This is a genomic window from Sulfitobacter sp. DSM 110093 (genome assembly GCF_022788715.1).
GTDB lineage: Bacteria > Pseudomonadota > Alphaproteobacteria > Rhodobacterales > Rhodobacteraceae > Sulfitobacter.
Genome location: NZ_CP085167.1, coordinates 2,464,365 through 2,576,328, shown reverse-complemented (window position 1 = coordinate 2,576,328; position 111,964 = coordinate 2,464,365). Strand labels below are relative to the sequence as shown.

Sequence of the window (111,964 nt, the reverse complement as noted above, 5' to 3'; positions counted from 1 at the left end):
AACCTGTGCCCGAAGCAGGGGGAGCCGGGGCGCGATCTCCGCGTCGAAATGGTCTAGGCTGCGCCCCAACTGGGCACGCAGGTCGCGGTCTTGTACATCCTTCAAAAGGGGGCGCAGATGGCCCGCCTGTTTGATGTCCCATTGTAGGAAATGCCCGCCCGCGGGGTGAAAGAACCCGCGCAGCCCAAGGGTGACCCGCGCGTGAAAATCACCCAAGGCGCGGTAGAGGCCGGGCTGGGGTGTCGCGTGGCTAAGGATCGTCCCACCGAGGAAGGTCATCAGGCGCACGACATGGATCTGACCGTCAGCCGCCGTGGCAACTTCGGCCGCTTTGCCGGTTAGACTGGCGCAGATGCGGGGCACGGGCAGGTCAGGGTCGGCTGCGGCAAGATGCATCAGCGCGGCGGTCTGCATGTCGGTCACCGCGCGCCCTTCAGCTGCATTGGTGATTTTCAGCAGCGCCTCTTCGCCCGTGGGCAGGGTGATCAGAAAATTGGCATCCTTTTCCGCCGCAAGCGTTTTGATCTTTCCCGACACGCCATAGCGTTGCAAGGCGACCTCAGCCGCGCGGTCTGCATCAAATGCAGGTGGGTCTTGGGCCAGAAGGTCGGCCTTGGCATCGCCCCCTTCCGCCAGAGCCCCGCTCAGGAATGGCGGTAGCCCGCCTTGCGGCGTTAGTGCGACATTGCTCATGGGGCGATATCCTCGGTTCCGCACCATTCCGCAATGAAAAGCGCCATGGCTTGGGTGACCTTTTTTACCGAACTGAGGCTGACGGATTCATTGGTCCCGTGGATGTTGCGTGATTTCGGCCCGTAGCAGAGCGCGGGGATCTTGTTGTACAACGCATAGACCCGCGTATCGAGGTAGCCCGCCGTCATGAAGGATTGCAGTGGTGCGCCGATGGCGTGTTCGTGGGCGCGTTCCAGCACGGCTTCGGCGTCGCTGCCCGGCTCCAGCACGTAGCCTTCGGCGTGGAAGCCGTTGAAGACCACTTTCGGTGGGTTGTTGGACAAGAAGCTGTCGGTCTGGGCAAAGGCTTTGACCCGCTCTGTAATCTCCCGCGCGGCGTCCTCGGCGTTGCGGCCCGGATAGATGGAAACGCGGCAATCGATGTTGCACCATGACGGCACCGATGACGCCCAATCGCCGCCTTCGATCTTGCCGATGTTGAGGTTGATGGGATGGGCTTCGTCTTCGAAATGCGGGTGCTCGCCTTTCTCGGCGTTCCAGTCCTCCTCCATCTCGCGCAAGGCGGTCATCACGCGCGTGGCCGCGTCGATCGCATTGGCCCCTTCGCCCATTTCGCGTACATGGACTGGCACGCCGCGCACCTGCACCTGAAACCAGATGACGCCGGTATTGGCGCGCACCAACATCTCTTCTTCGGGTTCGGGAATGAAGACCGCATCGGCGGTGTAGCCCTGTAGGAACGTCTGCAATGCGCCGTTGCCGGTGGATTCTTCCTCCACCACGGACTGAACATAGACGGTGGCCGCCGGTTGCAACCCAATGCGGCGCAGCGCGTCTAGGGCAAAGATATTCGCCGCAGCACCCGCCTTCATATCGCCCGCGCCGCGGCCATACATCCAATCGCCGTCGATCTTGGCCGACAGGGGCGGATCATCCCACATCTCGTGCAGCCCTTCGGGCACCACGTCCAGATGCGATTGCAGGATCAGCGAGCGGCCCGTCTCATCGCGCGGGCGGTGGATGCCCACGACGATGGGCGCGTCAGAGTGATCGTCTGAGTATTTCGAGCCGCCGGGGTGCGCCTCAATCGCGGCGCGGTCCATCTTGAAGCGGTCCATCGCATAGCCACGGCTTTGCAAACTGCGGAACAGCAGATCTTGGATCGCATGTTCATGGCCGCGTTGGGAAGGGGTTTGCACCAGCTGTTGGGTAAAGCTCACCTGTTCGGCAAATCCGTCTTCGACAGCCTGAAGGATGCGGGACTTCAGATCAGGATCGAGGGTCATGTCGTGTCCTTTCGAGGGGTTAAAGCATCGCTTCGATGAGGAAAGGGCCGGGTTCTTTCGCTGCGTCCTCAATGGCGCGCATCAGTTCGGTTACGTCTTCGACCCGTTTGCCCGGCACGCCCATGCCCTTGGCCATGGCAACGAAATCCAATTGCGGACGGTCGAGGTTCAGCATGCTCAGCGCGTCGGGGCCGGGCTGCGCGCCGACGTTGTGCAGCTCACCCTTGAGGATCTCATAGGACTGATTGGCGAGGATGATCGTGGTGACGTTGGAGTTCTCGCGCGCTTGGGTCCAAAGCGCTTGGATGGTGTACATCGCCGATCCATCCGCTTGCAGCGTGATCACCGGACGGTCAGGGCAGGCGATGGCGGCCCCGGCAGAAAGCGGGATACCGATGCCGATGGACCCGCCGGTAAGCGCCAGCCAAGTGTTCGGCGCAGCACTATCGCCTGCGGGGAAGGTGGCCCCGCCCGATGATACCGCCTCATCCACCACAATCGCATCTTCCGGCAGCGCATTGGCCAAAGCCGCGCCGAGGTTTTGCAGGGTGATGCCGCCCGCCTGTGGTGCGGCGGGCCTTTCGTGGTCGCGCGGGGTGGCGGGTTTCGCGCCGATGCGGTCCGCCAGCGCGGCCAAGGCGGTCGGGCCGTCCGCATCGACGGGGGCCAATGTGACGGTGTGGCAATCGACCGGCAGCAGCAGGCTCGGCTTGCCGGGATAGGCAAAGAAGGCGACGGGCGGCGGTGTCTCAATCAGGATCGCGCGGCTGTAAGGGGCGAGGCATTCAAGGGCGGCGTTGATCGGGTAGGGGACTTTGTTGATCGCAAAGCGGCCCTGTCCGCGCTCCATCCGGCGGTTCGAGGTGGGCGCGAGGATGTCGGCCCCGGTCTTTTCTGCGATGCCGTGCAGCAGGGCCATCGCCTCTTGGTTTTCCAGCACCGGGCTGCCGACCAGCAGAACGGTTTTCTCGCCGCTTTCCAAAGCGTTGATCGCGGCATCTAACGCGCGTTCATCCAATGGGGCAGGGGCGGCGGGGGCCACGGCCTCGGCCATCTTGCCGCCCGCGTCCCAGCCGATATCCGCAGGGGCAATCAGCGTGGCGACCTTGCCGGGCTTGCTTTGCGCCACGGCGAGGGCGGTCATCGCGTCCGCCGCAAAACTACCCGCATCACGGCCTGAACGGACCCAATCGCTAAACGGCGCACAGGCGCCTTCGACATCTGCCGACAGCGGCGCATCGTATTTCTGGTGCCGCAGGGCGTGGTCGCCCACAAGGTTCACCATCGGCACCCGTGCCTTGCGGGCGTTGTGTAGATTGGCGGCGGCATTGGCGAAACCGGGGGCGAGGTGCAGCAGGGTCACTGCCGGTTTCCCGGCCATGCGGGCATAGCCATCGGCGGCACCGGTCACCACGCCTTCGAACAGGCCCAAGACGCAGCGCATTAGCTTGGTGCGGTCCAGCGCGTCGACGAACTGCATTTCGGAGGTGCCGGGGTTGGCGAAACAGACCTCCACCCCGCCCGCGTGCAGGCTGCGGACAACGCTTTCAGCGCCGTTCATCTCTTTAGGTGTCTTGCTCATGCTGTGGCCTCGCGGAATGTCGTAAGAAAGGATTTTGCGTTATCGGCAAGGGATGGGCCAAGATAGCCGCCCTCTTGGATCAATGCTGTGGGGAGGTTCAGCGCCGCCAAGCGCCGCGCCATTTCGGCAAAGCCATCGGGGTAGACATTTACGGCCGCCAGCGGATCATCGGCGGCCATGTCAAAGCCCAGTGAGACCACCAGTGCCTCGGCCCCGAATTCGCGGATCGCGGCGATGCCTTTATCCAGCAACGCCAGCACGCTATCTTGGCTCGCGCCCTGTTCCAGCAGCAGGTTCAGCGATTTGCCCGCCCCGTCGCCTTCTCCCGTCTCATCCGCATGGCCAAGGTAGAAGGTGGGGTAGGTGGCCGGATCGGGATGCAGCGAGCAAAAGAAGATATCGCCACGTTCATAGAGGATGTCGAGCGAGCCATTGCCGGTATGCACGTCGATATCGATCAGCGCGACCTTTTTGTAGGTCTGGGTCAGGTGGTGCGCGGCGATGCAGGCGTTGTTGAAAAAGCAAAACCCGTTTGAGCAATCTCGCATCGCGTGGTGGCCGGGCGGACGGCAAAGCGCATAGGCGGCGCGGGCACCGGCTGCCACGGTCTCGGCGGTTTCCACGGCGGTTTGCGCCGACCAATAGGCGGCGTCCCATGACCCTTCGGTCAGCGGGGTCGATGTGTCGGTCATCCACCAGCCCAACTGGCCGTGAATGTCTTTGGGTTCTTTGCCGCGCCGCACGCCGGGGTGCATGGTGGGAATGGCCAGCGCCTCTGGCCCCGCGCTTTCGACGAAACGGGCGTGGGCGTCGGGCAGGAAGTCGACATAGTCAGGGTTGTGCACGGCCTTGATCGGGGCCAGCCCGTGGTCTTGGGGTTTGGTGATCTCAAACCCTTCGCCGATCAACATATCGCGTAAAATTTCAGCACGTTGTGGCTGTTCTTGATGCGTCATCGCTGCGCCGCGCCGAAAATAGTGGGTTGGTGCATGGCGCAACTGGCGTTCGTCGAAAAAGACTTTCATCACATTCCCTGTGGTCTGATGTCGTTGCAGCGGAGCATTGCAGTTTTAATTTGCAGGCTCAATAGAAATGATGCATCATGCATCAAAACTGGTCGAATTTGACTGGCGAGAATGAGGGCGCAATGGCCGAAATTAATCAAGTTTCATTGGGCGACGCGATCTATAAGCGCCTGTGCCAAGACTTGGTTTCTGGCAAGCTGCGTCCAAATGAAAAGGTCACAATTCGGGGGCTGGCAGCGCGGCTCGGCACCAGTTCGACCCCGGTGCGCGATGCGGTGCAGCGGCTGCTGCGCGACGAGGCGTTGGTGCAGCGCAGTATGCGCGATGTGCGGGTTCCGGTGCTGACTGAGGCGCAGTATCTTGAGATCGCTAGCATCCGGCGTGAGTTGGAAGGTTTCGCCGCAGGCCGCGCGGCCGAGCGGGTGGGTCCGAAAGAAATTCGCCGTCTGGAAAAGATTGTGGATCGAAATGGGGTCGCAGCGCAGGCGGGGCGTTGGCCACAGGCGGTTAAATATAATCAAGAGTTCCATTTCGCACTGGTTGAGGCGGCTGAAATGCCGATCCTGCTGGCGATCCTTGGTGGGCTGTGGCTGCGGATGGGGCCGTTGATTGCTGGGTATTATGCGCGCGAACAGGTCGGGCTGGTTCGACATCACCAGGCGATTATTGCAGCCTGCGAGAATCGCGACCCTGCTGCGGCAGCTGCGGGAATGCGTGCTGACATCGACGACGCAAGGGAGGGGATCATCAGATATATCGCATCATTCACCACCACTGAATGAGAGTGCCAAGCCCCGCGCGCCGCGCGGGCCTCGTTCCAGCCAAATGCAGAACCGGCACCAGACCGGATGCTTTGGGAAGGCGAGAACCAATGCAACCAATGGGGATTAAAATGCTTAACACTACCAAATTAACCGCAGCCGTTTTGGCGCTGGCTATTGCCGGACCACTTGCGGCGCAGGACGGCGCGCCCAAATCCGGCGGCACGCTGAACGTTGTGATCCAGCCAGAACCGCCCAGCCTGATGATCGGCCTTGTGCAGAACGGCCCGACACAGATGGTCGGCGGCGATATCTACGAAAGCCTGCTGCGCTATGATTTCGACCTGAAGCCCGAAGGTCAATTGGCTGAATCTTGGGAGATTTCAGAGGACGGTAAGACCTATACATTCAAGCTGCGCGAGGGCGTGGTGTTCCATGACGGAGAGCCCTTCACCTCAGCGGATGTCGAATTTTCGATGGACAAGTTCCTACGCGAAAGCCATTCGCGGATGCGCACCTATATGGAGCATGTCGAAAGCATTGAGACGCCGGATGAATACACGGTTGTCTTCAACCTCAAGCAGCCCTTCGGCCCCTTCATCGGTATCTTTGAGCCCGGCACCGCGCCGATGATCCCCAAGCACATCTATGAAGGCACGGATTTCGCGAACAACGAGGCGAACAACACGCCCATCGGCACCGGCCCCTTCAAATTCGACGAATGGGAAAAGGGCAGCTTCATCCATCTGGTGAAGAACGAAGACTACTACATGGAGGGCAAGCCCTACGTCGATGAAGTCTATTACCACGTGATCCCCGACGCGGCGTCGCGCGCCGTGGCCTATGAGACAGGCAAGGTTGACGTTCTGCCCGGCGGCTCGGTCGAAAACTTCGACGTGGCGCGTATTCAGGCGATGGACAACACCTGCATCACCGACAAGGGCTGGGAATACTTCGGCCCGCTGTCTTGGATGTGGGTGAACAACGACAACGCGCCGCTTGATGACGTGAATGTGCGCAAGGCGATCATGCATGGCGTCGACCGTCAGTTCGCCAAGGACGCGCTTTGGAATGGTCTGGGCAAGGTTTCGACCGGGCCGCTGTCGTCCTCCACCCGCTTTTATGACGGCGAGACACCGGATATCTCCTATGATCCGGAAAAGGCCAAAGAGCTGTTGGAAAGCAGCAGCTATGACGGCGAGACCATCCGCATTCTGGGTCTGCCTTACGGTGAGACGTGGCAGCGTTGGGCCGAGGCGGTCAAACAGAACTTGAGCGAAATCGGCATGACGACCGAGATTGTGCCCTCGGACGTGGCGGGCTGGAACCAGAAAGTCGCGGACCGTGACTATGACCTCGCCTTTACCTACCTCTACCAATATGGCGATCCGGCACTTGGCGTTTCGCGAACCTATATGGGCGACAACGCCGCTCCCGGTTCGCCTTGGAACAACGTGGCAAACTATCAAAATGCCGAAACGGATAAGTTGTTCGCCGAAGCGGCACTGATGGCCAGCCCCGAAGAGCGCAAGGCCGCCTATAAGGAAATCCAAGATCAGATCGTCGAAGATGTGCCGAACATCTGGCTCTTGGAACTAGGCTTCCCCACGATCTACCGCTGTGACGTGAAGAACCCCGTTAACACCGCCTTTGGTGTGAACGACGGTTTCCGCGACGTGTGGCTGGATAAGTAAACGACGCACCTATGCGCAAGGTTCGGGCTGCTTAGGTGGCCCGGACAAATCTTAGAACAAGAACGGGGCGGATAGCGTGATACGTTTCATATTGAGCAGGTTGGTCAAGGCGGTGTTTATCCTGCTGGCGATCCTTGTCTTCAATTTCCTGCTGATCCATGCGGCACCGGGTGACCCTGCGGCGGTCATGGCGGGCGAAGCAGGGGCGGCGGACGAGAAATTCCTTGCGGACCTGAGGGCGCGTTTCGGGCTGGACCAACCGCTCTACATGCAGCTGTGGCTCTATATCAAAGGCGCGGTGCAGCTTGATCTGGGCTATTCCTTCCGCCAGCAGATGCCGGTGGTCGAGATGATTGGCGACCGTCTGCCAGCGACGCTTTTGCTGACCGGCGTGGCCTTCGTGCTGTCGTTGGTGCTGGGCGTAACCGCCGGCGTCGCGGCCTCTGCCCGGCAGGGGCGGTGGGGTGACACGCTGATCTCCACCTTCGCGCTGCTGTTTTACGCGACACCGTTGTTCTGGGTGGCGCTGATGGCGACGCTGGTGTTCTCAGTCTGGCTCGAATGGTTGCCGGGCTTTGGCTATTCCACCATCGGCGCGGGCTATACGGGGTTTGCCCATGTACTGGACGTGGCCAAACACCTCGTCCTCCCGGCCAGTACCTTGGGGCTGTTCTTTACGGCGATTTATATGCGGATGACGCGAGCTTCGATGCTCGAAGTCTCGCGGCTCGATTTCGTCAAAACTGCCCGTGCCAAGGGGCTGACGCGTGGTGTGATCCAACGCCGACACATCCTGCGCAACGCGCTTTTGCCGGTCATTACGCTGGCCGGGCTTCAGGCGGGGCAAATCTTTGGCGGGGCCATCCTGACCGAGACTGTCTTTGCATGGCCCGGCATCGGGCGGCTGATGTTCGAGGCGATCAACCAGCGGGATTACAACGTGATCCTCGGGGTCTTTTACATCTCGGCGGCCATGGTGCTGCTGTTCAACCTGATCACGGATGTCATCTATGTCATTGTTGATCCGCGGATAAGGCTGACGACATGATGAGCTTTTGGAAACGTTTCAGTTATAACCGTGGCGCGGTCATTGGTCTGGTCATCCTGACCTTCGTCATCGCCGCTGCCATCCTTGCGCCCATCCTGTTCCCGCAGAGCCCGTGGAAAATGGTGCAGCGCCCCTTTCTGCCGCCCTTTACCCAAGACGGGTTGATGCTGGGCACCGATGCGCTTGGCCGCAACGTGCTGGCGGGGCTGGCCCACGGCGCTTACGTGAGCCTGCTGGTCGGGCTGGTCTCGACCATCGTGGCGCTGGCGATTGGCGTGCCAGTTGGCGCAGCGGCGGGGTATTTCGCAGGTCGGATCGATGATGCGCTCATGCGCTTTACCGAGTTCTTTCAGACCATCCCCAGCTTTGCGCTCGCCATCGTGCTCTTGGCGATCTTTCAGCCCAGCCTGACCTTCGTGATCATCGCGATCTCAATCGTCTCATGGCCGCCGGTGGCGCGTCTGGTGCGCGGTGAGGTGCTGTCGCTCAGAACCCGCGAGTTTGTCGAGGCGGCGAGCCTGTCCGGCCTTGGCAACCTTCAGATCATCACCCGCCACATCCTGCCCAACGCGCTGCCGCCGATTATCGTGCTGGCCTCGCTGATGGTAGCGCAGGCGATCTTGCTGGAAAGCTCACTGTCCTTTCTGGGGCTGGGCGATCCGAACATCATGTCTTGGGGCTATATGATCGGGGCCGCACGCACCGTGATCCGCACCGCATGGTGGCTGTCGTTCCTACCGGGGATGGCGATCCTTTTGACCGTGCTGGCGCTGAACCTGATCGGCGAGGGCCTGAACGACGCGCTGAACCCGCGATTGACGAGGAAATCCGAATGACCCTGCTTAGCATCCGTGATCTGTCTATCGCTTTGCCCATGGGGGCCGACCGGCTCTATGCTGCCAAGGACATTAACTTTGACCTCGCACCGGGCGAAATCCTCTGCATCGTCGGCGAAAGCGGGTCGGGCAAATCCATGTCGGCCAATGCGGTGATGGGGCTGTTGCCGCAAGGCGTTGTGCCCGACAAAGGCAGCATCACCTTTGACGGCCAGTCGATCCTTGGACTCTCTGAGAAAGAGATGTTGAAGCTGCGCGGTAGCCGTATTTCGATGATCTTTCAGGAACCCCTCAGCGCGCTGAACCCGCTGATGCGCGTTGGCGCGCAGATTGCCGAGGTGTTTGAGGCGCATGGTGCGCTTACAGGCGCAGAACGGCGGGCGCGGGCGCTTAAGCTGTTGGAGGAGGTCGGCATCCCCGATCCCCAAGCGGCGATCCGGGCCTATCCGTTCCAGCTGTCTGGCGGGCAGCGGCAGCGGGTCATGATCGCGATGGCTTTGGCGCTGGAGCCTGACATCCTGATCGCGGATGAGCCGACGACGGCGCTTGATGTAACAACCCAAGCGCAGATCCTCACGCTGATCGAAGACCTGCGCCGCAAGCGCGGCATGGCGGTAATTTTCATCACCCATGACTTTGGCGTAGTGGCGGATATTGCCGACCGGGTGATCGTCATGAAAAAGGGTGAGATCGTTGAGGCTGGTCCGGCGCAAGAGGTGCTGCTGAAACCCCAACACCCCTATACCCGCGCCCTGATCGACGCGATCCCCCGGCTGACCCAAACCGACGCGCCCAAGCAGATTGAGCGCGCGCCGCTGCTCAAGGTCGAAGGGCTGCAAAAGACCTTCTCGACCGGCTCTGGCACGCTCTTTGGTAAGCGCCGTGTGGTGAAGGCCGTGCAGGACGTAAGCTTTGACCTCTACGCGGGCGAGACGATTGGCATTGTTGGAGAATCCGGTTCTGGCAAATCCACCGTCGGGCGTTGTCTGGTGCGTCTGCTTGATCCCGACGGGGGCCGCGTGCTGATGGATGACGTCGACATCGCGCATATGTCAGGCGCGGAACTGCGCGCGCAGCGGCGCAAGTTGCAGATGATCTTTCAAGACCCGTTTTCTTCGCTCAATCCCCGCGCCCGTGTCTCGCGTATTCTTACCGAAGGGCTGATCGCCTATGGCACGCCGGATAAAGAGGCAAAGGCCAAAGCGCGTGAACTGCTTGAACTGGTCGGGCTGGACGAAAGCGCGATGAAGCGTTTCCCGCATGAGTTTTCAGGCGGGCAGCGGCAGCGGATCGGTATTGCCCGTGCGTTGGCGCTAGAGCCGTCGATCATCATCGCGGATGAGGCCGTCTCGGCGCTCGACGTGTCCATTCAGGCGCAGGTGCTTGATCTGCTGGCCGAGTTGAAAACAAGGCTGAACCTGTCGATGCTCTTTATCACCCACGACCTGCGCGTCGCCGCGCGGATTTGTGACCGGATCATCGTCATGCAAAAAGGCCAGATCGTCGAAGCCGGCCCGGTCAGCAAAGTTCTGCACGATCCCGATACCGCCTATACGCGCAGCCTGCTCGACGCTATTCCGGGGCAGGAGTATGAACGCGCTCTGGCCGCTGCGGACTAGGGCGCTATTTCAGGCGTTATGCCGGATATGGATCAAGCGATGGATACTGCGGACCACGACCAAAAGACGCTGCTTTTGACGGGGGCGAGCCGGGGCATCGGCCATGCCACGGCCAAGGCTTTCGCGAATAAGGGCTGGCGGGTGATCGGTTGTTCACGGCAGGCGTTCTCGCCCGAATGCCCTTGGCCCGGTGGGGCGCAGGATCATGTGCAGGTCGATCTGAGCGATCCGAACCAGACGATTGAGGCCGTGGCACAGGTCAAGCGGCTGCTGAACGGCAACCCGCTGCATGCGCTGGTCAACAACGCGGGCATTTCGCCAAAGGGGGAGGACGGGGCCAGGCTCAGCACGCTCGACACCGATCTGCGGACGTGGGGGCAGGTGTTTCATGTGAATTTCTTCGCCTCCGTGGTGCTGGCGCGGGGGCTTCAGGATGAACTGTCTGCCGGGCGCGGGTCGGTGGTGAATGTGACCTCTATCGCCGGGTCGCGGGTGCATCCCTTTGCCGGTGCGGCCTATGCGACCTCCAAGGCGGCGCTTGCCGCGCTGACCCGTGAGATGGCCCATGATTTCGGCCCGCTTGGCGTGCGGGTAAACGCAATCGCACCGGGCGAGGTGGAGACGGCGATCCTCAGCGAAGGCACCGACAAGATTGTGCGCGACATCCCCATGCGCCGCCTCGGCCAGCCGGATGAGGTGGCACGGGCGATCTATTTCCTGTGTAGCGAGGAAAGTTCGTATGTGTCGGGAACCGAGATTGAGATCAATGGCGGGCAGCACGTCTAAGGGGCGGCGCAGTTAATCTGACATTTCCGTGATGAGGTCAGTCTGGCGCTGTCACCGACCGTCATTAGACCTATGTACAGCCTCTCACGTCAGGGCAGCTATACGCGCGCTCCCCTCAGGCAAATCATACCCCAAGGGACAACCACTTCATGATAAAATTCGAATTGAACGGGCGGCAGATCTCTGTCGACGCAGACCCGGACATGCCCCTACTATGGGCGATCCGCGATGAAATCGGTCTTACCGGCACCAAGTTTGGCTGCGGCATCGGGGCCTGCGGCGCTTGTACCGTGCATATCGATGGCACGGCGACACGGTCCTGCATCACCTATCTCGCGGATGTTGAGGGCCTGTCGGTCACCACCATCGAAGGGCTGGACGAGAAGGGCAATCACCCCGTTCAAGAAGCGTGGCGCAACCTGCGCGTGCCGCAGTGCGGTTACTGCCAGTCGGGCCAGATCATGCAGGCAGCATCGCTGTTGCAAGACACGCCCAATCCCAGCGACGAAGACATCGACGCGGTGATGACCGGCAACCTTTGCCGCTGCATGACCTATCCCCGTATCCGCCAAGCCGTGCGCGACGCCGCCACCGCGATGGGAGGCTCCGACAATGGCTAATCTGATGTCCCGCCTGAAAGGCTCCGACAATCAATCGCAAATGACCCGCCGTGGGTTTCTGGTGTCCATGACCGCCGCTGGCGTTGCCTTTGGCTTCCCGCAGGCGTCGAACGCCGCGATGAACCCTGCCGTGCCAGATGGCACACCGATCGCGCCAAACGGCCAGGCGTTCGAGCCGTCGATGTGGTACTGGATCGACGCCGAGGGTCAGGTCAACGTCAACATCATCCGCGCCGAAATGGGCCAACACGTCGGCACCGCCATCGCGCGTATTCTGGCGGATGAGTTGGAAGTCGCTTGGGAAAATGTGCACATCACCCATGTCGATACGGATGAAAAATGGGGCCTGATGGTCACCGGCGGCAGCTGGTCGATCTGGCAAAGCTGGCCGGTCTACCGTCAGGCAGGCGCTGCGGGCCGTACCGCGCTGATCGAAGCGGCGGCGGCCAAGTGGGGCGTCGATGCCTCTGGCCTCTCCGCACGCGACGGTGCCGTGACCGATGGCACGCAAAGCATCAGCTACGGCGATCTGGTGGCCGAAGGGCTCGACCGGAGCTTTACCGAAGACGAATTGGCTGCCCTGTCGTTGAAACCCCACGCCGATCTGCGCCTTGTGGGCCAAGACGTGCATCCGCTTGATCTGGATACAAAGACCACCGGTCAGGCGATCTATGGTCTCGATGCCAAGGTTGATGGCATGGTCTACGGCGTACCGATGCTGCCACCGACGCGCTATGGCTCCAAGGTCAATTCAGTCGATGACAGCGCCGCGAAAGAGGTCAAAGGCTACCTTGAAACCGTGGTGCTGGATGATCCGTCGGGCACCGTGCCGGGCTGGGTTGTGGTGTTGGGCAAATCGCTCCACGCCGCGCGGATGGCCACCTATGAGATCAGCGTCGATTGGACCGCAGGCGAAACGGCTGATGTGTCCGAGGACGATATCCAAGCCCGCTCGCGGGAGTTGATCGGAGGCGACGCCGGGTCGATCCTGCACACCGAGCGGCCCGAGACCAGCGCCGTTTTCGACACCGCCACCGAGACGCTTGAGGCCGAGTACACCACGCAATCCGTGCTGCACTTCCAGATGGAGCCGGTGAACGCGACTGTCTTCCAGAACGCCGATGGCGTCTGGGAAACTCACGCGGGCAACCAGTGGCAATCGCTGATCCTGCCGACGCTGGCCGTCGCGTTGGAGGTGCCCGCCGATAAGATCGTGATGCGCAGCTATATGCTGGGCGGGGGTTTTGGCCGCCGGTTGAACGGTGACTACATCGTGCCCGCAGCACTGGCGTCCAAAGCTGTTGGCAAGCCCGTGAAACTGGTCTTCTCCCGCGAGGAAGATGCGCAGTTTGACAGCATTCGCTCGCCTTCGGTGCAGAAACTGCGCATGGCGTTTGACGATGGCAAAGCCGTCACGGGCATGGAACACCACGCCGCGGCGGGTTGGCCGACACAGGTGATGGCACCGGGCTTCATGCCTAAAGGCGTCAATGAAGAGCCCTACGATCCCTTCGCCATTGACGGGGCCGATCATTGGTACACCGTCGGCGCGCACCGCGTGCGGGCGATCTCCAACGATCTGGCGAACGCGACTTTCCGTCCCGGTTGGCTACGCTCTGTCGGACCTGGCTGGACCAACTTTGCAGTCGAAAGCTTCATGGATGAGGCTGCACATAAGATCGGTGCCGATCCCTTGCAGTTCCGTCTGGATCACCTGAAGGCCGAAGGCATCAACGCAGGCTCTGCCCCCAACGCGGTTGGCGGCGCATCGCGTCAGGCAACCGTTCTGCAGCGCGTGGCCGAGATGTCGGGCTATGGCACAACCGACCTGCCCGAGGGCACGGCAATCGGGATTGCCACCACCTTTGGCCAATCGCGGACCATGCCCACTTGGACCGCTGCCGCCGTTAAGCTGGCGGTGGATTCTGAAACGGGCGAGGTCGCTGTCGAGAAGATGTGGCTGGCGTTCGATTGTGGTACGGTTGTCGACCCCGACGGGGCGCGCGCGCAATGCGAAGGGGCGGCACTTTGGGGTCTATCCATGGCGCTGCATGAGGGCACGCGGATCGAAGATGGCAAGGTTATCGACCTTAACCTCGGGTCTTACACCCCGCTGCGGATGATCGACGTGCCAGACGTTGAAGTCGCGTTCGTGGAAAGCACGGAAGTGCCTGTCGGTCTTGGCGAGCCGGGCACCACGGTCATCGCGCCCGCCATCGCCAATGCGATCTTCAACGCGACGGGCGCGCGGGTTCGGCATTTGCCGATCACCCCAGATGCGATCCTCGCGGCAAAAGACAGTTAAACTTCGGACGGGCGCGACACCTCGCGCCCGTCTGCCCCCTCTTAGCCAGTGACTAGACGGATAAGAGCTTGGCCTGTTTCAGATGCTCTAATCCAGATCTCTGAATCTCGGCTTTCGTTGCATTTATCTTTGAAACGTCAGCTCACCGCCCATGATGGTCGCGCGGGCCTCGGCATTTGTGATCTGCGCGGGGGGCAACTGGGTCAGATCATGGCTTAGCACGGCCACATCGGCGTCCATGCCGGGTTTGAGCCTGCCACGTGTGTCTTCGGCAAACTCAACCCAGGCGTTGTCGCGGGTATAGCTTGCCAGCGTGTCTTCTAAGCTTTGGCTCTGATCCGCCCATTCTTCGCCAAGATCCAGCGGCGCAATCGCGGCTTTGATGGTGCGCATGACATCTACAGGGATCACTGGCCAATCGGTTGAAAAGACGACCTTTGCGCCGCTTTCTCGGATGGATTGCCATGCATAGGCCCCCGCGATCTGATCGGGGTGCAGGTAGTTGGTGACACCCTCTGGCGGGAAGATATGGCCAAGCGGGGCGTGACCCGGTTGCAGTGACGCGACGATGCCCAACTTAGATAGACGGGGCAGGTCGTCCAGATGCATTACTTCGATATGTTCAATCCGGTGGCGGCTGTCGCGTGTGCCATTGGCCTTTTGCGCGGCCTCAAAGGCATCAATGGTACGCCGCACAGCGGCATCGCCGATGGCATGGACCGCGATCTGAAAACCGAGCCTGTCTGCTTCCACGCAGGCGGCAACAAAATGCTCTTGAGTAAAGACCTCATCGCCGGTGTTGCCATCTGCTCCCAGATCGCCGGGATAAGGGCGCAGCATCAGCGCGGTGCCGCTTTCGATCACGCCGTCGATGAACATTTTCACATGGATACAGCGCAGCTTGTCGCCGTGGTAATCGGCGCGCATGGCGGGGGCTTCGTGGCCGATCCGCTCAACGGGGTCGGTGCCTTTAAGGTGAAAGGGCACGGTGCAGCGGCAGAGCAGACGGCCTTCGGTCTCAAGCTCGGACAGCAGTTCAAGCTGGTAGCGGTTGCCATCCATCAGGTGCAGGCCGGTGATGCCTTGCGCGGCGCAATGAGCAAGGCCACGAGCGATGACATCTTTGTCCATCTCGCGTTGCTGTGCGGTCGCGGGCGGCACCGGGTCTTTGCCGCTGGTCAGCCCCAGCATATCGCGCCCACCGTGGCGGGTGAGGGCAAGGACCGGACTATAGGCTCCGGGCTCCAGCAGTTCACCGCTTGCCAGTCCATCCGCGCCCATGACGATTTCCGAGCCCGCATCAACGGTGCCACCTTCCAGCAGCCCGGCGGCTTTCAGCGCGGAGGTATTGGCCCAGACGGTGTGATGGTCAGGCGCGAACATGGCAAGGGGGCGGTCGGGCAGGATGGCATCCAGATCCTGCCGCGTCAGCGTGCTGCCGGTGCCAAGAATGCCGTAGTCTGCCATCACGCAGAATAGCAGCGCGTCGTTCGGGTTCGCGTCGGAATAGGGCAGGATCAGACGGCGCATCTCGTCCAAGCCTTCTACGCCATAAAGGTTGAGGTATTCCAGTTCGACCGAGCCACCAAAGAGATGCACATGGCTGTCGATGAACCCCGGCAACACGGTGCCGCCCTGCGCGTCGATGACGCGGGTTTCGGCTCCAATCTGGGCCATCACCTCGGCGTCAGTGCCGACATGGGTGATCTTACCGCCTGAAATCGCGAGCGCCTCAGCTTTGGGCTGGGCGTCATCGAAGGTCATCAAGGCCCCGTTGTGGATGACGATATCTGCCGGCATGAGGTATTCCTTTGTCTTGAGTGGGGGCCGTTGAGGTGCAGACGGACCAAAGCCCGCCTGCATCTATCTTCGCCGCTTACTTCTGAAGGTCAGTCCAGATCGCGGTGTAGAGCTTTGTTGCCTCGGGTGGGCAGACTTTGGCCACATAGGCCGCCGATTTCAGATCTTCCGGCACCACAACTTCGGGGGCGCTTTTCATGTCTTCGGGCATGAACTCTTCCGAGCCTTTGATGCCGTTCGCATAACGCGCGAATTCAGACAGCATCGCAGCGTTTTCCGGATCCATCACGAAATTGAGAAAGGTTTTCGCCTCTTCCACATTGGTCGCATCGGCAAGGATCGCCGCATTGTCCATCCAGACGGGGTAGCCTTCTTGGGGGTAGCCAAAGGCGATGTCTTCGTTCTGGTTGCGTGCCCGGAAGGACGCGCCGTTCCAGTTCACCCCGGCGGCGAGGTCACCCTTGGCGTATTTCTCGATGTTGCCATAGTCCATCGACAGCCAGTTCGGCTTGGCCGCGCGCAGGATGTCGCGGACCTCTTTCAAGACCTCTTTGTCGGCGGTGCATTGATCGCCGCCCGCATAGTGGATCGCCATGCCCATCACGTCGTTCATCTCTGGCACCACGTTGATCTTGCCTTTTAACTCTTCTGGCGGGTCAAAGATCACGGCGGCGGTGTTGATGTCGCCGCTATAGACTGCGGTATTGACTGTCACACCAACGGTGCCCCACTGCCACGGCACGGTGTAATTGCGGCCTGGATCGAATTCGACATCGACCCACTGCGGGTCCATGTTTTTGAAGTTCTCCATCTCGTTGGGTTTGCTTTCCATCAGCAGCCCTTCACCGATGAAGATCGGCACATAGGTCCCCGACGGCACGACAATGTCAAAGCCATGACCGCCCGCCTTGATCTTGGCCAGTGCGGTATCGTTGCTGTCATAGTCGGTGATCGTGACCTTGATGCCGGTCTCTTTCTCGAACTTCTCGATCATTTCCGGGCTGGTGTAATTGCCCCAGTTATAGAGGTTCAGCTCCCCTTCGGCCAAAGCTGGCCCGGCAAGGATAAGGCCGATCGCTGTCAGTGTCTTTTTCATCTTAAGCTCCCTTTGGTTGATTATTTTTTGGTTCTGCTGAGCAGGGTATAGGCGATCACCATCAAGACAGAGATCATCAACAATACGGTCGAAATCGCGTTGATCTCTGGCGTCACCACCCGCCGTAATTGGCCCAGCATGTAAGTTGGCAGCGTATCCTGCCCGGCGGATTTAACAAACTCGGTTATCACCACATCATCAAGGCTGATGACGAATGCCAACATCGCCCCCGCAAGGATGCCAGGCCAAAGTTGCGGCAGTGTCACCCGGCGAAAGACTTGAAAGGGTGTGGCGTAAAGATCGGCTGCGGCTTGCTCTAGGCTGAGGTCCATCCCCTGTAACCGTGCGCGGATCGGCAGGTAGGCGAAGGGGATGCAAAAGGCCGAATGCGCGATAATCAGATACATCAGACCGGTGTAGCCGGTAGCGACCTTGATCGTGGCAAAGAAGATCAGCAGCGCCACGGCTGTCACAATCTCGGGCACCATGAGAGGTTGGTGGATCAGCGCAAAGATCGCGGTTTGCCCACGGAATTTGCGGTTGCGGGTGGTGGCGAGTGCCGCAAGAACCGCAGCCGTCGTGGCGATGGCGGCAGCAGACAGCGCGATAATCAAGCTGCGCACCGTCGCCTCTTGCACCATCTCATTGTCCCAAGCCGAGACATACCAGCGCCACGAGAACCCCTCCCAAATCGCGATGGAGGTGCCTGCGTTGAAGGAATAGACCACCAAGAGCACGATGGGCATGTAGAGCATGACGAAGCAGGTCATGGCGATGCCGGAAAAGCCCCTGAGCTTGCGAATGTCAAAACCGCGTTTAGCCATGTTTTACCTCCTCATTCCCCGCCGCGCGGACATAGGCCAGAAGGGCCACCATCACGATCGCCAGCAGGGTGATCGACAGCGCAGCGCCCAAGGGCCAGTTGCGGCCCTGTCCGAACTGCAATTCAATCAGATTGCCCAGCATCAACTGGTTGCCGCCGCCCATGACGCGCGGTGTCACATAGGCACCCAGCGATGGCACCAGCACAAGGATCGACCCCGCGATCACCCCCGGTTTGACCAGCGGCAGGATCACCCGGCGCAGCACGTTGAACCGGGTGGCGTAAAGGTCATACCCTGCCTCGACCAACCGGAAGTCCAACCGCTCAAGCGCGGCATAGATCGGCAGCACCATCAGCGGCAGGTAGACATAGACCATGCCGAGGATGATCGAAAACTCGGTAAACAGCATCTGGATCGGCTCATCAATGATGCCAAGTGCGATCAGAATGCTGTTGATCGTGCCCTCGTTGCGGATCAACTCCAGAATGGCAAAGGTGCGGATCAGCAGGTTTGTCCAGAACGGGATGATAATCAGCAACATCCAGAATTCGCGCTGTTTCTTGGGCCGTGTCGCGATAAAATAGGCCGTCGGAAAGCCAAAGAAGAGACAGGCGATTGTGGTCAGGACGGAAAGTTTGACCGACCGCCACAGAATGCTGAGATGCGCATCTGACCAGCCGAGCGTGTCATCAAAGATGTCGCGCTGCATCAAGACGCCAAACCATGCGTCGGTCGAAAACTCCCACTCCACGCCGCCGTAATCACCGGGGGTCAGGAAGGAATAGAACAGCGTAATAAGCAGTGGGCCACTGGCGGCAAAGATCAGGATGATCAGCGCCGGGGTCAGCAGCAGCCAGCGGTTGCGTGCAGCGCGTTGCGAGACGGTGTTGGATAGCTCTGCCATGGCTTAATCCCTCAACACTTGGGCGGCCCCGGCGGGGAAGGTCAGTCCGACCCGATCACCGGTTGCAAAATCATTGCCATCGGCGGGGGAATTTTGGCGCCGCAGGACAAAATCGCTGCCATCGTCGAGGGTGACATGGAAATGGGTATCGGTCCCGAAATAGACCACTTCGCGCAACGTCCCGGCAAGCAACCCCGCGCCATCGTCGGTCAACTCGGCGTGCTCTGGTCGCAGGGCCAGCGTGACCTTGCCTTGGGCCCCATCGCGCGCATGTGCATCAACCTCTTGCCCCGAGGAGAGACGCAGGCGCGTCACCTCGCCGCTGTTAGAGATCACCTCGGCCGGTAGGAAATTCGTATCACCAATGAAATCAGCGACGAAACGATCAGCGGGGCGATCATAAATCTCGCGGGGGCGGCCAATCTGACGAATGGCACCGTTCGACATGACCGCGATCCGGTCTGACATGGTCAGGGCTTCTTCTTGGTCATGGGTCACAAAGATAAAGGTGATGCCGGTTTCAGTTTGCAGGCGCTTCAACTCTAACTGCATCTGTTTGCGCAGCTTAAAATCCAGCGCGCTGAGCGGTTCATCCAGCAATAGGATTTTGGGGCGGGGAGCCAAGGCGCGGGCCAGTGCCACACGCTGTTGCTGCCCACCAGAGATTTGCCCGGTCTGGCGGTCGGCGAGATGAGACATCTGCACCAGTTCCATCATCTCGCCCACTGTCGCTTTGACAGATGCTTTGGGGGTGCCAAGCATTTGCAGCCCAAAAGCGATGTTTTCCGCCACAGTCATATGCGGGAAAAGCGCGTAGTTTTGAAAGACAGTATTGATCGGGCGTTTATAGGGGGGCGCGTCAAGCAAGCTTTCCCCAAACATGTCCAGCTTGCCCGAGGTCGGATGCTCAAACCCCGCGATCAGCCTCAGCAAAGTCGTCTTTCCACAGCCCGATGGCCCTAGCAGCGTGAAAAATTCATTGTCCTGAATCTCAACGTCAATACTTGCCAATGCTTCTACCGGCGGATTGCCGGGATATACCTTGCGCAGTGATTGTGCGGTGATTGCCTTGGTCATTGAACCCCCTGTCAGTTCGGCCTGCGATATTTGATCAAACAAGCGCATACCCGCATGATTGCGGCAATGGGCGTGACAATATATACCCCCACTGGGGTAGTAAATTTGACCATATTGCCCGAAATGTGAGTATTTCTTGAGCGATAATCTGACAATAAGCGAGGTTTCCCTGCTCCGCGACGCCATGCAGGCGGTCGGCACCCCGGCCTTTTTCGACGTCTATCAAGCACTGTTTCGCGCGAGGGTGGCCTTTGGCACCTTTCTGATGATGCGCTTTGATCCCGGTCAGCCGCCCAGCTTGTTGGACCATTGGATCGAGCCCGGCCGCCTGCGCCCCACGGCCCTGGCTGAGTATCTGGAAAGCACCTATGCCTTTGACCCGTTTTTTCAGTATCGGGACCGTGTTGAGGGCGGTGGCGTATTTCGTCTGTCGGAGGTCGCGCCAGACAGGTTCTTCTCCAGCGAGTATTACCTGCAATATTACCGGGGGTCGGGGCTGTGTGATGAAGTTGGCCTGCTGGCCCCGGTGGCGCGGGGTGGGGTGGCGCATCTATCTATGAGCCGCCGCGATGCCCAAGGGCCGTTTCGCCGGGCAGAGTTACGGTATTTGCGCAAGTATGCCCCGCTGTTGCTGGAGCTGTTGACGCAGCATTGCAACAAAATCTCCCCGGCGGCGCATGACAGGCTGGTTGCAGCGCGCCCGCCTTTGGCTGATTTGATCCGAAACTACGCCAAGGACGTGCTGCAATTTGCGCTCACCGCCCGCGAGGCGCAGATTGCAGGGCTGGTTTTGCAGGGGCACTCCAACGGTTCTGCCGCCAAGACGTTGGAAATCGCGACTGAGACCTGCAAGGTGCATCGCCGCAACCTATACCGCAAACTTAACATCTCGTCCCAGCGTGACCTCTTTGGTCTGTTCAAACATCTGCTTTGACCTGCGGCAGCTCAGGGTCTGCCTAAATTGGATCGGCAGATACACCATTATTTTTCTGTGGAAATCTCAGGAAATGCTGTATTGTGCCATAATTTTGACAGCTTTCGGACATTTAAAATAATCTGGCTGTTATTGCTCCTTTTCGGGGAAATAAGAAGGACACTCTGTGGCACCAACCGAGACATATGAACAACGTGTTGCCGCAACACGAAAGCGCTTTATCGAAGGGCTGCCAACGCGAACGCAAGCCATTTCCGACACGCTGCGCGAGGCGGAAGGTGTTGATCCATTGGAAACGAAGGTGCGTAAAGTTCATCGCATGATGCATGATCTAGTCGGAAACGCAGCGATGCTTGAATACACCGAAATTGAAGATTGCCTGCGCAGGGGGCTGCGCGTGGCGGAAGAGGCTGATAATAATGGTTCTACCTTGTCAGCAGATGAGGTCCGTATAATTGAAACCGCCTTAGCCGATGCCAATGACGTCGTTGAAAAGATATAAGAGAGCCCCCTCCCATGAAGTATCCCGCAATCGGTCTTTTGGCGGCCCTGCTGCCGTTTCACGTACACGCGCAGACGACTGCTACCGATGAAGGGGCAAGCGTAACGGCACCTCAGTCCCAAGAGGGACTGATTTCGCGCGAATTCGATCTGACGGAGCTTGGGTTTCAGAACGGTCTTTCGTTCCGCCAATTGTCGGGAAATGCGACCATCTTTATCCCGCTACCCAAAGCGGGGGCCTTGAATTCGGGCACTTTGGAGCTGGAGCTTAATCACGCCTCAACCGCCGAGGTGGATCGCTATTTGCAGGTTTCTGTCGGCGGCCGACCGGTGTCATCCCAAGCTTTGCCAGATGGGGCAGGGCGTCTTAGCGTGCCGGTACCACTGCGCCCCGAAGATGTATCAGGTGGCTTCATCGCGGTTGGCCTTTCCTATTCCGGCGCGTTCAGTGATCGGGTCTGTGTGGATGAACGCGCCTCGGGTGACTTTCTTGAGATCGCGGCATCGTCGTCTGTCACGTTGCAACTGGATCAGGCGGCGGTCGACACTTCGACAGCCTTTGCAGGCCTACGCCCAGCCGATACACGCCTTGCCATCAACGGCAGCGACTCGTTGGCGGCCTTGGCCGCAGCGACTCGCGCCGCCGCGCTTTTTGACGCTGAAGCAGGGCGCTTGCGTTTCGGCCCGGCAGAGGACAATGCCGCAGGCGCATGGTCTGAAGGGGTTATCCAGCTTGATGTGACCTCTTCGGGGGCGGCCAGCGAGATGACTGTCGACAGCCAGTCGGGCATGCCCGTGCTGAACTTGCGTGGCAGTGACCCGCAGGTGGGGCTGTGGCAAATGGTTTCGGAATGGTCGGCCCTGTCGAACAGCGATGCAACCGTGGTAGAGGTGGCCGAGGGACCAGTCATGTTTGACAACCGTCTGCCGCTTGCCGGATTGAACGCCGATCTGAACCCGCGCGCGGTGGTATCGACCGAAGATTTCTTGATCCCGTTCCAATCCTCTGACCTGCCGGTTGGAAAGGCCGTTTCCGGTGTAAGCCTGCAAATCGCTGCCGCACTCGACCCCGAAGGGCGGGGGGCCACGGCGTCGGTCTTCCTCAACGATTCACTTTTGGGCAACCGCCCGCTTGGCAGTGGCCAGCCAGAGCAGTTGAGTTTTTCGGTTCCCAAAGGGCTTTTGGGCCGCGATAACTTGCTGCGCGTGTCGATCCAACGTCAGCCCACGGGCGGGGAATGTCGGTTCAAGCCTCAAGGCTACCCGGCGCAAATCCTTCCCGGCAGCGCGCTGGTGCTCTCCGATGCAGAGCCACAGGACCGCGATTTCTTCTCGCTTCGGCAGGAGTTTGGCGATGGGGTTCAGGTCGTGCTTGACCCTGAGCTGTCGCTTGACTTCGAGCAGGTCTTGCCATGGCTTGCAGGTGTTGCTGGCAGTGTCATCCCAGACCGCGCGTCCATTTTGCCGCGTCCTTCGGTCGACGCGCTGGAAACGAACGACCCGTTCTTCGTGATCTCTGACCAAAACCCCGGCGATGGGGAGCCGCTTATTACCTTTGATCAAGGCCGGATCGAGGTTCGCGATACCCAAGACAACCTGATCTATTCAGGTGAAGACCTGTCGCGCCTTGGCGTGGTGCAGATCGTCACCCGCGGTGAGACGCGCGGCCTGTGGCTGCGCCCCGGCAACGGCCCCGCGCCCGAGCTTACAGCGCAGACGCCCATGGTGCTGGACCGGGGCGATCTTGCTCTGATCGGGCAGCAGGGGGTGATCCTTGCCACTGCCACCGACCGCAGCCCACTGGTTGACGTCGTCTATCCTGACCGCACCAGCTTTGCGCAGATGCTGGCCAAGTATCGCCCTTGGATCGTTGGGGGCATCTGGGTGCTGGTGACGCTGCTTGTGCTGATCGTATTCCAGCGTGTCTACCGCGCCCGTCGCGGCAAAGACGAGACGTAAATCACCATGGCGTTGGATGCCGAAAGCGAAGCCATCGGTTCGCTGCTGCTTGACCGTGGCGCGCTGACGGTTGAACAACTCGACGCGGCAGAGGATCTGGCCGAAGACTGGAATGTCTCTTTGGTTAAGGTTCTTTTGTCGCGGCGGTGGCTGACGGCGCATGACCTCTACCGCGAGATTGCCTTTTACCATGGGCTAAAGCTTGTCGATCTGATCGAAAATCACCCGGATGATGATTTGATCCGGCAGTATGATCCGGTCAGCATGAACAACTACATGACGGTGCCGATTGGCCGGGCAGAGGATGGCACGCTGACGGTCGCCACCTCACGCCCCGGCCCGCGCACGCTGCTGCATATCCGTGAGACCTATGGCACCGGTGTCAACATCGTCGTTGCTTCGCATTTCGATGTGTCATGGTCGTTGCAACGCGCATACCGCGAGAAACACTCCCATGAGGCGGTCTTTGCCTTGGCAGAGCTGGACCCGGATATGTCGGCGCAGAATGTCGTGACGCCGCCACAAATCTTGGTGATTTACCTCTTGGTCTCGGCCCTGTTGCTGGGGATGGCCTTTGCACCAGTGGGCACGCTGATCGTGCTGAACGTCTTTTTGACGATCTTCTACACTGGCAACTTCCTATTCAAAGCGCTGTTGGTTTGGCTGGGCGGCGCGGCGCAGGAAACGTCATCGCGGGCCATCGCGGCTGAGGCGTCGCTGCTGCGCGACGAAGACCTGCCGATCTATACCGTGCTGGTGCCGATGTTCCGCGAGCCCGAGGTGCTGCCGATTCTTGCGCAAGCTCTGCGCAACCTCGACTACCCGCTGGCCAAGCTCGACATCAAGATCGTGCTGGAAGAGGGCGATCACGAGACGATCGACGCGGCCCGCAAGCTGGACCTTGAAGGCGTGTTTGAAATCATCCGCGTCCCGGCCTCGCATCCGCAGACCAAGCCCAAGGCCTGCAACTTTGCGCTGCGTTATGCGCAGGGCGATTTCCTCGTGATCTTTGACGCCGAGGACAAGCCAGAGCCGGATCAGTTGAAAAAGGTCATCGCCGCCTTCAACCAATCCGCGCCCAATACCGCCTGCATCCAGTGCCGGTTGAACTATTACAACGCGCGAGAAAACTGGCTGACGCGGATGTTCACCTTGGACTATTCGCTGTGGTTCGACCTGATGCTGCCGGGGCTGGAGCGGTTGGGCGTGCCTATTCCGCTGGGCGGCACCTCGAACCACTTCCGCATGGACGTGCTGCGCGAGTTGAACGCATGGGATCCCTTCAACGTGACCGAGGACGCCGATCTGGGCATTCGTCTGACGCAGAAGGGCTACCGCGTCGGCGTCATCGATTCCACGACCTTTGAAGAGGCCAATGTCTCGATCCCGAACTGGGTGCGCCAACGCTCGCGCTGGATCAAAGGCTATATGCAGACCTTCCTTGTGCACAGCCGCAGGCCGATCCACCTGTGGCAGTCAGTCGGCACCGCAGGGGTCTTTGGCTTTATCTTTTTCATCGGTGGCACGGTGCTTTCGGGCCTGCTGAACCCGGTGTTCTGGTCGATCTTTGCCATCTGGCTGATTTTCGGAACCGAGGTGATTACCCCTTATTTCCCACTGCCGGTGCTTTACCTTTCTTTGGTAAACCTCTTGGCGGGCAATGGGCTGCTGATCTACCTCACCATGGTTGCCCCCTTTAGGCGCAGGTGGACCGATCTGGCCCCTTGGGGGATCACGGTCGTGGGCTATTGGGTGTTGATGACCGTCGCGTCCTACAAGGCGCTGTCGCAACTGATCTTTAACCCGTTCTACTGGGAGAAGACCCAGCACGGCCTGTCAAAACACACAGCCAATGAGGTCGCCGAAGCCAGCGCCGAAGCGACGGAGGCAACGCAATGATCCGCGCCGCCTCTTGGTCCGTTGGCTTTGTCGCGCTGACATTGGTGCTGCTGCTCAGCCTCGGCTGGACCGAGGCAAATGGTTTTATCTCGATGGACGTGACGGACCTTTGGGCCAAGTCCATCGTACAAATCGAAGGCCCGGCGCAGTTCAAAGCGACCGATGCCTTCTATCCTCCTGTGCCCTATGCGCTTTCCCTTTTGGGGCAGGCTCTTTTGACGGGCACGCAGGTGCCTGTGCCTTTTGTCCTATCCGCTTTGGTGGGCGCGGGGCTTTTGGTTCTGTGGTTTCTAAACCTGCGGGATACGGGGCGGTTCTCGGGTTTTACCTCGGTCATTCTAGTGCTGCTTTTGGCGCTAAACCCGTTCTTTCTGCGTGCATTAGCTGATGGGCCAGAGATGATGTTCTGCATCTTGGGCACATGGCTTTTTGCGCGAGGGATCGTCAATCTGCGCCTGACCGGCAATGCGCCCGATATGATGAAAGTGGCAGTGGGGCTGCTGGTTGTCGCCTTGTCGGATAGTTTCGGGCTGATGCTATGCCTTGGGGCGATGCCCTTTATGATCGTGGCAGCGCGGCCCAGCATGATTGCCGCCTCGTCGACAGGCTATCTTGTCGCGATGTTCTACCCTGTTGCTGCGGCTGTGGGGTCATTGATGTTTGTCAGTCTGATCTTCGACAGCCGCCTTGTTCCGCTTTTGTCAGAGACGGTGGTGCCGCTTACTTCGTCGCAACATATGATCGTTTTGCTGGGGCTTTGTCCTGCGGCACTGGTTGCGATATTGCGCAACATCCAGATGCCACGGCTGTTTATGCCGTTGCTGGCCGCCGTGGGCGCGGTACTTGGGGGATATACCCTCAATACATTCTTCCATGTCGAAGGGGACCCGGCGATGGCGATTGCGCCCATGCTGGGCGTTCTGGTCGCGGCCATCCGTTTCTGGCCGAACCTGTCCCTACGTGAACCGATTGCTATTGCTTTGTTGTCATTCTCGCTGGTGTCATCCGTGCTGGTCACACGCTACGTTGCCCATGACGAGACCCGCAATTGGGCTAGAGCGATGGTCGGATTTGAGAACGCAGCGTCGAGACCGGACCAAGAGGTCATTTCATTCTTGCGCGACAAGTCAGAAATTATGGTAGACGTTGAAAAAAATCCCGAAATCGTCATCGGGTTTGGTAGCGTTGACCAATTGGTGATCGCCGGGCAACCATCTTACGATTGGGCGCTTGAAGGGGGCGTGCCGCGGACAAGGTACATCGTGGTACCGCGGCAGGCAGAGGGGCAGGCCACAGCAGACAGAATTCTGCGTAGATTCCCGCAGCTAAAGCAATCTAAGCTGCCGGGATATGGGGAGGTTTTTGAAAACAGCCAGTGGCGGGTTTTCGAAAGAAGTAACGAGTGGAATTGATAGTATGAGCCAACGAATTATCGCAGTTGACGACTCTGACATTGCGCAAGAATTTATCAGCGCGACCCTCGCAGAGCTTGGGTTTGAAGACGTCGTTAGCTTCGTTGACCCACGTGTCGCGCTCAGCGCTATTGAACGCGAGGAGGCAATTGCCGATCTGATCCTGATGGACATCATGATGCCCGATATCGACGGTATCGAATTATGCGCCCGTATCCGTGCTTTGGAAAAATGGAGCGACGTGCCGATCATCATGTTGACCAGCCGCACAGATATGGGATCGCTTTCTGAGGCCTTTCTTGCGGGGGCCAATGACTATGTCACCAAACCTTTCAACAGGATTGAGCTTCAGGCCCGCATGCGCAGCTGTCTGCGCCTGAAATCCGAGTTGGACCGTCGCCGATCTGATGAAACACGCGGCGCCCGCCGCCGTTCTGCGCAAGCAATCGTTGAGGCCACTTTGCCAAGCATGTTGGGCAGCAAAGCGGGGTTTCAGGCCAATCTTATGGCGCTGTCACCGGCCATGCAAAAAGAACTTGGTTTGATTGTTTTCCGGATCGACGGTGACCGGGACCAATCTGACGCGGCGCGGGTGCAGCGACAAGAGCTTCAGCGTCTTGTGGCAGGGCTGTTCGGCAAGGTCGACATTCCCGCGCAGGACAGTCTAGCCCATTGGGAAGACGATCTTTTTGTCTTTGGCACGCTCCACGCAGATCGTGCGCAGCTTGAGCAACGCGCGCAACAGTTTATCAAACATGTGGCAGGGGCGTCGGCCAGCGTCAAAGAAGGCTGGACATCCCGTCGATTGACCGTCAGTGCCTGCATTGTTCCGCCCTCTGACGCGGCCGTGGCCTCCTCGCTTGCGCGGGGAATTCAAGGCGTAGAGAGTGCGGGAAAAACGGGCGCGCCGGGTATGATCTCTTTCGCCTCCACCGACATAGGACACCTACAAGAGAATGGTCAGCACTGAGCTCGCAAACAAAGACGAGGCGGAAACGTCATCGGGTGCACAAACTCTTTTCTGGGGTCTGATCTCTACGGTCGTTGTGCTGTATTTCATCGGGCTCGCGTTTCTGACGTGGTCTGACTACAACCGTGCGACCACCCGCGCGGAAGTGGAGCTAGAGCATTTTGCGGAGCTCTATGAGCAGGCCGTTGATGCCACCCTGTCGGTTGCGAATGTGAGGATGTGGGGGCTGATCGATGAACTGTCGACGGCGATGCTGGATGATCCCGACCAGTTTGAAGCCCAATATGGCGCGCTGATGAATTCCGCAGTGGAGGAAATTCAACAGGTTGATGCGCTCGTTCTGATTGGCGCTGATGGTGTTGTGCTTTGGGCCACAGTCGAACCATTGCTGGGGCAGTACCTTGGGGATCGCGCGTATTTTCAGGCCGCAGTTGGGCTTGGCGTTGATGGCTATACCGTCGGAGTGCCTATTCAGTCACGCGCAACCGAACGTCGCATCACGCCCATTGCATGGCCCTTGATCGGCATCGACGGACAGGTGCGGGGGGTGTTGGCCTCTTCGCTGGGTGAGGACTATTACGCGGAACTTCTTGCAGCTGATGGGGTTCAGCAAGACATGTTTGTCGAGGTTGTCACCGCCAATGGGGAACGTGCCTTTTCCTCGGGCCGGGCGCAGCGTGATCCCGATACGCCTGTGTTTCGCGCACGCAAGGAAATCCCGGCGCTTGACCTTTATATTGACGTGACCCGTAGCAAAGAGGCGGTTTTGCGCAGCTACTGGCAGCGCACCTTGGTCTTTACTGGCCTTGCGACGATTTTGTTTCTGACAGTGATCAACGCAGCGATCCGCGCCCGTGCTCAATCGACAAAATTAGCGCAAGCGCTGCGCAACTCTGAGCGCGACCGTGAGCGGATCCGTGTGGCGCAGAGCGAATTCGACGCCATTTTTGAGAACGTCGGTGACGGGCTTATCGTTTACAACGACAACAACAAGCTGCACCGCTCCAACCGCAAAGCGCGGGAACTCATGGGGGTTTCTTCGAATATCAAAGCTGTTGAACAGCTGCGCAGCATGATCCCACCGTTCTCGCAGATGGACGAAGAGGTGGCGATACACCGCATTCATGTCCGCAACGCCGAGAATGAAAGCGTGGCGGTGCAATGCCGCGTGATGAAAATGCATCTGCATGGCGATTACATCGCTTATAACGTGCTTCAAGATATCTCAGCCGAGGAACGTCTTGTGGCGGCACGAACGGCTTTTGTGACATCGGTAAACCATGAATTGCGCACACCGCTTACGTCGTTGGCCGGGTCGCTTGAGATTCTGCACGACAGGTTTGGCGAGACGATGCCTGCGAACGCGGGCAAGCTGTTGTCGATGGCGACCCGCAATGCGGATCGGTTGCTGGTGCTGGTCAATGACATCCTAACCCTTCAGGCGATCGATCAACAGCAGCTAAGCATCCAGACAGAACGGGTTTCAGTGTCCGAAGTGTTGTCAGAGGCGATTGCGGCCAACACGGGCTATGGGGTGAACCGCGATGTTCAGCTTGGCATCCATGGTGGCCCTAACGTTTCCGATGCCGCCTATGTCCAAGTTGACACGGTTCGGATGCAGCAGGTGTTTTCGAACCTGATTTCCAATGCGGTTAAATATACGCCGCGCGGCGGAACAGTGAAAATTGGTGCGGAGCTGGACGAAAACACGGTCACCTTCTATGTCTGCGACGCTGGTCCGGGTATCCCCAGATCCGCGCATGATCGTATGTTTAAAAGGTTCGGGGACCCCGTCCATTCCCGCGACAACCAAGCGAGCGGGACAGGGCTTGGGCTGGCCATCACGCGGGAGTTGGTGATGCGACAAGGTGGCGATATCAGCTTTCAAACGCGGTCCGCCGAAGACGGTGATGAAAATCCCGGCACCACATTCTTTGTGCGTTTGCCCCGCGACGATGACGCCGCACCTACACAAGGAACGCCCGTATGAGAGTTCTATTTGTCGATGATGAAGATGACATCCGTGAACTCATTGAGTTTGCGCTGATGACCGAAGATGACATCGAGCCTACATTCGCAGCCACGGGTTTCGACGCGATTGCAACGATGGAAACCCAAGCGTTTGAGGTGATCATGCTGGATGTCATGATGCCGCCCCCCGACGGGATGGAGGTATTGCGCTGTGCACGGGCCAACGCTGATTTGGATGATACCAAGATCGTTATGTGCACGGCCAAGACATCGCATGAATCTGAGAAGACGTTTCGCGCGCTCGGCGCGGACCATATCCTGCATAAACCGTTCAAGCCGCTCAAGCTGGCAGAATATCTACGGTCTATCGCTTAACACTGATCGCCCAGCCCCAAGCGGCCCTGAAAACGCGGGATTTATTATGCCTAGAACAGTAAATATGCCTTCTGCATCCAACGCGCGCGTCAGCGCGGGTGTTGTGTTTTCTGCGGCGTTCGCGGCACTGGCTCTGGCGGGGAATGAGGTGGCATCTGCTGCTTGGCCGCGGGGCGAAGACAAAAGCTTTATGACACTTTCATATGAATCGACCGTCGATGGCCCTGATTTCGGCGATTTCGGTTCGTTTTATTATGAATATGGCCTGACCGAAAAACTGACATTTGGCTTGGACATCGGCAAAAGCCAAGATGCCGGGCAAGTCAACGCCATCGCCTTTCTGCGCTATCCTTTGGAACTGACGAACGGCGATGATGTCTTTGCCGTCGAACTGGGGCTTGGCTGGGCTGAACGCGACAGCAGCGCGGTCGCCACGTTGCGGCCCGGCTTCTCTTGGGGGCGCCCGGTTGAGGGGACTTGGGGCAGCGGTTGGCTTGGGGTCGAAAGCACATATGCGCTGTATGAAGACGGCGGCAGTCTGGGCAAAATCGACAGCACCTTTGGCATCAACCACGCCAATGGAAACCTGTCGATTTTCAAGCTGGAGTTCGCGGCCCCCTCTGATGGCGATGAAACGCTGGCTTTCGTGCCTTCGCATGTGGTCAAAGTTTCTGAAAACAGTTTTCTAGAGTTCGGCCTTTCGCATGAATTCACCGAGTCCGTGACCAAGATGAAGCTTGGGGTTTGGCATAGTTTCTAAACGGGCGCGGCGCTGCCTGCTTGGTCACGCCAATCGGGCCGGTTGCCTAGGTTTGCGATCAGAAAATCGATGAAAAACCGTGTTTTCGGGGTCAGCACATTAGAGCGCGGGTAGACCAGCCAAAGCACCGAATGGTCATTCATCCGCCAGCCCGGAAGAAGCCGCACCAGCTGCCCCGATGCGAGCTCCTCCGACACGCTCCACAGTGAATTGATGGATATTCCGGCGCCCGCGATCGTCGCCTCGCGCTGCGCATCCCCATCATCCAGAATGGCACGACAGATCATGTCGCTGGGGGTCACCGTGGCAGCCTCGCCGCCCGGTCCGATTAAGGGGCGCGGGTCAAGGTCGCTCCATGCGATGAACTGATGATTTTGCAGTTCGGCGGGGGTTTGGGGCATCCCATGGGTTTCCACATAAGACGGCGCCGCACAAAGAACGCGGGTGTCGTCGGCCAGCTTGCGGCCCCGTAGGCTGCTGTCGGTCAAAGGCGCGCTGCGCAGTGCAAGGTCAAAGCTGCCTTCGATGGCGTCAAACCGGGTGTCGGACAGGCGCAGATCTAATGTCAGCTCGGGGTAGGTCTCATGAAATTTCGGCAAAAGCGGCATGATGTGACGCTGGGCAAAGCTGCTGGGGGCTGCGAAACGCAAGATGCCTTTCGGCCCTGCTTTTGTACCGCCAAGAATGGCCCGCGCGGCATCGGACTGCGCCAGAATTTCCCGCGCGTAGGGCAGGAAATCCGAGCCATCAAGCGAGAGCGAGACCTTCCGCGTGGTGCGCCGCAAAAGCTCGACCCCCAATTCTTGCTCTAGTTTGGCAAGCCGTGCGCTGGCCACGGCGGGCGCAATCCCCAAGGCGCGACCGGCAGCAGAGATGTTGAGCAATTCAGCGGCCATCACAAAAAGGCGCAGGTTGTCGGTGTCCATAGGTATCGTATCCTCAAAGCGCTCAGCAACCTTTGCTACATTACTGCGGTCTGCATTATATTCAATGTGAAGAAACTGAACTCACAATTGGCCTAATTATCTGAGGCTGGCGGCTGGTCTATATCGTTCTCAACGCAATGTTAACGGGAGAGACCCCCATGAAGTCCATGACCCTAACCAGCTACGGTGCCGATGCGCCATTTGTCGAAGCCGATCTGCCACGTCCCATGGTAACCCCCGGCCACGTGGTGCTGCGCGTCAAAGCGACCAGCGTGAACACCATCGACACGATGATCAAAGGGGCGGGCAAAGACCTGCCGTTGTCGCCCGATCTACCTGCCGTTCTGGGTATGGATTTTGCTGGTGTGATCGAAGAGGTCGGCGAAGGCGTCACAGGTTTCGCTGTCGGTGACGAAGTCTATGGCTGTGCGGGCGGCTTGGCCGATTTGCAAGGTGCGCTGGCCGAATTCATGCGGGCGGATGCGCGTCTGATCGCTCATAAACCAAAAACTCTGTCGATGCGGGAGGCCGCCGCTCTGCCGCTGGTTGGCATCACTGCTTGGGAAGGGTTGCAGCGCGCTGGTGTCTCGGCAGATCAGAAGGTTCTCGTGCAAGGTGGCGCGGGCGGTGTTGGCCATCTGGCCGTGCAACTGGCGCGGCATCTGGGGGCAGATGTTTCCGCAACCGGCACCGGGGATGACCAGCTTTCGGTGATCGGCGGTTATGGCGCATGGCCAATTGATTTTATGGATGAAAAGATCGAAGATTACGTCGCCAGCCACACGCAAGGCAAAGGGTTTGACGCGGTGTTCGACACGGTGGGCGGGGCGAACCTGACCAACTCTTTCGCCGCCACTGCGTTGAACGGTCATGTCGTCACGACCGTCGCCTTGTCTGAGATTGATCTTTCGCCTGCGCATTTTAACGGGTTGTCGCTGCATATCGTCTTTATGCTGTTGCCGATGCTGCATGACGTGAACCGCGAGGTGCATGGCGACATCCTTGGCAAGCTTGCCAAATTGGTGGACGCGGGCACGGTGAAGCCATTGCTGGATGACGCGACATTCACACTAACCGAGGTCGGCGACGCCTATGCGCGCCTGCAAAGCGGCAAGGCTCTGGGCAAAGTGGTTATCGAAGTCTGAGCCTTTTGGGCTCTTCCTCAGCACCAAATCCAAAGCCCCGCTGCAAGTTTCTTGCGGCGGGGCTAATCTGTTTCGGCTCAGGAAAAGAAAAGCGAAAAATCTGCATTTTTCAGCGACGGAAATTTCCCGGCCCTGCGTATCAGCTTCAAGTCGGCTAACCGGGAAGAGATTGCGATGAAGCGAATTGCGGAGTTATTGCTCGGCCTGATGGCCGTGGCTGCTGTGAACTATTGGCTCTTTGGGGATCGGCTGATGCCGTCTGAAGGTGTAGTTGCGACGGAAGACATTGGCGCAGGTGCGGCTGCGGATGGGCGTCCGGGTGGAGGCCGACCGGGCGGTGGGCCTCCGGGTGGCAACCGCGCAGCCACAGTGACCATGCAGCCCGTCGAACTTAGCCCCTATGCATTGGAATATCAGGCCGTCGGCACGGTCGAATCCACCGCACGCGTAGCAGTGGTGGCGGAGGCCAGCGGCCAAGTCGAAGAACTGCTGGTCGCGCCGGGTGACAGGGTGGCCGCAGATGCGCCGCTGCTACGGCTAGAGCAACGGACCCAGACGCTTGATCTTAACAGTGCGAAGGCGTCGCTCGCTGAGGCGGAGAATGCACTGGAACGGGTGGAACGGCTAAGCGCGACAGGGTCTGTGGCCGTCACCTCGGTACAGGTCCAAGAGGCGCAGACGACGACAGACATCGCGCAGGTGGCAGTCGACCGCGCCGAATTGGCGCTTGACCGCCGCATCATCCGATCACCTATTGATGGGGTGGTCGGCCTGATTGACGCGCGCTTGGGTGACTATCTGAACGCCAACGCACATATCACCACCGTAAGCGTGCCCGAGCAGTTAAAGGTGGGCTTTTCCTTGCCCGAACGGGCCGTTGCCGTGCTGGAGCCGGGCCTGTCGGTGGATGTGCTGCTGCCCTCGCGTATCGGGCAGGTATTCAAAGCGCAGATCACCGCGATTGATACTGAAATTGATCCAGTCACGCGGCTTATTGACGTAGAGGCGCAGCTTCAGGGCGATGTCACCGGGCTGCGCCATGGGATGATCGCCAATGTGGTATTGGTAGAAGAGCAAGAGGCGATGCCCGCGATCCCGGCCCTTTCGATCGCGTGGAGCCGCGAGGGCGCGTCTGTTTTCGTGGCCGAGCAAGGCACTGTACGTCGCGTGCCCGTCATCATCCGGCATCGTTTGGATGATCGCGTCTGGGTCGATGGCACGTTGGCTGAAGGCGATCAGATCGTCGTCGAAGGGGTGCAAAAGTTGCGCGAAGGTGGGCAGGTCCAGACGTTGCAACTGGCCCAAGCGGAAACCAAAGAGCGCACAGCGCCTCGGCCCAACGCGCAGGAGCCTTCTGTAAATGAGTGATCCCGCGCCCAAAGCAGGTTTTTCCAGCCTGTTCGTCAAGCGGCCTGTCTTGGCGGTTGTTCTGAATCTATTGATCATCATCGCAGGCGCCGCTGCGTATCTTGGCGTCGATATTCGTGAGATGCCTAACGTTGATCAACCTGTTTTGTCGGTGCGCACCACTTATGAAAATGCTGCGCCTGAGACGGTCGATACCGAAGTCACAGCGGTGCTTGAGGATGCGTTAAGCGCGCTGGAAGGTGTCGAAGCAATCTCCTCCCAGTCCAGCTTTGGCAGTTCGCGGATTACGCTGGAATTGTCGTCATCCGTGGATATCAACACAGCCTCGAATGAGGCGCGCGAGATCGTGGCAGGGCTTAGCCGGCAATTGCCTGACGATCTGGAGCCGGAGGTTAGCAAGAACGATGCAGACGCCGATCCGATCATTCGTATTGCCCTTTATGGCACGGCCAGCCTTGAAGACCTGTCTCGGCTGGCCGAAGACCGCGTTGCGACCGAATTGGGTGGCATTGATGGGATCGCCACGGTCGAGGTCGCGGGCACGCAGGAGTATGAGTATCTCGTGCGGTTGAACATGACTGCACTGACGGGGCGGGGGCTTACGGTTGAGGATGTCTCCACCGCATTGGCACAGCTTGATAACAGCGCGGCACTCGGCACTTTGGAAAGTGCAGATCAGAAACTGACCCTGAAACTCGCCTCAGAAGATGTGTTGGTCGAAGACATCGCCAGCCTGCGGATCGACAAGAATACCCGTTTGAGCGACGTGGCATTGGTGCAGTTGACTGCCGTGGACCGTACGGTTTTCGCGCGGGTGAATGAACAAGCTGCTGTGGCGATCAACGTCTATCGCCAGTCGGTCGCAAATACGCTGACCATCAGCCAAGACGTTGCTGCCGCCTTGGCTGATTTGCAGCTGGATATGCCCGATGGGGTGCAGATGGTCACGACTGCCGATGACGGCATCTATGTCGAACAGGCGCTGAACGAGGTTGTGAGTTCAATCCTGCTGGCCGTGGTGATCGTGGTGCTGGTGCTCTACGCATTCCTGCGCTCGTGGCGAGCGGTGCTAATCCCGGCGCTGACCATTCCGGTGGCGCTGATCGGGACATTGGCGGCGATCTGGATGGCGGGGTTTTCGGTTAACACAATCACGCTGTTGGCCTTGGTCTTGGCCACCGGCATGGTCGTTGATGACGCCATTGTCGTGGTCGAAAACGTTGTGCGCAAACGGCAAGAAGGGTTGGGTCGGTACGCAGCGGCAGCTGAGGGGGCGAACGAGGTCTTCTTCGCCGTCATCTCGACCACGGCCACATTGGCAGCGGTCTTTATCCCGATCTCGTTCCTGCCGGGGCAGGCGGGAGGCATTTTCCTTGAGTTCGGCTTTGTGCTGGCTTTCTGCGTGACGATCTCGTCTTTCGTCGCGTTGACGCTGGTCCCTATGCTGGCCGCCTTTTTGGACCCGGGCCGCACGGGGGAATCCGTTAAGGACGGCGCTGAGGGCGATGCCAGCCTGCTGGGTCGTGGCTTGCTTTGGCTGGTGGACCGGGCGCTCGCGTTGCCGATCTTGGTCGTTGCGTTGGCGCTGTGCTTTGGGGTCTTTTCAATCTCTCTCTATGGCTCGCTCAACAGTGCGTTGACCCCGACTGAAGACCGGGGAGCCTTCATGGTTCGGGCCCGTGCGCCATCGGGCGTGTCATCCAGCTTTACCGATCAGCAAGTGCAGCAGATCGAAAGCATGGTGGCCCCCTATGTCGAAAGCGGTGAGGTCGCGGCGGTACAATCCATCGTCGGGCTTGGCGGGGGGACATCGGCCTTTGTTATCGTGAAGCTTGCCGATTGGGCAGAGCGGGGCCGTTCGCAAGAAGAGATCATGGCCGAACTAAACCGCGAGTTTCAGGCGATCACCGGCCTCACCGTCTTTGCTCGTTCGCCCAACAGCCTTGGCATTCGGGGCGGGGGCTCGGGCCTCACGGCGGCGGTTACGGGGACGAACCCTGCGCTGCTGACCGCGCAGGCAGAAAAGCTGGTCGCCGCCATGCAGGCGCAGCCCGCGCTGTTTTCAAGCGCGCAGCTTAGCGAAGAGGCCTATGTCCCTGAGATTGAGGTGACAATTGATGCCGATCTAGCGCGGGAATATGGGCTGACCCCTTCTGAGATCGACGCCACGATCAGCGCCATGACCGCCGGGGTAGAGGCCGCAGAGGTGTTTCTGAACGGTGAAGAGATCACGGTACAGGTCGAGCCGGGTGGCCGCCCGATCAATGATCCTGCCGACCTCAACACCGTGTCCCTGCGCGGTGATACGGGCAGTTTTCTGCCCCTGTCGAGCGTGGCGCAGTTTGAGCAGGTGGCGGGCCTGTCGCGGGTCAGCCGTGAGGAAGGCAACCGCGCAGTGGCGGTCCAAGCGGCCCTGCCGAGCGGGGTGGACATGGGCGAGGCGGCAGCGGCGCTAGAGGAACTGGCGCGCGATGAGTTGGATGAAGGCGTGACCCTTGTGTTCACCGGCGAAGCGGCCAGCCTAGAGACGGCAGAGAACGGCATCTATATGGTCTTCGCCATTGCGTTTGTCATCGTGCTCTTGGTGCTGTCGGCGCAGTTCGAAAGCCTGATCTCTGCTGCCGTTATCATGCTCGCCGTGCCGTTCGGGTTGGGTGCTGCGGTGGTGGCAATCGCCGTGACGGGCGGCAGTCTGAACTACTACAGCCAGATCGGTTTGGTGCTTTTAGTCGGCATCATGGCCAAGAACGGCATCTTGATCGTGGAGTTCGCCAACCAATTGCGCGAAGCGGGGGCCACGGTTGATGCCGCGATCCGCAGCGCCATGCGCCTGCGTTTGCGGCCTGTGATGATGACCATGGTCTCGACCGTGTTGGGTGGGGTGCCTTTGATCGCAGCCACAGGTGCCGGGGCCGAAGCGCGCATTGCCGTCGGCTGGGTCATCGTGGGCGGGCTTGGCTTCGCCACTGTCTTCACGCTTTTTCTGACGCCTGTGCTGTACCGAATTCTGGCACCGCTCGCCCCGGTGCCTGGCGCCCCGACCCGACAATTGGAGCAGGAGTTGGCTGCGGCGTAAGGCGATGACCAATCCCGCGATCCTGAGTAATTGGGCCGCGTGTTAAAGCAGAAGGGCGGGTGGCGTGAGGCCGCGCGCCCTTTTTCGTGCATGGGCGTGAAAGTTGGGGCCATGCAAATCGCCCATGATCACGGATCAGCGCTCAGAATCCTAAAAGTTCAGGACATTTTGACCTATTCCTTCAGCAGAATGCTTCTTTGGTCCCGAACTGGGCAGCTGTGGCATTTTCGGTCTTGCCACTGAGGGTTGGAGTACATTTAACTAGCGCGGCAAGCTGAACACAGCAGCCAAGCGGGGCATCAAAGGCTTACGTTTGGTAAGGTTAACTAAGGGAGAGAGACATGAAATTCACCGCAATCCTCGCCGCCAGCACCATTCTGGCAGGCGCCGCCGTCGCACAGGACGTTGATAAAACCGGTTGGCCAAGCAGCTTTACCGTGGGCACCGCCAGCCAAGGCGGCACCTATTTCGCCTATGGCTCCGGTTGGGCGAACCTCGTGGCCAAAGAGTTGGGTCTGACAGGCGGCGGCGAAGTCACTGGTGGCCCGATGCAGAACATGGCGCTGGTCCATACCGGCGAAGCGGCATTCGGCATGACCACAATGGGCCCGGCGGCGGAATCGCTGGCAGGGACCAACCCCATCGCACCCGGTCTGGAAATGACCCAAGCCTGCGCGATGTTCCCGATGTACCAGACACCTTTCTCGGTGACTGCTCTGGCGTCCTCGGGCATCGAAACCGTGGCTGACATTCCGGCAGGTGCCAAGATCGGCTTTGGCCCGGCGGGCTCCACCTCTGACACTTATTTCCCGCGCATGATGGACACGCTGGGCGTGGAGTATGAGCGTCGCAACGGCGGCTGGACCGATCTGGGTGGTCAGTTGCAAGATGGTCTGCTGGACGTAATCGCATTCGCGGCAGGTGTGCCTGTGCCAGCGGTCAGCCAGCTCGAAGTGCAGACCGATGTGAACATCATCGAGTTCACCGAAGAAGAGCAGGCGAAACTGCTCGAAGAATTCCCAGTGTCCCAGTTTGACATCGCATCAAGCACCTATTCCACGCTCGAAGCAGATGCGCGGTCGGTTTCCATGTGGAACTTCTCTATCGCCAACTGCGATCTGCCGGAATCCTTCGTCAAAGCGGCTGTTGATGTTGTCATGTCTGACAACGAGCGGATGAAGGGCATTCACAAAGCAGCAGCATCGACCCTGCCTGAGAACTGGGAAAAGAACACAGTTCTGAAATGGCACCCCGGTGCGGCGGCATGGTTCAAAGAGAACGCGGATGCCGATATTGCCGACGACATGATCTACGGTAACTAAGCAAACGCCTAGACAAACTTGCATGCCGTCCCTAATCGGGGCGGCATCTTGCCATCATCCCGCATGATCGTCGGGAAAGGGAGCTTCCATGACAGACCAGCATAGCGCCGACCCCCAAGGCCCGATTGTCGCTGAAGGGGTTGATGACGAACCCGTAGAGAGCAACCGTCGGATATTCACCGGGCGTACCTATCTGGTCGTCGCGGCCATGTCGGCCATCTATGCGTTCTTTCACATGGCCGCGTTGAACGGCATGTCGATTGGTGAGCTTACCGGCATCCGCATCCCGCTTTTGCCGACCTTCCCGATGGAAACATGGAACTTTCGCATCGTGCACATCGCGGGCGCGTTGATCCTTGGCTTTACCCTCTATTCCGCGCGGGGCTTTGTTGATGAGGGCACGGGGCAGGGCCGCCACCCGCTGGATTTCGTGGCATGGGCAGCGATGATCCCCGCGCTTTATTCGATATGGACCGCCTGGGGCATCGCCAGTCAGATCAACTCCGGGGTGCAGTGGAACGGCATGACCCCCGAGTTCAAGAACCTTGAGATTTACCACTACGGCCTGCCGCTGGTAGCCGCGACGGCCATCGGCATCGTTGTCGGCTGGCTGCGGGGCCGGGAGCGGGGGCAGGTTTCGCCTGCGGATCTGTTGCTGTCGGTCTGTGGCATCGCCGTGGCGATTTATCTGATCACCATGTACAGCACTTTGATGCGCAACTCCACGGGCACACCTTTCGCGCCCATTGGCATCTCTATTGCCGCTGTCGCAGGCACCGCGCTGATCATGGAACTGACGCGTCGCGTGGCCGGGCTGGCGCTGATCGTGATCTCGGGCATCTTCCTCATCTACGTCTTTGTCGGGGATATGCTGCCGGGCTTTTTGAATGCGCCCAACATCCAGTGGACGCGGTTCTTTAGCCAAGTTTACACCGATGCGGGCATCCTTGGGCCGACCACGGCGGTCTCTTCGACCTATATCATCCTGTTCATTATCTTCGCGGCCTTCCTTCAGGCGTCGAAAGTGGGCGACTATTTCGTCAACTTCGCCTTTGCCGCTGCTGGCCGTTCGCGCGGGGGGCCGGCAAAGGTCGCGATCTTTGCCTCGGGCCTCATGGGCATGATCAACGGCACCTCGGCGGGCAATGTGGTGGCGACCGGGTCGCTGACCATTCCGCTGATGAAGAAAGTCGGCTACCCGGCCCGCACCGCAGGCGCGGTCGAAGCCGCCGCCTCAACCGGTGGGCAGATCATGCCGCCGATCATGGGGGCAGGTGCCTTTATCATGGCCGAGATCACGGGCATCCCCTACACCGACATCGCCGTCGCCGCGATCATCCCGGCGGTGCTCTACTTCGTGTCGATCTACTTCATGGTGGATTTTGAGGCTGCCAAGCTGGGCATGCGCGGCATGCGCTCTGAAGAGCTGCCCAAGCTCAAGGACATGCTGCGCCGGGTGTTCCTGTTCATCCCAATCATCATCCTGATCTATGCGCTCTTCATGGGCTATTCGATCATCCGCGCAGGCACGCTGGCGACGGCGGCAGCGGCGGTTGTATCGTGGTTCACGCCTTTCCGCATGGGGCTGCGCAGCATCGTCAAAGCCTTTGACCTTGCCGGGATCATGTCGATCCAGATCATCGCGGTCTGTGCCTGTGCCGGTATCATCGTGGGTGTTATCAGCCTGACTGGTGTCGGTGCGCGCTTCTCCTCGGTCCTGCTGGGTCTGGCGGAGGCGAGCCAATTCCTCGCCCTGTTCTTTGCCATGTGTATCGCCATTCTGCTGGGGATGGGCATGCCCACCACGGCGGCCTATGCGGTCGCGGCCTCGGTCGTGGCACCGGGGCTGGTGCAGCTGGGCATTCCGCTGCTGACGGCGCACTTCTTTGTCTTCTACTTCGCCGTTGTCTCGGCCATCACGCCTCCCGTGGCGCTGGCCAGTTATGCAGCGGCGGGGATATCGGGCGCCAACCCGATGGAAACTTCGGTGGCGTCGTTCAAGATCGGCATCTCGGCCTTCATCGTGCCGTTCATGTTCTTCTACAACGGCGCGATCCTGATGGACGGCACATGGTTCGAGGTGATCCGCGCAGGCGTCACGGCGATCTTTGGGGTCTATCTGCTGTCTTCGGGCATGCAGGGCTGGTTCGCGGGCAGCTTGGCCGCGTGGTTCATCCGGCTGGGTCTGGTCCTTGCGGCGCTGTGCATGATCGCAGGCGGTTTGGTGACCGACCTGATCGGCATCGCGATTGCGGCGTTGATCTTTGTCATCCAGCTAAAGTTCCGCCCCGCTGCAGACGCCCAAATCGCCGTGCGCGGCAGCGATTAACCCATGCCCCGGCCCTTCGGGGCCGGGGTGCCCTCAATTGAGGCAGCGGCCCCTGTTGCATCCGGGCCAAGCGCCGCCTAGGGTCCGCGCGATCCTTCCGGGCGGTTAATATGTTCACTATCTTTCTGGCCATCGCGCCGGTCTTTGCGCTGATCCTCATGGGCTATGGCCTGCGGCGGGGCGGCATCCCCTCAACCAAATTCTGGAACCTGAATGACCGGCTGGTCTATTGGGTGCTGATGCCCGCGCTGTTTTTTGCCAAGATCTCGGCGGCGGACCTCAGCGGGGGCCTAGGCGACTATGCCCTGCTGCTCTATGCCGGGTTCTTTGCGGCGATCCTTTGTGGGTGGCTGTTCGGGCGGGCCTATGCCGCGCCGCAGGGCAGTTCGCTGATGCAGGGCAGCGCGCGGTTCAACACCTTCATTGGCCTTGCGATTGCCGAGGCCGTCTTTGGCACGGCGGGGCTACAGATCGCCGTGCTCGGTTCGGCACTGCTGGTGCCGGTGGTGAATGTGACGGTGGTGACACTGATGACCCGTCAGTTGGGCGGGGGCGGGAAATCTATCCTCAAAGGCTTGGTTAAGAACCCGCTGATCCTTGGCATTCTTGCGGGGGTGCTTTTCAACTTCGCGGGCCTGCACGAAGTGCCCGTCTTGCACGAAAGCGCGCGTATTCTGGGCGATGCGGCTCTGCCGATCATGCTGCTTTGTGTGGGGGCCAATCTGCGGCTTCGCGGGCTGTCGGGGTCTGTCTCGGTCATCGGGCTGTCGATTGTGGGCAAACATCTGGTGAACCCGCTGGCCGTGCTGCTGGCGGCGCTGGTGTTAAACCCCGCGCCGCTCACCTTGCAAATCGCGCTGATCTTTGCGGCTCTGCCAACCGGAGTGGCCAGCTATACGCTGGCGCGTGAAATGCGGGGCGATGCGCCGTTGATGGCGGCGATCATCACCACGCAGACGTTGCTGAGCTTTTTCACGCTGCCGCTCACGCTCTATCTAGGGAGCCTCATTTCTGCACTTTGAACGCGGAATCTGTGCAAAAACGCTTTCGTGATCCACTTGGGCTTTGTGAGTTAACTTTTACATGTTGACATATTTGGTTCAAATGTCCAATTGCGGCTTAGCCAAAGCTTAGGATTCCCCATGACCGAACTTGAAAAGACCGTGCTCGACGCTGCGCTGCATGTCTTTTCGCGCTATGGCGTCAAGCGCACCAGCATGGGGGATCTCTGCGAAGAGGCGGGCGTCTCGCGTCAGACCCTCTACAACCGTTTTCGCAACAAGGACGACATCCTGCGCGGGCTCATCGGGCGCTATACCGAGCTTGCGCTCGAAGAAATCGCCGAAGAGTTGCCTCAGGCCCCCGATCTGGCCGCTCAGATTGATCTGATCTTTGACCGGATGGTGGTGCGGGGTTTTGACACGATGCAGGCGATGCCCAATGCCCAAGATTTTATTGATGGGGCCAATGCGGTCAGCCAAGAGGCGCTGCAATGCTCTGCTGGTCGGTTCCGCGCTGTCATTGTCGAGGTGCTCACGCCCCATGAAGGCGCAATCAACCGCGCAGGTATGACCGTCGAGGCCCTTGCCGATTGCCTTCAACGCGCCGCCAAGGCCGCAGGTATGCATGCGCAGGACCGTGCACATTTTCTCGCGCAGTTGCGCACCCTCAAACAACTATGTCTGACCGCCGCCCTCGGGCCTGTGCCGGATGCTACACATAAGGAAGACTGACCATGGCCAACTGGCTTAATGAGACGACGCGCGGCGCAGGCGCGGGGCGGCTGTTGGGGTTTGCGCTGACCCTAGCCGCGGGAGTGGCTGGCCCAATGGCCGCCGCAGCCGAAATGCCGGTGGTAAAACTGGAAACGGTCATGGTCAGCAACGCCGAGATGGAGCGCGTGTTTTTTGGCAAGGTGGTTGCACGTGAAACTGTGGACCTTGCCTTTCAGGTCGGTGGACAGATCGAACAGTTTCCCGTCGAAGAGGGGACCACGGTCAGCAAAGACTCGGTCGTGGCGCGGATGGACCTAGAGCCGTTTGAACTGGCGTTAGAGCAGGCGCAGGCCAATGACGCGCAGGCCCGCCGCACGATGGAACGCTATCAGAAATTGGCGGGGTCGTCGGTTGCGGAGGTTAACCTTCAAGACGCCGAAACTGCCGTGACGGTGAACGACATCGCCGTGCGCAATGCAGAGCGCGACCTTGAAAACGCCACTTTGCACGCGCCGTTCGATGCGATTGTGGCGTCGCGCTTGGTGCCCAACTACTCCACCGTCAGCTCTGGTACGCCAGTGGTGCGCCTGCATGACATGTCAGAACTGCGGGTCGAGATCGACGTGCCTGAAACCTTGTTCCTGCGCGCGGGGCGTGATCCGAACGTGCGGTTCGTGGCAAAATTTCCGGCCAATTCGGAAAGCTACCCGATGGCGATCCGCGAGTATAACGCCGAAACCGCGGATATCGGGCAGACCTATAGCATCACCCTCGGGGCTGAGTTGCCCGAAGATTTCGTGCCGCTGCCCGGTGCCTCGGTCGAAGTGCGCGCCACGCTGAACATCGGCGGGCAAAGCATCATTGTCCCGGATTCCGCTATCGTCGTGGGCAATGATCGCGGCACCTATGTCATGGTGTTCGATCCCACCGGCGCACGGGAGGGGACGGTCACCCGCACCGAGGTAGATATTACCCCGACTGTTCGGGGCGATGTCACGGTCAATTCGGGCCTTTCTGACGGGCAAGAGATCGTAGTGAGCGGCGCAAGCCAGCTTGCAGACGGCGCCGCAGTGCGCCGCTTCGTCGGCTTCGGAGACTGAGCGCATGGATATCGCACGCCTGTCCATCAACCGCCCGATCTATACGTGGATCATCATGCTGATCTGTCTTTTGGGCGGCATCTGGGGTTTCGCGACCCTTGGCCGTCTCGAAGACCCGGCATTCACCATCAAAACCGCTGTGGTCGTGACGCAATACCCCGGCGCCTCTGCCGAAGAGGTGGCGCTTGAGGTCACCGAGCCGCTGGAATCACAGATCCAAAAGATGTCCGAGATTAAGGACATCGAATCCATGAACCAGCCCGGTCTGTCATGGATCACGGTCAATATGCAGGACACGTTCGACGGGTCCGAACTGCCGGAAATCTGGACCAAGTTGCGCAACCGCGTGAATGAGGCCGCCATGCCAAGTGGGGCGTCTCAGCCCTATGTGAACGACGGTTTCGGTGACGTTTACGGGATCTACTATGCCGTGACAGCCGATGGTTACTCTGACGCAGAGGTGAATGAGCTGTCCAGTTACCTGCGGCGTGAACTGCTGCTGGTGGAGGGCGTGTCAGATGTGGCGCTGTCGGGCGTGCCGAATGAGGTGATCTATGTTGAGCCGCAGCTTGCGCTCAGCACCACGCTCGGCATCCCACCCACGGCGATTGTCGGTGCGGTTTCCAGCGCCAATGAAATCGTCGACGGCGGTGTCATTCAGGGTGACGAGGGACGCACGCTGATCCAGCGGCCCGAAGGGTCTGACAGCGTGTCTGAGATCGCCGCGCTGTCTGTAGGGGTTGGTGGTCAGGTGATCAACCTTGCCGATGTGACCAATATCTACCGCACCCGCGAAGCCGACCCTGAGCTTGTGATCCGACACAACCGGCAAGACGCCTTTACCGTCGGCGTTGCCGGCATCGCGACCGATAATATCGTCGACATCGGCAAACGGGTAGACGACAAGCTTGCGCAACTGCGCGAAACGCTGCCGTTGGGCATCTCGATTGAATCCATCTACCGCCAGCATACGGTGGTCGAAGAAGCGTCGAACGCCTTTCTGGTGAACCTTGCCATGTCCGTTGCCATCGTGGTTGCGGTGCTGGCCGTCTTCATGGGCTGGCGTGCGGCGGTTGTTGTGGGCTCTACCTTGTTGCTGACGGTGGTGGGCACGCTCTTTTTCATGGCGCTTGGCGCGATTGAGATGGAGCGTATCTCGCTCGGGGCATTGATCATCGCCATGGGGATGCTCGTCGACAACGCCATCGTTGTGGCCGAAGGGATGCAGATCTCCATGCAGCAGGGCAAAAGCTCTCGCGAAGCGGCGACCGAGGCGGCAAGCAAAACGCAGATCCCGCTTCTGGGGGCCACGGTCATCGGGATCATGGCTTTTGCCGGGATCGGGCTAAGCCCTGATGCGACGGGTGAATTTCTATTTTCGCTCTTTGCCGTGATCGGGATTTCGCTGTTGCTGTCTTGGGTGCTGGCCATCACCGCGACCCCGCTCTTGGGGCACTACTTCTTTAAACGCGGGGCCGAAGGTGGTGCTGGCGGCTATGACGGGGCGATCTTCAAAGGTTATGCTGCCGTGCTGCGCGCGTCGCTCAAACTGCGTTGGCTGGTGGTTGCTGGACTGATTGCGGGCACGGTCGTTTGCTATGCTCTTTTTGGGCAGATCAAGCAGCAGTTCTTCCCTGACAGCAACACGCCGCTTTACTTTGTGCACTACAAATTGCCGCAAGGCTCTTCGATCCACCAGACGTCTAATGATCTGGCCGTGCTTGAAGATTGGCTGGCGGAGCGTGAGAATGTTGAGAACGTGACATCCTACTCAGGGCAGGGGGCGGCGCGTTTCATGCTGACCTATCAGGCCGAAGACCCCAACCCCAGCTATGGCCATCTCATCGTTCGTGTCTCTGATCTTGAGGTGATCCAAGACGAGATGAACGCGCTCGAAGAATTCGCGGTCGATGCCCTTCCCCAAGGGGAGTTCCGGGCCAAACGTCTGGCCTTTGGGCCAGGGGGCGGCGCACCGATCGAAGTGCGTTTCTCGGGCCGGAATCCTGATGTGCTGCGTGATCTGGCCGATGAGGCCATGTCGCGGATGCAGGCGGCGTCGGACAATATCATCACCCCGCGTCAGGATTGGCGCGAGCGTGAATTGGTGCTGCGACCAATCTATGCCGAAGAGCGCGCGCAGGATGCGGGTATTTCAAGGACTGAGATCACGGAGACGTTGCAGTTTGCCACCGAAGGCACCAGCGGTGGGACCTTCCGCGAGCGGGATCGTCAGATTCCCATCATCATCCGCGCCCCACGGGACGCTGATCTGGCGCTGACGGACCATGTTCTTTATGAGCAAAACACCAATGCGCTGATCCCGATGGAGCAGGTGATCGACGGTTTCAGGTTCGAACCGCAAGACACACTGCTTTACCGCCGCGACCGGGCTGATGTCATCACCGTGGGGGCCGATATTCCACGGGGTGTGACAGCGGCACAGGTCCAAGCCGAGGTGCAAGAAACCATTGAAGCGATGGAGATCCCCGAAGGCTATGCGATGGAGTGGGGCGGTGAATTGGAAAGCGCGGGCGAAGCGCAGGCCGCTTTGGGCAAGCAGTTGCCCTTCAGCATTATCATCATGGTGCTGATCTCGGTCCTGCTGTTCAACGCGCTGAAACAGCCGATCATCATTTGGCTCTTGGTACCGATGGCGGTGAACGGGGTCAGCCTTGCGCTGCTCGGGACGGGGTTGCCGTTTACCTTCACCGCGCTTCTGGGGCTGCTGTCGCTGTCGGGGATGTTGATCAAGAACGGCATCGTGTTGGTAGAAGAGATTGACCTTACCCGTGCTGCTGATCCGACCATGGATTTGAAAGAGGCCATCGTGCTTGCGTCGACTTCGCGTTTGCGCCCGGTGTTCTTGGCTGCGGCCACAACCATTCTGGGGATGCTGCCGCTTTTGTCGGATGCGTTTTTCCAGTCAATGGCGGCAACGATCATGGGTGGATTGGCATTTGCTTCGGTCCTGACGCTGATCGCAGCACCGGTGCTGTACTTTATTTTCTTCAAGCGCAGTGCCGCGTGCGAAGCCGAGGCAGCGAAGGCTGTCTAAATAAAGCGATAATGAGAAAAAGGGCGCCTCTGGTCATGCCGGGGGCGCCCTTTTTCGTAAGCGCCACCTAGCGAAAAAATGAGAGCACCACGGGATTTCCTCCTTGGTTTCGGTGACATGCCCGCTACCTTACCGTTTTCAAATGGCGCTTCGCCGTGTCTGTTCATTGCTGTCAAGGAGTCATCTTCCGATGGGTACCCGCATTCTCTCTACCGCTGCCGCTGCTGGTCTTGCCGCCGCGCTGGCCTCTGCCGCCTCGGCGGAAATCACCGTTTCGTCGAAGATCGACACTGAAGGCGGCCTGTTGGGCAATGTCATCGCACTGGCGCTCGAAGACGCAGGCCTGCCGGTTGAGCGGCGACTGCAACTGGGCGGCACGCAGGTCGTGCGCGAAGCGATCTTGTCGGATCAGATCGATATTTACCCCGAATACACCGGCAATGCGGCCTTTTTCTTTAACGAAGCGGAAAGCGATGTCTGGAAAGACGCGGCCAAAGCCCATGCCCGCGCCAAGGAATTGGACGGCGGTGAGAATAACGTCACATGGCTCGATTCCGCACCGGCCAACAACACTTGGGCCATCGCCGTGACCGGCCCGGTTGCCGAGGAAAACGGCCTCACCACCATGTCCGATTTCGGCGCATGGGTGGCCGAGGGCGGTGAGGTGAAGCTTGCCGCTTCGACCGAATTCGTGTCCTCTCCTGCCGTTTTGCCCGCGATGCAAGAGACCTATGGTTTTGAGCTGACCCAAGACCAGACCGTGATCCTGTCGGGCGGCGACACGGCGGCGACCATTCAGGCGGCGGCGCGTGGCACATCGGGGGTGAACGCGGCGATGGTCTATGGCACTGATGGCGGCGTGGGGGCCACGGGGTTGGTGGTGATGGAAGACGACAAGGGCGTGCAGCCGGTTTATGAGCCCGCGCCCATCGTCCGCGCCGAAGTGCTGGAGGAATATCCCCAGATCGCCGAGGTGCTGAACCCGATCTTCGCCGGGCTCGACATGGCAACGCTGCAAAAGCTTAACGGTCGCATTCAGGTCGGCGGGGAGCCAGCCGAGGCCGTGGCCCGCGCTTATCTGACCGAGACCGGGGTGCTGGACTGATCTCCGCCACCCGGACATTGACCGGCCCCGGCGCAGGGTTTTCTGCGCCGGGGCTTTTGTTCGCTGTGCTGGGCGCGGCGGCGCTGTTGGCCCCGTTCATGACGCTGGCGGCCAACCGCATCGTCGCGGGCGAGGGGGTGATGGCATGGCGCGTGGCCAGCTTGCCGGTGGTGCTGCCCGGACTTGCTGCGATTGCCGCAGGGCTGGTCATGGGTCTGCCTGCGGGCCGCAATAGCCTGCGGATCGGGGGCGCGATTTTGGGCTTGGGCGGGCTGCTTTGGCTGCTGACCCAAGGTGCGTCTGGCCTGTTAGTTGAGGCCGGTGAATACGCGCGTGTGTCGCCCTCCATAGGGTTTTGGTGCCTGCTGGTTGTTTTTATGTTGCTCATGGCCGATGCACTGGCCGCGATGGCACCAGGGCCGCTGATGCGTGGCGGCGTTCTGGCGGCGGTGCTCGCGGTGCTGGGGGCGATCCTGTGGTCGGGGGCACTGTCGGACCTGTCGGTCATGCAAGAATACGCCAGCCGTGCGGATGCCTTCGGGCGCGAGTTTCTGCGCCATCTCGGATTGGCCTTCGGCTCGCTTGCTGCCGCAGCAGTAATTGGCTTTCCGCTTGGCGTGCTGTGCCATCGCCTCGCCAATCTGCGCGGGGCGACATTGCCGGTGCTGAGCTTTCTGCAAACCATTCCTTCGCTTGCCATGTTCGGCTTGATGATCCCGATCCTTGGCTGGGTGGGGGCCAATCTGCCCGGCGCGCGGGCGCTTGGCATTGCGGGCATCGGCTTTGCGCCCGCCTTTCTCGCGCTGGTGCTTTATTCGCTGCTGCCCGTGGTCGGCAATACGGTTGCGGGGCTCGCCTCTGCCCCGCCAGCCGCGCTTGAGGCCGCGCGCGGCATGGGGATGACGCCGCTGCAGCGTCTGTTGCGGGTAGAGTTGCCGCTGGGCCTGCCGATCATCCTGACCGGGCTGCGCATCGTTCTAGTGCAGAACATCGGTCTGGCGGTCATTGCCGGGCTGATCGGCGGCGGCGGTTTCGGGACCTTCGTCTTTCAGGGGCTGAACCAAACCGCGACCGATCTGATCCTGCTGGGCGCCTTGCCGACCGTGGTGCTGGCGCTGACGGCGGCCATCGTGATGGACATATTGGTCGAACTGACCCGCAAGACCCCAAAGGACAGCACATGATCGAGATCGACCGTATTACCAAGACTTATGGCGATACACGCGCTGTGGATTCCGTGTCGATGACGGTGGAGACGGGCACCATCACGGTGATCGTCGGCACCTCTGGGTCAGGGAAAACGACGCTCTTGCGGATGATCAACCGGCTGGAGGAGCCGACCTCGGGGGAGGTACGGATCAACGGGGAATCCACCCTTTCGGTCAAGCCGCATATCCTGCGGCGGCGGATTGGCTATGCCATCCAAGGGCACGGGCTGTTTCCGCATCACACCGTGGGGCGCAATATCGGCGCGGTGCCGCAACTGCTAGGCTGGCCGCGTGACAAGATCGCGGCGCGGGTGGATGAACTGCTGGCGCTATTCTCGATGGACCCTGCGCAATTCCGCGACCGCTATCCGGCGGAACTGTCGGGAGGGCAGCAACAGCGTGTCGGCGTGGCGCGGGCCTTGGCCTCGCGGCCTGATCTGCTGTTGATGGACGAACCCTTTGGCGCGTTGGACCCGATCATCCGCACCCGCGCGCAAGAAGACCTGCGGCACATCCAGCAGCGGCTTGGCTCCACCATCATGCTGGTGACCCACGACATGGAAGAGGCGATCCGGCTGGGTGATCGGGTGGCGGTGATGGACGGGGGGCATCTGGTGCAGCACGGCACCCCCGCCGAGATCATCGCCGATCCTGCGACGGATTTCGTGGCGGATATGGTTGGCGATGTGGAACGGCCCTTGCGCCTGCTCTCTCTGATCCCCGTGGCTGAGCTGGTCGAAGAAGGCGCCGCCGAGGGCATACCGCTCTCTGCCGACGCCAGCCTGCGCGACGCGCTCTCGGCCTGTCTGTGGTCCGGGCGCGGGGCGGTGCCGGTCGCGAGAGATGGCGTGCCACTGGGGCGCGTGACGCTGGATGCGATCCGCGCGCGGGCCGGGCAGCACCCATGAGGATCGGCTGGATCCTGCGGCCGCTTCTGGTGGCGGTATTGCTGGCTTTGGTCTTGCGACCTGAGTGGTTCACGCTGCTGTTGGCGCCTTTAGCGCCGGCAAATGGTCCGGTGATCTACACGCGCGCCTCGCTCTTGTCGCTTTCGCTCAGCCATCTGGCGCTGGTCGCGATGGCCTCGGCTGCGGCGACGGTGGTGGCGGTGACGCTGGCAATCCTTGTGACCCGGCCTGCGGGCGCGGCGTTCCGCCCGCTATCGCGCACGATCACCAATATGGGCCAGACCTTCCCCCCCGTGGCGGTGCTGGCGCTTGCCGTGCCGGCTTTGGGCTTTGGCGCGGGGCCGACGCTGGTGGCGCTGTTTCTCTATGGGCTGCTGCCGATTTTCGAGAACGCGGTGACGGGGCTCACCAACCTGCCGCCCGCCACGATGGAGGCCGCGCGCGGTATCGGGCTGAGCCGTTGGCAGCGGCTGTGGCGGGTGGAACTGCCGCTGGCCCTCCCGGTGACGCTGACGGGCATCCGACTGTCGGTGGTCATCGCACTTGGCACGGCAACCATCGGCTCGACCGTCGCGGCGCGGACCTTGGGAGAGGTGATCATCGCGGGGCTGCTGACGAATAACACCGCTTTCGTGGTGCAAGGCGGGCTGGCGGTGGGGCTGTTCGCGGTGCTGATCTATGACGCGATGGTGCAGCTTGAAACGCGGCTGGCACGGCGCATGGGGGGCTGAGGATCAGCGCTCGTTCGCGGCGATGATCTGCTCGGCCAAGTCCACCAGATCGTCCGAGAGGTAATGCGGCTGCGGTACGTTTTCGGCCTCGATCAGGTTGTTGTTGGGGCGGGTCAGAAAAGCCCCCTGACAGCCCGCCGCCTGCGCGCCGATGGTGTCCCACAAGTGACAAGCCACCATGCAAAGATCATCGGTTTTTATGTCCAACGCATCGGCCACCATCTGGTAGGTCGCCGGATGGGGTTTGAATTTTTCCACCTCATCAACACTAAAACTGCGGTCGAAGAAGTCGGCGATGCCAGCTTTCTCTAGCGGTGTCGGCGCGGGAGAGGGGGGCGAGTTGGTCAGTGTGACCAGCCGGAAACCTGCCTCGCGCAGCTTGCGCAGGGCGGGGGCGACATCCGGATGGGCGGGCATGGAGCCGATGAGTGATTTTAACTCGGCCACGTCCTCATCACTGATCGTCACGCCCTTGTTCGCGCCGACCATCCGCAGAACACCCCCCGCCAGCGCACCAAAGGGGGCATATCGGCCAGAGAGGGTCATGGTCTGCGAATACAGGATCAACTCGGCAAACCATTCGCGCAGGACCGAGGCGTCACCGAACACCCGCGCGAACAGCGGCTCCAGCGTCGTGATGTCGAGCAGGGTCTCGTTCACGTCGAAGACAATTGTAGAGACGGGTTTTTGATCGGGCATGGGGGTCCTTCCTGTCACGGCGGGCGATACGCCCGGTCATTGTTAAGAAACCCCCAGCCCTGTCAAAAGGTTTCAGACCCCCAAACGGTCGCGCAGCCCGTACCACCATGAACCCATCACCGAATAGGGCACGCGCAACATGCGCCCGCCGGGGAAGGGGAACCACGGCACATTGGCGAAGACATCAAAGCGGGTCAGTTCGCCGTCGATCGCTTCCGAAAGGATACGCCCGAAGGTATGCGAACCGGTTACGCCATGGCCGCTGTAACCATGCGCGAAATAGGTGTTGTCGCCGATCCGGCCCATCTGCGGCACACGGCTGAACGATAGGGCGAAATTGCCGCTCCACGCATAGTCGATCTTCACGTCTTTGAGTTGGGGGAAGACCTTGTCCATGTTGCGCTTGAGCTTGGCCTTGATGTCGCGCGGGTCAGCGCCGCCATAGACGGTGCCGCCACCGAAAAGCATGCGTTTGTCGCCCGACAGACGGTAATAATCGAGGATATAGCGAATGTCTTCGACGCAGGCATCGGTGGGCAGCAGCGCGTGGGCTTGTGCCTCGCTCAGCGGTTCGGTTGCCATGACTTGGGTCGAGACGGGCATCACGCGCGGGGTCAGCGTGGGCACCACATGGCCAAGGTAGGCGTTGCCGCAGAGCACCAGCGTCTTGCAGGTCATCGTCCCCTTGGCCGTTCGGATCACGGGGCGGGCTGCCTCGTGATCTACATCCGTGACCGGGGACATCTCGTAGATCGTGCCGCCGTTTTTCTCAAACGCCGCCGCCTCACCGAGGGCGAGGTTGAGCGGGTGCATATGGCCGCCCGAATGGTCGATCAGCCCGCCTTCATAGAGGTCGGAATTGACGTGGGCACGCAACTGATCCTTGTCCAGCATCTCTTGATTGTCGATGCCGTAGCTCTGCCAGAGCTTCTGCCGCTCTTCCAACTCGCGCATATGCGCAGGCGTGAGCCCGGTGAAGATGTTCTTTTCCTTGAGGTCGCATTTGATGTCATAGGTGCGGACCCGCTCGCGGATGATCTCGCCACCCTCTTGAACGATGCCTGCCACGAAAGTCGCCGTGTCCTGACCATAGCGGCGCTTGATTGTTTGGAGGCTGGCGTTCAGCCCGTTAACGATTTGCCCCCCGTTGCGCCCCGAGGCCCCCCAGCCCACGCGCGCGCCTTCGATGATGGCGACCTTGTACCCTTTCTCGGCCAGATGCAGGCCCGTCGACAGGCCGCTATAGCCCGCGCCGACGATGCAAACGTCGATCTCGTGATCGCCCTGCAACTCTGGGCGCTTAGGCGAGGGATTGGCCGAGGCCGCGTAGTAGCTTGACGTATGGCTGCCGTCACCGGCGTAGGGGGGACGAGACATCAGACGATCTCCAGATAGGTATCATATTCGAAATGGGTCACTTGCCGTGCGAATTTGCGCAGCTCTTGGGTCTTGCATTCGACCATCATGGTCTGCAAGCGGGCGGAGAAGATGCCGGGCACATCCGGCCCTTTGCGGAAGGCGTCGATGGCCGTGGCCCAGTCAAGCGGCAGGTTGTCGAGCTTCATCGTATAGGCGTCGCCGGTGATCGGGGCGACGGGCTGCATGTCTTGCTCGATCCCCAAAAGCGCGCCGCCCAAGATGCTGGTCAGCACCAGATAGGGGTTGGCATCGGCCCCGGCGACGCGATGCTCGATGCGTCGGGCCTTGGCATCTCCGCCGGGGATGCGGATCGCGGCGGTGCGGTTCTCGTAGCCCCAGGCGACATTGGTCGGCGCATGGGCACCCGGCAGCAGTCGGCGATAGGAGTTTTCATGCGGCGCGAAGGTCAGCGTGTTTTGCTGCATCGTTGCCAGCAGACCGGCCACGGCGTTGAGCATCAGGGCCGTGCCCTCATCCCCGCCATTGTCGAAAACGTTAACGCCGTTTTCATCCACCAGCGAGAAATGCACGTGAAAGCCACTGCCCGCCAGATCGCCATAGGGTTTGGCCATGAAGGTTGCGGCGAACCCGTGTTTGCGGGCGATGCCGCGCACCAACCGTTTGAACAGCACCGCATCATCGGCGGCACGCAGCGGGTCATCCACATGGCGCATGTTGATCTCGAACTGGCCTGCCCCGTTCTCCGAGATCGCCGCATCTGCCGGGATGCCCTGCAATTCGCAGGCGTCATAAACCTCGTTCAGGAACTCATCGAAATGCTGCAATTCGTCCAGCGACAATGCGCCGTCGGAATCCAGCCGCTTGCCAGTGACCGGGGAGCAGGGCGCCTGCGGGTGATCCTCGGACGGGTCGACAAGGTAGAACTCCAACTCGGTCGCCACTACCGGGGTCAGACCGCGTGCTTTGAACTTGGCCGCCACTTCGGCCAGCGCCCGGCGCGGATCGCCGGGGAAGGGGGCGCCGTTTTCCTGACGCATCCAGAGCATCGCAAGCGCGGTCGGGCGCGAAGTCCATGTGATGGGCATGAGGGGCCGTCCCGTGAAATCGCACAGCCCGTCGGAATCCCCAGTCTCAAACACCAGTTCGCTATTTTCGACATCTTCGCCCCAGATATCCATGCCGACGATGGACAGGGGCATGCGCAGCCCGCCTTCGACAACCTTAGAGACTTGATCCGCTGGCACCCGCTTGCCGCGCATGGTGCCGTTAAGGTCGCAGACACAGGCAAAGATGGATTCGATTTCGGGATGTTGCGCCAGCCACGCTTCGGCTTTGCTCTGAGACATGGGGTTCCTTTCGATATCGAACCTAAAAATGTGATACCATTTAGGGAAACGTCATACCACTATTCGCTTGTCTGTCAATCGCCCCGGAGCGTATGGTCAGCGGCGAAAGACCAAAGGCGGCCCGATGACCGACACCGAAAACGACGCGCTCAACATCCCCGAAATCCCTGAGATTCCGGGCGGGACGACGCAGGAATATGTCTATGAGCGGCTGCGCAATGCGATCATGCTCGGCGCGATCACGCCTGGCACCTCGCTGACCATGCGCGGCATTGCAGAGCGTCTTGGCCTCAGCCCGACCCCGGTGCGCGAGGCAGTGCGGCGGCTGAGTTCGGAACATGCCATCCAGATCAAGGACAACCGCCGCCTGACCGTGCCGCTGATGACCTCTGACCGGTTCGAGGAACTGGTCGCCCTGCGCATCGCGGTCGAGACCCACGCCGCCCTGCGCGCATTGCCTTACATTTCGGACATCGTGATCGGCAAATTGACCGAGATTGACGGCAGCATGGACCGTTTCGTGGCCGAGCGGGACTCAGACCAGTTAACGCTGCTGAACCAAGCGTTTCACCGCATTCTCTATACCGTAAACCCCGCGCAATCGTCGCTGCCGATGATCGAGAGTATCTGGCTGCAGCTTGGCCCTTTTCAACGCCAGGTGATCACCGAAGTTGCGGAATACTATCAGATCGATCGTCACAAAGAGGTGCTGGCGGCGCTGACCGCGCGTGATGGCGATGCGCTGAGTGCTGCCATCGCCAATGACATCCGCGATGGCGTCTTGCAGACGGGCCGCAGCCTGCTGGCAGCGGCGGAGGGCGGGGATATGACGCTGCCGGATGTCTCGGGTGCGACTGGTCCGGTCTGATACCAGCCCCGTCACGGCCTTTTGCCTATGATTTCGCTGGAAGAATAGGCTAGAACGGCGGCGAAAGATGGGGGCAGGGATGCGCAATACTCAAAGTCAAAACCTTGGTGCCCTCGGCATGCGTGCCCTCTGCGCGGTGATGATCATCGCCCTATCGGCCTGCGCACCGCGCCCGGGTGGAGAGACGCTGACCGTCGTGCCTGCCGCGCAGCCCACGGGAAAGAGCGTTGCGATCACCGTCGCCTCTACCCGTGGCCGCGAAGCAGAGACGGGCGATTACACAGACGCCCGCGCACATCAGATGAACTTTGAGCGTTTCACCATTGCCATTCCGCCCAGCCATGAGGCAAGCCGGATCGAATGGCCCGAGGAGGAGCCCGACCCCAGCCGCAGTTTTGCGGTGACAGCCCGCGAGCCTTTGTCTGCGCTTGATATCCAGCGCGGAGCGGGGGGGCGGCAAGACGTGATGGTTTTTGTCCACGGATACAACCAAACTTTCCCGGAATCGCTCTTTCGCCTCGCGCAGGTGGCCGTAGATGGTGATTTGCCCGAACAACCGATCCTCTTTGCCTGGCCCTCGGCTGGGACGGTGGTGGGCTATGTCGCTGACAAAGACGCGGCGGCCTATTCGCGCGATGAGCTGGCCGCGGTGCTCAGCACCCTTGCCGCTGACCCCGATGTGGGAAAGATCACGCTCTTTGGCCATAGTATGGGGGGGTGGCTGGTGGCAGAAACCCTGCGCCAGTTACGGCTTTCAGGCAAAGATGCGGTGATCGCAAGGTTAAGCGACGTAGTTCTTGCCGCGCCGGATATCGACGTTCATGTGTTCCGCAAACAGATTGAGGTTATCGGCCCGCTTGAGCCACCTATGGCGATTTTGGTCGCCCCTGATGACCGGGCGCTGCGCATTTCTGCGGGGCTTGCCGGGGCGCGGCCTAGGGTTGGTCGAACCGATGCCAGCACCCCTGCGGTTCAGGCTTTGGCCAAGAGAAACGGCGTTCAGCTGGTCGATATTTCGGGCATCGGGGCAGTGGATGGCACCCATCACAACCGCTTTGCGTCTCTCGTGCAGTTGATCCCAGAGCAACGCGATGGTCTGACCCAAACCCGTGCGCAGGTGGGGGCGTTTATCCTTGATCCCGTTTCAGCCACGCTGGTGGCGCTTTCGCGCTAAGACGCGCCGCTTGCACTTGTGCTGCGCCCCGCAGTATGGGGGCGAAAGCGATGATCCCGATACCTCTTTTTTCAGCCTTAGCGGAGCCTGTCCCCATGACTATTACCCATCTCGTCACCCACTCTGGGGGCTTTCACGCGGATGAGCTTTTGTCCTCTGTCATTCTTACCCGGCTTTACCCCGAGGCGACGCTGCTGCGCAGCCGCGATGCGGATTGGATCACCCCCGGCGCGGGGCGGATCATCTATGATGTGGGCCGCGACTATGACGCCGACGCCCTGATCTTTGACCACCACCAGCGCCCCGGCCCGTTGCGCGAAGATGACCAGCCTTTCAGCTCTTTCGGGTTGATCTGGCAGCACTATGGCCGCGATTATCTGCGCAGCTTTGATGTGCCTGAAGCGGATGTAGATGATATTCACCGCAGTTTCGATCAGGGGTTTGTCCTGCCCGTTGATCTGATTGATAATGGCGCTTTGGAGCCTTCGGTGGCAGGGCCTCTTGCTGGGATGACGTTGCCGGTGCTGCTGGAAACGCTGAAACCCGTCTTTGACGAACGGGGCGAGAATGCCGACGATCGCGCCTTTATGGCGGCACTTCCTGTCGCGCGCGCCTTTGTAGAGGCGGCGATCAAGGGCAAAGCCGCCAAGCGGCGAGCCGAGGCGATGGTGATGCAGGCGATTGAAGCGGCAGGCACTGGCCGTGTGCTGGAACTGCCCAGCGGGATGCCCTTCCGCTCGGCAGTGGAGAAGGCCGGGGCGGATCATCTATTGTTTGTCGTGCATCCACGTGGCGAAGATTGGGCGCTGACGACGATCCGAAAAAGTGGCGACAGTTTTGAGGCCCGCGCCGACCTTCCCGAAGCTTGGGCCGGGCTGACGGATGCCGATCTTGAGGCGGCAAGCGGTGTGAGCGGCGCCAAGTTCTGTCACAACGCACGCTTCATCGCCGTGGCGGCAAATCGAGAGGCGGTTCTGCGTATGGCCGAATTGGCGGTTCAGGACGTGGTATAAGGCCGAGGCCCGCAAGGGCGCCTCGGCAAGGTTTAGCGGTTTACATGTAAGCGTCGGAGGTCAGGAAGAACATTGTTTCGCTGACCTGCACCTCAGGTGCGAATGTCCATGTCGGGGCATGACGCTGATAGCGGTCGGAGGCCATGAGCCCGCGAAAGGCGGCTGCGGTCCCCGGCCCCCATGCGCCATCAATCGCGCCGTTGTAATAGCCCGCATGCTTCAGACTTTCTTGCACCATGCGCCGCGCGCCAAGGTCGCGGCTTTGGAACAGCGCCTGAACTTCGGCAAGGGTGACGTGAAATGATTGCGCATAGGATGGCGCGGGGCTGACCGATGCAGCACCAATCGCGGCGGCGGCTAGAAAACCTCTACTTTTCATTGCAGTTCCTTTCGGGAAAAACGAGACGATGGAAAACGGGGTCGGTAATGCGGCCCCGGGGAGCGTTTAGGCGGGGATAGACGGCGTGCGTTTCGACATCATCGCGGCGATGACGCCCCAGATGATCGACAGCGGCCAAGTGATCAACGCGCCAAACCCCAAGGTGACAGCGCCGATGAGAATGGCCAGTATAATCATGACGATACCACCAGCGACGGTGGCATACAGCAATCCAAGCGGGCCAAAAAGCAATGTCAGGAAGAACGCCGCGACGACGCTCTTCTGCGGCTTAACGTGAACAATCGTTGTGGTGTGTGTAGGGGCATCAGCCATAGATAGGCTCCTGTATAGATTAAATAAATTCCTTCGATGCCGCCGTAACGACGACAAACTGAATGCGATGTTAATGAAATAGAATTGCGGCGTTTTCTAGGCCGATATTCGCCAATCAAGGGAATTTATCGGAAAACCTCCCGTAAGCCGGGAGATGTCGTTACTACCGTTGATCTTCCAGCCAGATCGATAGGAAACCTTCGGCTTGGGCGGCAGTTTCGGCCTGTTCAAACGCCTGTTTGCGGGCCTCGGTGCGGCGGGTGCGGATCAGGTCTATGCGCTTGGCCTCGGCGAAAAGGTCGTTCAACCTGTCGTGGATGCCCGCACTATCCGTGCGCAACCGCTCGGCTTCGGCCTCTTTGCGATGGATCGTCTCCGAAACGTTGCGGATAAAGGCCGAGACGACCCGCGTGGATTCCACGGCATCGGGATCGCCCCGGTCGTTAAGTTGCTCCATGAGGGTATGGCGTTCGTTCTCGATTTGGCTGAGGGCGCGGTTCACCTCGACCATTTCCAGCGCCACATTCTCCATCTCAAAACGCTTTAGGCGTGAGAGCACAGCAAGCCCATCACCGCGCCGAAGCTTCACTGGCGCACGCCCTGAGATAGAACGATCAACCGTTCGCGCATCCGTTCCAGTATTTCGGGATCAAGCAGCGGTAGCCCCTCCATCGGGGCGACGTGGCCGATTACTCCGTGGCTGCGCATAGAGTTGGGGAGCTTCGCCTCAGCGGCTGCGGCTTGGTCGATCTTCTCCTCGCCCTTGTCCTTGGCGGCACCGGCGGCCAGCGCTGGCCCGGCCAGCAGTGCGATAAAGGCGAAGAGGGGCAGGCGGGCCATCATACCGCAGGCAATTCGCGCTGCGAGGCCTCCACGGCAGAGAAATTCGGCTGCTTCGTGGTGGGAATGTTGCCGCGGCCCAGTTCAATACAGATGCTGGGCGGGTGGCCAGCAACGATAGCGACGATCACATCACGGATCACGGTATACATCGCGCTGTCTTCTTCTTCGATCTGCTCTAGACGGCCTGCAATGGGCTGCACCATGCAATAGGCAAGGAAAACCCCAAGGAACGTGCCGACCAAGGCGCCGCCGATCATCGCGCCAAGGATCTCTGGCGGTTTGTCGATGGAGGACATGGTTTTGATCACCCCCAGAACCGCCGCAACAATGCCGATGGCGGGCAGGCCGTCGGCCATGCTTTGGATCGCGCTGGCAGAAACCAAAGATTCATGGTGGTGCTTTTTGATCTTGCGGTTCATCACGTCTTCCATCTGGAAGCGGTCATCGAACTGCATCGACATCATGCGGAAGCTGTCGGCGATGAGGTCGGTGACGAAGTGGTCTTTCATCAGCTTGGGATAACGCTGGAAGATCGGGCTCGCTTGGGGGTTTTCGATATGCTCGTCCATCGCAACGATGCCCTTGGTCTTATAAAGACGCGCCAGTTCGAACATCAGCGCCAGCAGATCATTGTAATCCGCTGCCTTCCAGCGCGGCCCTTTAATGACCCGCAGAACCCCGCCCAGCGATGACTTTACCACCGAAAATGAATTGGCGATTACAAAAGCACCAAGTGAAGCGCCGCCGATCATCATGCCCTCGTAGGGCAGGGCATGCAGAACGATGTCCATATTGCCCCCCGACAGCATGAAGCCGCCAAAGACCAGACCAAAGACCATTACAAGACCAAGCAAGAGTGTCATTGCTGCACACGCCTCCAAAAAGAAACTATTCTTACTTTATCCTTGAGCGATAACGTCTATACAAGTATTATCTCGGAAAGAACTTGGGTTTCTATGATGAATAGTGGTTTTTCGGTCAAAGAAGAGTTGAAGGAAGATGTCGACGCTCAGCAAGAGCCCGACGCCTTTGCCTATTTCGTCGATCCTTCCGAGCTTTCGGTTCTCGTGCAGGGCTGGCCCGCTGAAATGCGGCTGTTGCTTTGTATGGATGCCGCCGGTCTTTGCGAGTTCGTGGTCTTTCATAATGATGAAGAGCATGCAGTTTTTGACCGGGTTTCAGATATCCTTGACCGGCCCGTGGGCAGCTTTGCCGTCAGCCCCGAGGTTGAGGGCCATCCTTGCCGTAGGTTGCTGTTTTCCGAAGAAAATGCGCTGTTAAAAGCGATTCAAGAAAGCAAGGCGCTTGAAGAAACCGCTGCGGATTACCTGATCAACTACAACTTCGCCCGCGAAGAGGGGTTGGATTTTGATGAGTTGATGCGCCAGCGCCCGGAGTTGGATCAGTTCCAGCGGGTGAGCACGAACAAGATCTTTCCCATCGGGACGCGCAAGCGCCGTAAGCCGCGCTCCGGCCCTCCGGAAGGGTATGTCCCCTCAGCCGAAGCGCAGCCGGGTGCGTGTTTCTACGTCAGTCTTGAGATGTGGCTGGCAGGCGGCCGGATGCGAATCGCGGCCACTCCTGACAAACCCTTGCCAATGGTGCCGACCTTGGTGCGCGACATCGCGTTCCGTGATGATTTTGCATCGGTCTATATCCCGCGCGATACGCTCGCAGCAGAGTGGTGCCCCAAGGATAACATGGTAATCGACATTCCTGCCGAACTCTTCCCCGCTGGCTTTAGCGATAGCTGTGAGCGGCGCGAAGTGAAGGTCGCGGTGATGCCGCGTGGCATTTTTGTTGAGTTTGGTGCCCCGATTGATGTGCCCGAAGTGCCCGAGCCCGAACTGCTGGACCCGGCGACATTTGCGCCGCAACCGCCCGCGCCACGCAAAAGCCTGTGGAAGTCCTTTCATATCCCGCTGATCGCGGTGGCGGGTCTGGGTTTTACCGGGCTGTTCAGTACGATCATCGCCCAGACCACAGGCAACGATGCTGCCCCCGATCCGGCCCCGAAGAGCGCGATTTTCAAAACAGTCGCGCAGATGGAACCGTGATGCATATTTCACGATATGGCGAAAAAATGCTTGTCAATGCTTGGGCGGGTTCCAAATATAATTCGAATCGTGATAAGAATAAACGGCGGAGAGTGATTTATCTTTGCTGCACCACTTGCGAAGCCCTTGTTAGGCGTTTCGCGAACCTTGCAGAAGGCAAGATTAACTTAACAAGGAAGTTGCTCCATGCCTAATGTACCCCCCAAGCAAAACCTAAGCGATACCGCGATTGCGACGATCGTTTCTGGTTTCGCCACGCGCAGCGATGTGACGATCGACGACATTCTAACCTTGGTCGAACGTTTGCGCGCCGCCCCTGCCGACAGTGCTGCGACCGCTTTGGCCAATATCCCCGCCGCCGTTGCCCCCGTCGCGCCCAAAGCGCAGGGCATGACCGCCGCACCCGGCGAGCAGCCGATGACTGACGACACAATCTTTTGTCTGTGCTGCGGCAAAGGGTTCAAAATGCTTAAGCGTCACCTCGGTGCCGAACACGGCCTCACCGAAGCGGAATACCGCGTGATGTTCAATCTGGCGGCGGACACACCGCTGGTCGCGCCGAGCTATTCCAAACGCAAAGCCGAATACGCCAAACGCGCGGGTCTGGGCAAATACAGCCGCGACAAGTCGGACAACAACGCAGAGCTTTCCTGATCTGGCTATCGGCCCGATCTTGTGTAGTCGGGAGGCCCTGTAATGGCTGACAAAAAGAACGAATTGATCATCATCAAGCGCTACGAAGCGGAGGGCGGCCACGCCCACCACGGCGGCGGTTGGAAGGTGGCCTACGCGGATTTTATGACCGCAATGATGGCGTTCTTTTTGCTTTTGTGGATCCTCGCGGCATCGGACGAGGAAAAACTGCGCGGTCTGGCAAATTACTTTACGCCAACGGTCTCTGACGGCGGATCATCCTCGGATGCGGCGGCTGATTTGCGCCCGCTGATGGCCGCAGGCGTGATGACGGGCGCGGTCGACAATACTGGCAACGTGCAAAAACCAACCTTCGGTCGCGACAACCCAATGATGGTCTTTGACAGTCGCCTGCGCGACAAGCCGGCAGAAGTAGTCGTGGAATATGCAGATGCGCCAGAGCCTGCGGCAGCCGCTGATCCTGCCACGCTTGCCGCTCTCGAAGAGGCCGAGCGCCGTAAATCTGAGATTGACCGAATGGCCGAGGATATTGCCGAACGGATCACCTCAGACGGTACGCTCAGCGACTTGGCGCGCAATGTTCGGCTGGAGAAATCGAACGGTGCGTTGACAGTGCAGGTGCTGGATCAAGACGAGCGGTCGCTTTTTACGCGGGGCAGTGCGGATGTCACCCCAAAGACCCGCGAGCTGCTATTGGCGATTGGCGATGTGATCGCCGAGCAGAACCAGCCTGTCGAGATCATCGGCCATACTGACGCCGCTGCATTTGGCGCGAACAATGGCTACACGAACTGGGAGCTGTCCGCAGATCGTGCAAACGCCACGCGCCGCACCTTGATGGCCGCGGGCATCAACGGGGCGCGGTTCATGCGGGTCTCTGGCGTGGCAGACACGCAGCCAATCAACACAATCGACCCGCTGGCGCCAGAAAATCGTCGCATCTCAATTCGTCTGGTGTACCAAGCCGAATAGGCCCTTATTTTAGTTAAAATTAGGCGGTTTTGTGCCGAAGTCGACTGCAGGAAAAAGTGCGACATCCCTGCCGCTGATTCCCGAAAATGTGGCGCTGGCATGTAAAATTGTTGACGGTCAAGGTCTTGCGATCTAGACCTAAGGCAATAAACGAGCATCAGGCACCTAAAAAACTTTTAAAAATAGCCTGGAAAAACCATGGACAGAATGTCCTGAACGAGGCGGAAATGCAGGTAAACTCACTTATCGGTGGCATCTGGAAGGGTGCCTGCCACATGGATTCATCGGCCGATGGCCGCCATTTTAACATGCTGATCCGGGCGTTGATTCCGGTTCAGGCTTCGGTTTTCGAAATGCAGGATTGGGCCGGTCATCCGGTGGCAATGCCAGATTGCATCGAACCGATTCCAGGTATCTGCCTTGGCGATATTCTGGCCGAAGAGCTTGACGCAGATGTGCCTTACGGCTCGCTCGTCGTTATACGCAAAAGCGATAATTTCACCAATATTTCCCAAGCCGCCGGTGCGCTGGTGGGCGAAGTCTTGATCGGTATCATCGGGCGCGGACTGTTCCCCATGATGGACGAAGACAGCGTTCTGCATGCTTTGGGTCAGTCTTACTATCACGCGGCAGAGGCAGATGAGCTGCTCAAGCTGGGGCTTGAGCCTGCGGCCTTCCGCATGGGGCTGAGCACGGTTTTGGGCCAGTACTGGGGCCGTCCGGTCGACAGCCACACATTCTTTGCTGCCGATCAGGCCGATGGGGCAGAGCTTTCGCTGTTGGAGCTGACCGGGACAGAGAGACCCGTGACCCTCAACCAGTGGACGCTTAGGCTGAAATCCCTCGTCGAGACCCGCAGTGCGCGACGCTCGTTTGCTGATCGGCGCGGGAACGTGCGGATCTCCTGATCTTAATTCGAGAGTCTTCGGAATCCCAAGGTGGAGGACGTCAGATGATAGCTCAGCTTCAGGCAGTACCCGCGGCCTCCGGTGCGGTAGTTTCCGGGCAGCCCTCAAAAAAGGAGGCTGTCGAAGGCTTTGCCGCGTTGATGCAGGGCGTGGCCGGGCAAGAGGTGGCATCGCAGCAACAGCCTAAAGATGCGAAAGCCACCGCACCCGAAGTGGATGGCGCAACCGACGCGCTGCCTGAAGAGGCCGACCTTGAGACGGCTGAGGGGTTAATCGCCCTGATGGATCACACTGTTGCTGCACTTCAAGAGGGCAACAGTCACGTCACCCCCAAAGCCGCCCGCGCCGCCTTTGCCGAAGCTTTGGGAGAGGCCCCGACAGAGGAAGTTGGCGCGTTGGAAGCGGTTGCCAAACTCGAAGACCCCACCCTAGAGGCTGCGCTTGAAGAAAAGATCGCTGGCGCATTGCGCCTTCCCACGGCGAATAGCCAGCTTAGCGTCGCGTCTGCGGTGGTTCCGGCAGTTGGCCGCTTTACGATGGGCGCGACCCGTGATCAGCAAGCGCCGACCATTCTTATGGCTGGGGAAACGACGAAACAGGTAACAGCCGACCTGTCAGGGATGAGCGGCCCGCAAATGACGCGGCTTGACGCGACTGTTGCTGCGAATGTCGACGCGGCAGCAGAAATCGCAGATCCGCGGATCGCCGCCGCCGATCAATTCAGTGCCGCTGTCGATACAGCGAAAGCGGCTCAACCTGGCGTGAATACACCCGCCGCCGAGGTCGCCTTGCGTGAAGTTGCCGCTTTGACCGCGCCGCAGGCACCTCAACCAGAGGCGCTTCGCCTTAGTCCGCCGCAACCCATGCCGGCGCCCGTACCAAACCCCGCCGCCGCGCCGGAAGAGCAGTTGCGCCAGCACGTCAGTCAACAGATCCGCAGTCTAGATACAGGCGACAACAAGCTGCGCTTCTCGCTGTCACCCTATGGGATGGGCGAGATCGAGATTGAGGTCGTTCGGACTGAAACCGGTCGTATGCAAATCGCCATGACGACCGAAACTGCATCGGTTCTGAACCTGTTACGCCAAGACCGCGAGCAACTGCTTGATGCGCTGCAAGCGCGCGGCATCAGCGCAGAGAGTGCCGATCTTGATTTCCAGACCTTCGGCGAACGGGGCCGCGATGGCGGTCAGAACGCGGGCCCGGACCTTGCCCTGAATATGCCAGAAGCCGATGACGCGCAGGGCAGCGACGCCCAGCCGTTGGCCCAGACACCGACCCCGTCCATGATAGCTGGGCAGTTGGATATCCTCACCTGAAAGGCGAGACTATGATCGACGCGAGTATTGCAAGCACGATGACCAGCAGCGGCACCTCCGCTGCGGCGACCTCGGCCACCGAGCTTCAAGAAAGCTACAACAGCTTTCTGACCCTGCTGACGGCGCAAATCTCGAACCAAGACCCCCTGAACCCGGTGGATTCAACGCAGTTCGTTTCGCAGTTGGCGCAGTTAACGCAGGTAGAACAAAGCATTGCCACCAATGCGAGCCTTGAGCAGATCAGCACTATGCTATCCACCGTCGGGGCAATGTCTGACCTGCAATTGATCGGGCGCGATGTGCTGGTGCCGTCGTCCCAAGTGCGCATGACCGAGGATGATTTTCCGCTGAGCTATCAGTTGGATGCAGGCGCAGAGGATGTGACCATTCGCATCTATTCCGAAGACGGCACCCTTGTCCGCGAGATGCCCGGCGCCTCAACCGCCGAAGGCGAGGTGATCGACGTTGAATGGGATCGTCTTGATTCCGTCGGCCTGCCGGTGCCGCCTGATACGTTCCGGGTTGAAATTACGGCAAGTGATGCAAGCGGCAATGATGTCGGGGCAACGACACTGACCCGCGCCGAGGTGACGCGCGTGAACTTCACCGGGCAGGGGCCGGAGTTGGAATTGGATAACGGGGAGCAGGTGCTTTCTTATGTGGTGCGTTCGGTTCTCTGAACGGCCACGCGGCGCGGGTTAAAGCCGCGCCACATCCTGTTTGTAAAGCGATACGAACATGACGTCATCAACGCCCTGATGCTCTTTGCTGATCAGATCGCGCAGCAACTGCGACAGCGCTTCGCTGTCTATTGCCACACCGCGCAACACCGCGCTTTCGGCGGCAAGGTTCATCGCCTGAAGCAGTGAATCGCGCATCCGTGTCGCATCTTCGACGCGGCGGTAACGTTCGGCCAATTCCAGCGATCCCATCTTTAACGCGAAATCTGCCACGACATAAGACACGCTGTTGGTCTTCTCGACCGGGATGGTCATCTGGCCAAGGCGCACCACTGTGCGGTCCTTGGCCAGCTCATAGCTGTCCATCGGTTCTTGGTTCTCGCCATGCACGACCTCTGCGGCGTCCTCGCCGTGGCCGTCTTTAGCTTTCGACGCGGTATCTTCGGCCCCATGAGGGGTTTTTTCGTCAACCTCGGCCTCTGCCGCTTCGGCTGGGGCAGGGGCAAGGGCCAGACCGGCGCCATAGCCTGCACCCATGCAAAGCAAGGGAAGTGCTACGAATGCGATTGCTGCCTTTTTCATGTTCGACCTTTCCTGAGCTTTCGTCAGGTTTAACGGTCGATTGCGACGGCAATGGTCTCACTTTGTGACCAAGTCGCGAATTAATAGGGCAGGATCACATCCATCGCATCTTCGCCGTAACTGCGCTCTTGGGCGCGCGAAAGCGTGCCCCGGCCTCCATAGGCGATGCGGGCCTCGGCGATCTTGTCGTAGGAAATGGTGTTGTCATCGCGGATGTCGGCAGGGCGCACGATCCCAGCCATGCGCAGCTCGCGCAGTTCTTGATTCACCATGATTTCTTGGCGTCCCGCGACCACAAGCGTGCCGTTGGGCAACTTGTCGATGACCAAGGCGGCCACTTTGAGCTCGATCTGTTCGTTGCGCGTAATGGCACCAGAGCCGCTTGCTTCGGAGGCCGAGCCGATCTCGACGACATCGCCACTCGGCAGGTCGGCTGCGCTGATTCCGGGCAGAATTGCGGCAATTTTCGCGCCATAGCCAAAGAATGTCGGGAATCCGACTGAGCTTGCACCTTCGCGCTCGCGATCAGTCGAGTTGCGCAATTGCGCGCGGTCGTCGATTGAGATCACAACCGTGACGATATCACCGATATCATCGGCGCGTTGGTCAGCAAACAACGCCTCACTGCGGGCCGAGAAGAGCGAGGCCTTGGCGCTGCCGCGGCGTGGCGGCTCCATCGCGACGGCGGGCATCGGCACCTGTACGCGGGCCACCTCGGGGATGGTTTGGCCATCCACCACGATCGGTGAGGGCTGCGGGTCGCGGTCGAAGTGATCTGCGGTGTCGCAGGCGGTCAGGGCAAGGGCCGCGCCCAATATCAAGACAGAGGGGCGCGCGAAAGCGGTGGTCATCGAATGATCTCCACGGCCCCTTCGCCGGTGGCGATGCCGGTGACCGTTTTGTTGCTGACAAGGTTCACGATACGGATTTCCTGCCCCTCATGCGCGTCATCAAGCGCGCGCCCCGGAGAGGAGAGGGCCAAAAGCCCATCGCTGAAATAGATATCCACCCGCTCGCCCCGGTTGATGATCAGCGGCTGGATGATGGACTGGATCTGGATCGGGCGGCCCGGCGTCAAGACGCGGCGGACCTGCTTGCCGATGACCTCTTCCATATCCGTCATCACATAGGTGCCGATGCGGCCCACGGGCAGGCGCATGACGGTCAGGTCGTCTTCCATGATGATGTCATCGGGCAGCAGGCGCGTGACGGGGACGGGGACCGGCATGGTCACAAGGGCATAGCCGCCGATGCGCTGCACCTCGCCCGTCTCAAGCACCGCATTGGCCAGAAACTTGCCGCTGCGCGGGTCCATCCAGAACTCTGCCAGCGTCAACACGGCGTCAGCGGGGGCATCCTTGACGGTGATCTCGAACTCGCCGTCTTGCGGCAGGCTGTCGGCGTAATCGGTGCGCGCACGTTCCTCGACCAACACGCCGATGGGGGCCGACAGGGCAGGGCCTGTCAGCACCATCAGGCCGAGGAAGAGGGCGGCAAGCCGTTTCATTAGCGGATTTGGTTCGCAGCCGAGAGCATCTGGTCTGCGGTCTCGATTGATTTAGAGTTCATCTCGTAGGCGCGCTGCGCCGAGATCAGATCGGTGATCTGCTGTATGACATTCACGTTGGACGCCTCAAGATAGCCCTGACGGATCATCCCCGCGCCCGGATCGCCGGGGTTCACCACCTGCGCTTCGCCCGAGGCTTCGGTCGCCAGCAGGAAGTTGTTGCCCACCGGGCGCATCCCCGGCTCATTGACGAAGGTGGTCAGGCTGAACTGGCCCAGTTCCACCGGCACGGGATCGTTTTCGACATAGGCCATGACGACGCCCTGTTCGTTGATCTCAACCGCTGTGGTGTTTTCGGGGACGACCATGCCCGGCTCGACGCGGTAGCCCTGCATCGTGACGATCTCACCCTCCGGGGACAGTTGGAACGACCCGTCGCGGGTATAGGCGGTGCCGCCATCGGGCAGCGTGACCGAGAAATACCCGCGCCCGTCGATGGCGACATTCAACTGGTTCTCAGTGGCGACCATGCCGCCTTGAGTATTCAACCGCACGGTGCCTGCGGTCTGCACGCCCATGCCGATGTCGATGCCCACGGGGCGGGTCGATCCGGCCTCGGAAGTGACAGCGCCTTCGCGTTGCATGGATTGATAGATAAGATCCTGAAAGGCGGCGCGGCTGGCTTTGAACCCGGTGGTGTTCGCGTTGGCGATGTTGTTCGAGATCACATCGACATTGGTCTGCTGCGCCATCATGCCGGTTGCGGCGATGCTAAGTGCCTTCATTGTCTCGTTCCTTCCGTTTCACGGATGTCGGGGTCAGACCGCCTGCGCGATCCGTTTGAGCGAGTCGCGGCGCAGGTCGTCCGCATTGCCCATCATTGTATTGGTGCGCTCATAGGCGCGCTGCACGTCGATCAGCCGGGTCATCTCGCGCACCGGATTGACGTTGCTGAGCTCCAGCGTGCCTTGGCGCACCTGCACGGCTTCGGCCACGGCGGGATTGGCGGCACCCTCGGGGGCGACCAGCATGCCGCCGCCAAGGCGCTTGTAGCTTTGGATTTCTGGGATATTAAAAACGCCGATACGGCCCAGCGGGCCGGTCTCACTGCCCGAAATCGTGCCGTCTTCGGAAATGTTGATGTCGCCCAGGCCCGCGGGTGGCAGTTGGATCGGCGCACCGCCCGCGTCGAGCACTTTTGCCCCCGACAACAGGGTCAGATTGCCCTCTGGGTCGAGGACAAAGCTGCCGTCGCGGCCAAATGCTTGTTGCCCGTCGGCGGTTTGATAGCTGAACCACCCCTCGCCATGCAGCGCTACGTCCAGCGGGTTGCCGGTCTGCGACAGCGCGCCGGGGCGGGTGTCGATGTAAGAGCCCGTGTCGCTGACGAAAGCCGCCTGATCGTCGCCAAGCGCGGTGTTGTCCTGCAACAGCGCCTCAAAGACCACATGCTCGCCCTTATAGCCTGCGGTGCTGGCGTTGGCGATGTTGTTGGCGGTGATGTCGAGTTGGCGCTGAAGGGAAGTCGCCAGCGACATGCTGATATGGCTGGTTTCCGTCATGGCGGGCCTCAGTTTGGGCAAGGATGGCGTGACTTTATTGAAGGTCAGTGTGAAATAAAGAATGGATCTTTACAAGAATAAAGTGCATCTATTCATAGAATGAAGCATCTGCACAACATTGTCCTTGGTCTCTCTTTGATCTTGGCCGCGCCTGTGGCGGGGGAGGAGGGTGCTATCTTTGCACCTCTGTCCTTGGTGGAACATGGACAAGAGGATTTCCTTGCCGCCCGTGAAGCGCTGATGATGCAACTTCTGGCAGCAACCGATCCGGAGGATCCCAAGCGGGCAGCGGCGCTGCTGGACCTTTCGGAACTGCACCTTGCATGGATGATGCGCCCTGAGGCGGCAGGCTTTCTGGCGGCGCTCGACGGCGAGACCCTCAATGATGACGCTGCGCGGCGACACCGAACATTGACCCTCACGCTGGCCTTGCTGGAGGATGACGCAGGCGATGGCGGCGATCTGGGGCAGGCGGTGTCGTGGTCCGTGGGTTGGGCCGAAGGGCAGGCGCTTCGGGCAGCGGCTTTCGCCCGCTTGGGGGCTATAGATGAGGCGGCCCGTTTGATGCCGCGCACAGTCGAGAGCCTTGGCGCGCTATCGCCCGCCATCCAAGCTGCCGTTTTGCCGGACCTGCTAGAGGCAGCCTTAGCGGCGGAGGAGTGGGACGTGGCGCAGGCCTTGGCCGCGCAGTTTCCCAAACACGCTGAGTTGCGCGATGGTCCCGCCTATCGGTTCTTGCTCGCCCGTGCGTCAGAGGTTTCTGGTGATTTCCTGATGGCCTTTGAAGGTTATGTCCAAGCTGCACAGGGCCGTGACGCCTATGCGCAGCGGGCGCGGTTGGCCTTGATCCGAATGGGGCGCGAAACCGATGCCCTGCCGCTAGAGGATGCGCTGTCACTGCTGAAGACTGCGCGGTGGATGTGGAGCGGTGATGCGCTAGCCCGTGATGCTACGACGCTGTTGGCGGACATCGCCGCAGAGCAAGGTGAAACGGATACCGCCTTGTGGGCCTTGCATAATTTGCAGCGCGACGCCTCTGAAGCGGAGGCAGAGGCGCTGCTGATACGCGCCCGCGATATCTATGGCGCGTTCTATGCAGCGGGGGCGGCGGGTGAGATCGACCTTGGCACTTTCCTAGAAGGCCATGCCCGCATCAGCGCGCGCTGGCGCTTTGATCCGGGCTTTGTCGGGTATGCCGTCGCCGTGCCGCAGCGTTTGCTGGACATGGGCATGACGGCCCTTGCCGCGCGTGAATTCCGAAGCCTGCGTGAGATGGCCGAAGCGTTGGAAAGTGTGGGGACGAAAGCGCCTGATGCGGCACTGATGGTTCAATTACACCGGGGCGAAGCGCGCGCGCTTTTGGCCGGTGGGCAGGCTGATGCCGCCGTGGACCTGCTCAGTGGCTATGCTGACGATCAGGGTGCCGAAGCCGAAGCGCTTTTGGTGGAGGCTTTGGCGCAGGCGGGCCGCTCGGATGAGCTGGCAGCTCTGCGTCTGCGTGCCCAAGATATGGACCTGCGCCGCAGCCGTGCCGTTGCCCTTTATGAGACCGGGAAGTGGGGCTCTGCCCGACAGGCGTTCCTTGAGATGTGGGAGGCGCATCCCCAGCAATTCGCCTTTGCCGACGCCACCCGGCTTACGCTTGCAGCCTATCAGGCCGGCGACAGTGAGACCGTCGCACGGGCAGCCACGGCATTCCCATCGCTCGCCGAATTGCCCGGTTGGGCCGAGATCGCCACCGGGCTTGGCGCGCGCCCTACGGAGGAGGGGCCGCTGGGATCAGACGTGATGCGGCTGAGCATGGAAAGCGCGGACCGTATCCTTGATGCCGTGACAAAAGTTACGGATGTCAAGGAAAGTCAGTGACATAAATATCAAATGCAAATTTTATTCTTGCGTTGACCATGAAGAATCGGCTTTCTCATGTATAAGCCAAGAATAACAAGAACGAGCAGGATCAAGTCATGAGCATTACAAGCGCCCTTCAAATCGGGGTCAGCGGGTTGCAGGCCAACTCCTCCCGCGTCCAGAACATCTCTAGCAACATCGCCAACGCCAATACGGTCGGCTACCGGCGGACCTTCTCGGAGTTTGTGACCCAGAATACCGGGTCGACCCAAGCGGGTGTGTTGACGGATGTACGGGCCAACATCTCCACCAATGGCAATATCATGGGCACCAGCAGCACCACTGATTTGGCGGTACAGGGTGAAGGCTTCTTTGTCGTGTCGCGTAATGCCAATGATCCTGTTGAATCCAATTATTATCTGACCCGCGCTGGTTCTTTCACCCCGGATCAGAACGGCAACCTACGCAACTCTGCCGGCTATTTCCTTTCGGGTTTTCCTACCGATGCGGCAGGGGCCACTGGTAGTGTTAGCAGCACCAGCTACAACGATCTAAGCACCGTGAATATCGCGAGCTATCAGGTGCAGGGCACGCCCAGTTCGCGCGTGGGCGTGTCGGCGAATGTGCCCGCCCAAGAAACCGGCCCCGGCACCACTGGCACGGCCTTTGAATCCACGCTGCGCTACGTCAACCAATTGGGCGGCAGCGATGCGTTGACCCTGTCGTGGACACCGGGTGCGGTTGATAACGAATGGACAGTCAGCATCACCGACGAAGCGGGCACAAACTATGGCGATGCGACGGTAAACTTCACCGACAGCGGCGCGGGTGCGGGCAGCCCCGCAAGCTATACCCCCGGCAGCCTGCCAATCGACCCTGCGACGGGCGTTGTTACACTGTCGATCACCAATGGCGGCACGCCGCAGGACTTGGAAATCGACTTTGGCGCGCCCGGAACATTCGGCGGGATGACCCAGTTTTCGGGCGATTACACGCCCCCGGCCTTTACCGATGACGGGACCGAAACCGGCAGCCTAGAGCGGGCTGAAATGAGCGATTCCGGCATTCTTTTCGGGGTCTTCGACAATGGTCAGCGTCGTGCGCTTTTCCAGGTGCCGCTCGCCAATGTGGCCAACCCTGATCAGATGCAATCGATCGACGGGAACGCCTATGTCGCCACCCGCGATTCCGGTGCGGTGAGCCTCGGCAATCCGATGCTGAACGGCTTGGGCAGCATCAACAGCAATGCACTGGAAGGCTCCAACGTGGATATCGCGCAGGAACTGACCGATCTAATCCAGACCCAACGGGCCTATTCCTCAAGCGCCAAGATCATCACCACCAGCGACGAAATGCTGAGTGAAACGCTGAATATTAAGCGCTAATCCGGTACATGAATGAGCATCTCATCTGCCTTTAACATTGCCCGCAGCGGTCTAAGCACGACAGAAGGTCGAGCTAACCTTGTTGCGGGCAATATCGCAAACGCTCAGACCGAAGGGTATGCACGGCGCGAAGCCGTGCAGGTGACCGGGAATAATTCGGTTGATCTGCGCGTGGCACGGCAGGTGGATGAGAATTTGGCGGGGATGTCGCGCGGCGCTTCGGCGCAGATGGGTGCGGCCTCCGTAACCTCAGAGGTGCTTGGCAGTTACCTGCTCACCTTGGGCGAGCCGGGCGATGAGGTCTCTCCCGCCGCGCGGCTGGCTGAGTTTCAGGCGGGGCTAGACCTGTTGGCGAACAACCCATCGGATCCTGCCGCGCAAAATGACCTTCTGTCGCGCAGTGAAACATTGGTGAACAGCATCAATCAGGCCGCCGTTGCGCTTGAAGCCAGCCGCGTACAGGCCGGGGACAGTTTCGTGCTGGGTGTCTCCGAAGTGAATGGGGCGCTGGCCGATATCGCTCAGTTGAACGAACGCCTGCGTCTGGCTGGGGCTGACGGAACCGGCACAGCCGGGTTGATGGACGAGATGAACCGCCGCCTTGATGCCTTGGGCAGCCAGATGGATTTTCAAAGCCGTTGGGAAGCTGATGGATCGCTGACGTTACACACCACGGGTGGCACAGAATTGGTGCATGGCGACACTGCCGTTAAGCTATCTGTCAACCGCGAAACCGGCGCGCTGATGGCCGGGACAATCGACATCACTCCGCGAAGCGCCACGGCGCGGGGGTCCGATAGCGGGCGTCTTGCGGGTCTAAGCGGTTTGATCGCGGATGATCTGCCCAAGATGAAGCTGCAACTGGATGAATTCGCCCGCGGGCTGGTGCAGAGCTTTGAGGCCGCCGATGCCTCTCTCGGGGCAGGGCAGCCGGGGCTTTTCACGGATGCGGGCGGCGCATTTGATCCGGCACAGCTGGACGGGCTTGCAGGGCGACTTTCGATCAACAGCAGCGTGCAGCCCGATAAAGGCGGCGCGCTTTGGCGTCTGCGCGACGGCGCCGGGGCCGCCACCCAAGGAGAGCCGGGCGACACGACCCAACTGAACGCTTTTGTCGATGTTCTTGAGACCGGTTTGACCTTTGACGCCGCGACAGGGCTCAGCACCACCGCGCGTCTGGGCGATTTCGCCGCTGATATGGTGAGCCAGCAGAACGTGCTGCGCGTCGGGGCTGACGCGCAAGCCGAAACCGCGCGTGTGCGGCTTGTTACCTTTGAGGACAATCGCAGCAGTATTGAGGGCGTCAACGTCGATACCGAACTGCAAAAGCTTTTGGAAATCGAACAGGCATACGGCGCGAATTCGCAAGTGCTGAGCAGCCTGAGTGACATGCTCGATACCCTTTTGGCCAGCGTGTGAGGATAAGATGACCGAGATTTCCCGCACCGTTTCCACCGCTCTGCAAAGCCTGCGCCAGCGCGAACAGACCAGCCGTCTCGCTGCCGAGATCTCGGATGTGTCCAAAGAGGTCACTACCGGGCTCAAGGCCAACCCCTATGACGATCTGGGCCATCGCTCTGCCGATGCCATCGCCATCCGGATGCAGATTACCCGAAACGACGGTTTCCTGACCTCCAATGCGCTTTTGGATCGCCGTTTTCTCGCTGTCGAAACATCGCTCGGGGCGATGCGCGACGTGGGGCAGGATGTGCTTGAGCAGGCCTTCACCACCGACAGCGCTGGCGGGCTTTCTACGACCTATCTGTCGCAGGCGGCGCGTACGGCGCTTGACCGCGTGTTGGAACGTGCGGCGGTCAGCGACAGTTCCGGTTTCCTGATGTCCGGCACCCGCAGTGACGCAAACCCGCTGCAAGCGTGGGACGTTCAGAACCCCAATAGCGGTGTTTCCCCGGCTGACGCAGTGACAAATGTGATCGGCGGCGTGCCCACAACGCTGGCGGATGTGCAAACAGCGATCGACGGGCTGAAAGCGGCCTTTAGCGATACCGCTGCCGATCCGGCGAACAATTTTGAAAACACCTTTTACAACGGCGCACCAACGGGCAATCCCCCGCTGACTTCGCGCACCTCTGAAACGCAAACCCTGACCCAAACCGCCCAAGCCAATGATCCCGCGATCCGTGATCTGATGCGCGGTCTGGCCATGCTGAGCACGGTTAACCCCAGCGATATCCCCGACGACGCCGCCCGCGAGGCGTGGCTGACCGAAGCCCGCAGCGCCATCGGTGCGGGGCTGGAAGGGCTGACCGATCTGGAAACCCAGACTGGCCTCAAGCGTGCGCAACTGGCCGATACGATCTCGGCCCAAGAAAGCCGGGCGCTGTTTTTGGATGGGGAGGTGATGAACCTTGAGGGTGTCGATCAATATGACGCAGCCACCCGTCTGACCCAATTGCAGAACCAACTCGACTCCAGCTTTGCCGTCACCGCGCGGCTCTCGCGCCTGTCTTTCTTGAACTACCTATAACCGGAACCGCCGCCCATGAACGCCCTGTTTAAATTCCTGCTGATCGGCCTCACCTTCGCGCTTGCCGCGCCGGCGGCTGCACAGGTGCGGATCAAGGATATCGTCACGGTCGAGGGCGTGCGGTCGAACCAATTGGTCGGCTATGGGCTGGTTGTGGGGCTTAACGGCACGGGCGACAGCCTGCGCAACGCGCCTTTCACCGAACGCGCGATTGAGGGCATGTTGGAGCGGCTCGGCATCGGCAACCTGACCGAAGACCAGATGCGCACGGCGAATACTGCCGCGGTCATGGTCACCGCGTCCCTGCCGCCTTTCGCGCGGATGGGCAGCACCATTGATGTTGTCGTGTCCTCCTTGGGCGATGCGTCTTCGCTGCGCGGCGGCACGCTGATCGTCACGCCGCTGACCGCCGCCGATGGTGAGATTTACGCCGTCGCTCAAGGCCCGATTGCTGTCGCCGGTTTCGCCGCCCAAGGGCTTAACGCCTCCATCGTCGAAGGCGTGCCAACGGGCGCGCGGATCGACAACGGCGCCATCGTCGAGCGTGAGGTCGACTTTGATTTCAGCGAGATGACCAGCATCAAACTCGCGCTGCGCAACGCAGATTTCGTCACCGCGCAACGGGTCGAGGCGGCCATCAACCAAGCCATGGGCCCGGTCGCCACCGCCATCGATTCGCGTACCATCACCGTATCCGCCTATGGCAAAGGATCGTTGATGGAGACGATGGCCCTGATCGAGCCGCTGCAAGTGCAGCCCGATCAAGTCGCCAAAGTGGTGATCGACGCGCGCTCTGGCACCATCGTCATCGGCGCGAATGTCCGCATCGACCGCGTCGCGGTCAGCCAAGGTGGCCTGACCGTCACCGTCCGCGATGATTTCAATGTCAGCCAACCTGAATCGCTGTCGATTGGCGGGACCACCGTGGTGGTGCCAAATTCTTCGGTCGGCGTCGAAGAGAAAGACGCGAAATTCGCCGTCATCGACGGGTCGGTCAGCCTGCAACGGCTCGTCGACGGGCTGAACGCCATCGGCGTCGGCGCGACCGAGACGATTTCAATCCTTCAAGCCATCAAGGCGGCGGGCGCTCTGCATGCCGACCTTGAGATCATCTAGGGGCAGGTCATGGAATTCGCATCTTTCCCAATCCCCGTCCCGACCCCGGCAGCGAAGCCTGCAGTGACACAGGCCGATGCCGTCACCGCCGAAAAAGCGCAGGAGTTCGAGGCCATGTTCCTCGGCCAGATGGTCGATGAAATGCTCTCGACCGTGGACATCGGAAGCTTCGGCGGTGGCCATGCCGAAGAGACTTGGCGCAGCTTTCTGTCCAACGCGATTGGCGAAAGCATCGCCGAGCAGAACAGCACCGGAATCGCCCGCAGTATCGAGACGGCGATGCAGCGCTATCAAACGGGGGCAGACCGATGAGCGATCCGCGCAAAGCACTCGCCGCCGTTGACGCATTGGGCAATCTGCTGCGCCGCGAAATCGCCGCAGTCGAGGGCGGGGCGTTCAATCAATTGGTCGAATTCGCCAGCGAAAAGGCCCGACTCACCGCCGTGCTGGAAGAGCAACTCAGCCACGATCCCGAGGCGGTCAGCAAAGATAAACTGCGCGATCTAAAAGTTCTGATTGCGCGCGATCATCACCACCTGCAATTGGCCCGCCAAGCCACGTCAGACATGATCAAAGAGGTTTCCCAAATCCGGGAAAAGCACAGCATTGCAGGCATTTACGGCCGAAGCGGTGCTAAACGTGACAACCGCGCAACACTGATGGCAACCGTGGACAAAAGTTTCTGAATTGCCTCAATGTTGCCAGTTTTTCGCGTAAAAACGTAATCAAGCGGGTTCGCCCCGCAGTTGTCAGAAAGACGACATAACGAACTAGAATAGTCTGGAATAAGAATATGTCTTCGATCAACACAAACACATCCGCAATGAACGCTCTCGCAACTCTGCGGAATGTGAACTCGAACCTGAACCAAACGCAGGACCGTATCTCGACCGGTCTTAAAGTATCTTCCGGAAAGGATAACGCAGCTTACTTCGCGATTTCCGAGACCATGAAGGGCGACAGCAGCATGAATAAGTCAATTAACGAAGGATTGACTCTTACTAAGAACTCGGTTGCTACAGCCCGTGTCGGTGCCGAAAGCTTCCAGGAACTTGCACAGACTTTCCAAGAACGAGTCGCTTTTGCGCAGGGCGCGAAAGGCGGTTACGAGGAGGTCGAAAAGGAACTAGGAGAGCTGGTTAAGCAGATGACTGCGACGGTGTCTCAAGCGACTTTTAACGGTGACGACATGGTCGGTGCAGGCACAGCCACTACAGGCGTGACCGCCTCAGCGATTGATGGTGCTACCGGCGTTGTGACCGCAACACCAGCAACTACAGAGACGCGCAACGTTGTAACTGGTGTTTCACGCGCGGGTGCTGCATTCGCAGCGACAACTATGACGATCGACACCGTTGACCTCTCTGCCGCATTGGCTGACTTTACCGCTATCGCGACCAGTTTTAATACCAACGCGTCTGCGGGCACCGGAGAAGCCTACCTTAAAGGTGCATTGGCTTCTGCTGAAGCAGGCGTGGTTCGGGCTACGACCGCAGCGACAGATCTGGGTCTTGCAGAAAAATCACTCGAAACCCAGCAGGAGTTCCTAACCAAGCTCTCCGATAACCTCGACTCCGGCGTTGGCGCCATGGTTGACGCCAATATGGAAGAAGAAGCCGCCCGTCTTCAGGCGCTTCAGGTTCAGCAGCAGCTGGCATCGCAGTCCCTGTCGATCGCCAACCAGGCACCGCAGAACATCCTGAGCCTGTTCCAGTAAGGAATAGGGTTTTCGGGGCCAAAGCTTAGTGCCTTGGCCCCGGTCCAACCGCCTCAGAATTTGCGGTTGGCAGGCAGCAAACTATAAAAACAAGGAAGAATTCCTATGGGGCTGGCAGCATACAAACGAACAATTCGCCAAAGCGAAACCCCGCGGCAGATCGAGCGCCGCATTCTAAGCCGCGTCACACATGACCTTGCCGATAAGGGCCAAGGCTTTGATGCGACCGAGAGCAAGAGTGAGCGGTTGAACATCCTCGCCTCCGGTCTGCGCGACGCAATTTACGAAAACCAACGGTTTTGGTCGGCCCTGCGCTTTGACCTAGCGGAGCCGGAAAACAAGATGCCCGACGGGCTGAAAGCGTCGCTCATTTCCATCGCGCTTTGGGTGGACCGTCACAGCACCGCGCTGATGGCAGGCGAGGGGCGTCTGGCGGGTCTTGTTGAGATCAATGGCAACATTGCCGCAGGTTTGGCCGGGCAGGCCGCGCCGCAGATGCAGGAGGTGTAAGATGCTGAAACTCACTCTTCGCCCCCGTGAACGTGTGGTCGTGAACGGCTGCGTCATCCGCAACGGCGACCGCCGTCAGGCGCTGACGGTCGAGAACCGCGCTGACATCGTGCGTGAATCTGATCTGCTGAAGCCGGATGCGGAATCCACGCCCGTCTCCAAGGTCTATTTCTTGGTGCAAACGGCGCTGATCCGTCCCGACACCCGCGATCAGATTATGCCGATGATCCAACAGGGCTTGGCCGATCTGGCCTGTTGCTTTGGCGCAGAAATGCGCAGCCGGATCATGGAAGCGGCGAACTTCGTCTCGATGGCCGATTTCTACAAAGCCATGAGCGAACTGCGCGCGGTCCTGAAATATGAGACCGAGCTGATGCAGCTGCGCCCCGTGGCCCCGACATCAAGCCATGAGGCCGCGCACGCATGATCTCGCTGGGCGGCATGAGCACGCAGGTGGCGGTCAAACTGTTTGACGCAACGCGCGACAAACAGCTCGACCTTGCCGCCAGCAATGCCCTGAACGCCCGGCAGATCGAAGCCTTTGAAGAGCGTATCGGCAGCATCTCTTCCCCTCAGGAACTGATTGCCGATACCGAAGTCTATACTTTCGTGATGCGAGCCTTTGACCTTGAAGACCAGATTTTCGGCAAAGCGCTGATCCGCAAAGCGCTGGAAAGCGACATCAGCGACAGTGATGCACTGGTGAACCGCCTGAGCGACCCCAAAATTCGCGAGATGTATGAAACTTTGGGTTTTGCCCCAGAGGGCGGCCCAAGCGCGAACCTTGATAAGGTTGACTGGCAGTCTGAAATGGTTGACCGGTTCAAAGAGCGGTTCGTGCTGAACACTGCGGGCGAAGACAATGAAGGCGCACGGATCGCGCTGGAATTCAAATCCAAAGCTTCCGAGATCGATACATGGCTCGACGTGCTAAAGGACGAAGACCTTGGCACATTCATGCGCCGCGCACTTGGTCTGCCGGATGAGCTGATCCAAGTTGATCTCGACCGCCAGATCGCGCTCTTCGAGCAGAAATTCGACATTGAAAAGCTGCAAGACCCGGCAGAGGTCGACAAGCTCGTCTCGCGGTTCTCGGCGATTTATGATGCTGTTGAGGGTGTTTCGTCCTTGTCGAGCACGGTGTTGACTCTGATGGAGGGCGCCGTGTCCATTGGGCAGGGCAGCACCTTTACCGCCATCACCATCGACATCCCCACGATAACCGGCGGCGGCAGCTATAGCGCCTATAACGCCTACCGCTGATCCGCCCTATTCGATGAATTCGTCGTCATCGGCTGCCGAGGGCAGTTCGATCACGCCTTCATCAGCAAGGCTCTTGGCATATTCCACCATAGCGGCCTGTGCGGCGCGCACATCGCGGCCCCGGACAGGGCCGGTGGCGGCCATTTCGTCCTTCAGCATCTGACGCGAGCGTTGCGGTAGGCATTCCATCAGGTGATCGCGCTGCTCTTTCTTGGCCCCGCGCATCGCCATCGGCAGGGTCGCCCCGTCCAGCCCGCGCATCACCTGCGCCAGATCTTGCATCGGCAGTTTGAACAGGTCGTCAAAGACGAACATGCGCTGTTTGATGGCTTGGAAGGCGTCGGGGATACGCGAATCCAGCGCACCAGAGAGTTCTTCGAAGGCCTGCACATCCAATTGGTTGAACAGGTCCGCCATACGTTGATGGGTCTCGACTGAGTTGGTGTGCATCGCGTTCGACAGGATGTCTTGCTTCAAGGTCTCCTCGATCTGCTGCATCATATGCAATGGCACGGCCTCCATCGCGATCATACGCTCGGCGATGTCTTGCATCCGCTCAGGGCCGAGCAGCGGCAGCACTTTGGCGGCCACGCTGGTGTCGACGTTGTTCAGGATCGCCGCTGCGGTCTGATCATGCTCGCCCTTGAGATAATTGGCGATCACCGTCTCATCCAATGCGCCAAAGCCGCGCCACATGGCGCTTTCGCGCTCGCTGTTCTTGAGCCCGGCCATGATGCTGGTCACCTGCTCTTCGGGCATGAATTTGCGCAGCATGGATTCTGCCGTCGACAGTGACCCCACGACCGACCCGGTGCCGCTGACGACCTTTTGGGTGAACTCTCTAAGCACATGTTCCACCACCTCTGCCGGGATCGGACCAAGGCGGCTCATGGCGCTGGTGATGCGCTCAATCTCGGCGGTGCCGAGCTTTTGCATGAGTTCCGAACCGGTCTGCTCTCCGAGGCACAGAAAGGTGATGGCGGCCTTGGTGGGACCGTTCAGATCCTCCACCGTGATGGGCTTTCTGCGGGTTTTGGAAAGGGCATTGGTCGACATGGATAAATCCTTTCAGTGCAGGTCAGCCACCGGCAAGCGGCACATAGCTTTCGATCAGCGATCCGGCCAGCATGTACCACCCGTCGATCAGCACAAAGAAAATCACTTTGAACGGCAACGAGATCAGGACGGGCGGCAGCATCATCATACCTGCGCTCATCAAGACCGAGGCGATGATAAGGTCAATGGCGACAAAGGGCAGGTAGATCAGAAAGCCGATGGTAAAGGCGCGGCGCAGTTCCGAGATCATGAAGGCAGGGACAAGATGGCGGAACGTGGCTTCCTCAGCCGTCTCGGGCATGGGGGTCTCTTCGGCCTCTTCGTTTGCTGGGGCGATGCGCAAAAACAGCGCGTAGTCCTCGGGGCGGGTGTTGACGTACATGAAACTCTTGAACGGGGCCGCGATCCGCTCCAGCGCCTGCTCTTCGGCAATGGCGTTTTCTAAAAGCGGTTGCACTCCGGCCTCATAGGCGTCCTCGAACACGGGCTGCATGACGAAGAAGGTCATGAACAGCGCCAGTGAGGTCAGCACGATGTTGGGCGGGGTCTGGTTCAGGCCGAGGGCCGAGCGCAGCATCGACAGAACGATTACAAAGCGCGTGAAGCTGGTCATGACGACCAAAAGCCCCGGCGCGATGCTGAGCACGGTCATCAGCGCGATAAACTGAACGATCCGGCCCGAAAGATTGGCGTTCTCATCACTTCCCGGCGCGGAATCCCCGATCACATCTGACAGCGTACCCAAAAAGCCCCCGTCTTGGGCCATAGCCATGCCGCTGCTGGCGAGAAGCACCAGCAGGGCAAGGCCCAAACGGCCCGACGCATAGGCGCGCGGGGAGGGGAGGTCAGTCAGGGACATAATCCTTGACGATCTGGGTAAGCGAAACGCCCAGCCGGTCTTCGCCGACTTTCACAAGGTCACCGCGTGCGACCAGACGGTCAGAGACCATCAGATCGACGGGCGCACCGATTTTGCGGTTCAGTTCCACGATAGAGCCGCGGGTCAGTTCCAGCAGACGCGAAATCGGCATCCGCGCTTGGCCCAATACAATCTGCACATCAAGGCCGACGTTCAGCATCGCGTTGATGCCCGCACCACCGGCCTCGGGGCGGGGAGCAAGAGCGTTGCGCGAATCCTCTGTGTCGAGTTGCGGGAAGACCCCCGCGTCATCGCTGCCCGCACTGGCGGTGTTGCCAAATGCATCGGCAAGCGGCTGATCCGTCTGGCTGGCCTCGGGTGTCGCGTTGCCCCCTTTGTCGGCTGCGTTGTTCTTGGGCGATTGCAGGTCAGGCTTATCCATTTTCGTCCTTCTCCTTTTGTGCTTTCAGTGACCGCTCATGGGTGTCGCGCAGCTCGGCGAGCAGGCGGTCGCAAATCTTTTTGAAGCCGTAGTCGAGACTCCCGTGGTCCCATTCCATCCGGGCATCACCGTCGGGCAGGTCGGCATCGGCGCGCACGTCCAGCACGCCGTCGCATTTGTAATAGACCGCGCGTTGGCGCAGTTCGGGGCCGATCTGTTCCAGCGTGGCGGGCGACAGGCGCACTTTGATGTGGCTCGATCCGATGGCCATCTTGAGCGATTGGATCACGGTCTTTTTCACCCGCGCGGTGGATAGGCGTTCGATTACTTCGGGGAGGACGATCTCGCAGGTTTGCAGGGTAAATCCTACGATCTGCGCCACCAGCGCTTCCTGATGGGCCTGCATAGCCTGCGAGAGCCGCGCCAGTTCCTGCGCCAGCTTTTCGGCCATGACGGCATGTTCGGCCTGCATTGTCTGGTGCATCTCAGCCCGGCCCGCGTCGGCCCCGGCCAGATAGCCTTCGATATGGCCTTGCTTGTGGGCCTTCTTGATCTTCGCGTCGATCTCTTCGGGCGTGGGCAGCGCGGGGTCTTGCGGCTTGCTTTTGCCGTCTTCGTCGAAATTCTGAAGCTTGAGGGTCGTGATCACAGATCATCCCCTTCCGACAGCCATTGTCCAAGAACCCGCAGGGCGTCATCGGTGTTGTCTTCGGCCAATTCAGCCACGGCGCGAAGTTGGCTATGGTGGATTGCCCCCTCGACCGAGGCCAGATGCACCATATCGCGGGGCATTTCATCCATCGGGCCAAGCACCGCGCCAGTCTGCGCCCCCGCCGGGGTGGGCAGGCGGTTCTGCGGGGTCTCTTTCTGTGTGCCGCCGGTCAGCGCTTTGGGGGTGGTATCCTCTTCAGGGCCATCCAGCAGGGCCGCATCTGCGCCAGCGCCAGCCAGCGCGGGCTGGGGCAGGGTGGCATCCAGCACCATGCGCAGCGGGCGCGCGCCCAACACCATGATGATCGCCACCAGGGCCAGAGCAAAAAGCGAGCGCAGGATGGTCATAGCGTTATCCGCCAGCACGGCGCCCAAGCCACGGCCTGCGGGGCTGCTGAACTCGGAATCAAAATCAAGGAATTGCAGGCTCTCGACCTGCACCTGATCGCCACGGTTCTGGTCAAAGCCGATGGCGGTGCTGACCAATTGGCTCAGACGTTGCATCTCTTCTTCGCTGCGCTCGATATAGCCTTCGGAGCCGTCGGGCAGGGTGCCATAGCTGCCGTTCACCAGCACCGCGACCGAGATACGCTCGATATCGCCCGGCTCGCGCACCATCTCGCTTTGAACCGAACCGATCTCGTAGTTAATGATCTCGTCGTTCTCGGAACGGGTGGATTGGCCCGCGCCGCCGCCCGCATCGTCGCGCAGCTCGTCGGGGATGTTATTGGCCACATCCACGGTGGCCGCCGCCGGATCGGTCTCATTGGAGTTGCGCACGCGGGTTTCGATGGATCGGGCGACCTGCTGGGCAGGGTCAAAGGTACGCGAAACGCGCACTTCACGCTCGGTCGTCAGATCAACGCTGACGCGCACGCGGGCATTGCCCGGCCCGACGCGGGCGTTGAGAATGGATTCAACTTTCTGGGCCAGTTGCTCTTCGATCATGCTGCGCTGACCTTGGAGTGAGAAGTCAGAGCTGCCGCCTTCGTCCTTGGCCAAGATCGTCTCACCCGAGGCCGACAGGACGGTCACGTTCTGCGCTTCTAAATCCGCCACGGCTGAGGCCACCAGTGCTTGGATCGCCTGCGCTTGGCTGCGGGTCATGCTGGCGTTGGCTTGCGAGCGTACGATGACCGAGCCACTGGCCTCGGCGCGGCTGCGCGAAAACGCGGCGCGTTCTGGGAGCACCAAATGCACGCGGGCGGCCTTGATGCCGCTGATGGTTTGGATCGACCGGGCCAGCTCGCCTTCCAGCGCGCGCAGCCGGTTCACCTTTTGCATGAAAGAGTTCATCCCCATGCCGGACATATTGTCGAAAATCTCCCAACCCGGCACGCCTTCGCCCGGCAGCCCAGCGTCTGCCAGCGCCATACGGGCGCGGGCGATGTCATTCTCTGCAACCGAAATCGTATCGCCGTTGCGCGACAGATCGACCGTCAGCCCCGCCTGTTCCAGCGTCTGCATCATCTGCGACGCGGTGCCGGGGCTAAGCTGGCTGTAAACTGGGACATAGGTAGGGGCGAGGATGGTCCGCGCGCCGATAAAGATAGCTGCGGTGATCGCCAAGCCGATGCCGCCCAGAAGTGCCAGCCGCTTTGGACCTAAATCCTTAAGGTTTTCAACGATCTGATTCACGGGCCCTCACTCGGTTGGATAGGTCGAGCATTCCCCGCTCGGTTGTCACTATGCAAGCATATATCGATTTATACTTGCCCTATCCGAAAAATAAACAGGTTTCTGTTGCAATAAAGCTTGATTAAGGATGTATTTGTTCTTGCATATGGCGCGTCGCGCGGGATCCGATTAAGAGTGGAAGAATGAAAAAGCCTCTTGCTATCCTTGCCGTTGTTTTGCTCTGCCTTCTTGCTGGTGTGGGTGGGGTGACGCTGGCCATTGGCCCTTCTGGTCTTTTGAGAATGGCCGGACTGGGAGGGGATGAGACCGTAGAAGAGCTCGCTGACAATGGCCATGCCGAAGAGGCGGCTGACGATGGTCACGGCGGCAAGCCAAAGACCGAAGTGAAGATGCCGGTCATGCCGTTCCCCGAGATCATCGTGAACGTCACCGACACCGGGCCGCAAGGCGGGCAGACCAGCCGATTTCTCAAGCTGAACATGCTGATGGTCTATGATGAAAGTGTCGAAGGGGCGGACCGTTTAATCGCGCGCGAAATCTACCTGCGCGACAGTTTCCAAGATTTCCTGCGCCAGTTGCATGTCAGCGACCTGACTGGCAGCTATGGGCTGGCGATGCTGAAAACCGAACTGCTGCGCCGGGCGCGGGCAGTGGGCCACACCGACGCGCCGCATGAAATACTGATTGCCGATATGGTGGTGCAATGACGACAGCGGGTTCCTCCGATGCGCTGAGCCTCGAAGAGACGATGATCCGTCAGGCGCGCGAAAGCTTTCAGCGCCTGCCCACGCTTGAGATCATCATCGACCGTCTGCTGTTGGCGCTGGTGCCCGACCTCAAATCCTACTGCACCGTCGCACCCGAGATCGAGCTCACCTCGCTGGAATATATGCCCTATGAGGACGCGATGGAGAGCATCCAGTCGCCCTCTCTCATCGCCATCGCCAATGCGGAAAGCTGGGGCAGTCAGGTCGCCTGCGTGGTCGAGCCGGATCTGCTATTTTCGGTGCTAGAGATTATGCTGGGCGGGCGTCGGGCCACGAGCCAAGAATGGAAGCCGCGTGGATTGACCGCGATTGAGCAGAAACTGGGCCGCAGGCTGGCGGAGCTGTCGCTCAAAGGGCTGGCGCAGTGTTTGCATGATGTCAGCCCGGTGCAATTCGACATCCAATCGTTGGAGTCCAATCCCCGGTCGGTCATGCTGGCCGCCCCGCGCACCGCGACGGTCTTGGTCCGGATGCATCTGCAATTCGAAGACCGCAGCGGCCATATGTCACTGGTGTTGCCATACGGCACGTTGGATGAGGTCAGCGCACAGTTGGCGCAGCCCTTCCTTGGCGGGCGCTCTCCCACCGACAGCAACGCGCGCAAGGATATGAACAGCCAAATCTCTAGCACAACGGTGACCATCACCGGTGTCTTGCAAGAGGTGACGATCCCGCTGCATGAGGTGCTGGAATGGAAGCCCGGTCAGGTGATTGATCTGGGCATGACGGTCGATACGCCCGTGGTTGGCATGGTGAATGCCCAACCGATGTTTCAAGCCGCCTTTGGCCAGCGCAGCAACGGCGCCTTGGCCCTGCGGGTGATCCAATCCTTGCTGCCCACAGAGACTGAGGAGGAGAACGACGATGATGCCGGCCTTGATTGATATCATCATTATCGTGCTGCTTATCGGTACGCTGGTTTACGCCTTTATCCTTGATCGCCGAGTACGCGCCTTGATAGCGACCCTCAAGGAAATGGAGCCGATGGTCGGGGCCTTTTCCAGCGCGGTCGATCAATCCACCAAATCGGTCGAAGACCTGCGCGATCTCAGCACCAAGGTTCAGCGCCCCGAGCCGCCAGTTCACCGCGAAGCACCGCAGTCACGCCCCGCAGTTGCAGATCCCGCGCCCAACGGTCAAAGCCCGGCACAGATGCGCGCCGCACGCCTTAAAGGGCGTTCCCAAGTGCGCGGGCAGGCGGCGGTGCAGGGCAAATCCGAACTGGTCCGCACCTTTTTCGACATCACCAAGGAGCGTAAGGAATGAGCCGTATCTCCCTACCAAAGATCGCGCTGTTTGGCCTCGGCGTCGCTGGTGTGCTCAAGCTTACGGTTGAGTTCATGCCGATGATGGCCATCGCCGAAACGCCCAGCGACACGCCTCCGGTCCCGATTGAACTGGCGGCCGCACCCGCGCCGCCCAGCTATGACGCCAGCGCGCCGGGCGAAAGCGGCATGTGCGAGCCGAGCCATCTGATCGCCGAAGCCATCGCCGAGGAACGCGCGCTGTTGAAAGGGCAGCGCGAAACAATCGCCGACCGCGAAGCAAAACTGGCGCTGGCCGAGCAGAGCCTTAAGGCCGAGCAAACACGTCTGGCCAGCCTGCGCGATGAAATTGGCGCGCAGCTTAAGGTGATAGAAGATGCCAACAAGCAAGACATGACCAAACTGGTCGAACTTTACCGCAACATGAAGCCACAAGTCGCGGCTGGCATCATGGATGAAATCGACGTGGAAACTGCCGTGCAGGTGATCGGTGCCATGCCCGAACGGGATGCCGCCCAGATCATGGGGTCTTTCAGCCTTGTGCGTGCCCGTTTGATCACCAAGATTTTGCTAGAGCAATCCAAACTCCCCGCCGACCGCAACCTCGAAGGGCTGCGCATGCGCTAAGCGGAGCCGAAGTTACTCGTCGCGGATTGACGATCCCGCAGGCGGTTTACGACGGACGTTGCGGCGCAGGTCCATGACAAAGCCAATGATCTCGGCTACCGCCTGCCAATGTTCCATTGGGATGCGGTCGTCGACCTCCACCGCCGCGTGAAGCGCGCGGGCCAGCGGGCGGTTTTCGATCATCGGAATGTCGTGCTCTTTGGCCAGTTCGCGGATGCGATGCGCCATGACATCGGCACCTTTGGCCACGCAGATCGGCACGTCATCCACGCCCTGTTCATATTTTAGCGCCACGGCGTAATGGGTCGGGTTTGTCAGGACCACGCTGGCGCCCGGGATCGCCTGCGCGATGCGCTGGCGCGCGCGAGCGCGGCGCAATTCGGCCCGGCGGCCTTTGATCTGCGGATCACCCTCGTTGTCTTTATGCTCGTCGCGGATTTCCTTGAGGCTCATCATCTGTTTCTTCTTCCACTGGGCGCGCTTCCAGATGATGTCGGCAATGGCAATTGGGACAAGGAAGGTGGTCGTCACAAGGAAAATCCAGCGCACCTTTTGCAAAGTGGCATCGAGTAAAGTCTCAGGCACAAAGGCCTGCGTCTGACCCAGAGACTGCGCAATATCCCGCACGGCCCAGACGGTGATAAAGCCGATCACCAACACCTTGGCCGTGTTCTTGGCGAATTCGACAAAGGCATCGGCGGAGAACAGGCGCTTGAAGCCCGAAAGGGGGTTTAGTTTCGATATCTTCGGTTTGATCCGCTCGGCTGAAACCACAGTCTCGCCTTGGATCAGCACTCCAAAAAGCGCTGCCAACACCATAATTCCGACAACGGGCATCATCGCCAGCCCTACCGTAAACCCCAGCGATTTAAGGACGCCGCCGGCTTCAACCAAACCGGTGCCGCCGGTGCCGATCGCGGTCACTCCTGCGCCCATAAGCGGGCGTTGCAGCGCGTCGACGATGCCGCCGATCGAGCTTGGCAACACAAAGATAAGGATTATCAGCAGCGCGAATACCAGCATCGCGGTGCCCGTCTCACGCGATTGGGGCACGTCGCCTTTCTTGCGCGCGTCGCGGAGCTTTTTCTCCGTCGGCTCTTCGGTCTTACTGCTCTTGTCCTCGTCCGACATGGCCTAGAATCCGTAGGTGGTGAGCCAATTCGCGAAAGGCTCAAGAAACCCGCGCATCATGGTCGGAACCGCCAGCACCATCAAGGCCAGCCCGGCGGCGATCAGCAACGGCTGGGCAATAAAGAAGACCTGCAGGCTTGCCATCATGCGGTTGGCGAGCCCCATGCCGACGTTCAGCACCAGACCCGCCACATAGAAAGGCGCGGCGATCGACAGGCCAAGGTAGAGGCTGACCTGCGTCGCGCGGGCAAACTGATCGGTCAGATCGGCCAGCATGAACGTGCCGGGGATGAAGACCTGATAAGACATCAGAAGCGATTCAATAATCAGGTGGTGCAGGTCGGTGACAAAGATCAGCGCCGTCGCTCCAATGAGCAGCATCGCCGCCATGGAGGTCGCCCCCTCGAATGCGCCAATGTTTGGGGCCAAGGCATTGGCCAGCCCCGACATCAACGCCATCTGATAGCCCGCGAATTGCAGCGCCGAGAGCAGCGTGCGCGCCACCAGCCCGATCCACAGCCCCACGGTGATCTCGGTCCCGAAGATCAACAGCAGTGCACCGGGGCGATCCTCGGCCACCGGGCCAAGGCCCGTGACCGGATAAAGCGCGGCACTCAGGATCAGACCAAAGAACAACCGATGCCGCGTGGGTACCGAGGTTTCAGCAAAGCCCGGCATGAACAAAAGCGCGCTGCCGATGCGGGCGAAGACGACGAAGTATCCCATCAGCGCGTCGGTCAAAAGGGCGGAGAGATCCATCCCTAGCCCCCGATGGTGGCGACGGTCCGCAGGGATACCTTGCGATGAATTTCGGCGTTCGAGATCACCGGCGTCATCGGGCTGACCCGCTCCAGCATGGAGCGCACATAGGACCGCGCCTCGGGGTTCACCATCAGCGCGGGCCAGCTGTCTTCAGAGGCGAAGCGCTGGATTTGCTGGCGGGCTTGCAGCACGAATTCCTGCACCCGTTTGGGCGACATGACGAATGTGCGATCCTCGCCGACGATCTTGACCGCCTCGATGAACTCGGCCTCCCAAGAGGGCGACAGGGTGATAACGGGCACGAAACCCTGACCATCGGACAGGCCTTGGCAAATCTGGCTCGACAGGCGGCGGCGCACGTTTTCCAGCACCAGCGCGGGCTTGGAGGTCTGGCGCGTCGCCTCGGCCATGGCCTCCACGATCAGCGGCAGGTTGCGGATTGATACACGCTCCAACAGCAATTCCTGCAAGACCTGCTGCACCAGAATGGCGGGGGAGGGGACGGGCAGGTCGTTGACCAGCTTTTGATAGTTCCGGTCCAGCCCCTCAATCGCTTCTTTCGCCGAACCGTAGGTGAGCAGCTCGGACATGTTTTCCTTGACCACTTCGGTCAGATGCGTGGTGATGACGCTTTCGGGGTCCACCACCGTATAGCCCTGCGCCTCGGCCTGATCGGCAACCTTGCTGTCGACCCAAAGCGCGTCGAGCCCGAACGTCGGTTCCCGCGTGGCCTCACCCGGCAGTTGCAGCGGCGCGCCGTCGGGGTTGATCACCATCATCTGATTGGCGCGGATGTCGCCCTTGGCTACATCAACGCCGTGGATTTGAAAGGAATAGCTGTTGATCGGCAGGCTCACGTCATCCTTGATCCGGACCGACGGCATGGGAAAGCCGAACTCTTCGGCGAAATGCTTGCGCAGGGATTTGATCTTGCTCGGCAGCACTGCGTCAGGTCGGTTGGCCAGCGCCACCAGCCCTTCGCCCAGCACCAGCCGCAACTCGTCGAGGTGCATGGGGTTGCTGTCGACCTCCGGCATGTCCTGGTTCTTCTGCGCCTCCGCATCGGCTTGCACCTTGGCCTCTGCCGCCTCTGCCGCGCCACGCTGGATCACAACGCCCAAGCCGACCATTGCAGCAGCCAAAAGGGCAAAGACCAAAAGCGGAAAGCCCGGCAGAAGACCGATCCCGAACAACAGGATCGCCGCCATATAAAGCGCCTTGGGGAAGTTCGAAAGTTGATCGAAGACTGCCTCGTTCGCCGCACCCCGGGTGCCGCCCTTGGTCACGATCAGGCCAGCAGCCAGCGACACCACCAGCGCCGGGATTTGGCTGACCAGCCCGTCCCCGATGGTTAGCGAGGTGAAGACGTTAAAGGCATCGCCCACACCCATGCCGCGCTGAACGACGCCGATCAGAATGCCACCGATGACGTTGATCAGAGTGATGATCAGCCCCGCCACCGCATCGCCGCGCACGAACTTCGACGCACCGTCCATCGCCCCGAAGAACGCGCTTTCGTCTTCCAATTCCTTGCGGCGGCGGCGGGCCTCGTCTTCGTCGATCAGACCTGCACCCATGTCAGCATCGATCGCCATCTGCTTGCCCGGCATTGCATCCAGCGAGAAGCGGGCGGCGACTTCGGCGATACGGGTCGAACCCTTTGTAATCACGACGAAGTTGATGATGACGAGGATGGCAAAGATCACCACGCCGATGACGAAGTTGCCCGCCACGATGAACTTGGAGAAACCTTGGATCACATCGCCCGCGGCGTGCATACCCGCGTGCCCTTCGCTGAGGATCAGCCGGGTTGAGGCCACGTTGAGCGAGAGGCGCAACATGGTGGTGACCAACAACAGCGTCGGAAAAGAGTTGAACTGCAACGGCGAAGGGATCCAGAGCGCGACCATAAAGATCAGCACGCTGAGCGACAGCGATAGCGCCAACCCGAAATCCAACAAGATCGGCGGCAGCGGCAGGAACAAAACAGCCAGTACCAGCGACATGCCGACGGCAAAGCTGACGTCCTTATTGGCGCCGAAGTTGCTCCATTGCGGCATCATGGAATTCGGTTTCGTGCTCATCCGGCATCCTCCGCCCGCACGGTGGTGAACTGTGGCAGGACGGGTTGCATCTCATGCGCGGAATAAAGCGACCGACGCGCGTTTTCGGCCCCGCCAATCTGTGCGCCCCATGTGGCCTTGGCCGCTGTCCGGTCATAGCTGCTCGACGTGCTGCGCGCCTTTTTGCTTGGGCGCGGTGCGGCGGGGCTGGCACTGGCCAGCGCCTGAAACTCCGGCAGCCGCGCATTGGCGGCTGAGATATTCTTTTGCAAACGGTCAAGGTAGGTGTCGCGGAACTCAGGCTCAAAGGAATGGTACGACCCGGCGGCCTGCATCCAACTGCCCGTGCGGCGATGCAACCGCTTAAGGAAACGCGCGGCGTAGTCGACGTTTACTCGCGGATCGAACCCTTGGGCGGGGCTGTCAAACGCATCCGGGTGCCAGCGCATGTTGATCTGCATGCAGCCGACGTCAATGGAGCGGATGCCGCTTGCCTGCCGCTCGGCGATCCAATCCAGCGCGGCATTGCGGCTGTCAAACAGCCGCCCCTCGCCCGCCGCGTTGACCGCATAGGGCCAGACCGTGAAATGCCCATTGCGCCGGGTGCCTGCCTCTTGCAGGCCGATGGCCAGCAGCAGGTTGTCAGGGATGCCATGCCGCGTTTGCGCCGCGAGGATTTCGCGGATGCAGACGCCCTCCGGCCCGCCTTTGGCGGCCAGCGTCTGTGCGGTCGCGGTCACTTTGTCCTTGCGCGTCGGCTCATAGAACGACCCCCAGCCTTGGGCGAGGGCAGGGGTGGCAAGCACAGCCCCGACCAGCGCCGCGCGGGCCATATGCCAAAGCGCTCTCACAGCCCACCGTTCTGAACGAGGTCAAAGATGGTGTCCGACAGGTTCTTGAGCGTGGCATACATAAACGGCGTCGCGACCAGCAGGGTGACAAAGATCATCACGATCTTGGGCACGAAGGTCAGCGTCATTTCCTGAATTTGCGTCAGTGCTTGGAAAAACGCGATCACCAGTCCAATTGCCAGCGCCACCCCCAACACCGGACCCGAGGCCAAAAGCACGGCCCAGACGGTAGCAGAGATGATGTCATAGGTCTGGGTTTCGGTCATGGTCTAGATCTGCATCCGCAGAATTTCCTGATAGGCTTCGACAAAGCGGTCGCGCACCGACACGGCGACTTTGACTGTGCTTTCCATCGCCAGCATCGCTTCGACCACCTGCTGTGTATCCGCCTCACCGTGCAGCCCAGCTTGGGCAACAGCCTCGCCCTCACGCACCGTTTCCAGCGCGTTTTCCGAGGCTTGTTGCACCATATTGGTGAAGCTATTGGCGCTGGCGCCTGCCTCTTCGGCGATGGCTTCGCCCTTTTGCCCCGTCAGCGATTGCGAAGTGCGGTACGCGCCCCGGACGGCGGCGGTCGAGATCAAGGAGGCGGGATCGCTCATCTCAGGTCATCTCACTTCAGCAGGTCGAGCATCTGGCCGCGCATCCGGCGGCCCGACTCGAACATGTTCATATTGGCCTCGTAGTTGCGCGAGGCCTCTCGCATGTTGGCCATCTCAATGATGGGATCGACATTGGGCCGATTGACATAGCCGGTGTCATCCGCTGCCGGATGCGCCGGATCATAGTCGCGCCGGAAGGGCGATTGATCACGCCCAATACGGTCAACTTCAACCAGTGATCCGCCGCCGTTACGGTCAATCAACTCGGAAAAGCTGATGGTCTTACGGCGAAACGGGTCGGCGCCCGGCGTGGTGCCCGTTGAATCGGCGTTGGCCACGTTTTCCGAGATCACCCGCAAACGCGCGGTCTGCGCGGTCATCCCGCTGGCGGCGATTTTGGCGATAGACTGAAGCGGATCCATGCGTTTTCCTTACCTGTTTCCAGTGACGGCCATGGTGAGCATGTCATAGCTCTTGCGGTAAAGCTGTGCGGCCAGCCTGTAGTGATCGCCGATCTCGGCGGCCTTCACGGCCTGTTCTTCTAGGTTGACGGTGTTGCCGTCCAGCGTTGTACCGATGGCGCTGCGATCCGTCACCTCACGCACACCGGGCGTACCTTGGGCGACGCCAGTGAAGTGTTTGTCATGGGTTGTCACCAGCCCATCATCGCGCGAAAGCTCTCCGCTCAGCATTGAGGCGAAGGAAGACACATCACGCGCTTTGAAGTTCGGCGTCGCGGCATTGGCCACGTTTTCCGACACGACCTTTTGCCGGGCCGAAAGCCACTGCATCCGGTCCGAAGCGAGTCCAAGAATAGAAAGATTAGACAAGTTCATTTTTTTGCCTATAGCCTGTTTAATCCTTGTATAGTAAATATTAGCTTGCTCTCCTAGAGGAAATTTATCCATGCAGACACTCTTTTCCGAGCTGACCAGCTTTGCCCGCGAGGCGGGCGAGGCCGAGATCACCGGCGAAGTGCGCGCGATCACCGGCATTACGCTGACTGCCGTAGGGCTGGAGCGGGTGCTGGGCATCGGCGAGCGCTGCATCGTGCATGGCTCTGACGGGCCGGTCCATGCAGAGGTCGTGGGGCTGGGCACCCATGGCACCGAGTTGCTCCCCTTTGGGTCGTGGCGCGGGGTCGCGGCGGGTGACCGGGTTGAGGTCGCCGTTGGCCGCGATGTGATCCGCCCGGATGAAAGCTGGAAGGGGCGGGTGATCAGTGCCTCTGCCGCACCGCTCGACGGGAAGGGGCATCTGCCCGAAGGCAACCAACCCCGCCCGCTGCGCGCCGCCCCGCCGGGTGCGTTCGACCGCAAACGCATTGGCCCGAAATTGGCGACCCATGTGCGCGCGCTCGATGTCTTTACCCCGCTTTGCCAAGGCCAGCGCTTGGGCATTTTTGCGGGGTCTGGTGTGGGTAAATCGACGCTGATGGCCATGCTGGCACGCTATACGGACTGTGATGTGGTGGTCATGGCGCTGGTCGGCGAACGGGGCCGCGAGGTGCAGGATTTCATCTCGACCGACCTTGGCCCCGAAGGGATGGAGAAAGCCGTTCTCGTCGTCGCCACAGGGGACGAGCCGCCGCTCACCCGCCGCCAAGCCGCTTGGACCGCCATGGCCGTGGCCGAACATTTCCGCGATCAGGGCCAGCATGTGCTGCTGTTGATGGACAGTGTCACCCGCTTTGCCATGGCACAGCGCGAAATCGGACTCGCCTCGCGCGAACCGCCCACCGCCAAGGGCTACCCGCCGACGGTTTTCTCGGAGCTTCCGCAGATGTTGGAGCGCGCCGGGCCAGGGCCGGTGGGCAAGGGTGATATCACCGCGATCTTCACCGTTTTGGTGGACGGCGACGATATGAATGACCCCATCGCCGACGCCGTGCGCGGGATCACGGATGGCCATATCGTGCTGGACCGCAAGATTGCTGAAAAGGGGCGCTATCCGGCGATTGACCTGTTGGCATCGGTCTCGCGGACGTTGCCGGATTGCCACAGTGATGTGGAGTATACGTTGCTCACCGCCGCCCATAAGGCGCTCGCGGCCCATGCCGATATGGAAGAATTGATCCGCATCGGCGCCTACCGCAGCGGCAGCAATCCCGAACTGGACCGCGCGATTGCATTCGCTGGGCCGTGCGAGACGTTCCTTAGCCAGCGCAAAGCCGAGCACACCCCGCCGCAGTCCTCATTTGCGGAGGTGGCAGGGATGCTCGACCGTGCCGGGATCAGCCCCGGCTGATACCGCCTATTGCAAGCGGCGCAGCAGCTCGACCGAAGGCTCGCCGGTCGCGGGCAGGCCCACGCTGGCCTGATAGGCGCTGATCGCCTTGCGGCTGTTTGGCCCGATCACCCCGTCGGTGCCATCGGTATCAAACCCCCGCGCGGTCAGCCGCTGTTGCAGCGCCATCCTGTCGTCCTTGGTCAACCCATTGGCGTCGGGGGGGAAGCTGCCGCGCAGCGGCCCGCCCCCGGCGATGCGGTCGGCCAGGTGGCCCACGCCGATGGCGTAGCTGTCAGAGTTGTTGTAGCGCTTCAGCGCCCGGAAATTGCTGGTCACGACAAACTGCGGCCCACCGGCCTGCGGCTGTATCACCGACCCGGCGCTGGCGGGGATACTGCCCACTTCGCCGCCCCATTTCACGCCGCGTGTCCAGCCGTTGCGCGACAGATACGCGGCGGTCGAGGCCAGTGCATCGCTGGGGTCTTCCGACCAGATGTCGCGCCGCCCGTCGCCGGTGAAATCCACGGCAAAGGCCTGATAGGAGGTGGGAATAAACTGCGTATGCCCCATGGCTCCGGCCCAAGATCCGGTCATGCGGTCCGCGCTGATATCGCCGTTTTGCAGAATTTTCAGCGCCGCAATCAGTTGCTTCTCAAAGAACGCCCCGCGCCGCCCATCATAGGCCAACGTCGAAGTGGCCGAAACGACGGGCACATTGCCGCGCCGCTCCCCGAAATAACTTTCCAGCCCCCAAACCGCCGCGACGACCTCTGCCGCCACGCCATAGCGGTTCTCAATCGCGCTCAGCGTGCCGCGGTGCCGCGCAAAAGCGGCGCGCCCTTTCGAGACCCGCTCGTCCGAGGCAGCGATAGCGAGGTAATCTTCCAAGCTGCGGCTGAATTCTGTTTGGTTGCGATCCCGTTTCACGACGCCGGGCAGATAGCCCGCGCCGCGAAACCCTTGAGCCAAGGTGCTAGCGGAAATCCCTTGTGCCGAGGCACGGCCCTTAAATGCCGCGACCCAAGCGTCATATCCCGCGTTGGGCACCGGGCGCAGATCGTCGGCTACAGCCGCTGACGCTGCGGGCCCAAGTGCACCGCCCCCTGTAGAGCAGGCCGAGGTCAGCCCCAGAGCGGCGAGGCCGAATGCGAATGTTCTGCGTGAATGTCTCATAAAACCTGCCTGTCGCTGCATTGTTGCGTTTTGCGCAGCATATCGCAGGCAGGTCGCCCGACAAGGCGGGATCGCCAAGATGGCAAGCCTTCGCCGAGGAAAAATTGACCCTTGGGCTTATTGTCCGGGCTGGAACAGGGGCACGGTCGACATCGACATCTTGGCCGACCCGTCCTGCACCTGCTGGCTGTGGCTGATGTAGATCAGCGTGTTGTTCTCCTCGTCGAAAATCCGCTTTACCCGCAGCGTCTTAAAGATGATCGAACGCCGCTCACTGAATACATTCTCGCCTTCATCGTCCCGCTCGATATCGCCGATCTCAATCGGGCCGGTCTGACGGCAAGAGATGGAGGAGTTCGACGGGTCTTCGAACCAGTTGCCCTTTTGCAGCCGGTCGATCAAGCCGCGCTCGAAATAGGCCAGATGGCAGGTCACACCCTTTACCTTGGGGTCGGCCACGGCTTCGACGATGATGTCATTGCCCAGCCAGTCCACATCGACATTCCCCACCTGTTCGGCGGAAGCAGCAGTAGCGAAAAGGCAGGCGGAAAGGGCGGCGGCGCGCGCGAATATAGTGTTCATGGCAGGCAAACGCGCGACGGGCAGGGCGGTTCCCGCGAGGTCGCCGAATTTCGACAGTCTCTACCGCCGCTCTGCCAAGGCGCAAACGGCTTCGTGCTGGCTTAGAAACACCTCGCCGGTGAGATCGTCCAAGAAGTGGCTGCGCTTCAGCCTGTCCATCACCGGGCCTTTCACCTCACTCAGGTGCAGGCGTATATCGGCATCCCGCAGCCGTGTGTTGATCGCCTCAAGCGACTCCAATGCCGAGAGGTCGATCTCATTCACCGCTGGGAACATCAGCACCACATCGGTCAACTCAGGTTTCTCGGCGGCATGAAACGCCAGTTGGTCTTCGAGGTATCGCGCATTGGGAAAATAAAGGCTCTCATCCACCCGCAGCGACAGCACATGCGGCTGGGTCTCGACCTTATGGCGCAGCACGTTGCGGAAATGCTCGGTCCCCGGCACGCGGCCCACCACGGCCATATGCGGGCGCGAGGTCTTATAAAGATGCACAAGGATTGAGGTGATGACCCCGGCGCTCACCCCCGCTTCCACGCCGAAGACCAGCGTCAGCAGGATCGTCACGCTCACAGCGGCGAAATCGGCGTGGCTGAAGGCCCAAGCGCGTTTGAGGATCGAGAAATCAACAAGGCTCAGCACCGCGACGATGATCGTGGCGGCCAGCGTGGCTTTGGGCAGGAAGTAGATCAGCGGGGTCAGAAACAGCGCCGCAAGGGCCAGCCCGACGGCGGTGAAAGCGCCTGCGGCGGGCGTTTCGGCCCCCGCGTCAAAGTTTACTACAGAGCGTGAAAATCCGCCCGTTACTGGAAAACCCCCGGTGAACGCTGCCCCGAGGTTTGCGCTGCCCAGACCGATCAGTTCCTGATCCGGGTCGATGCGCTGGCGCTTCTTGGCGGCCAATGTCTGGGCCACGCTGATGCTCTCTACAAAGCCGATGATCGAAATCAGCAGCGCGGGGATGAAGAGTTGCGACAGCAGATCGGGCGAGAAGGAAGGCAGCGTGAGCGGCGGCAGGCTTTGCGGCACTTCGCCCACGATGGCCACGCCGCGACTGCCCAGATCAAAGGCCCAGACCGTCAATGTGGTTCCGAGGATTGCCAGCACCGGCCCCGACTTTGCCCCGATATCGGCCATGCGTGGCGCCAGCCCGATACGCAAAAGCAAGGGCTTTAACCCGCCGCGCACCCAGAACAGAAACGCCGTTGCGGTCACGCCCAGCAGCAGGGTGATCGGGTTCACCTCCCCCAGATGCGCCCAGAGGCTGCCGAGGATTTCGACCAGCGTATGCCCTGTGCCTTCGATCCCCAGAATATGCCGCAACTGGCTGGCGGCGATCAGAATGCCGGAAGCCGTGATGAACCCCGCAATCACCGGGTGTGACAGAAAATTCGCCAAAAACCCCAGCCGGAACAGCCCGAGCGCCAGCAGCATCGCGCCCGATAAAAACGCCAGTGTCAGCGCCGCTGTGACATAGCCCGCCGTGCCAGCCTCGGCGATATTGCCCACCGCCGCTGCTGTCATGAGCGACACCACCGCCACCGGCCCCACGGCCAACGCCCGGCTGGTGCCGAAGATCGCATAAAGCACAATTGGCGCGATGGAGGCGTAGATGCCAGCCTCAGGCGGCATCCCCGCCAGCAGCGCATAGGCCAGCGATTGCGGGATCAACATGATGGTGACAATCACCGCCGCCACCATATCTCCGGTGAATTGGCCGCGGTCATAGCGCCGCCCCCAGTCGAGGATCGGCAGATATTGGCGAAGTGGGGGGAGGGTCATGTCAGGCAATCCGTCAGGGGGAGGGGCAGCCCCCAAGGGGTCACCCGATTTTGCTTAATCGAAACGGTTCACCGGCATTTTCAGATAGTGGTTGCCGTCATCCTCCACCGGGGGCAGGCGCCCGCCGTGCAGGTTGATCTGCAAGGCCGCAAGGATGCGAGTAGGCATCGATAGAGTTGCATCGCGCGTCTGGCGGCGCTCGATGTATTCTTGACGCCCGGTGCCATCTTTGACGTGGAAATTGTTCGCCTTGTGCTCATCTACCGTGGCCTCCCATCGCGGTTCTCGGCGTTCTTTCGTGCCATAGTCATGGCCGATATACAGCCGCGTATCGCCGGGCAGGGCGAGGATGTCTTGGATAGATTGCCATAGCTCTGCGGTATCGCCGCCGGGGAAGTCTGACCGCGATGTGCCAGCATCAGGCTGCATCAATGTGTCATGCACAAAGGCCGCATCGCCGCAGACGTAGGTGATTGACCCCAGTGTGTGACCGGGCGACAGCATCACTTTGGCGTCCAATTCACCAATCTTAAACGTCTCGCCTTCTTCGAACAGATGGTCAAAGTCGCGGTCCGGGTCAAAGGCGTTCGGCAGGTTGTAGAGGTCCGCCCAAATTTTGGCGATCTCAGGCACCAGCGCACCGATCGCATTGGGCGCACCGGTTCGTTCTTTCAACTGGGCCGAGGCCATGACGTGATCCGCATGGGGATGCGTATCAAGCACCCATTCCACGCTCAGGCCATGCTCTTTCACAAGGTCCAAAACCTGATCTATGCTCTCGGTCGTGAACTTGTAACTCTTCGGATCAAAGTTCCAGACCACATCGATCAGCGCGGCCTTCTTGGTCGCCGGGTCGGCGCAGATGTATTGGATCGAGCCTGTGTCAGGCTCATAAATGCCCCAGACATCGGGGCTGCCCGCACCGGTCGAGGGGGAGTGGCGCACGACGGGGGAGTTCAGAGGGTCGCTCATCAGGCAGGTCCTTCCTTAGTTTTAGACATCAAATCAGGGGTGTGGCGAGCGATCCACATGCCGCCCAGCATGAAGGGCACAAAGATCAACGTACCGCTGGCCGCCAAGGGCAGGGCGGTCAACGCTGGGCCGGGGCAGAAGCCGCCCAAGCCCCAGCCTACGCCGAAGATCGCAGCGCCGGTCAGCAGTTTCGGCTCAAGATCATTGCGGGTGGGGACGCGGAATGTGGTGTCGAAATAGGGGGTCTGACGGCTGCGGAACAGCCACGCGAACCCCGGCGCTGTCACGGCGATGGCGCCGCCCATGACAAAGGCAAGGCTGGGATCCCATGTGCCAAAGACATCGAGAAAATTCAGCACTTTGGCAGGGTCCGCCATGCCGGAGACGATAAGGCCGATGCCAAAGACAAGGCCGGAGAGGAGGGCGAATACCTGTTTCATCTCACGCCCCCAACACATGCCGCATGACAAACACGGTCACGAATGCAGTCGCCATGAACGTTACGGTCGCCACGATCGACCGCGCCGATCCTCGGCTGATCCCGCAAACCCCATGGCCCGAGGTGCAGCCATTGCCATAGGTCGCGCCAAAGCCGACTAGCAGCCCAGCCACGGCCATCAACAGTGGGTTCGAAGGCACCCACTGCTGCGGCCAGCCGCCTGAGACGATCAACCAAAGCGGTGCTGCCAGCAAAAGCCCCAGCACGAAAAAGAACGAAACGCCGCGTGCTTCGCCGTCACTGCTGCGCGCGAATAGCCGCGAGGTCAGCCCGCTGATGCCTGCGATACGCCCGTTCGTCGCCATCAACAGCACCGCCGACGCGCCGATCATCGCGCCGCCACCGAGTGACAACCAAAATGTGAATTCAGTTTCCATGCCTCAACTTCCTAAGCGCTGACCGTGGTGGCTAGCTTGTAGCAAACTGCGGTTCAGTATATATTAGCACTTCGTAATATTCAATGATGCTAATATGAAAAACGCAGACGACTTTTTGGACGGCGATATTGCCAGCGCCGCGGCCCTTATGACGATGCTTGCGTCTGAGGCGCGCCTGCAAATCCTATGCCGTCTGCTGGAAGGGGAGCGGTCCGTCGGTGATCTGGCCGACGCCTGCGGGCTGTCGCAATCCACCATGTCACAGCAACTTAAAAAGTTGAAAGACGCCGGGCTGGTCGACAGCCGTCGCGCTGGGCAAACGATCTTTTACAGGGTGAAGGGGCAGGAGGCCGGGGCGGTTCTGGAAACGCTGCACGGCCTCTACTGCGCTAGGGATTAGAATGTCCCGGTGGGGCCGGGCGCATCATTCAGGCTTTGCTATCAGCGTAGGATTTGACGAACTGGCCAATTCCATCTTCGGTTAAATCAATGCCGCGGGCCTTGCCTTCTTGCAGCGCCGTATCACCGTCCCAGCCCTTATCCGCTGCAAGCGCCATCAATGTCATCGCCCCCGCACGCTTGCCCGAGGCGCAGTGCAAAAACGCCGGCTGTGGCAGGTCATTCAATGCGCGGCGGAACCCGTCCACCGTTTCAGGGCTCAGGTCTTCCGGCGCGATCGGGTGGTGCAGGTAATTCAAACCCAGTTTTTCAGCAACCAAACCCTCTGCATCGGGGGACAACCCGCCTTTTTCGTGCGCGGCGCGAAAGTTCACCACTGTTCTCATACCTGCCGAGGCTGCCTGTTCCAGCGCCTTGGCGTCCGGCAGGAACAGCGCCACATCATGGCTGGGGTCGATGGTTGCGATCTTTTGGGTATCGTCGGTCATTCTGGCCTCCTTCTCTGCGCGAATGCCTGTATGGCAGGCGCGGTTATTTCAGCGGCCCAACACCAATCTGGCTCAACTGTTCCTCTGCTCCAGAGGGGCGGCGTGTAGCGGCATACTTATCCGAGTAATAAAGTCAGGATTGTCACCGCCGCGCGGTTTTGTTAGGCAGCAACCAGAAATTCCGCTTGGCGCGACAGGTGGCATGACGATTCTGCCCCTCGGCAGAGGCCACCCGAACGCGCCGTGATTAACGACAACCCCTTTGGGAGCCACCCCATGCCGCATTTTCGTTCCGCGTTCCTCGCGGCCCTGACCCTCTCTTTTGCTCACAGCGCCATTGCTGAAACACCTGACGTGATCCCGGCCAGCGCCGAACCGTACCTAAAGGTCGAGCTGAACGCCGCCGATACGACGGATGCAAACTGCAAGCTGACGTTCCTCATCACCAACGGTCTTTCCACACCGCTTGACAAAGCCGTGTATGAGACTGTGCTTTTTGACCGCGAAGGCACCGTGGATCGTTTGACCCTATTCGATTTCGGCGCATTGCCCGTAGGCCGCCCCCGCGTGCGCCAATTCGTCGTGCCGCAGACGACTTGCGAAAACTTGGGCCGCATTCTGTTCAACGGTGCGCAAAGCTGCGCGGGCGAGGGGATTGAGGCAGGCACCTGTGAACGCGCATTGGCCCCGGCAACCCGCACCGACATCGAGGTGCTGGGCTGATGGAGCAACTGAACGATCTGCTGACCCCGCTGCGGGGCATTGCCGAAACAGGTGGCCCGGTGGTGGTGATCTTGATGGGCGTCGCTGTGCTGACCCTCGCCGTCGCCTTGTATAAAACATGGCAATTTCGCGCCGCCGCTGTGGGGCGTCACCGCGCACTTTCTGAAGCGGTGGAAGCCTGGGAACGCGGCGATGCCACGGCGGCGCGCAGCGCGCTTGGCCGCTCGAAAAGCTACCTTGCCCCGGTGATTGAGCTGGCCATGACCTCTCCAGATGCGGGCGCGTCGCGGCTTCAGGCCGAGGCCGAGTTGCGCTTTGCCAAGTTGGAGCGCGGCTTCCGCCTGCTGGATTCCGTGGCGCAGCTTGCTCCGCTCTTGGGTCTTTTCGGCACGGTTCTAGGCATGATCGAAGCCTTCCGTGCCTTGCAGGACGCAGGGTCGCAGGTCGATCCCTCAATCCTCGCGGGTGGTATCTGGGTCGCGCTTCTGACCACTGCCGTGGGCCTCGTCGTCGCAATGCCGACCGCGCTGGTGCTTAGCTGGCTGGAACAGCGGATGGAAACCGAGCGTGTCATCGCTGACAAGGCGATTTTGACTGTGCTGCACCCCGGCCATAATGCTGCACCCGCCACACCGCAGGCCGCCGCACCCTTTGGTGTTGCCGCCCCCCGGCCAGCCCATGGCTAGGCCACGCCGGAGGCGCAACCGCCTTTCCATGACCTCCCTGATCGACGTGATCTTTTTGTTGTTGTTGTTTTTCATGCTGACCTCGACCTTCTCAAAATTTGCCGAGATCGAATTGGCCGCAGCGACATCCGGCGCCGGGGCCGAGACGGGGGCGAAGCCCTTCTTTTTGCAGCTCACCACCGAAGGGCTGCGCTTGAATGGCGATATGCTGGCCCTTGATGCGCTAACCGCCAGCCCTTTGGCCGAGGCTGAGAAGGGCACGCCGCTTCTCGTCTCTCTTGGGGAGGCGGTAGAGGCGCAGGCGCTGGCCGATCTGCTTATTGCGTTGCGTGCCCTGCCGGGTCTCAGCGTGTCGGTTCTGGAGGGGTAAACATGCGTCCCATCGCCAAAGCCAAACCGCAACGCGAACCGACCATCGCGCTGATCAACATCGTCTTTCTGATGCTCGTCTTCTTCATGGTCGCGGGCACCCTGTCGCAGCCGCTGGATTCGGACCTCAACCTCGTGGAAACCCGCGAACTTGAGGGCCGCGCCCCGCCCAATGCGCTGGTGGTCCATGCCGATGGCCGCATGACCTTCGCAGGCCAAGACCGCGCCAGCGTGACAGAGTTCATTGATGCGCTGCCCGAAGAAGAACGCGATACCGTGCGCCTTTTGCCCGACCGCGCTTTGCCTGCCCGCCGTCTTGTTGAACTGACCCGCGAGCTACGCGCCGCCGGGGCAGAGCGTGTGCTGCTTGTCACCGAAAGGGCACTGTAATGATCCCCCGTTCCGGTCTTATCAAAGGGTTGTCCATCGGCTTTGCCGCTGGGCTTGTGGTTGGCGTGTCGCAACTAACCCAGACTGACAACAGCGCCAAGATCGCAGGTGGCGGCGCGCCCGCGTCAGCGCAGCTTGGCACCCGGTTTGAGGATATGGCCGTTGGCACGCTCGACGCGGAGCCCGCCGAAGATCTCACTCCAACCCCAACGCCGGAGCCGCCCGAAACCGCGGAGGCGCTCACTCCCACGCCGACGCCGCCCGCCCCAACAGCCGCAGCCGCGCCCCCCCCGGCCGAGCCTGTGGAAACGGCACAAGTGACAGAGCCGATGCCCGTTGCCCCACCCGCAGCGCTCGCGGCTGAGACGCCTGTCTTGCCATCGTTGACCCCGGTTGAAACGCCGCCCGAAACCACAGAGGCCGTTCCGACCCTCACACCTACGGGCCCGGTGCCACCGACGGAAACCGTCACCGCCGAAGCCCCTGACGAAGAAGCGCCGCGCCTGTCGCAGCGCCCGCAACGCCGCGACCCAGAGCGCGCCGCCGAAGCCGCCAAAAAGGCAAAGCCCAAGCCCCAGCCGAAACCCAAGCCAAAGCAGACCGCCCGTGGCAATGCCAAGCGCGACAACACCAAAGGCGCGCAGACCACCAGCCGCACGGGCAATGCCTCTCAGGCAGGTACGCGCAAACAGGCGGCAGCGCCTTCGGGCAACGCAGCGGTCAGCAACTACCCCGGCAAAGTCATGAGCCGCATCGCCCGCGTCGGCAAGCCGCGCGTCCGCTCACGCGGGACCGCTGTGATTGCCTTCTCGGTGGGCAATGGCGGGCAATTGGCAGGCGCACGGGTGGCGCGCAGTTCAGGGTCGGCGGCTCTGGATCAAGCGGCGCTTGGCATCATTCGACAGGCCGCACCTTTCCCGCGCCCGCCCGCCGGGGCGCAGCGCAACTTCTCGATCCAGATCAAAGGCCGATGAGCGGGCGAAGGGCTCAGCCCTTCGCGATTACCTGATCCACCGCCGCGCCGAGCATATCGACAATCAGGTCGATTTCCTCGGGCGGGGAGGTGAAAGCCGGGGCCAGCAACACATGATCCCCCGCAGTGCCATCGGCACAGCCCTGCGACGGATAGCAGATCATTCCCGCGTCCAGCGCCGCGCGTTGAATTTTGCCCGCAAGGTTGCGGCTGACGTCAAAGGGCGCCTTGCTGCCACGCTCGGCCACCAGTTCGATAGACCAGAACAGCCCGCGCCCGCGAATGTCACCGACATGGGCGTGTTGGCTAAATCGCTGGTGCAACGCCGTTTCCAACTGCGCCCCACGCGCCCGCACGGCCCCCAGCAGATCGCGGCTCTCGACCTCTTGCAGCACCGCCAACGCGCCAGCCGTGGCGACGGCATGCGACATATAAGTATGCCCGTTCCACAGGTTGCCGCTGCCCGCCATGATCGCGTCAATCACGCTTTCCCGTGCCATCACCGCCGCGATGGGCTGATAGCCCCCCCCGAGACCCTTTGCCATTGTGGTGATATCGGCGCAAATCCCTTCCTGCTCCAACGCAAAAAGGCTCCCCGTCCGGCCCATGCCGCACATGACCTCGTCGGCGATGAGCAGCACGCCGTAGCGGTCGCAAATCTCGCGCACGCGTTTGAAGTACCCCTCTGGCGCGGGTTGCGAACCAAGCGATGCACCGACCACCGGTTCGGCCACAAAGGCAGCAACAGTCTCTGGCCCCAGATCCACAATTCGCATCTCCAACTGATTGGCCAAGCGTTGCGCAAAATCCGCTTCGCTTTCTCCTTCAAGTTGAAGCCGGTAGGCATAAGCCGCGTCGATATGTTCGACATCCATCAGCATAGAGGCAAAGGGTGCGCGGCGTCCGGCATGGCCGCCCACCGCCAACGCGCCGAGAGTATTGCCGTGATAGCTCGGCTTGCGCGCGATGATCTTGGCCCGCGCCTTATCGCCACGCTCCAGATGGTACTGCCGTGCGAGTTTTAGCGCCGCTTCCATCGCTTCTGATCCGCTGCCCAAATACATGATCCGGCCTTCACCCGTGCCCTTGGGCGCGCGGGCAATCAAATGGTCGGCCAATGCTTCTGCGGGTGGGTTGGTGAACAGGCCCGTATGGGCAAAGGCAAGCTGATCCATCTGCGTGGCAATCGCGCGGCGAACCGCCGTGTTATCATGCCCAAGGCTAGATACTGCCGCGCCGCCACAGGCATCCAGATAGCGCTTCCCACTGTCATCAATAAGGAAATTTCCCTCTCCGCTGACAATCACTGGTTGCGTGGCGCGCAGGTTACGGTGCAATACATGGCTCATCGAAGAATCCGATCCTTGGGGTCGACCCTATTTACCGCGCTGCGCGCTGACTGCCAGTTTAATCAGCATGTCGCTGATGATCGGCAGGGCAGGGGGTGACCTAAGGTCAGGTGAAGCTTGACAGGTCAAAAATTTTACCAAACGGTAAATAGCATAATACTGCAACTGGGGGTCACAACATGACACAACGCAATTTCACTCGCCGCTTTTTATTGGGCACAGCCGCCATGCTGGCCGGGGCCACTCTGCTGCCACAGGGTGCCTTGGCCGCCGAGCCGCTTAAAGTCGCTGGCGTCTATACCGTGCCGGTCGAACAGCAATGGGTCAGCCGCATCCACAAAGCGGCCGAAGCCGCACAGACACGCGGCGATATCGAATATACCTTCACCGAAAACGTCTCCAACACCGACTACGCCCGCGTGCTGCGCGAATATGCCGAGGCCGGGAACCAGTTGATCGTCGGCGAAGTCTTTGGTGCCGAAGCCGAGGCGCGCGAAGTTGCCGCCGATTACCCCGATGTTGCTTTCCTCATGGGCTCCAGCTTCAAGCAGGACGAAGCGCTGCCCAATTTTGCGGTCTTCGACAACTACATCCAAGACGCGGCGTATCTGTCGGGCATCATCGCCGGTGCCATGACCGAGAGCGGCAACATCGGCATGGTCGGCGGCTTTCCCATCCCTGAGGTCAACCGCCTGATGCATGCCTTCATGGCGGGTGCCGCGGAAATGAACCCCGATATCAAGTTCCAAGTGAGCTTCATCGGCTCTTGGTTCGATCCGCCCAAAGCCAAGGAGACCGCCTTCGCCATGGTCGAGCAGGGGGCCGACGTGCTCTATGCCGAGCGTTTTGGCGTGTCGGACGCGGCACAGGAGAAAGGCATTCTGGCCATCGGCAACGTGATCGACACCCAAGCGGAATACCCCGAGACGGTCGTCGCTTCCGCCCTGTGGCATTTCGAGCCGACGCTTGATGCCGCCATCGCCGCTGTCAAAGCAGGCGAGTTCATGGCCGACGACTATGGCCGCTACTCCTTCATGTCCGAGGGCGGCTCCTCGCTTGCGCCTCTGGGCACCTTTGAGGGCAAAGTCCCGCAAGAGGCGCTGGATATGGTCAAGGAGCGCGAGCAGGCGATCAAGGACGGCTCCTTCACCGTCGACATCAACGACGAAGAACCGAAGTCCTCTTAATGACCGATCCAAGACCCGAGGCGCAGGTTGTCCTGCGCCTCGATAATATTACCAAACGATTTGGCAAGCTCACCGCCAATGACGCGATCAGCTTTGATCTGCGGCAGGGCGAAGTCATTGCCCTGCTGGGCGAAAACGGTGCGGGCAAGACCACGCTGATGAATATCCTGTTTGGCCATTACACCCCCGACGAAGGCCATGTTGAGGTTTCCGGCGAGCGCTTGCCAGCGGGCAATCCGCGTGCAGCGCTGGCCGCGGGCGTCGGCATGGTGCACCAGCATTTCACGCTGGCCGACAATATGACCGTGCTGGAAAACATCGTGCTCGGCACCCGTTCGATCTGGCGCCCCGGTTTTGGCCGGGCACAGGCGCGGCAGCGGATTGTTACGCTGATGGACGACTACGGGCTGCGGGTGGACCCTGACGCTCAGGTCGGCAGCCTCAGCGTGGGCGAACGACAGCGGGTTGAGATCCTCAAAGCCCTTTACCGCGAGGCACGTATCCTGATTTTGGACGAGCCGACCGCCGTTCTCACCCCGCAAGAAACCGATGACCTATTTGCCACTATGCGCAAGGCCGTGGCGCTTGGCCTCTCGGTCATCTTCATCTCCCATAAACTGCATGAGGTCATGGCGATCTCGTCGCGCGTCGTGGTGCTGCGACATGGCAAGTTGGTAGCCGAAGCCAAGACCACCGAGACCGACCGCGCCGCGATGGCGCAGATGATGGTGGGCTCCGAGGTCGCCGCCCCTGTTGTGCGCCGTGCTGATCCGGGTACCGCACTGGTCACGTTGGCAGGCGTCTCTTCGCCTGACATTGGCTCTGCGCCGGGGTTAAAGAACGTCGATCTTGAACTGCGTGCGGGGCAAATCACCGGCCTTGCCGGGGTCTCCGGCAATGGCCAAACCGCGCTCGCCGACCTGATCGGCGGGTTGATCCGCCCCGCGTCAGGCACGTTTCACGTGAAAGGCGACGCGCCGCGCGGTTGGTCGCCCCATGCCGCCATCAGCGCAGGCATCGCCCGCATCCCCGAAGACCGCCACAAGACTGGCACCATTGCCGACTTCGATCTCACCGAAAACGCGGTGCTCGAACTCTATTTGCGCCCCGGTTTCTCCCGCCATGGCTGGATGAATTGGCGTGCTGCGCGTGATTTCGCGGCCAAGATCATCAAAGGCTACGATGTACGCTGCCCCGGCCCAGACACCCGTATTCGCCTGCTGTCTGGCGGCAACATGCAAAAGCTGATCTTGGGCCGCGTGCTGGAAACCGCGCCTTCGGTGGTGCTCGCCAACCAGCCCGTGCGCGGGCTGGATATCGGAGCGTTGACCTACGTCCACGAACAATTGCTCGCCGCGCGGGATCGGGGCGCTGCGGTACTGCTGATCTCCGAAGACCTCGACGAGGTGACCGCGCTGTCGGATGTGATCCACGTGATCTCCGAAGGGCGCCTCTCGCCCCCCTTCGCCCGCGGCGCACTGACGCCCGCCGAGCTTGGCGTCTGGATGGCCGGAGACGGTTTTGAGGAGGCACCTCATGCGGCTTGAACCCATCGCCAACCCAACATGGACCCGCTCACTGGGCCTGCCCGCGCTGGCGCTTTTTGGCACGGTCGTCGTTGCCTCTCTGCTCGCGATGGTCGCTGGTGCGCAACCGTTTTCGGTGCTTGGGTTGATCGTCAAAGGTGCCTTCGGCTCTAAATTCGCCACGTTGGAAACGCTGAACCGCGCCACGCCACTGATCTTTACCGGGCTAGCCGTCGCCGTCGCCTTCCGCGCCAAACTGTGGAACATCGGGGCCGAAGCGCAGCTTTATATGGGCGCGGTAGTCACCGTGGTGCTGGGCACCGGCGCACTGGCCTGGCCCAGCTTTGCGCTGCTGCCGACCGTCGCGCTGGCCGCCATGCTGGCGGGGGCCGTGGTGCTCTTGGTGCCGACTTTCCTCAAAACCCGCTTTGGCGTCGATGAAGTTGTCACCACGCTGCTGCTGAATTTTGTCGTCCTGCTCTGGGTGTCCATGCTGCTCGAAGGGTCGCTGAAAGATCCGATGGGCCTCGGCTGGCCCAAATCCGCGCGGCTGATCGGCGAGGCACGACTGCCGCGCATCGCCGAGGGACTGCGGCTGCACTGGGGCTTCGGCCTCGCGCTGATCTCGGCGCTGGTCGTCTGGGTGATCCAGCGCCGCAGTACGCTGGGATACGAGATGCGCGCGGTGGGGCTGAACCCTGCGGCGGCGCGGTTCGCGGGCATTCCGGTCAACGCCACACTCATCAAGACGGCGCTCTTGTCGGGCGGTCTTGCTGCACTGGCGGGCTTTTCTGAGGTGGCGGGGCTCAAGGGCAACCTTACCTTGGATATCTCGCCCGGCTTTGGCTACACCGGCATCATCGTCGCCATGCTGGCGCTGCTGAACCCGCTTGGCGTGGTGGTCGCAGCCCTCTTCGTCGCGGGCATCTTCGTCGGCGCCGACAGCATGAGCCGCGCGGCGGGCGTGCCGACCTACCTCGCCGACATCATGCTGGCGCTAGCGCTTCTGGCGATGGTGCTGGCGATCATGCTGACCAAATTCCGGGTGAGGCGCGACTGATGGATATTCTCGACATTCTCCTTCAGGCGAGCTTCTGGACCGCCGCGATCCGCATCGCCTCGCCGCTGATCTTTGCCGCCTTGGGCGAGTTGATCTGCGAGCGGGCAGGGGTGCTGAACCTCGGCATCGAAGGCATCATGGTCGTTGGTGCATTCGCGGGCTGGCTCACCGTCTACTTGGGCGGCGGGCTGTGGTTCGGTGTGGCGGTGGCGATGCTCTCGGGCATGGCCTTTGGCTTGGTGCATGGGGTACTGACCGTGCCCTTTGGCCTCAGCCAGCATGTCGTCGGCCTTGGCATCACGCTGCTGGCCACGTCGCTCACCTACTACTGCTACCGTCTGGCACTGCCCGAGGTCACGTCGCCGCCGAAGATCGAAGCCTTCCAGCCGCTGGAAATCCCGATCCTGTCCGACATCCCCGTGATCGGCCCCGCGCTGTTTAACCAGACCCCGCTGACCTATCTCGCTTTTGTGCTGGTCGTAGTCGTGACGCTGGTGCTCTATCGCACGCCCATGGGCCTCGCCCTACGCGCAGCGGGGGAGAACCCTGCAGCGGTTGAGGCGCAGGGCCTAAGCGTTTCCGCCATCCGCATCGGCGCGGTGATGGTCGGCAGCGGGTTTATGGCCGTGGGCGGGGCCTTCCTGACGATGAGCGCGTTCAATTCGTTCTTCTTTGAGATGGTCAACGGACGCGGGTGGATCTGCATCGCGCTGGTGGTCTTCGGCTCATGGAAACCGGGCAAGACGCTCTTGGGCGCGGTGCTGTTTGCGGCTTTCGACGCTTTGCAAATTCGCGTGCAACAAACGCCGCTCGGGGCTGACATTCCCTACCAAATCTTCCTGATGGCGCCTTATATCCTGTCGATCCTCGCGTTGGTTGTGATGTCACGCCGCGCGCAGGTGCCAGCGGCGCTGATGGTGCCGTTCAACAAGGGGGAGCGCTGAGTTGGCACTTCCCATCACGCCTTTAGCCGGGCCAAATCAATCACACGAGTAACCCCATGTTCGACCTCATCATCAAAGGCGGCACACTTCCCGACGGCCGCACCTCCGATATCGGTATCAAGGCCGACAAAATCACCGCCATCGAAGATCTGTCGACCGCCGAAACGCGCGACACCATCGACGCCACCGGAGATCTCGTCAGCCCGCCCTTCGTCGACCCGCATTTCCATATGGACGCCACGCTCAGCTACGGTACCCCGCGGATCAACGCTTCGGGCACGCTGCTCGAAGGCATCGGCCTCTGGGGCGAACTCAAAGAGGTGATGACGCAAGACGAGGTCAAAGCCCGCGCACTGGAGTATTGCGACTGGGCCGCCTCATTGGGCCTGCTGGCCATCCGCAGCCATGTCGACACCTGCGATGACCGCCTCTTGGGCGTCGAAGCCCTGCTCGACGTGCGCGAAACGGTCAAAGACTACATCGACCTGCAACTCGTCGCCTTCCCCCAAGACGGCCTCTACCGCGACCCAACCGCGCATGAAAACACCATCCGCGCGCTCGACATGGGCGTCGACGTGGTCGGTGGCATCCCGCATTTCGAACGCACCATGGCCGACGGCGCGCGCTCTGTCACCGCGCTTTGCGAACTTGCCGCCGAACGCGGCCTTATGGTCGACCTGCATTGCGACGAGACCGACGACCCCCATTCGCGCCATATCGAGACGCTGGCCTATGAAACTCAACGCCTAGGCCTGCAGGGCAGGGTGGCTGGCTCGCATCTGACCTCGATGCATTCGATGGACAACTACTATGTCTCGAAACTGCTGCCGCTGATGGCCGAGGCCCAAGTCGCCGCGATCCCCAATCCGCTCATCAACATCACCCTGCAGGGCCGCCACGACACCTATCCCAAACGCCGTGGTCTGACCCGCGTGAAAGAGATGCAGGCCATGGGCATCGACGTCGGCTGGGGGCAGGATTGCGTGATGGACCCGTGGTATTCCATGGGCACCGGCGACATGCTCGACGTGGCCTTCATGGGGCTGCATGTGGCGCAAATGACATCGCCCGAAGAGATGCACCGCTGTTTCGACATGGTGACGAATGTGAATGCGCGGATTCTGGGCTTGCAGGATTACGGCCTCAAGGTTGGCGCTACGGCCTCGCTGCTGGTGCTGGACGCGGGCAACCCGATCGAAGCGCTGCGGCTGCGGCCCGACCGGCTTTGCGTTGTTGCCAAGGGGCGGGTGATCTCACGCCAGTCGCGCAATGACGCGCGGCTCAGCCTGCCGGGGCGGCCAGACAGCGTGCGCCGCCGCCACAGCGCACATTCGTAACACCCCGCTCTAGCTGCCTTTTGATCGGCCCCTTTCACCGGGGGGCCGATTTCGCTTCTAAGGCCAATTGAACTCCGCTGCACCCAATGCTATGTTAGCGCTAACCGCGCCAATCCGCCCGAAACCGGGCCACCGGAGGATTTACCATGACCACAAAAATCGCCATCAACGGCTTTGGCCGCATCGGACGCTGCGTGCTACGCGCGCTGATCGAAAACGGCTTTGACGGGATCGAAGTCGTTGCCATTAACGATCTGACCGATGCCGAAAACCTGTTGCACCTGCTGAAATACGACTCCGTCCATGGCCGCCTGACCGCGGACGCGGAATTGAAAGACGGCAGCCTGCATGTCGCAGGCCAGACCATCCGCATGACGGCGGAACGTGACCCGGCGAAGCTTCCGTGGGGCGACGTTGATGTTGTCTATGAATGCACCGGGTTCTTCACCACGCGCGATGCGGCGGCGAAACATCTGGAAAACGGCAGCAAGCGGGTGCTGATCTCGGCCCCCGGCAAGGGCGTTGACCGCACCGTGGTCTACGGCGTCAACCACCAAGAGCTGACCGCCGAAGACGTGATCGTCTCCAACGCCTCCTGCACCACCAATTGCCTCGCTCCGGTGGCTAAGGTGCTCGACGACACCTTTGGGATCGAGACTGGCTATATGACCACGATCCACGCCTATACCGGCGACCAGCCGACCCACGACAGCCCACACCGCGACCCCTATCGTGGCCGCGCCGCTGCCCTGTCGATGGTGCCGACCTCGACCGGTGCCGCTGCCGCGATTTCCGAGGTAATCCCGCATCTGAAAGG

General features: G+C 60.5%; 111 protein-coding genes (2 of these 111 only partly in view). 67 read left to right on the top strand and 44 right to left on the bottom strand.

What is annotated here, in order from left to right; all coding sequences use genetic code 11:
* The 4 genes in view from DSM110093_RS12675 to DSM110093_RS12660 are tightly spaced (at most 19 nt apart) and all read right to left on the bottom strand, a layout consistent with a single transcriptional unit that may run on beyond the window.
* Nucleotides 1–693 carry the 5' portion of a phosphotransferase gene (locus DSM110093_RS12675; RefSeq protein WP_243265426.1) on the bottom strand. 420 nt of this gene lie to the left of the window's left edge, so the window shows 693 of its 1,113 coding nt (coding positions 1–693); the start codon lies at nt 691–693; its stop codon lies beyond the left edge, outside the window.
* Nucleotides 690–1,979 (bottom strand): ArgE/DapE family deacylase, encoded by a 1,290-nt coding sequence (locus DSM110093_RS12670; protein WP_243265425.1) that lies wholly within the window; start codon nt 1,977–1,979, stop codon nt 690–692. The genes DSM110093_RS12675 and DSM110093_RS12670 overlap by 4 nt, the downstream gene beginning before the upstream one ends.
* Nucleotides 1,980–1,998: 19 nt before the next feature.
* On the bottom strand, nt 1,999–3,561 hold the full coding sequence (locus DSM110093_RS12665; RefSeq protein WP_243265424.1) for an acetolactate synthase large subunit: 1,563 nt from the start codon (nt 3,559–3,561) through the stop codon (nt 1,999–2,001).
* Nucleotides 3,558–4,586, bottom strand: a complete 1,029-nt coding sequence (locus DSM110093_RS12660; RefSeq protein WP_243265423.1) for a histone deacetylase family protein — start codon at nt 4,584–4,586, stop codon at nt 3,558–3,560. Before DSM110093_RS12660 ends, DSM110093_RS12665 begins: the two co-directional genes overlap by 4 nt.
* 122 nt (nt 4,587–4,708) lie before the next feature.
* On the opposite strand from DSM110093_RS12660, the gene DSM110093_RS12655 reads away from it, so the two are divergent.
* From DSM110093_RS12655 to DSM110093_RS12620, 8 genes are all read left to right on the top strand, one after another.
* On the top strand, nt 4,709–5,368 hold the full coding sequence (locus tag DSM110093_RS12655) for a GntR family transcriptional regulator (RefSeq protein WP_243265422.1): 660 nt from the start codon (nt 4,709–4,711) through the stop codon (nt 5,366–5,368).
* 110 nt (nt 5,369–5,478) lie between these two features.
* Complete coding sequence (locus tag DSM110093_RS12650) at nt 5,479–7,041, top strand: ABC transporter substrate-binding protein (protein ID WP_243265421.1); 1,563 nt, start codon at nt 5,479–5,481, stop codon at nt 7,039–7,041.
* Nucleotides 7,042–7,117: 76 nt separating this feature from the next.
* Nucleotides 7,118–8,089 carry an ABC transporter permease gene (locus DSM110093_RS12645; RefSeq protein WP_243265420.1) on the top strand — a complete coding sequence of 324 codons (972 nt, stop codon included), beginning with the start codon at nt 7,118–7,120 and terminating at the stop codon, nt 8,087–8,089.
* Nucleotides 8,086–8,925, top strand: coding sequence for an ABC transporter permease (locus DSM110093_RS12640; RefSeq protein WP_243265419.1), 840 nt, complete (start codon nt 8,086–8,088; stop codon nt 8,923–8,925). The genes DSM110093_RS12645 and DSM110093_RS12640 overlap by 4 nt, the downstream gene beginning before the upstream one ends.
* Nucleotides 8,922–10,544, top strand: coding sequence for an ABC transporter ATP-binding protein (locus DSM110093_RS12635; RefSeq protein WP_243265418.1), 1,623 nt, complete (start codon nt 8,922–8,924; stop codon nt 10,542–10,544). Before DSM110093_RS12640 ends, DSM110093_RS12635 begins: the two co-directional genes overlap by 4 nt.
* A gap of 27 nt (nt 10,545–10,571) precedes the next feature.
* Complete coding sequence (locus tag DSM110093_RS12630; protein ID WP_243265417.1) at nt 10,572–11,330, top strand: SDR family oxidoreductase; 759 nt, start codon at nt 10,572–10,574, stop codon at nt 11,328–11,330.
* 149 nt (nt 11,331–11,479) lie between these two features.
* Nucleotides 11,480–11,950 (top strand): (2Fe-2S)-binding protein, encoded by a 471-nt coding sequence (locus DSM110093_RS12625; protein ID WP_243265416.1) that lies wholly within the window; start codon nt 11,480–11,482, stop codon nt 11,948–11,950.
* Nucleotides 11,951–11,954: 4 nt separating this feature from the next.
* Entirely contained in the window at nt 11,955–14,255 is a 2,301-nt protein-coding gene (locus DSM110093_RS12620) for a molybdopterin cofactor-binding domain-containing protein (RefSeq protein ID WP_243265415.1), read from the top strand.
* Nucleotides 14,256–14,378: 123 nt separating this feature from the next.
* Here DSM110093_RS12620 and DSM110093_RS12615 read toward each other — a convergent pair whose 3' ends face one another.
* From DSM110093_RS12615 to DSM110093_RS12595, 5 genes are all read right to left on the bottom strand, one after another.
* A complete protein-coding gene (locus DSM110093_RS12615; RefSeq protein WP_243265414.1) occupies nt 14,379–16,055 on the bottom strand; it encodes an amidohydrolase in 1,677 nt (558 codons plus the stop codon).
* Between the two features lie 76 nt (nt 16,056–16,131).
* Nucleotides 16,132–17,151 (bottom strand): extracellular solute-binding protein, encoded by a 1,020-nt coding sequence (locus DSM110093_RS12610; RefSeq protein WP_243265413.1) that lies wholly within the window; start codon nt 17,149–17,151, stop codon nt 16,132–16,134.
* A gap of 20 nt (nt 17,152–17,171) precedes the next feature.
* Nucleotides 17,172–17,975 (bottom strand): ABC transporter permease, encoded by an 804-nt coding sequence (locus tag DSM110093_RS12605; protein ID WP_243265412.1) that lies wholly within the window; start codon nt 17,973–17,975, stop codon nt 17,172–17,174.
* The gene (locus tag DSM110093_RS12600) at nt 17,968–18,879 is read right to left on the bottom strand and encodes an ABC transporter permease (protein WP_243265411.1); all 912 of its coding nucleotides are present in this window, start codon (nt 18,877–18,879) and stop codon (nt 17,968–17,970) included. Before DSM110093_RS12600 ends, DSM110093_RS12605 begins: the two co-directional genes overlap by 8 nt.
* Before the next feature lie 3 nt (nt 18,880–18,882).
* Entirely contained in the window at nt 18,883–19,956 is a 1,074-nt protein-coding gene (locus tag DSM110093_RS12595) for an ABC transporter ATP-binding protein (protein WP_243261281.1), read from the bottom strand.
* A 136-nt stretch (nt 19,957–20,092) separates the two neighbouring features.
* Between DSM110093_RS12595 and DSM110093_RS12590 the strand changes: the two genes are divergently transcribed.
* The 9 genes from DSM110093_RS12590 (at nt 20,093) to DSM110093_RS12550 (ending at nt 30,737) form a co-directional block, all read left to right on the top strand.
* Nucleotides 20,093–20,890 carry a helix-turn-helix transcriptional regulator gene (locus DSM110093_RS12590; protein WP_243265410.1) on the top strand — a complete coding sequence of 266 codons (798 nt, stop codon included), beginning with the start codon at nt 20,093–20,095 and terminating at the stop codon, nt 20,888–20,890.
* Nucleotides 20,891–21,056: 166 nt separating this feature from the next.
* A complete protein-coding gene (locus tag DSM110093_RS12585; RefSeq protein ID WP_243265409.1) occupies nt 21,057–21,392 on the top strand; it encodes a hypothetical protein in 336 nt (111 codons plus the stop codon).
* Between the two features lie 14 nt (nt 21,393–21,406).
* Entirely contained in the window at nt 21,407–23,350 is a 1,944-nt protein-coding gene (locus DSM110093_RS12580; protein ID WP_243265408.1) for a cellulose biosynthesis cyclic di-GMP-binding regulatory protein BcsB, read from the top strand.
* A gap of 6 nt (nt 23,351–23,356) precedes the next feature.
* A complete protein-coding gene (locus tag DSM110093_RS12575; protein ID WP_243265407.1) occupies nt 23,357–25,249 on the top strand; it encodes a glycosyltransferase family 2 protein in 1,893 nt (630 codons plus the stop codon).
* Entirely contained in the window at nt 25,246–26,661 is a 1,416-nt protein-coding gene (locus tag DSM110093_RS12570) for a hypothetical protein (protein ID WP_243265406.1), read from the top strand. Before DSM110093_RS12575 ends, DSM110093_RS12570 begins: the two co-directional genes overlap by 4 nt.
* Nucleotides 26,662–26,665: 4 nt before the next feature.
* A complete protein-coding gene (locus tag DSM110093_RS12565) occupies nt 26,666–27,631 on the top strand; it encodes a response regulator (protein ID WP_243265405.1) in 966 nt (321 codons plus the stop codon).
* A complete protein-coding gene (locus tag DSM110093_RS12560) occupies nt 27,618–29,621 on the top strand; it encodes an ATP-binding protein (protein ID WP_243265404.1) in 2,004 nt (667 codons plus the stop codon). Before DSM110093_RS12565 ends, DSM110093_RS12560 begins: the two co-directional genes overlap by 14 nt.
* On the top strand, nt 29,618–29,977 hold the full coding sequence (locus tag DSM110093_RS12555) for a response regulator (RefSeq protein ID WP_243265403.1): 360 nt from the start codon (nt 29,618–29,620) through the stop codon (nt 29,975–29,977). The genes DSM110093_RS12560 and DSM110093_RS12555 overlap by 4 nt, the downstream gene beginning before the upstream one ends.
* 64 nt (nt 29,978–30,041) lie before the next feature.
* Nucleotides 30,042–30,737, top strand: a complete 696-nt coding sequence (locus tag DSM110093_RS12550; RefSeq protein WP_243265402.1) for a hypothetical protein — start codon at nt 30,042–30,044, stop codon at nt 30,735–30,737.
* Here DSM110093_RS12550 and DSM110093_RS12545 read toward each other — a convergent pair.
* Nucleotides 30,734–31,663, bottom strand: coding sequence for a LysR family transcriptional regulator (locus DSM110093_RS12545; RefSeq protein ID WP_243265401.1), 930 nt, complete (start codon nt 31,661–31,663; stop codon nt 30,734–30,736). The two genes, DSM110093_RS12550 and DSM110093_RS12545, sit on opposite strands and share 4 nt — an antisense overlap.
* Before the next feature lie 158 nt (nt 31,664–31,821).
* Here DSM110093_RS12545 and DSM110093_RS12540 point away from each other — a divergent pair, with 158 nt between their 5' ends.
* From DSM110093_RS12540 to DSM110093_RS12480, 13 genes are all read left to right on the top strand, one after another.
* On the top strand, nt 31,822–32,808 hold the full coding sequence (locus tag DSM110093_RS12540) for a zinc-dependent alcohol dehydrogenase family protein (RefSeq protein WP_243265400.1): 987 nt from the start codon (nt 31,822–31,824) through the stop codon (nt 32,806–32,808).
* A 174-nt stretch (nt 32,809–32,982) separates the two neighbouring features.
* On the top strand, nt 32,983–34,176 hold the full coding sequence (locus DSM110093_RS12535) for an efflux RND transporter periplasmic adaptor subunit (protein WP_243265399.1): 1,194 nt from the start codon (nt 32,983–32,985) through the stop codon (nt 34,174–34,176).
* Entirely contained in the window at nt 34,169–37,252 is a 3,084-nt protein-coding gene (locus DSM110093_RS12530) for an efflux RND transporter permease subunit (RefSeq protein WP_243265398.1), read from the top strand. The genes DSM110093_RS12535 and DSM110093_RS12530 overlap by 8 nt, the downstream gene beginning before the upstream one ends.
* 341 nt (nt 37,253–37,593) lie before the next feature.
* Complete coding sequence (locus DSM110093_RS12525; protein ID WP_243265397.1) at nt 37,594–38,574, top strand: TAXI family TRAP transporter solute-binding subunit; 981 nt, start codon at nt 37,594–37,596, stop codon at nt 38,572–38,574.
* An 88-nt stretch (nt 38,575–38,662) separates the two neighbouring features.
* Nucleotides 38,663–40,903, top strand: coding sequence for a TRAP transporter permease (locus tag DSM110093_RS12520; RefSeq protein ID WP_243265396.1), 2,241 nt, complete (start codon nt 38,663–38,665; stop codon nt 40,901–40,903).
* A gap of 110 nt (nt 40,904–41,013) precedes the next feature.
* Nucleotides 41,014–41,925 (top strand): AEC family transporter, encoded by a 912-nt coding sequence (locus tag DSM110093_RS12515; RefSeq protein WP_243265395.1) that lies wholly within the window; start codon nt 41,014–41,016, stop codon nt 41,923–41,925.
* Nucleotides 41,926–42,045: 120 nt separating this feature from the next.
* Nucleotides 42,046–42,636 carry a TetR/AcrR family transcriptional regulator gene (locus tag DSM110093_RS12510; protein WP_243265394.1) on the top strand — a complete coding sequence of 197 codons (591 nt, stop codon included), beginning with the start codon at nt 42,046–42,048 and terminating at the stop codon, nt 42,634–42,636.
* 2 nt (nt 42,637–42,638) lie between these two features.
* Nucleotides 42,639–43,718: an efflux RND transporter periplasmic adaptor subunit gene (locus tag DSM110093_RS12505; protein WP_243265393.1), complete on the top strand. Its 1,080-nt coding sequence runs from the start codon at nt 42,639–42,641 to the stop codon at nt 43,716–43,718.
* A gap of 4 nt (nt 43,719–43,722) precedes the next feature.
* The gene (locus tag DSM110093_RS12500) at nt 43,723–46,773 is read left to right on the top strand and encodes an efflux RND transporter permease subunit (RefSeq protein ID WP_243265392.1); all 3,051 of its coding nucleotides are present in this window, start codon (nt 43,723–43,725) and stop codon (nt 46,771–46,773) included.
* Between the two features lie 190 nt (nt 46,774–46,963).
* The gene (locus tag DSM110093_RS12495) at nt 46,964–47,878 is read left to right on the top strand and encodes an ABC transporter substrate-binding protein (RefSeq protein ID WP_243265391.1); all 915 of its coding nucleotides are present in this window, start codon (nt 46,964–46,966) and stop codon (nt 47,876–47,878) included.
* Between the two features lie 17 nt (nt 47,879–47,895).
* On the top strand, nt 47,896–49,062 hold the full coding sequence (locus DSM110093_RS12490) for an ABC transporter permease (RefSeq protein ID WP_243265390.1): 1,167 nt from the start codon (nt 47,896–47,898) through the stop codon (nt 49,060–49,062).
* Nucleotides 49,059–49,994 carry an ABC transporter ATP-binding protein gene (locus DSM110093_RS12485; protein ID WP_243265389.1) on the top strand — a complete coding sequence of 312 codons (936 nt, stop codon included), beginning with the start codon at nt 49,059–49,061 and terminating at the stop codon, nt 49,992–49,994. Before DSM110093_RS12490 ends, DSM110093_RS12485 begins: the two co-directional genes overlap by 4 nt.
* Nucleotides 49,991–50,725, top strand: coding sequence for an ABC transporter permease (locus DSM110093_RS12480; RefSeq protein ID WP_243265388.1), 735 nt, complete (start codon nt 49,991–49,993; stop codon nt 50,723–50,725). Before DSM110093_RS12485 ends, DSM110093_RS12480 begins: the two co-directional genes overlap by 4 nt.
* Nucleotides 50,726–50,728: 3 nt before the next feature.
* Here DSM110093_RS12480 and DSM110093_RS12475 read toward each other — a convergent pair whose 3' ends face one another.
* The 3 genes from DSM110093_RS12475 to DSM110093_RS12465 form a co-directional block, all read right to left on the bottom strand.
* Complete coding sequence (locus DSM110093_RS12475; protein ID WP_243265387.1) at nt 50,729–51,424, bottom strand: haloacid dehalogenase type II; 696 nt, start codon at nt 51,422–51,424, stop codon at nt 50,729–50,731.
* A 72-nt stretch (nt 51,425–51,496) separates the two neighbouring features.
* Nucleotides 51,497–52,801, bottom strand: a complete 1,305-nt coding sequence (locus DSM110093_RS12470; RefSeq protein WP_243265386.1) for an FAD-binding oxidoreductase — start codon at nt 52,799–52,801, stop codon at nt 51,497–51,499.
* On the bottom strand, nt 52,801–54,150 hold the full coding sequence (locus DSM110093_RS12465; RefSeq protein ID WP_243265385.1) for a glutamine synthetase family protein: 1,350 nt from the start codon (nt 54,148–54,150) through the stop codon (nt 52,801–52,803). Before DSM110093_RS12465 ends, DSM110093_RS12470 begins: the two co-directional genes overlap by 1 nt.
* Nucleotides 54,151–54,274: 124 nt before the next feature.
* Between DSM110093_RS12465 and DSM110093_RS12460 the strand changes: the two genes are divergently transcribed.
* From DSM110093_RS12460 to DSM110093_RS12450, 3 genes are all read left to right on the top strand, one after another.
* The gene (locus DSM110093_RS12460) at nt 54,275–55,018 is read left to right on the top strand and encodes a GntR family transcriptional regulator (RefSeq protein WP_243265384.1); all 744 of its coding nucleotides are present in this window, start codon (nt 54,275–54,277) and stop codon (nt 55,016–55,018) included.
* 79 nt (nt 55,019–55,097) lie between these two features.
* Nucleotides 55,098–56,192, top strand: a complete 1,095-nt coding sequence (locus DSM110093_RS12455) for an alpha/beta fold hydrolase (RefSeq protein WP_243265383.1) — start codon at nt 55,098–55,100, stop codon at nt 56,190–56,192.
* Nucleotides 56,193–56,287: 95 nt separating this feature from the next.
* Nucleotides 56,288–57,205: an MYG1 family protein gene (locus tag DSM110093_RS12450; RefSeq protein ID WP_243265382.1), complete on the top strand. Its 918-nt coding sequence runs from the start codon at nt 56,288–56,290 to the stop codon at nt 57,203–57,205.
* Nucleotides 57,206–57,245: 40 nt separating this feature from the next.
* Here the strand turns inward: DSM110093_RS12450 and DSM110093_RS12445 are convergent, their stop codons facing one another.
* The 5 genes from DSM110093_RS12445 to motA form a co-directional block, all read right to left on the bottom strand.
* On the bottom strand, nt 57,246–57,584 hold the full coding sequence (locus tag DSM110093_RS12445; RefSeq protein WP_243265381.1) for a peptidoglycan-binding domain-containing protein: 339 nt from the start codon (nt 57,582–57,584) through the stop codon (nt 57,246–57,248).
* 66 nt (nt 57,585–57,650) lie between these two features.
* Entirely contained in the window at nt 57,651–57,917 is a 267-nt protein-coding gene (locus DSM110093_RS12440) for a hypothetical protein (protein WP_243265380.1), read from the bottom strand.
* 163 nt (nt 57,918–58,080) lie between these two features.
* Nucleotides 58,081–58,506, bottom strand: a complete 426-nt coding sequence (locus tag DSM110093_RS12435) for a hypothetical protein (protein WP_243265379.1) — start codon at nt 58,504–58,506, stop codon at nt 58,081–58,083.
* Nucleotides 58,503–58,757, bottom strand: a complete 255-nt coding sequence (locus DSM110093_RS12430; RefSeq protein ID WP_243265378.1) for a hypothetical protein — start codon at nt 58,755–58,757, stop codon at nt 58,503–58,505. Before DSM110093_RS12430 ends, DSM110093_RS12435 begins: the two co-directional genes overlap by 4 nt.
* Complete coding sequence (gene motA / locus DSM110093_RS12425; protein ID WP_243265377.1) at nt 58,757–59,623, bottom strand: flagellar motor stator protein MotA; 867 nt, start codon at nt 59,621–59,623, stop codon at nt 58,757–58,759. The genes DSM110093_RS12430 and motA overlap by 1 nt, the downstream gene beginning before the upstream one ends.
* A gap of 93 nt (nt 59,624–59,716) precedes the next feature.
* On the opposite strand from motA, the gene DSM110093_RS12420 reads away from it, so the two are divergent.
* The 6 genes from DSM110093_RS12420 to DSM110093_RS12395 all read left to right on the top strand — a co-directional run bounded on the left by DSM110093_RS12420 (nt 59,717) and on the right by DSM110093_RS12395 (nt 65,350).
* Complete coding sequence (locus tag DSM110093_RS12420; RefSeq protein ID WP_243265376.1) at nt 59,717–60,817, top strand: hypothetical protein; 1,101 nt, start codon at nt 59,717–59,719, stop codon at nt 60,815–60,817.
* A gap of 186 nt (nt 60,818–61,003) precedes the next feature.
* Nucleotides 61,004–61,471 (top strand): MucR family transcriptional regulator, encoded by a 468-nt coding sequence (locus DSM110093_RS12415; RefSeq protein WP_243265375.1) that lies wholly within the window; start codon nt 61,004–61,006, stop codon nt 61,469–61,471.
* Between the two features lie 42 nt (nt 61,472–61,513).
* Nucleotides 61,514–62,443 (top strand): flagellar motor protein MotB, encoded by a 930-nt coding sequence (locus tag DSM110093_RS12410; RefSeq protein WP_243265374.1) that lies wholly within the window; start codon nt 61,514–61,516, stop codon nt 62,441–62,443.
* Nucleotides 62,444–62,718: 275 nt separating this feature from the next.
* On the top strand, nt 62,719–63,351 hold the full coding sequence (locus DSM110093_RS12405; RefSeq protein ID WP_093928344.1) for a hypothetical protein: 633 nt from the start codon (nt 62,719–62,721) through the stop codon (nt 63,349–63,351).
* Between the two features lie 44 nt (nt 63,352–63,395).
* Nucleotides 63,396–64,670, top strand: coding sequence for a flagellar hook-length control protein FliK (locus DSM110093_RS12400; RefSeq protein ID WP_243265373.1), 1,275 nt, complete (start codon nt 63,396–63,398; stop codon nt 64,668–64,670).
* Nucleotides 64,671–64,681: 11 nt separating this feature from the next.
* Nucleotides 64,682–65,350 (top strand): flagellar hook capping FlgD N-terminal domain-containing protein, encoded by a 669-nt coding sequence (locus DSM110093_RS12395; RefSeq protein ID WP_093928346.1) that lies wholly within the window; start codon nt 64,682–64,684, stop codon nt 65,348–65,350.
* Nucleotides 65,351–65,368: 18 nt separating this feature from the next.
* Here the strand turns inward: DSM110093_RS12395 and DSM110093_RS12390 are convergent, their stop codons facing one another.
* The 5 genes from DSM110093_RS12390 to flgF form a co-directional block, all read right to left on the bottom strand.
* Nucleotides 65,369–65,932 carry a hypothetical protein gene (locus DSM110093_RS12390; RefSeq protein ID WP_243265372.1) on the bottom strand — a complete coding sequence of 188 codons (564 nt, stop codon included), beginning with the start codon at nt 65,930–65,932 and terminating at the stop codon, nt 65,369–65,371.
* An 80-nt stretch (nt 65,933–66,012) separates the two neighbouring features.
* A complete protein-coding gene (locus tag DSM110093_RS12385; RefSeq protein WP_243265371.1) occupies nt 66,013–66,783 on the bottom strand; it encodes a flagellar basal body L-ring protein FlgH in 771 nt (256 codons plus the stop codon).
* Complete coding sequence (gene flgA / locus DSM110093_RS12380) at nt 66,780–67,439, bottom strand: flagellar basal body P-ring formation chaperone FlgA (protein WP_243265370.1); 660 nt, start codon at nt 67,437–67,439, stop codon at nt 66,780–66,782. Before flgA ends, DSM110093_RS12385 begins: the two co-directional genes overlap by 4 nt.
* Entirely contained in the window at nt 67,439–68,224 is a 786-nt protein-coding gene (flgG, locus tag DSM110093_RS12375) for a flagellar basal-body rod protein FlgG (RefSeq protein WP_067938908.1), read from the bottom strand. Before flgG ends, flgA begins: the two co-directional genes overlap by 1 nt.
* Before the next feature lie 33 nt (nt 68,225–68,257).
* Nucleotides 68,258–69,001 (bottom strand): flagellar basal-body rod protein FlgF, encoded by a 744-nt coding sequence (flgF, locus tag DSM110093_RS12370; RefSeq protein ID WP_067629234.1) that lies wholly within the window; start codon nt 68,999–69,001, stop codon nt 68,258–68,260.
* 99 nt (nt 69,002–69,100) lie between these two features.
* Between flgF and DSM110093_RS12365 the strand changes: the two genes are divergently transcribed.
* From DSM110093_RS12365 to DSM110093_RS12315, 11 genes are all read left to right on the top strand, one after another.
* Entirely contained in the window at nt 69,101–70,867 is a 1,767-nt protein-coding gene (locus tag DSM110093_RS12365) for a hypothetical protein (protein ID WP_243265369.1), read from the top strand.
* A 98-nt stretch (nt 70,868–70,965) separates the two neighbouring features.
* Nucleotides 70,966–72,234, top strand: coding sequence for a flagellar hook protein FlgE (locus DSM110093_RS12360; RefSeq protein WP_243265368.1), 1,269 nt, complete (start codon nt 70,966–70,968; stop codon nt 72,232–72,234).
* Between the two features lie 12 nt (nt 72,235–72,246).
* Nucleotides 72,247–73,653 (top strand): flagellar hook-associated protein FlgK, encoded by a 1,407-nt coding sequence (flgK, locus tag DSM110093_RS12355; protein WP_243265367.1) that lies wholly within the window; start codon nt 72,247–72,249, stop codon nt 73,651–73,653.
* Between the two features lie 7 nt (nt 73,654–73,660).
* Nucleotides 73,661–74,722 carry a flagellin gene (locus DSM110093_RS12350; protein ID WP_243265366.1) on the top strand — a complete coding sequence of 354 codons (1,062 nt, stop codon included), beginning with the start codon at nt 73,661–73,663 and terminating at the stop codon, nt 74,720–74,722.
* Nucleotides 74,723–74,737: 15 nt separating this feature from the next.
* On the top strand, nt 74,738–75,838 hold the full coding sequence (locus DSM110093_RS12345; RefSeq protein WP_243265365.1) for a flagellar basal body P-ring protein FlgI: 1,101 nt from the start codon (nt 74,738–74,740) through the stop codon (nt 75,836–75,838).
* Between the two features lie 9 nt (nt 75,839–75,847).
* Nucleotides 75,848–76,150 (top strand): rod-binding protein, encoded by a 303-nt coding sequence (locus tag DSM110093_RS12340; protein ID WP_243265364.1) that lies wholly within the window; start codon nt 75,848–75,850, stop codon nt 76,148–76,150.
* Nucleotides 76,147–76,524 (top strand): hypothetical protein, encoded by a 378-nt coding sequence (locus DSM110093_RS12335; RefSeq protein WP_243265363.1) that lies wholly within the window; start codon nt 76,147–76,149, stop codon nt 76,522–76,524. The genes DSM110093_RS12340 and DSM110093_RS12335 overlap by 4 nt, the downstream gene beginning before the upstream one ends.
* 107 nt (nt 76,525–76,631) lie before the next feature.
* Nucleotides 76,632–77,555: a flagellin gene (locus tag DSM110093_RS12330; RefSeq protein WP_243265362.1), complete on the top strand. Its 924-nt coding sequence runs from the start codon at nt 76,632–76,634 to the stop codon at nt 77,553–77,555.
* A gap of 105 nt (nt 77,556–77,660) precedes the next feature.
* The gene (flaF, locus tag DSM110093_RS12325) at nt 77,661–78,065 is read left to right on the top strand and encodes a flagellar biosynthesis regulator FlaF (protein ID WP_243265361.1); all 405 of its coding nucleotides are present in this window, start codon (nt 77,661–77,663) and stop codon (nt 78,063–78,065) included.
* Nucleotide 78,066: 1 nt separating this feature from the next.
* Nucleotides 78,067–78,492 carry a flagellar biosynthesis repressor FlbT gene (locus DSM110093_RS12320; protein WP_243265360.1) on the top strand — a complete coding sequence of 142 codons (426 nt, stop codon included), beginning with the start codon at nt 78,067–78,069 and terminating at the stop codon, nt 78,490–78,492.
* Complete coding sequence (locus DSM110093_RS12315; protein ID WP_243265359.1) at nt 78,489–79,328, top strand: DUF1217 domain-containing protein; 840 nt, start codon at nt 78,489–78,491, stop codon at nt 79,326–79,328. Before DSM110093_RS12320 ends, DSM110093_RS12315 begins: the two co-directional genes overlap by 4 nt.
* A gap of 6 nt (nt 79,329–79,334) precedes the next feature.
* On the opposite strand, the gene DSM110093_RS12310 is transcribed toward DSM110093_RS12315, so the two are convergent.
* From DSM110093_RS12310 to fliF, 5 genes are read right to left on the bottom strand one after another with little or no spacing between them, the layout of a single operon-like run.
* Nucleotides 79,335–80,384, bottom strand: coding sequence for a flagellar motor switch protein FliG (locus DSM110093_RS12310; protein WP_243265358.1), 1,050 nt, complete (start codon nt 80,382–80,384; stop codon nt 79,335–79,337).
* 22 nt (nt 80,385–80,406) lie between these two features.
* Nucleotides 80,407–81,243, bottom strand: a complete 837-nt coding sequence (gene fliP / locus DSM110093_RS12305; RefSeq protein ID WP_243265357.1) for a flagellar type III secretion system pore protein FliP — start codon at nt 81,241–81,243, stop codon at nt 80,407–80,409.
* On the bottom strand, nt 81,230–81,685 hold the full coding sequence (locus tag DSM110093_RS12300) for a FliM/FliN family flagellar motor switch protein (protein ID WP_243265356.1): 456 nt from the start codon (nt 81,683–81,685) through the stop codon (nt 81,230–81,232). Before DSM110093_RS12300 ends, fliP begins: the two co-directional genes overlap by 14 nt.
* Nucleotides 81,678–82,334 carry a FliH/SctL family protein gene (locus tag DSM110093_RS12295; protein WP_243265355.1) on the bottom strand — a complete coding sequence of 219 codons (657 nt, stop codon included), beginning with the start codon at nt 82,332–82,334 and terminating at the stop codon, nt 81,678–81,680. Before DSM110093_RS12295 ends, DSM110093_RS12300 begins: the two co-directional genes overlap by 8 nt.
* Nucleotides 82,331–84,034, bottom strand: coding sequence for a flagellar basal-body MS-ring/collar protein FliF (fliF, locus tag DSM110093_RS12290; protein ID WP_243265354.1), 1,704 nt, complete (start codon nt 84,032–84,034; stop codon nt 82,331–82,333). Before fliF ends, DSM110093_RS12295 begins: the two co-directional genes overlap by 4 nt.
* A 182-nt stretch (nt 84,035–84,216) precedes the next feature.
* Here fliF and DSM110093_RS12285 point away from each other — a divergent pair, with 182 nt between their 5' ends.
* From DSM110093_RS12285 to DSM110093_RS12270, 4 genes are read left to right on the top strand one after another with little or no spacing between them, the layout of a single operon-like run.
* A complete protein-coding gene (locus DSM110093_RS12285) occupies nt 84,217–84,741 on the top strand; it encodes a flagellar basal body-associated FliL family protein (RefSeq protein WP_243265353.1) in 525 nt (174 codons plus the stop codon).
* Nucleotides 84,738–85,685: a FliM/FliN family flagellar motor switch protein gene (locus DSM110093_RS12280; RefSeq protein ID WP_243265352.1), complete on the top strand. Its 948-nt coding sequence runs from the start codon at nt 84,738–84,740 to the stop codon at nt 85,683–85,685. Before DSM110093_RS12285 ends, DSM110093_RS12280 begins: the two co-directional genes overlap by 4 nt.
* Nucleotides 85,666–86,067: a flagellar motor switch protein gene (locus DSM110093_RS12275; RefSeq protein WP_243265351.1), complete on the top strand. Its 402-nt coding sequence runs from the start codon at nt 85,666–85,668 to the stop codon at nt 86,065–86,067. Before DSM110093_RS12280 ends, DSM110093_RS12275 begins: the two co-directional genes overlap by 20 nt.
* Entirely contained in the window at nt 86,064–86,693 is a 630-nt protein-coding gene (locus DSM110093_RS12270) for a hypothetical protein (protein WP_243265350.1), read from the top strand. Before DSM110093_RS12275 ends, DSM110093_RS12270 begins: the two co-directional genes overlap by 4 nt.
* A 12-nt stretch (nt 86,694–86,705) precedes the next feature.
* Here the strand turns inward: DSM110093_RS12270 and flhB are convergent, their stop codons facing one another.
* From flhB to flgB, 8 genes are read right to left on the bottom strand one after another with little or no spacing between them, the layout of a single operon-like run.
* Nucleotides 86,706–87,824 carry a flagellar biosynthesis protein FlhB gene (gene flhB, locus DSM110093_RS12265; RefSeq protein ID WP_243265349.1) on the bottom strand — a complete coding sequence of 373 codons (1,119 nt, stop codon included), beginning with the start codon at nt 87,822–87,824 and terminating at the stop codon, nt 86,706–86,708.
* A 3-nt stretch (nt 87,825–87,827) separates the two neighbouring features.
* Nucleotides 87,828–88,583: a flagellar biosynthetic protein FliR gene (locus tag DSM110093_RS12260; RefSeq protein WP_243265348.1), complete on the bottom strand. Its 756-nt coding sequence runs from the start codon at nt 88,581–88,583 to the stop codon at nt 87,828–87,830.
* Nucleotides 88,584–88,585: 2 nt separating this feature from the next.
* Nucleotides 88,586–90,670, bottom strand: coding sequence for a flagellar biosynthesis protein FlhA (gene flhA / locus DSM110093_RS12255; RefSeq protein WP_243265347.1), 2,085 nt, complete (start codon nt 90,668–90,670; stop codon nt 88,586–88,588).
* Complete coding sequence (locus tag DSM110093_RS12250) at nt 90,667–91,500, bottom strand: lytic transglycosylase domain-containing protein (protein ID WP_243265346.1); 834 nt, start codon at nt 91,498–91,500, stop codon at nt 90,667–90,669. The genes flhA and DSM110093_RS12250 overlap by 4 nt, the downstream gene beginning before the upstream one ends.
* Nucleotides 91,497–91,766 carry a flagellar biosynthesis protein FliQ gene (gene fliQ / locus DSM110093_RS12245; protein ID WP_093928374.1) on the bottom strand — a complete coding sequence of 90 codons (270 nt, stop codon included), beginning with the start codon at nt 91,764–91,766 and terminating at the stop codon, nt 91,497–91,499. The genes DSM110093_RS12250 and fliQ overlap by 4 nt, the downstream gene beginning before the upstream one ends.
* A gap of 3 nt (nt 91,767–91,769) precedes the next feature.
* A complete protein-coding gene (locus DSM110093_RS12240; RefSeq protein ID WP_243265345.1) occupies nt 91,770–92,102 on the bottom strand; it encodes a flagellar hook-basal body complex protein FliE in 333 nt (110 codons plus the stop codon).
* A gap of 11 nt (nt 92,103–92,113) precedes the next feature.
* Complete coding sequence (gene flgC / locus DSM110093_RS12235) at nt 92,114–92,524, bottom strand: flagellar basal body rod protein FlgC (RefSeq protein ID WP_243265344.1); 411 nt, start codon at nt 92,522–92,524, stop codon at nt 92,114–92,116.
* Nucleotides 92,525–92,533: 9 nt separating this feature from the next.
* Nucleotides 92,534–92,938, bottom strand: a complete 405-nt coding sequence (gene flgB, locus DSM110093_RS12230) for a flagellar basal body rod protein FlgB (RefSeq protein WP_243265343.1) — start codon at nt 92,936–92,938, stop codon at nt 92,534–92,536.
* Nucleotides 92,939–93,008: 70 nt separating this feature from the next.
* Between flgB and DSM110093_RS12225 the strand changes: the two genes are divergently transcribed.
* Nucleotides 93,009–94,349 (top strand): FliI/YscN family ATPase, encoded by a 1,341-nt coding sequence (locus DSM110093_RS12225; RefSeq protein WP_243265342.1) that lies wholly within the window; start codon nt 93,009–93,011, stop codon nt 94,347–94,349.
* 6 nt (nt 94,350–94,355) lie between these two features.
* Here DSM110093_RS12225 and DSM110093_RS12220 read toward each other — a convergent pair whose 3' ends face one another.
* The 6 genes from DSM110093_RS12220 to DSM110093_RS12195 all read right to left on the bottom strand — a co-directional run bounded on the left by DSM110093_RS12220 (nt 94,356) and on the right by DSM110093_RS12195 (nt 99,716).
* Entirely contained in the window at nt 94,356–95,504 is a 1,149-nt protein-coding gene (locus tag DSM110093_RS12220; protein ID WP_243265341.1) for a lytic murein transglycosylase, read from the bottom strand.
* Nucleotides 95,505–95,621: 117 nt separating this feature from the next.
* Nucleotides 95,622–96,086, bottom strand: a complete 465-nt coding sequence (locus DSM110093_RS12215) for a CreA family protein (protein WP_243265340.1) — start codon at nt 96,084–96,086, stop codon at nt 95,622–95,624.
* A gap of 60 nt (nt 96,087–96,146) precedes the next feature.
* Nucleotides 96,147–97,868, bottom strand: coding sequence for a sulfate permease (gene sulP, locus DSM110093_RS12210; protein WP_243265339.1), 1,722 nt, complete (start codon nt 97,866–97,868; stop codon nt 96,147–96,149).
* 54 nt (nt 97,869–97,922) lie between these two features.
* Entirely contained in the window at nt 97,923–98,840 is a 918-nt protein-coding gene (locus tag DSM110093_RS12205; RefSeq protein ID WP_243265338.1) for an MBL fold metallo-hydrolase, read from the bottom strand.
* Nucleotides 98,840–99,280, bottom strand: a complete 441-nt coding sequence (locus DSM110093_RS12200) for a YeeE/YedE family protein (RefSeq protein ID WP_243265337.1) — start codon at nt 99,278–99,280, stop codon at nt 98,840–98,842. Before DSM110093_RS12200 ends, DSM110093_RS12205 begins: the two co-directional genes overlap by 1 nt.
* Before the next feature lies 1 nt (nt 99,281).
* Complete coding sequence (locus DSM110093_RS12195; RefSeq protein WP_243265336.1) at nt 99,282–99,716, bottom strand: YeeE/YedE family protein; 435 nt, start codon at nt 99,714–99,716, stop codon at nt 99,282–99,284.
* A gap of 94 nt (nt 99,717–99,810) precedes the next feature.
* On the opposite strand from DSM110093_RS12195, the gene DSM110093_RS12190 reads away from it, so the two are divergent.
* Nucleotides 99,811–100,116: a metalloregulator ArsR/SmtB family transcription factor gene (locus DSM110093_RS12190; RefSeq protein WP_243265335.1), complete on the top strand. Its 306-nt coding sequence runs from the start codon at nt 99,811–99,813 to the stop codon at nt 100,114–100,116.
* A 28-nt stretch (nt 100,117–100,144) separates the two neighbouring features.
* On the opposite strand, the gene DSM110093_RS12185 is transcribed toward DSM110093_RS12190, so the two are convergent.
* Nucleotides 100,145–100,603, bottom strand: coding sequence for a sulfur transferase domain-containing protein (locus DSM110093_RS12185; protein ID WP_243265334.1), 459 nt, complete (start codon nt 100,601–100,603; stop codon nt 100,145–100,147).
* Nucleotides 100,604–100,879: 276 nt separating this feature from the next.
* On the opposite strand from DSM110093_RS12185, the gene DSM110093_RS12180 reads away from it, so the two are divergent.
* The 5 genes from DSM110093_RS12180 to DSM110093_RS12160 are packed head-to-tail and all read left to right on the top strand — an operon-like array spanning nt 100,880 to nt 103,745.
* The gene (locus tag DSM110093_RS12180) at nt 100,880–101,326 is read left to right on the top strand and encodes a hypothetical protein (RefSeq protein WP_243265333.1); all 447 of its coding nucleotides are present in this window, start codon (nt 100,880–100,882) and stop codon (nt 101,324–101,326) included.
* Entirely contained in the window at nt 101,326–102,012 is a 687-nt protein-coding gene (locus DSM110093_RS12175; protein ID WP_243265332.1) for a MotA/TolQ/ExbB proton channel family protein, read from the top strand. The genes DSM110093_RS12180 and DSM110093_RS12175 overlap by 1 nt, the downstream gene beginning before the upstream one ends.
* Before the next feature lie 28 nt (nt 102,013–102,040).
* Nucleotides 102,041–102,382, top strand: a complete 342-nt coding sequence (locus DSM110093_RS12170) for a biopolymer transporter ExbD (protein WP_243263213.1) — start codon at nt 102,041–102,043, stop codon at nt 102,380–102,382.
* Between the two features lie 2 nt (nt 102,383–102,384).
* Nucleotides 102,385–102,771: a biopolymer transporter ExbD gene (locus DSM110093_RS12165; protein WP_093928388.1), complete on the top strand. Its 387-nt coding sequence runs from the start codon at nt 102,385–102,387 to the stop codon at nt 102,769–102,771.
* Entirely contained in the window at nt 102,771–103,745 is a 975-nt protein-coding gene (locus tag DSM110093_RS12160; RefSeq protein WP_243265331.1) for a TonB family protein, read from the top strand. The genes DSM110093_RS12165 and DSM110093_RS12160 overlap by 1 nt, the downstream gene beginning before the upstream one ends.
* Before the next feature lie 13 nt (nt 103,746–103,758).
* Here DSM110093_RS12160 and DSM110093_RS12155 read toward each other — a convergent pair whose 3' ends face one another.
* On the bottom strand, nt 103,759–105,093 hold the full coding sequence (locus DSM110093_RS12155) for an aspartate aminotransferase family protein (RefSeq protein WP_243265330.1): 1,335 nt from the start codon (nt 105,091–105,093) through the stop codon (nt 103,759–103,761).
* Between the two features lie 179 nt (nt 105,094–105,272).
* On the opposite strand from DSM110093_RS12155, the gene DSM110093_RS12150 reads away from it, so the two are divergent.
* The 6 genes from DSM110093_RS12150 to gap form a co-directional block, all read left to right on the top strand.
* On the top strand, nt 105,273–106,280 hold the full coding sequence (locus tag DSM110093_RS12150; protein ID WP_243265329.1) for a BMP family protein: 1,008 nt from the start codon (nt 105,273–105,275) through the stop codon (nt 106,278–106,280).
* A complete protein-coding gene (locus DSM110093_RS12145; protein WP_243265328.1) occupies nt 106,280–107,827 on the top strand; it encodes an ABC transporter ATP-binding protein in 1,548 nt (515 codons plus the stop codon). The genes DSM110093_RS12150 and DSM110093_RS12145 overlap by 1 nt, the downstream gene beginning before the upstream one ends.
* Nucleotides 107,817–108,866: an ABC transporter permease gene (locus DSM110093_RS12140; protein ID WP_243265327.1), complete on the top strand. Its 1,050-nt coding sequence runs from the start codon at nt 107,817–107,819 to the stop codon at nt 108,864–108,866. Before DSM110093_RS12145 ends, DSM110093_RS12140 begins: the two co-directional genes overlap by 11 nt.
* Nucleotides 108,866–109,810 (top strand): ABC transporter permease, encoded by a 945-nt coding sequence (locus DSM110093_RS12135; RefSeq protein WP_243265326.1) that lies wholly within the window; start codon nt 108,866–108,868, stop codon nt 109,808–109,810. Before DSM110093_RS12140 ends, DSM110093_RS12135 begins: the two co-directional genes overlap by 1 nt.
* 56 nt (nt 109,811–109,866) lie before the next feature.
* Nucleotides 109,867–111,147, top strand: a complete 1,281-nt coding sequence (locus tag DSM110093_RS12130; protein WP_243265325.1) for an amidohydrolase family protein — start codon at nt 109,867–109,869, stop codon at nt 111,145–111,147.
* A 146-nt stretch (nt 111,148–111,293) separates the two neighbouring features.
* Nucleotides 111,294–111,964 carry the 5' portion of a type I glyceraldehyde-3-phosphate dehydrogenase gene (gap, locus tag DSM110093_RS12125; RefSeq protein ID WP_243265324.1) on the top strand. The gene runs 331 nt beyond the window's last position, so only the first 671 of its 1,002 coding nucleotides appear in the window; its start codon is at nt 111,294–111,296; its stop codon lies off the right edge, out of view.

Excerpts from the sequence above, each read along its gene's own strand:
- DSM110093_RS12545 (WP_243265401.1), bottom strand. The coding sequence starts at position 31,663 with ATGGACACCGACAACCTGCGCCTTTTTGTGATGGCCGCTGAATTGCTC.
- DSM110093_RS12165 (WP_093928388.1), top strand. The coding sequence starts at position 102,385 with ATGCGTCCCATCGCCAAAGCCAAACCGCAACGCGAACCGACCATCGCG.
- DSM110093_RS12180 (WP_243265333.1), top strand. The coding sequence starts at position 100,880 with ATGCCGCATTTTCGTTCCGCGTTCCTCGCGGCCCTGACCCTCTCTTTT.
- DSM110093_RS12340 (WP_243265364.1), top strand. The coding sequence starts at position 75,848 with ATGGAATTCGCATCTTTCCCAATCCCCGTCCCGACCCCGGCAGCGAAG.
- DSM110093_RS12190 (WP_243265335.1), top strand. The coding sequence starts at position 99,811 with ATGAAAAACGCAGACGACTTTTTGGACGGCGATATTGCCAGCGCCGCG.
- DSM110093_RS12285 (WP_243265353.1), top strand. The coding sequence starts at position 84,217 with ATGAAAAAGCCTCTTGCTATCCTTGCCGTTGTTTTGCTCTGCCTTCTT.
- flhA (WP_243265347.1), bottom strand. The coding sequence starts at position 90,670 with ATGAGCACGAAACCGAATTCCATGATGCCGCAATGGAGCAACTTCGGC.
- flgC (WP_243265344.1), bottom strand. The coding sequence starts at position 92,524 with ATGGATCCGCTTCAGTCTATCGCCAAAATCGCCGCCAGCGGGATGACC.
- DSM110093_RS12260 (WP_243265348.1), bottom strand. The coding sequence starts at position 88,583 with ATGGATCTCTCCGCCCTTTTGACCGACGCGCTGATGGGATACTTCGTC.
- DSM110093_RS12405 (WP_093928344.1), top strand. The coding sequence starts at position 62,719 with ATGGATTCATCGGCCGATGGCCGCCATTTTAACATGCTGATCCGGGCG.
- DSM110093_RS12500 (WP_243265392.1), top strand. The coding sequence starts at position 43,723 with ATGGATATCGCACGCCTGTCCATCAACCGCCCGATCTATACGTGGATC.
- fliQ (WP_093928374.1), bottom strand. The coding sequence starts at position 91,766 with ATGACCGAAACCCAGACCTATGACATCATCTCTGCTACCGTCTGGGCC.
- DSM110093_RS12150 (WP_243265329.1), top strand. The coding sequence starts at position 105,273 with ATGACACAACGCAATTTCACTCGCCGCTTTTTATTGGGCACAGCCGCC.
- DSM110093_RS12650 (WP_243265421.1), top strand. The coding sequence starts at position 5,479 with ATGCTTAACACTACCAAATTAACCGCAGCCGTTTTGGCGCTGGCTATT.
- flgG (WP_067938908.1), bottom strand. The coding sequence starts at position 68,224 with ATGAAGGCACTTAGCATCGCCGCAACCGGCATGATGGCGCAGCAGACC.
- DSM110093_RS12625 (WP_243265416.1), top strand. The coding sequence starts at position 11,480 with ATGATAAAATTCGAATTGAACGGGCGGCAGATCTCTGTCGACGCAGAC.
- DSM110093_RS12420 (WP_243265376.1), top strand. The coding sequence starts at position 59,717 with ATGATGAATAGTGGTTTTTCGGTCAAAGAAGAGTTGAAGGAAGATGTC.
- DSM110093_RS12185 (WP_243265334.1), bottom strand. The coding sequence starts at position 100,603 with ATGACCGACGATACCCAAAAGATCGCAACCATCGACCCCAGCCATGAT.
- DSM110093_RS12205 (WP_243265338.1), bottom strand. The coding sequence starts at position 98,840 with ATGAGCGACCCTCTGAACTCCCCCGTCGTGCGCCACTCCCCCTCGACC.
- DSM110093_RS12480 (WP_243265388.1), top strand. The coding sequence starts at position 49,991 with ATGAGGATCGGCTGGATCCTGCGGCCGCTTCTGGTGGCGGTATTGCTG.
- DSM110093_RS12270 (WP_243265350.1), top strand. The coding sequence starts at position 86,064 with ATGAGCCGTATCTCCCTACCAAAGATCGCGCTGTTTGGCCTCGGCGTC.
- motA (WP_243265377.1), bottom strand. The coding sequence starts at position 59,623 with ATGACACTCTTGCTTGGTCTTGTAATGGTCTTTGGTCTGGTCTTTGGC.
- DSM110093_RS12510 (WP_243265394.1), top strand. The coding sequence starts at position 42,046 with ATGACCGAACTTGAAAAGACCGTGCTCGACGCTGCGCTGCATGTCTTT.
- DSM110093_RS12350 (WP_243265366.1), top strand. The coding sequence starts at position 73,661 with ATGACCGAGATTTCCCGCACCGTTTCCACCGCTCTGCAAAGCCTGCGC.
- DSM110093_RS12640 (WP_243265419.1), top strand. The coding sequence starts at position 8,086 with ATGATGAGCTTTTGGAAACGTTTCAGTTATAACCGTGGCGCGGTCATT.
- DSM110093_RS12570 (WP_243265406.1), top strand. The coding sequence starts at position 25,246 with ATGATCCGCGCCGCCTCTTGGTCCGTTGGCTTTGTCGCGCTGACATTG.
- DSM110093_RS12520 (WP_243265396.1), top strand. The coding sequence starts at position 38,663 with ATGACAGACCAGCATAGCGCCGACCCCCAAGGCCCGATTGTCGCTGAA.
- DSM110093_RS12655 (WP_243265422.1), top strand. The coding sequence starts at position 4,709 with ATGGCCGAAATTAATCAAGTTTCATTGGGCGACGCGATCTATAAGCGC.
- DSM110093_RS12140 (WP_243265327.1), top strand. The coding sequence starts at position 107,817 with ATGCGGCTTGAACCCATCGCCAACCCAACATGGACCCGCTCACTGGGC.
- DSM110093_RS12535 (WP_243265399.1), top strand. The coding sequence starts at position 32,983 with ATGAAGCGAATTGCGGAGTTATTGCTCGGCCTGATGGCCGTGGCTGCT.
- DSM110093_RS12605 (WP_243265412.1), bottom strand. The coding sequence starts at position 17,975 with ATGGCTAAACGCGGTTTTGACATTCGCAAGCTCAGGGGCTTTTCCGGC.
- DSM110093_RS12475 (WP_243265387.1), bottom strand. The coding sequence starts at position 51,424 with ATGCCCGATCAAAAACCCGTCTCTACAATTGTCTTCGACGTGAACGAG.
- DSM110093_RS12410 (WP_243265374.1), top strand. The coding sequence starts at position 61,514 with ATGGCTGACAAAAAGAACGAATTGATCATCATCAAGCGCTACGAAGCG.
- fliP (WP_243265357.1), bottom strand. The coding sequence starts at position 81,243 with ATGTCCCTGACTGACCTCCCCTCCCCGCGCGCCTATGCGTCGGGCCGT.
- DSM110093_RS12345 (WP_243265365.1), top strand. The coding sequence starts at position 74,738 with ATGAACGCCCTGTTTAAATTCCTGCTGATCGGCCTCACCTTCGCGCTT.
- DSM110093_RS12310 (WP_243265358.1), bottom strand. The coding sequence starts at position 80,384 with ATGTCGACCAATGCCCTTTCCAAAACCCGCAGAAAGCCCATCACGGTG.
- DSM110093_RS12240 (WP_243265345.1), bottom strand. The coding sequence starts at position 92,102 with ATGAGCGATCCCGCCTCCTTGATCTCGACCGCCGCCGTCCGGGGCGCG.
- DSM110093_RS12215 (WP_243265340.1), bottom strand. The coding sequence starts at position 96,086 with ATGAACACTATATTCGCGCGCGCCGCCGCCCTTTCCGCCTGCCTTTTC.
- DSM110093_RS12365 (WP_243265369.1), top strand. The coding sequence starts at position 69,101 with ATGAAGCATCTGCACAACATTGTCCTTGGTCTCTCTTTGATCTTGGCC.
- DSM110093_RS12440 (WP_243265380.1), bottom strand. The coding sequence starts at position 57,917 with ATGGCTGATGCCCCTACACACACCACAACGATTGTTCACGTTAAGCCG.
- DSM110093_RS12615 (WP_243265414.1), bottom strand. The coding sequence starts at position 16,055 with ATGCCGGCAGATATCGTCATCCACAACGGGGCCTTGATGACCTTCGAT.
- DSM110093_RS12220 (WP_243265341.1), bottom strand. The coding sequence starts at position 95,504 with ATGAGACATTCACGCAGAACATTCGCATTCGGCCTCGCCGCTCTGGGG.
- DSM110093_RS12610 (WP_243265413.1), bottom strand. The coding sequence starts at position 17,151 with ATGAAAAAGACACTGACAGCGATCGGCCTTATCCTTGCCGGGCCAGCT.
- DSM110093_RS12225 (WP_243265342.1), top strand. The coding sequence starts at position 93,009 with ATGCAGACACTCTTTTCCGAGCTGACCAGCTTTGCCCGCGAGGCGGGC.
- DSM110093_RS12390 (WP_243265372.1), bottom strand. The coding sequence starts at position 65,932 with ATGAAAAAGGCAGCAATCGCATTCGTAGCACTTCCCTTGCTTTGCATG.
- DSM110093_RS12385 (WP_243265371.1), bottom strand. The coding sequence starts at position 66,783 with ATGACCACCGCTTTCGCGCGCCCCTCTGTCTTGATATTGGGCGCGGCC.
- DSM110093_RS12620 (WP_243265415.1), top strand. The coding sequence starts at position 11,955 with ATGTCCCGCCTGAAAGGCTCCGACAATCAATCGCAAATGACCCGCCGT.
- DSM110093_RS12470 (WP_243265386.1), bottom strand. The coding sequence starts at position 52,801 with ATGTCTCGTCCCCCCTACGCCGGTGACGGCAGCCATACGTCAAGCTAC.
- DSM110093_RS12630 (WP_243265417.1), top strand. The coding sequence starts at position 10,572 with ATGGATCAAGCGATGGATACTGCGGACCACGACCAAAAGACGCTGCTT.
- DSM110093_RS12395 (WP_093928346.1), top strand. The coding sequence starts at position 64,682 with ATGATCGACGCGAGTATTGCAAGCACGATGACCAGCAGCGGCACCTCC.
- DSM110093_RS12175 (WP_243265332.1), top strand. The coding sequence starts at position 101,326 with ATGGAGCAACTGAACGATCTGCTGACCCCGCTGCGGGGCATTGCCGAA.
- DSM110093_RS12515 (WP_243265395.1), top strand. The coding sequence starts at position 41,014 with ATGTTCACTATCTTTCTGGCCATCGCGCCGGTCTTTGCGCTGATCCTC.
- DSM110093_RS12665 (WP_243265424.1), bottom strand. The coding sequence starts at position 3,561 with ATGAGCAAGACACCTAAAGAGATGAACGGCGCTGAAAGCGTTGTCCGC.
- DSM110093_RS12275 (WP_243265351.1), top strand. The coding sequence starts at position 85,666 with ATGATGCCGGCCTTGATTGATATCATCATTATCGTGCTGCTTATCGGT.
- DSM110093_RS12560 (WP_243265404.1), top strand. The coding sequence starts at position 27,618 with ATGGTCAGCACTGAGCTCGCAAACAAAGACGAGGCGGAAACGTCATCG.
- DSM110093_RS12130 (WP_243265325.1), top strand. The coding sequence starts at position 109,867 with ATGTTCGACCTCATCATCAAAGGCGGCACACTTCCCGACGGCCGCACC.
- DSM110093_RS12465 (WP_243265385.1), bottom strand. The coding sequence starts at position 54,150 with ATGTCTCAGAGCAAAGCCGAAGCGTGGCTGGCGCAACATCCCGAAATC.
- flgF (WP_067629234.1), bottom strand. The coding sequence starts at position 69,001 with ATGACGGAAACCAGCCATATCAGCATGTCGCTGGCGACTTCCCTTCAG.
- DSM110093_RS12550 (WP_243265402.1), top strand. The coding sequence starts at position 30,042 with ATGCCTTCTGCATCCAACGCGCGCGTCAGCGCGGGTGTTGTGTTTTCT.
- DSM110093_RS12315 (WP_243265359.1), top strand. The coding sequence starts at position 78,489 with ATGATCTCGCTGGGCGGCATGAGCACGCAGGTGGCGGTCAAACTGTTT.
- flgB (WP_243265343.1), bottom strand. The coding sequence starts at position 92,938 with ATGAACTTGTCTAATCTTTCTATTCTTGGACTCGCTTCGGACCGGATG.
- flgK (WP_243265367.1), top strand. The coding sequence starts at position 72,247 with ATGAGCATCTCATCTGCCTTTAACATTGCCCGCAGCGGTCTAAGCACG.
- DSM110093_RS12595 (WP_243261281.1), bottom strand. The coding sequence starts at position 19,956 with ATGACCAAGGCAATCACCGCACAATCACTGCGCAAGGTATATCCCGGC.
- DSM110093_RS12660 (WP_243265423.1), bottom strand. The coding sequence starts at position 4,586 with ATGAAAGTCTTTTTCGACGAACGCCAGTTGCGCCATGCACCAACCCAC.
- DSM110093_RS12555 (WP_243265403.1), top strand. The coding sequence starts at position 29,618 with ATGAGAGTTCTATTTGTCGATGATGAAGATGACATCCGTGAACTCATT.
- DSM110093_RS12485 (WP_243265389.1), top strand. The coding sequence starts at position 49,059 with ATGATCGAGATCGACCGTATTACCAAGACTTATGGCGATACACGCGCT.
- DSM110093_RS12600 (WP_243265411.1), bottom strand. The coding sequence starts at position 18,879 with ATGGCAGAGCTATCCAACACCGTCTCGCAACGCGCTGCACGCAACCGC.
- DSM110093_RS12155 (WP_243265330.1), bottom strand. The coding sequence starts at position 105,093 with ATGAGCCATGTATTGCACCGTAACCTGCGCGCCACGCAACCAGTGATT.
- DSM110093_RS12195 (WP_243265336.1), bottom strand. The coding sequence starts at position 99,716 with ATGGAAACTGAATTCACATTTTGGTTGTCACTCGGTGGCGGCGCGATG.
- DSM110093_RS12525 (WP_243265397.1), top strand. The coding sequence starts at position 37,594 with ATGAAATTCACCGCAATCCTCGCCGCCAGCACCATTCTGGCAGGCGCC.
- DSM110093_RS12135 (WP_243265326.1), top strand. The coding sequence starts at position 108,866 with ATGGATATTCTCGACATTCTCCTTCAGGCGAGCTTCTGGACCGCCGCG.
- DSM110093_RS12170 (WP_243263213.1), top strand. The coding sequence starts at position 102,041 with ATGACCTCCCTGATCGACGTGATCTTTTTGTTGTTGTTGTTTTTCATG.
- DSM110093_RS12415 (WP_243265375.1), top strand. The coding sequence starts at position 61,004 with ATGCCTAATGTACCCCCCAAGCAAAACCTAAGCGATACCGCGATTGCG.
- DSM110093_RS12580 (WP_243265408.1), top strand. The coding sequence starts at position 21,407 with ATGAAGTATCCCGCAATCGGTCTTTTGGCGGCCCTGCTGCCGTTTCAC.
- DSM110093_RS12460 (WP_243265384.1), top strand. The coding sequence starts at position 54,275 with ATGACCGACACCGAAAACGACGCGCTCAACATCCCCGAAATCCCTGAG.
- DSM110093_RS12455 (WP_243265383.1), top strand. The coding sequence starts at position 55,098 with ATGCGCAATACTCAAAGTCAAAACCTTGGTGCCCTCGGCATGCGTGCC.
- DSM110093_RS12430 (WP_243265378.1), bottom strand. The coding sequence starts at position 58,757 with ATGGCCCGCCTGCCCCTCTTCGCCTTTATCGCACTGCTGGCCGGGCCA.
- DSM110093_RS12300 (WP_243265356.1), bottom strand. The coding sequence starts at position 81,685 with ATGGATAAGCCTGACCTGCAATCGCCCAAGAACAACGCAGCCGACAAA.
- DSM110093_RS12200 (WP_243265337.1), bottom strand. The coding sequence starts at position 99,280 with ATGAAACAGGTATTCGCCCTCCTCTCCGGCCTTGTCTTTGGCATCGGC.
- DSM110093_RS12145 (WP_243265328.1), top strand. The coding sequence starts at position 106,280 with ATGACCGATCCAAGACCCGAGGCGCAGGTTGTCCTGCGCCTCGATAAT.
- DSM110093_RS12330 (WP_243265362.1), top strand. The coding sequence starts at position 76,632 with ATGTCTTCGATCAACACAAACACATCCGCAATGAACGCTCTCGCAACT.
- DSM110093_RS12575 (WP_243265407.1), top strand. The coding sequence starts at position 23,357 with ATGGCGTTGGATGCCGAAAGCGAAGCCATCGGTTCGCTGCTGCTTGAC.
- DSM110093_RS12160 (WP_243265331.1), top strand. The coding sequence starts at position 102,771 with ATGATCCCCCGTTCCGGTCTTATCAAAGGGTTGTCCATCGGCTTTGCC.
- DSM110093_RS12320 (WP_243265360.1), top strand. The coding sequence starts at position 78,067 with ATGCTGAAACTCACTCTTCGCCCCCGTGAACGTGTGGTCGTGAACGGC.
- DSM110093_RS12445 (WP_243265381.1), bottom strand. The coding sequence starts at position 57,584 with ATGAAAAGTAGAGGTTTTCTAGCCGCCGCCGCGATTGGTGCTGCATCG.
- DSM110093_RS12670 (WP_243265425.1), bottom strand. The coding sequence starts at position 1,979 with ATGACCCTCGATCCTGATCTGAAGTCCCGCATCCTTCAGGCTGTCGAA.
- DSM110093_RS12495 (WP_243265391.1), top strand. The coding sequence starts at position 46,964 with ATGGGTACCCGCATTCTCTCTACCGCTGCCGCTGCTGGTCTTGCCGCC.
- DSM110093_RS12540 (WP_243265400.1), top strand. The coding sequence starts at position 31,822 with ATGAAGTCCATGACCCTAACCAGCTACGGTGCCGATGCGCCATTTGTC.
- DSM110093_RS12280 (WP_243265352.1), top strand. The coding sequence starts at position 84,738 with ATGACGACAGCGGGTTCCTCCGATGCGCTGAGCCTCGAAGAGACGATG.
- DSM110093_RS12400 (WP_243265373.1), top strand. The coding sequence starts at position 63,396 with ATGATAGCTCAGCTTCAGGCAGTACCCGCGGCCTCCGGTGCGGTAGTT.
- DSM110093_RS12450 (WP_243265382.1), top strand. The coding sequence starts at position 56,288 with ATGACTATTACCCATCTCGTCACCCACTCTGGGGGCTTTCACGCGGAT.
- DSM110093_RS12565 (WP_243265405.1), top strand. The coding sequence starts at position 26,666 with ATGAGCCAACGAATTATCGCAGTTGACGACTCTGACATTGCGCAAGAA.
- DSM110093_RS12335 (WP_243265363.1), top strand. The coding sequence starts at position 76,147 with ATGAGCGATCCGCGCAAAGCACTCGCCGCCGTTGACGCATTGGGCAAT.
- sulP (WP_243265339.1), bottom strand. The coding sequence starts at position 97,868 with ATGACCCTCCCCCCACTTCGCCAATATCTGCCGATCCTCGACTGGGGG.
- DSM110093_RS12360 (WP_243265368.1), top strand. The coding sequence starts at position 70,966 with ATGAGCATTACAAGCGCCCTTCAAATCGGGGTCAGCGGGTTGCAGGCC.
- flgA (WP_243265370.1), bottom strand. The coding sequence starts at position 67,439 with ATGAAACGGCTTGCCGCCCTCTTCCTCGGCCTGATGGTGCTGACAGGC.
- DSM110093_RS12530 (WP_243265398.1), top strand. The coding sequence starts at position 34,169 with ATGAGTGATCCCGCGCCCAAAGCAGGTTTTTCCAGCCTGTTCGTCAAG.
- flhB (WP_243265349.1), bottom strand. The coding sequence starts at position 87,824 with ATGTCGGACGAGGACAAGAGCAGTAAGACCGAAGAGCCGACGGAGAAA.
- DSM110093_RS12505 (WP_243265393.1), top strand. The coding sequence starts at position 42,639 with ATGGCCAACTGGCTTAATGAGACGACGCGCGGCGCAGGCGCGGGGCGG.
- flaF (WP_243265361.1), top strand. The coding sequence starts at position 77,661 with ATGGGGCTGGCAGCATACAAACGAACAATTCGCCAAAGCGAAACCCCG.
- DSM110093_RS12635 (WP_243265418.1), top strand. The coding sequence starts at position 8,922 with ATGACCCTGCTTAGCATCCGTGATCTGTCTATCGCTTTGCCCATGGGG.